The following is a 100578-nucleotide window of genomic DNA, read 5'->3' as shown; positions in this document are numbered from 1 at the left end:
ATGCGGCGAAGGGTCGCCAGGCAGGATCAGAAGGTTGCGGCTCTTTTAGAACCGTCCGTGATATCGGGGTAGAACCCGGGGTATCAGGCTCAGCTCTCGATCCGGCAGGCCTAAGGAACGACGGGTGCCGCACAGGACAATTTCCTGTCGCGCCCATCAGCTATCGGAGATATTCAATTCGTGCCAGAAGCTCTCGAAGAGCGAGCTCGAGGCCATTATCTTCGGCAGCGTAAGGTGACACAAAGAGCGGAATCCTCACCCACAGGCGCTCTTGCCCGGCATGCACGTAGGCGCCGTGATCATCAAGCAGAAGCGCGTCACCAAGCCTCGGCGAAACAAAGCGAAGGTCCTTAGTCGCCCCGTGCCAGTCGATGTAAGGGGTTGCCCGAAACCAAGTTGGCGCAGCTCCCTCCTGTACCAGCGTCTCTGCAATGGAGTAGAAGCGATCTCTAGGGACGGTCGTAAGCACTACTAGCTGATCAAATAGAGTCTTCGCTTCGGCAAGGAATTGATAGAGGCCTGGACGCGGGAATTGGCTGATGGCGTTTGAGATGAGCGTCCCTTCGAGATCAAGCGCCAATATGGTGGGCTTCATTTTTTCTCTTCTTTTGAGTTCTTACGCCTTCGCAGCTCCGGGGGACTGTCCGTGAGCTGCGATAGCAGTTACGTGTCACTGATGTGGAGTTTTGGAGGTGCGGGCAGTGTGGAGAGTGGCACTTCAAACGCCTTGCACTTCGCGCTGGTAGCTAGTAGTAGCGGCACAGCAAGCTTTCGAGCGCGAGCATCCCGCTGGGCAAAGGTGCTTCGAGGGAAGCAATGCGCTAACCGATGACCTGGACTGCCCAAGCTCGGATGAAGGCCTCCTGCTCTGGCGTCTCAATAGCACCGGGTCGTGCCACGCGCACTTTGGACATCGCGTCTTCAGCACCGGTCGCAGCGCCGCTTTGCAATAGCAGCATGGATGCCACCGTGCCTGCCCGGCCGAGCCCGCCTTTGCAGTGCACAACGATCTTTGCGCCTTCCAGAAGCTCACCTGAGAACATCGGCCCAAGAGCAGCCCAAGGGTCAAGGAGGCGCCTGTCCGGCGCCGCCCCATCTTTGATCGGCAGACCGTGCCAAGCTAGACCATAGTGCGAAGCACGCTCCGGCAGTGATGGGATACGCAGCTCATGAAACTCCGAAGGCTCGATCAAGGTGACTAGGCGCCGAGCACCCCACTTTCGCATCGCAGAGAGATCAAGGTCCAGATCCCTGGCCCAAGCACCGGTCATCGCGGTCTCTTGATACTTACCGGGCGCAAAGGTGACGCCAACTGCACCTCCCTGCCTTCCGATCGAGATAGCGCAAATGCGCAGTGGATCAGTATGACTTGTCTTCAAAGTAGCTCTCCAGGCTTGCCATCTCTGTACAACGAACGGCGACGCCGAAGCTTCGGCGCATGCGATAACCAAGAACGAAAATGGCTAGCCCCCCCTAGCTGCTTTGCTGCGCGCGCAGCTTTAGCCTCGAGTCCGAGAGAAATTTCTGCATTGAAGTCCGGGAATAGAGCGCTGGCGTTGGGATTTCACAGCTGAGCTGGTTGCAGAGTGATTTTGCGAACGCCAGCTGTGCCTTGGTCGGAGGCTTTAGATCCCAGTCGGTCAGGTCCGGAATGATCTTCGCAACCTCTTCAGCAAGGCGAATCTGGAAGCCTCGCCTGTCCCCTCGTTCCTGGATGCGGGAGAGCTGGCAAGCGATCTGCGAACGCCGGTCTTGAGGCAAGGGAATTTCAATGGTGAGGTCTAGGTCGGTGCAAACGAGGTACAGATCCATGCAGGGGGGCCAAGTGATACATATATGTAGACTACATATATGGGCGTGGCGTTAAAAGTGTCTGCCTCCTACTTTTCGCGGGATGGACAAAGACACAGTCGTCGACGCCCTGGCTCGTGTGATTCGCTCAAGGCGTGTTGCTCTTGGCTACAGTCAGGATTCGTTCGCCGATCACATCGGAATGCATAGGTCGTACTACGCAGCGCTGGAGCGCGGGCAACGCAACATGACCTTAGCTACGCTGCAGCGCGTTGGTCGAGGCTTGGACTCGACTCTCGCGCAATTGTTCCAGGACGCCGGGGTCTAGCACAGCTATCGAATTGATTTTCAAGGAAATTTGACGATGTAACAGCTTGCTGCACATGCGACATAACAGCCACAACCACCCCTCGGGCGACCCGGAGCCCTCCGGCGCCGACACCCGCATCACCGACGAACTGCAGCAGGCGCTGGCACTGGTGGATGTGCGGCTGCTGGACCACTTCGTGGTGGGTGAGGGCCGTCCCGTTTCGTTTGCTGAACGAGGCCTGCTGTCACCGCCCCAGCCCCGCCTGTTCGGCTGAGCGCCCGCCCTGCGTGGGCAGCCGGACGGCGCCATCGGCAGGTTCCGGTCAGCGTGGCCGCTGGTATCTGCGCTAAAATGGGCGATTCCGCCGCTCATTCTCACAGCAGGCCTCGTGAAAAATCTCCTCCGCGCCCTGATCAGCCAAGGCATCGAAGCCTTGCGCGCCAATGGCACCCTGCCCGCCGACTCCCTGCCGCCGGACTTCGTGGTCGAGCGCCCGAAGACCCGCGACCACGGCGACTTCGCAACCAACGCCGCAATGCTGCTGGCCAAGGCCGCGCGCAGCAATCCGCGCGCACTGGCACAGGCGCTGGTCGAGGCGCTGCCGCGCAGCGAGGACGTCAGCAAGGTCGAGATCGCTGGCCCCGGCTTCATCAATTTCTATCTGGCCCCGGCCGCGTACCAGCGTGAAGCCGCGTCGGTCATCAAGGAAGGTCACGACTACGGCCGCAACCTGTCCGGTAATGGCCGCACGGTGGGCGTGGAATACGTGTCGGCCAACCCGACCGGCCCGTTGCATGTCGGCCACGGCCGCGCCGCGGCGATCGGCGACTGCGTGGCGCGCGTGCTCGACGCCAACGGCTGGAACGCCAAGCGCGAGTTCTACTACAACGACGCCGGCGTGCAGATCGAGAACCTGGCGCTGTCCACCCAGGCGCGAATCAAGGGCATCGCGCCGGACCAGGACGGCTGGCCGGAAGGCGGCTACCGCGGTGAATACATCGCCGACGTCGCCCGCGCCTACATGGCCGGCGCCAGCGTCGATCTGGAAGGCAGCACCGTGGTCGGCGCCAAGGACCCGGACGACATGCAGGCGATCCGTCGCTTCGCCGTGGCCTACCTGCGCAACGAGCAGAACCTGGACCTGGCTGCATTCGGCGTCGACTTCGACATCTACTTCCTGGAAAGCTCGCTGTACGCCGATGGCAAGGTCGCCGAAGCGGTCGCCAAGCTGCAGGCCTCGGGCCACACCTACGAGGAAGGCGGCGCGCTGTGGCTGCGCAGCACCGACTTCGGTGACGACAAGGACCGCGTGATGCGCAAGTCCGACGGCACCTTCACCTACTTCGTGCCGGACGTGGCCTACCACCTGTCCAAGTGGCAGCGCGGCTACGAGCGCGCGATCACCGAGCTGGGAGCCGACCACCATGGTTCACTGGCACGCGTGCGCGCCGGCCTGCAGGCCATGGAAGTGGGCATCCCGCAGGGCTGGCCGGAATACGTGCTGCACCAGATGGTCACCGTCATGCGCGGCGGCGAGGAAGTGAAGCTGTCCAAGCGTGCCGGCAGCTACTTCACCCTGCGCGACCTGATCGAAGAAGCCGGCCGCGATGCCACCCGTTGGTTCCTGATCGCGCGCAAGCCCGATTCGCAGCTGACCTTCGACATCGACCTGGCCCGCCAGCAGAGCAACGACAACCCGGTGTTCTACGTGCAATACGCGCACGCCCGCGTCTGCAGCCTGCTGCGCCAGGCGCAGGAGAAGGGCCTGGTGTACGAGCAGGGCAATGGCCTTGCCGACTTCGGCCGCCTGGCCGACGACGCGTCGCTGCTGCTGATGAACGAGATCTCGCGGTACCCGGAAGTGGTGGAGGCAGCCGGCGTGGCGCTGGAACCGCATCTGGTGGCGCAGTACCTGCGTGAATTGGCGCACGCGTTCCACACGTGGTATCACGGGACGCCGGTACTGGTGGAAGACGCTGCCGATCGCAACGCCAAGCTGACCCTGGCCTGCGCAGCGCGCCAGGTGCTGGCCAACGGCCTCGAACTCCTGGGCGTCAGCGCCCCGGAAAAAATGTAAGCATCAGGAGACGCAGTACACATGGCAGCACGACGCGGCAAAAACCAGGCACGACGCAACAGCAGCAGCCAGGGCACACCCGGATGGGTGTGGCTGGTCGCTGGCGTGGCGATCGCGGCCGTGGTGTTCCTGGCGGCGCCGAACCTGTTCAAGGGCGAAGGCGATGGCTTCCTGCGCGCCGGTCCGCAGCCGAACCCGAACGCGCAGCCAGCCCCGGTCGCTGATGCCGACAGCGATGTCGGCACCCAGCCGGCCGCGCAGCCAGCCACGCCGAAGCCGACAGAACCAGAAAAGCCGGCCGCCACCCAGTACGACTTCTACACTCTGCTGCCGGGCAAGGAAGTCGAGATGTCCGACGCCGAGCTGGCCGCCAGCGCGCGTGCCGAAGACCAGCGCCGGGCCAAGGCCGAAGCACAGCGTGCGCAGGCCGCTTTGGAAGGCAAGCCGGTTCCGCCGGCCACTGCCACTGCGCCGGCACCGACGGCAACTGCCAGCGTGGCGAGCACTGCACCGGTCACCGCCACCAGCCGTCCGCTGCCGGCACCGCTGAGCGAGCGTCCGGCAGTGGCAACGCCGGCGGCCAACACCACTGCGGCTTCGAACAACACGGCTGCGGCCACCGCGGCACCGCGTGCGGAAGCTGCACCGGCTGCGACCAGCACAGCTGCCACTGCCGCACCCGCTGCTGCCGACAACGCCCGCTACATCCTGCAGGCAGGCGCTTTCGGTGCCTCCGGCGATGCCGAGGCGACCAAGGCCAAGCTGGCGATGATGGGGTTGGCCGCGCGCGTGGAATCGGCACAGATCAACGGCAAGACCGTGTACCGCGTGCGCATGGGGCCGTATGGCAGTGCGGGCGAGCTGTCCGAAGCCAAGCAGAAGCTGGATGGCACCGGCCTGCAGGCGATGGCGATCAAGGCGCAGTAAGCCTGCCGATGTGAATGAAAAAGCCGGGCATTGCCCGGCTTTTTTTTGTCTGTGTAGAGTCGAGCATGGCTCGGCTCTACAAACGACCGTCAGCCTTCGCGAGCGACCTGGAAACCGGCGAAGGACTGGCTGACCGGCATCAGTTCCAGGCGGTTGATGTTGAGATGCGGCGGCAGCGTGGCCACCCAGAAGATCTGTTCGGCGATGTCTTCGGCAGTCATCGGGTTGGCGCCGGTATAGAGCTTGTCCGACGCAGCCTGGTCGCCATGGGTACGCACCACGGTGAACTCGGTTTCGGCCATGCCCGGCTCGATCGTGGTCACGCGCACGCCGGTGCCATGCAGATCCGAGCGCAGGCCCAGCGAGAACTGGCTGACGAAGGCCTTGGTGCCACCGTAAGCATTGCCGCCCGGGTAGGGATAGACGCCGGCCACCGAGGAAATGTTGATGATCGCACCCTTGCGCTCGACCAGCTGCGGCAGCAGCCGGTGGGTCAGGGTCACCAGCGCGGTGATGTTGGTGTCGATCATCGTGGTCCAGTCGGACAGCTTTGCGCTCTGCGCCGGCGCGGTGCCCTGTGCCAGCCCAGCGTTGTTGACCAGCAGGTCGATCTCACCGAAGGCCGGCGGCAGCGCTAGCAGCGCCGCTTCCATCGCCACCGGGTCGCGGATGTCGAAGACCGCGGCATGCACCACGTCCTTGCCATAGCGTTCGACCAACGGCTGCAGGCGTTCGCCGCGGCGGCCGGTGGCGATCACCTTCCAGCCCGCCTGGGCGAAGCGGTGGACGGCAGCGGCGCCGAAGCCGGAAGTGGCGCCGGTAATCAGGACAGTGCGGGTCATCAGGCAACTCCAGGGGGAAAACCAGACCCCCATTCTGGCACCGTCGACCGATCCCCGTGTTGCCGGATCGGTTAGAACCTGGAGCAGAACCCGGGTCAGATCCCTTTGCCTCCAGCAAAGGGATCTGACCCCACCTGCCGGGGTGACCGGTACAATTGGGCCATGATCAACAACGATGTCCTGCGCAGCGTGCGCTACTCCCTGGACCTGGGCGACCACCACGTGGTGACCCTGTGCCAGCTGGCCGACCCGGCCTTCGCGGTGGATACCGAGCAGGTGAAGGCCTGGCTGCGCCGCGATGACGAAGCCGGCTTCGAGGCGATGAATGACAGCGCGCTGGCCCACTTCCTCGATGGCCTGATCGTGCACCTGCGTGGTCGCGACGAGAGCCAGCCGCAACGCGCGGTGGAAACCCGCATCGACAACAACCTGGTGCTGAAGAAGCTGCGCGTAGCCTTCCAGCTGCGTGACGTGGACCTGTTGGAGATCTTCGCCAGCGCCGGTTTCAAAGTCTCCAAGTCGGAAATCGGTGCGCTGTTCCGCCAGCCCGGCCACACCAACTACCGGCGCTGCCTGGACCAGATGCTGCGCAACTTCCTCAAGGGCCTGAGCCTGCGCCTGCGCGGCTGAGCACGGCCGCGACGAACGCCCGTGCCGCCGGCGTCGGCAACCGCTGCCAGACCAGGTGCACGCGGCGGGTCGGGGTCGGCTGCAGCGGAATCTGGACCACCCCCTCGAACCCTTCGGCGATCAACGCCGGCACGATCCCGACCGCCAGCCCATGGCGGACGAAGCGCTCGACCAGTTCCATCAGGTTGACCTCGAAACGCACCGTGTGCGGCAGGCCTGCAGCGGCGAACGCATCATCGGTCTGCCGGCGCGCGCCGGTGCCGCGCGGGAAGTCGACCAGCGCTTCATCCTGCAGCGCGGCCAATGGCAGCCGCGTGTGCCCGGCCAACCGGTGCGACGGCGCCAGCACCGCCACCAGGTCTTCCTCCTGCAGCATCTTGTGGCAGACGCCATCCAGCCCCGCCGAGGGCGCCAACCCGACCAGGGCGACATCCAGTTCGCGCGACTGCACCTGCGCGATCAGGTCCTCGCTCTTGTCCACCCGCAGCTGGAATTCAACCTGCGGGTGTACCTGCTGGAAGGCCGCCAGCATCGCCACCACGTCGATGTCGGTCAGCGAAGAGATCTGCCCGATCGCCAACAACCCGCGTACTTCGCCGCTGACTGCGGCGACGTCGGCACGCAGGTGGCGCAGGCTGGCCAGCACCTGCCGCGCGTGAACCAGCAGCACTTCACCGGCGGCGGTGGCACGTACCTGGCGCGGCAGGCGTTCGAACAGTGGCGTGCCCAGCTCCTGTTCCAGATTGGCAATCTGATGGCTGAGCGCCGACTGCACCACATGGCAGCGCTCGGCGGCACGGGTGAAGTTGCCCTCCTCGGCCAGGGCGACGGCAAATTCAAGCTGCTTGAGATTCACACAACCATCTCATTTCCAGATGACAGGGATGATGATGATTCATTTCCATCATGACTGCAGCGGGCGGACACTGTGCACCCCGCATTCTGGAACACCGCGTGAGCCCGTCCCTCCCCCCTCTGCACCGCTGGCAGGTGCTGCTGATGTCGGTCGCCACTGGCGTGGCCGTGGCCAGCAACTACTATGCGCAGCCGCTGCTGCACACCATCGCCGATGCCTTCGGCCTGCCATTCGGCCAGGTCGGCATGGTGGTTACCGTGGCGCAGCTGAGCTATGCCGCCGGGCTGATCCTGCTGGTGCCGCTGGGTGACCTGTTCGAGCGCCGCCGGCTGATCGTGGTGATGACGCTGTTGTCGGCCAGTGGACTGGTGGTCAGCGCCTGCGCGCCGTCACTCACGTGGCTGCTGGTGGGCACGGCGATCACCGGCCTGTTCTCGGTGGTGGCGCAGGTGCTGGTGCCATTTGCGGCCACCCTGGCCGCACCGGAGCATCGTGGCCGGGTGGTCGGTACGCTGATGAGTGGCCTGCTGCTGGGCATCCTGCTGGCGCGCACCGTGGCCGGGCTGCTGTCGAGCCTTGGCGACTGGCGCCTGGTCTATGCAATCGCCGCCGGCACCCTGGTGCTGACCGCGCTGGCGCTGCAACGTGGCCTGCCACGCTTCCACCACAGCGCAGGCCTCAGCTACTTCGCCCTGCTGCGCTCGATCGGCTCCCTGTTCGTGGAGGAGCCGGTGCTGCGCCATCGCACGTTGCTGGGTGCATGCAGCTTCGCCATGTTCGCGATCTTCTGGACGCCACTGGCGTTCCTGCTCGCACAGCCACCGTACGCCTACAGCGACGCCACCATCGGCCTGTTCGGACTGGTCGGTGCAGCCGGCACGCTGGCCGCGGGCCTGGCCGGGCGCATGTCCGACCGTGGCCAGACCGGCCGTGCCACGGCCATCGCGCTGGTACTGTTGCTGCTGTCGTGGCTGCCACTGGGGCTGTCGGCGCACTCGCTGCTGGCACTGCTGGTGGGCGTGGTGGTGCTGGACCTGGCCGCGCAGCTGCTGCACGTCAGCAACCAGAACCTGATCTATGCGCTGCAACCGGCTGCGCGCAACCGCCTCAATGCCGGCTACATGACCGGCTACTTCATCGGCGGCTCGCTGGGTTCACTGCTGTCGGCCCAGGTCTACCAGCGCTTCGGCTGGACCGGCGTCTGCGTGGCCGGCGCCGCTGTTGCCGCACTGGCCCTGCTGCTGTGGCTGCCCGGCGCGCTGCGCGCGCGCCAGGCCTCGGCTGCCAACTAGAAGCTGCCCTGCAGTGCCAGCTCCCAACGCCCCCCGGCGTTGCCCGGGAACAGGCGCTTGGCCGCGTTGTCGGTGTCGTGCACGGTGGCCCGCAGCTCCCACGCCGGGGTCAGCGTGGCAATGGCACTGAGCTGACCATGCAGGTAATCCGGCCCCTGTGCGGTGGCCAGCCAATACTGGCCTACCGCCGCCTCCAGCCGGACGCGCTCGTGCAGCGGCACACGCACGCCGAGCTGGGCATAGGTGCCGCGATGACCGCCGGCCAGCGCATCATTGGAATGCGCGACCTGCAGCCAGGCGCGCTGCTTCCAGGTCAACGTGGTATTGAGTTCGGTCCAATCCAGCGCGCGGCCAGTGCCTGGGTACACGTAGCGGGTCAGGTTGGCATCCAGCGTCCAGTCCGCTGCCAGTGCGCCACTCCAACCGGCCACCAGGTCGAACTCGCTGCGCGCGCCGTTGTCCGGCTTGAACGATACGTTGGAGCCCCACGCGCTGGCGTACCAACCGGATGCGAGTGCCACTTTTGCGCCCACCTGCGCTGCAGGGTCGCCGTCGCTCTGCGAGCTGCCGCGCCACACGTAGTCGCTGGTCAATGCTGCACTGCCACTCACCTGCACCTGGGCCTGCGCGCTGCCGATACCCAGCATTCCTGCCAGCGCGGCCACCATCGCTGCCATCATCCCCTTGCTGTTCACTGCACTGTGTTCCTCGTCGAAGGCGGTCACGCCGCCGGGACAGCAGTGTCGGAGGGAGCGGCGTAACGGATCGAGGGTGCTGCCCGGCCCGCAGCGCAAATTCGGCGTAAATCCCGCTGCGGTGGGCGCGGTATCATGCAGGCCTGTTTCCAGGAACCAACCACGTGGACGCCATCCTGACCCCGGTATCGATCGGCGAGCTGATCGACAAGATCACCATTCTCGAGATCAAGGCCGAGCGCATCGACGATGCCGCCAAGCTGGCCAACGTGCGCACCGAGCTGGACGGCCTGCTGCCGTTGCTGCAGCAGCAGTTGCAGGCACAGCCCGCGCTTGCCGCGCTGAAGCAGCAGCTGAAGGCGATCAACGAACGCATGTGGGACATCCAGGACCAGCTGCGCGACAAGGAAGCGGCGCAGGTGTTCGATGATGCATTCATCCAGCTCGCGCGCGGCGTGTATGGCACCAATGGTGAGCGCGTGCAGGTCAAGAACGAGATCAACCGCGTGGCCGGTTCGGCCCTGGTGGAAGAAAAGCAGTACCAGGGCGAATAAGCCCGTTCACCCGCATTCGAGCAGATGCCGGATGCGGAACAGTTCGCCATCACTACGGATGCCGAGCTTGCGGTAGGCCGCCCGCTTCTGCGTACTGACTGTGCTGCCCGTGCGGCCGGAACGCTGCGCCACCTCGCCGGTGGTGCAGCCCTGCAGGATCAACCCGAGGACTTCGCGCTCGCGTCGGCTCAACGCAGTGGGTACCGGTACCGGCGTGTGCAATATCCGCGATCGACTCGACTGCGTGCGCAGTTCTGGCGCGACGAAGCGGCCGCCCCGAGCCAACACATCAACTGCATGTCGCAGCATATCCGGCGAAGTGCCCTTGGACAGGAAGCCACGTGCACCGGCCTGCATCGTCATGGTCACCGTGCAGGCATCGCAGTGCGCGGACAGCACCAGCACCGGCAGCAGCGGCCAGCGCTGTGTCAGCTCGCGCAGCGGGGACAGGCCGTCACCGGGCGCACGCGGCACCAGCAGGTCGAACAGCAACAGATCGATGCCGCCCGGCTGGTACTGCAGCAGGTCAAGCAGCTCATGTCCGGAGGTGAAGCTGCCGCATACCTGCACTGCAGCGTGCTGGCGCAGCACGACCTCCACACCCAGTCGCAACACTGGATATGGAGACAGCATTGCCAGGCGGCAGGGCCGGTCAAAAGAAAAAGCGGGAACGGAAGGCGGCATCACGCAGATCCAGCAGGACGAAGTGCCTACCCTAGGTCGGCGCTGCGGGCAGCGGAATTCAATTTATTGCAACGAAGCAAGCCTGCGGCGCGTGGTCTGGCTCGGTTCCGGGTCCCCACAACGCAACAGGCCCGGCATGGGCCGGGCCTGTCGAGGCATCTTCGGCGCGCAGGCGCGCCGACGAAGCAATTACCAGCTGAAGCGCGGGCCGACGGTGTATTCCTTGTCGCCGTCGCGGTTCATCTTCAGCTCGCCGTTCAGGCCCCAGTTCTGGTTCAGCTTGACCTGACCACCCAGGCGACCGTACCACTGGCCTTCCGGATTGATGCCGTGCTTCTTCGAGAAATCTTCGTAACCGACCATGCCGTAGACTTCGGCGTGGGCACCGAAGGCGGTGCGGATGCCGGCTTCGGCGCTGTAGCCGTTGAAGTCAAGGCCGTGCTTCTGGTCGCGCTTCTGGTAAGCAACGCGGGCAACGAAGTCGGTGGTCGGAGCGATTTCAACGTTGTAGCCGGCACCGATCTTCCACTGGTCCAGCTTGATGTTGGTGTTGTCGATTTCCTGGCGGCTGTAATCACCGAAGGCGTGGAAGTTCGGCAGGAAGCCGTACGAACCCTTCACGCCCCAGCCGTCGGCCTTGAACGCATCGATGTCGGTCTTGGCGTAGTCAGCTTCGGCGTAGTTGTAGGACAGGTTCTCAGCAGCCGAGGCGGTGAACGGCAGGGCAGCGGCCAGGGCCAGAGCAATCAGCGAATTCTTCATGGGGGTACACCTTTACTTTCTTATGGTGTGCAGCAGCGCCAGGGCGCCAACGCATCGGGAATGTAAATTCTCCGTTATTCGCCACAACGCTCCCTGAAAACAGCGGTCTTCGCATTGCTGAATTTTTTGGCTTGATTCAGGCTGGGTCTGGCATACGCGCGCGCCACGCGTGCATCTGTCATCCATCGATGATTGCAACAGGAGGTTGCCTTGCACCTGCCCTACCCGCTGCAGATGACTGTCCGCGCTGCTGTCCTGGCCTGCGCGGCCCTGTTTTCCTCCGCGCCTGCGCACGCGCTGCAGGCCGCCGACTACCAACGCGCCGAACGCGTGCACGACAGTCATCTGCGCAGTGCGCTGCGCAATGCGTCGGTCCTGCCGAACTGGCTGGCCGATGGCCGCTTCTGGTACGAACGCGAGGACGCGCAGGGCCGACGCCAGGAGGTGTTGGTCGATCCGGCGAAAGTTATGCGGACGATCCTGTTCGAACCCGCCGCGCTGGACCGCGCGGTTGCACCGCTCGATGCCAGCGGGCCGCTGCTGCGCTTGGTCGGCGTGCAGGCGGTGGGCGATGGCCTGCGTCTGCGGTTCAGTGGTGGGGTGCCGATCGATTGCCAATGGCCAGGCTGGCAATGCGCGCGTTCGCAGCAGGCAGCGCCTCCTGCCGATGCCTTGCCCTCGCCCGATGGCAATGCGTGGCTGCAGCTGCGCGACCACAATCTGTGGCTGCAGCAGCGTGGGACGGCGCCGCGCGCACTGACCACCGGTGGTGAATCCGGTCATGGTTATGGCGTACTGCCGGACTTCAGCCTGCGCGGTATTCCACGCCGCCAGGGCCGGATGCCGGCGCGGCCGTTTGCGGTCGGCTGGTCAGCGGACGGCCGCTACGTGGCCGGCATCCGCTACGACGAGCGTGCAGTGCAGGACTACCCCTATCTGGAAAGCAGCCCGACCAACAGCGCGCGCCCACGCGTGCATACGGTGAAGCTGGGGGTACTGGGCGACGCACAGCAGGTGCGCGACAGCCTGTATGTGGTCGATACCCGCAGCGGCAGGCAGCACGACATCGCCCTGCCCGAAGGCTGGAACATCCTCAGCGAAGCCGGCGTACTCGGCTGGGACGGTGACCGGTTGTATGCCGCGATCGCGCACTTCGGCACACTGCGCAAGCTGCGCCTGGTGGAGATCGATGCCGGCAGCGGTGCAGTGCGCACCGTGCTGGAAGAAGCCAGCGATACCCGCCTGCAGCTCAACGTGTATTCGTACAACCGGCCAGCGGTGGCGATCCTGCGCGGCCAGGACACTGCGGTGTGGTTCTCGCAGCGCGATGGCCGGGGCCACCTGTATCGGGTGCGCCTGTCCGACGGGAAGGTGATGCAACAACTGACCCGCGGTCCATGGGTGGTGCGTGACCTGCTCGGCGTGGACGTTGTGAGTGGCTGGGCATACTTCAGCGCCGGCGGCGTCGACGGTGGCGATCCCTACGTGCGCGGCCTGTACCGGGTATCGCTGCAGGGCGGCCCCATCCAGCGCCTGGCCGCCGATGGCGGCGACCATCTGGCCGATGCCGGCAGCGGCGCTTTGTTCGGTGATCGCGCCCCGCAGGCGCTGTCACCGCGGGGCGACTACCTGGTCGATACCGTCTCCAGTCTCGATCAACCGCCACGCACCGTGCTGCGGGCCAGCGATGACGGCCGTGAAGTGATGGTGCTGGAAACAGCCGATGACAGCGCGATCGTTGCTGCCGGGTGGCGCCCACCACACCGCGAACGACTGCTGGCCGCCGATGGCCGCACGCCGATCTTCGCCACCGTCTACCTGCCCCGCGACTATCGCGATGACGGCAGCTTCCCGGTGATCGACGCGATGTACGGTGGTTCCTTCATCAGCAATGCGCCGGTCACCTACGCCGAGGCGGTGTCCGCCTTGAATCCGGTGTCACGCGCCAGCCTGGCCGAACTCGGCTTCGTGGTGGTCAGCATCGACGCGCGCGGTACCGGCGGCCGTGACAAGGCGTTCCATGACAGCAGCTTCGTGCAAGCCGCCGATGTGCAGCTGGATGACCACGTGGCCGCGCTGCGCCAGCTGGGCGCGCGCTACCGAGGTATCGATCTGCAACGGGTGGGCATCTACGGGCATTCGTTCGGTGGCTACAGTGCAGCGCGCGCCCTGCTGCGCTACCCGGCGTTCTACAAGGTGGGGGTGGCCTCGGCCGGCAGCCACAATTTCCAGGGCATGTACGGTGGGGCCGTTCATGGCATGGACCGGCTGTTCGGTGGCGTGCTGCCGGCCACGACCACTGCCGACGGTGTGCCGGCGCCGTTTGCCGGACTCGACAATGCAGCGCTGGCCGGCAACCTGCGCGGTCACCTGATGCTGGTCTATGGCGAGCTGGACGAAAACGCACCTCCGGCATTGACCCTGCAGCTGGCCGCCGCCCTGAACAAGGCCCAGCGCAGCTACGACCTGCTGTACCTGGCCCGGCAGGACCACGAACTGTTCCGCAACGACGCCACCTACACGCACCGCATGTGGGACTACTTCGTGCACCACCTGGCCGGCCAGCAGCCACCGGATACGATGCTGGCGCCGCTGCCCGGTGGTCCGGGCTGAACAGGCGCACACAGGATGTCGATCCACGACGCACTGGTTCGTCGGGTACTTGAAGGCCGTGCATGCGGCACGGTCCATCCGGAGGCAGCAATGAGCTACATCGATGGTTTCGTCCTGGCGGTGCCCACCGCCAACAAAGAGAAGTTCCTCGCTCATGCACGCACAGGGGATCCCGTTTTCATCGAATACGGCGCGCTGCGCGTGGTCGAGTGCTGGGGCGATGACGTGCCGCACGGCAAGACCACCGACTTCTTCGGCGCGGTGAAAGCCACGCCAGACGAGACGGTGGTGTTTTCCTGGATCGAATGGCCGGACAAGCCGACCCGCGACGCCGGCATGAAGAAGATGATGGAAGACCCGCGGTTTGATCCGGCGACGAATCCGATGCCGTTCGACGGCGCGCGGATGATCTACGGCGGCTTCGTGCCGATCTACGAACTAACGCGCTGAACCGGGCGGACGTGCTCAGCGCGCGTCCGTTTCATCGCTGGCAGAGGCATGGCCGGCGCCCAGTGCGGCGCCGGCGCCCAGACCCACGCCCCCCATGCCGGCGCCCATTCCGCCCCCACCGCTGCCGCCTCCAGTGCGGCCGCCCTTCGCATCACCATCGGTGCGGCCCTTGCCACTGGCACCGCCCGGGCGGGTCGGGCCCTGCGGCGGAATCTGCAGATCGGCCGGGATCGGCGCCAGGTCCAGCGCTTCGCGCACGAAGTCGCGCAGTGAAACCACCAGATCGTGGGTGTGCACCGGTCGTCCCTGCGCCAACTCGTTGGCCGCACGCGCGGCCAGCCGTACCTGCTCATCGGTGCCCAGCAGCAGGATGTCCGACAGCGCCGCTTCTACGGCGTCGCGGATGCGGCGCGCGCGATCCGAGCGGGGTTCGGCGATGCCTTCGGCATCTTCGCGTTGGCGCAGGTCGCGGCGGTGGCTGGGATCGACACCCAGTTCACCGGTGAACGAGCCGCCCAGGGTCTTGTAGGCGGCCATCAGCGTGCGCAGGCGCTCGTTGATCTGCCGGTTCTCGCGCTCGCGCCGCTGCTGCAGGGTCTGCATCACCAGCAGGCGGATGCCCACGCCCAGCAGGGTGATCAGGACCAGGCCGGCCAGGGTGGACAGCACGCCCTGCCAGGAGCTGAAGTCGATACCGCGCATGCCCGGGGCTCCGGCGGGAAGAACCTGCATCTTGCCCCATCCCGTGTCCCAGAAACGCGAAAGGCCCCACCACCCGGTAGGTGGCAGGGCCTTCGGTACCCGCGCGATTACTTGCGCTTGGCGACCTTGCGCACGGCCTTGACCGGTGCCTTCTTGGCAACAGCCTTCTTGGCCGGAGCCTTCTTGGCAGCGACCTTCTTCAGCGGCGCAGCCTTCTTGGCGACAGTCTTGCGGGTGGCGGCAACCTTCTTGCCAACCGCCTTCTTGGCGACGGCAGCCTTCTTGCCGACGACCTTCTTGGCGGCAGCGGTCTTCTTGCCGACGACCTTCTTGGCAACGGCGGCCTTCTTGCCGACAACCTTCTTGGCAGCAGCGGTCTTCTTGGTGGCGACCTTCTTGGCGACAGCAGCCTTCTTGCCGACAACCTTCTTGGCAGCCACGACCTTCTTGCCGGCGACCTTCTTGGCAGCGACGGTCTTCTTGGCCACAGCCTTCTTGGCGGTGGCGACCTTCTTGCCGACAACCTTCTTGGCGGCCTTGGCCTTCTTGGCAACAGCCTTCTTCGCGACGGCAGCCTTCTTGGTGGCGGCCTTCTTCACGGTAGCGACCTTCTTGCCGGCAGCCTTGGTGGCGGCCTTGGTGGTCTTCTTGGCAGCAGCGGCCTTCTTGGTCACGGCCTTGCCTGCAGCTGCCTTCTTCTTGGCCACTTCCTTCTTCAGGGCAGCGGCTTCGGCCTTGGCATTCTTCTTGGCGGCTTCCAGCTTCTTCTTGGCGTTGGCAACGGTCTTGCCGACCGACTTGGCAGCCTTCTCGGCCTTCTTGGCAACGGTCTTCTCGACCTTGGCCACAGCCTTCTTGGCCTTGGCAACGCGGGTACCGGCAGCCTTGGTGGCGCGCTTGACGGTCTTCTTGACCGACTTCACGGCGTCTTCGGCGGCGTGGGCGATGGTCTCGCCAACGTTGGTGGCGGTTTCTTTGACGTTCTCGACGGCGTCGGTCACGACCGACACACCATTACCGTTGCTCATGTTGCCCTCCTGGGGGCCTTAAGTATCAAAACGGGGCGATGCTATACCGACATTGACGATCGTGGAACGGGGCACGCGCCAGCAATCGCATCTGCTGCGACGCTGATGGTGTAGCCCACCGCCCTTGCCGGCGATACATGTGTGCAGGAAAACCCTTCTTTTCAGCACTGAGCCGCGCTGGCGAGGCTGCGGCGGGCGTTCGCTGCACGTGCTTGATCGAATGCAGGCGAAGGAGTGCTTTATGGCGCATCGCGGCACCCGGTTGCGCCGAACTGCGCAAGTATCGGCCTGTATCTGCAATGCATCCGATGTCGCACGAACGTGCACCAGGCACCTCCACTGATGACGCCACCACCCCGAAGCGGGCGGCAGTGGCCCCGCTTTCCGGCGTTCCGTTTTCATGGCGCATTTATCCAGATCGCGACACACTCATTCAGCTTGTTTTACCGTAGAGCCGAACGGCCCCCACCCACGCCAGCGAACCGACTCCCATGCGACCGCTTCCCACCCTGCTCACGCTCGCAATCGCCGCCGCCTTCGGTGGCTTCGTTGCCACCGGCCTCAATGCGCACCTGGACAACCGAGCCGATGCAGCGCCGCTGCCGGCGGTGCTGCCCACCGCCGCCGCGCTGCCAGCTTCGGTGGCCGGGCAGGCGGTGCCGTCACTGGCACCGATGCTGGAGAAAGCGATGCCGGCCGTGGTCAGCGTCAACACCAAGCAGGTCGTGCGGGTGCGCAACCCGTTCTTCAACGACCCGTTCTTCCGCCGTCTGTTCCCGGACATCCCGCAGGAGCGCATCAATGAATCGCTCGGCTCGGGCGTGATCATCGATGCCAAGGAAGGCCTGGTACTGACCAACCACCATGTCATCGACAACGCCGATGACGTGCAGGTGACACTGGCCGACGGGCGCACGGTCAAGGCCGAGTTCCTCGGCTCGGACCGCGATACCGACATCGCGCTGATCCGTATCCCGGCGCAGAACCTGACCGACATCAAGCTCGGCAACAGCGACCAGTTGCGCGTGGGCGACTTCGTGGTGGCCATCGGCAACCCGTTCGGCTTCAGCCAGACGGTCACCTCCGGCATTGTCTCGGCGGTGGGCCGCAGCGGCATCCGCGGGCTGGGCTACCAGAACTTCATCCAGACCGATGCGTCGATCAACCCGGGTAATTCCGGTGGCGCACTGGTCGACCTGCAGGGCCAGCTGGTCGGCATCAATACCGCCAGCTTCAACCCGCAGGGCAGCATGGCCGGCAACATCGGCCTGGGCCTGGCGATCCCCTCCAACCTGGCGCGCAGCGTGGTCGACCAGCTGGTCAAGCACGGCGTAGTGGTGCGCGGCACCCTGGGCGTGGAGAGCCAGAACCTGACCGCACAGATAGCGCAGGGCCTGGGCCTGGGCGAAACCCGTGGCGCACTGGTCACGCGCGTACTGGCCGGATCGGCCGCAGCCGCTGCGGGCCTGAAACCGGGCGACGTCGTGGTGTCGGCCAACGGGCAGCGCGTGGACAGCGCCGAGGCGCTGCACAACGTGGAAGGCCTGGCCACAGTGGGCAGCCCGCTGACGCTGGACGTGCGTCGCGAAGGCAAGCCGCTGCAGATCAAGGCGATATTGAAGGAACAGGCACGCGCGGTCACCGGCGACAGCCTGGACCCGCGCCTGGGCGGTGCCACCTTCGTCGACCTGCCCGAATCGCTGCGCCAGTCCGGCGCTGGCGGCGTGCTGGTCAGCGAGGTCAAGCGCGGCAGCCGCGCCGCCAGCAACGGGCTGCAGCAGGGCGACATCATCACTGATGCAACGGTAGGTGAATTCGCCGACCTGGCCAGCTGGCGCGCCAATTTCCAGCAGCGCCCCCCCACCCTGGTGCTGCGCGTGCTGCGCAACAATGGCCAGCAGCAGGGCCAGCTCGTGATGCGCTGATCGCCCAGCCGTAACACCCCCTATACCCCGGCAATGCTATTGCTGTCAGTCCAGGTCGGCGCCGCCGTCCCCCGTTCCCCCATCGCAACAGGAGTGATTCGATGAGCCCCACCAATACCGAGAACCTGAAGGACCACCTGGGTGAAGCCGGTTCCCACCTGAAGCAGGCCGCCAGCGCTGCCGGCGGTGCGATCAAGGGCGCAACCGGTGCAGCAACCGACGAACTGCGCATCGGCAAGGCCAACGTCAAGGCAGAGTTGTCCGACAGCGCGCTGTCCGGCCTGGCCGCCGCCGAATTCGGTGGAGCCGCGGCCAAGGAACAGGTCGACGCACTGATGGACAAGGGCAAGGACCTGATCGACAGCGCCGCTGAACTGATCCGCGAACGTCCGTTGGCTTCGTTCGGTGTCGCCTTCGCAGCTGGCTGGATCATCGCCAAGCTGGCCCGCGGCAGCAGCGACAAGTAAGCCGCAGCGTGAGCGAAGAGAACGCGCAAGCGCCTGATCCGGCGGCTACCCCGCCGCTGGATGAGAGCATCCGCCAGGTCGGCGCGGCCGGTCGTGCCGCCGCCGATTCTGCCAAGCACACGGTACGCTCCCTGCGCCGGTTGGCCTCTGCCGACTTTGCGCTGGCGCGTAGTGCATTCGGTCGCGCGCTGGCCTGGGCCGGCGTGGCGATCGTGTTTGGAGCCTCGGCCTGGCTGCTGATGGCCGCCACGCTCATCGCCCTGCTGCAGAGCTGGGGCCTGAGCTGGCTGCAGGCCCTGTTGATCACCTCGCTGCTGAGCCTGGCCGTTACCGGCTATGCGATCTGGCGGGTGTCCTACTTCTTCCACCACACCGGCATGCACGCCACCCGGCGCCAGTTGTCGCGCCTGGGCCTGTTCGATGAGCCCAGCGAGGACGACCCTGATGCCGGGGTACAGCTGCCGGAGGGCAAGCCATGAAGTTCGGCGCGCTGCAGCGGCGGGTAAAGCGCTGCGAACAGGTGGTGACCGTGCGCATGGGCGAGACCCAGGACCACTGGGGCACGCTCAGCCAGGTCTGGCGCCAGGGCTGGTCGCCTCTGCGCATCGTCGTGGTGGGCCTGGCCGGTGGCTTCATCGCCGGCAAGCTGGAAGTGCCGGGCAAGGTCAACGGCGCACGCTGGCTGCAGATGGTGGGGTCGGTGTCGAACCTGTTCGCCAGCGCGCAGGCTGCATTCGCTACGGCGATGGCAGCGCAGGCCGCGGCCACCGCCGACGATGCGGCTGAAGAAGCCGACGATGGCAGCGAACATGCACAGGCGGCAGCATCAGCGGCGGGCACACGACCGGCACCAGCACCACAACCGCAGGCAGCGCCGGAACCGGAACTGCGCGAACCGCGTCCGGCCGAAGCGGCGACCGAGCTGTCCGAACGTTGATTCACGGGATCCGCCGCGCCGATCGCGGCCGGCGGATAATGCGCTCCCCTTTCCGGTTGATGCGTCGATGAGCGAGTCCCTCCTGTCCCCGTCACCGGCTGGCCCGGAAGCGCCCGAGGCGCCACTGCCGCCGCCATCGCGCCCGCGCGGGCCGATGTCGCTGGTGGTGCTGGCCGCGCTGGCGGTGGGCTATACGCTGTGGGCCGCACAGGACATCATCCTGCCGGTGCTGCTTGCGATGTTCTTCGCGCTGGTCGGCAACCCGATCCTGCGCCTGCTGCAGAAGCTGTGGATCCCACGTGCGCTGGGCGCGCTGCTGATCCTCGGTGCCGGCCTCGGCGTGACCGGTTCGCTGGCCGTGCAGCTGATCGGCCCGGCGATGGAATGGGCGCAGGAAGCCCCGCAACAGCTGCGCAAGGTGGCCCGCCAGGTGCAGGACCTGACCAAGCCGGTGCAGCAGGCCAACCAGGCCGCGGAGAACTTTGCACGCGTCGCTGGCGGCGACAGCAACCGCAAGGTGCAGGTGATCCGCACCCAGCTGGACGACCCGTACCGCATGCTGACCCGTGCGCCGCGTCTGGCCGCCTCGGTGCTGGCAGTGGTGTTGCTGACCCTGTTCTTCATGATCTACGGGCAGAGCCTGCAGCGCGCGGCGATCGCCCTGTTCCCGAACCGCCAGCAGCAACGCTTCACCAGCGACATCCTGCGGTCGATCGAGCGCGAGGTGTCGCGCTACGTGCTGACCATCAGCGTGATCAACACCCTGGTCGGACTGGTGTTCGCCGGCGTACTGATGCTGCTGGGCATCAGCCTGCAGGAAGCGCTGCTGTGGGGCACGGTGGCCGCCCTGCTGAATTTCGCACCGTATGTAGGCCCCTTGATCGGCGTGGCACTGATGCTGCTGATGGGCTTCGTCGAGTTCCGCGACCCGCTGCAGGCCCTGCTGCCCGCAGCCGCCTACCTGGGCCTGCACACCCTGGAAGGACAGATGGTGACCCCGATCGTGCTGGGGCGGCGCATGAAGCTGTCGCCGCTGGTACTGATCCTGGCGCTGATGCTGTTCGGCTGGGCCTGGGGCATGATCGGCCTGCTGCTGGCAGTACCGCTGCTGGTCTGCATCAAGCTGGTGCTGGCACGGCTGGACGGCATGCAGGGATGGGCGCGCCTGCTGGAATGAAAGCCCGCGCTGGCGGGGGTAGAATGGCAGGGTGAATTTCCCTGTCCAAGCCATCACCCTCGACCTCGACGACACGCTCTGGCCGTTCGCCCCGATCGGCGCCCGCATCGACCTGGTCCTGCACGAGTGGATGCGTGAACACAGCCCCGCCACTGCCGAGATGTATCCGCTGGCGGCGATGCGCGAACTGCGCGAGCGCTCGTTCCGAGACAATCCACACCTTCACCATGACCTGAGCGCGCTGCGCCGGCTGACGCTGCAGGAGGCCCTGCAGAACAGCGGTGCCAGCCTGGAATTGCTCGAACCGGCCTACGAGGCGTTCTACGCCGCGCGCAACCAGGTCGAGTGCTATCCCGATGCGATCGATGCACTGGCGCGGATTGCCGCGCGGGTACCGGTCGCAGCGCTGAGCAACGGCAATGCCGATCTGGAGCGGATCGGCCTGGCCCATCATTTCGCCTTCCAGCTGGGTGCGCGCGAACACGGCGCGGCCAAGCCCGAAGCGAGCATCTTCCACGCCGCCTGCACCCGCCTGGGTGTGGCGCCGGCACAGGTGCTGCATGTCGGCGACCACGCCGAGATGGACGTGGCCGGGGCGATCGCCGCCGGCCTGCGCGGCTGCTGGATCAACCGCGAAGCCGCCACCTGGACCCATCCGCAACTGCAGCCGGACCTGCAGTTCGACACCCTCACCGGCCTGGCCGACTGGTTGGATGACAACCTCGATGCCGCCGCACCCCGGAGTACCTGACGCATGAGCGAGATCACTGGTTTCACCGCCGAAACCGCCGCAGCACTGCCACTGCATGTGCTGGGCCGCGAGCAGTTCGCGGCATGGAAGGACGGCCAGCCAGCCGCTATCCAGGCCTGGCTGGCATCGCAGGGCTTCAATGCCGGCGCACACAGCGTGGCCCTGCTGCCGGGTGCCGACGGCCTGGCCGGTGCGGTGATCGGCGTTGGTGACCGCGCCGATGCCTACAGCTATGCGCATGCCCCGCACGCCCTGCCGGAAGGCAGCGTGTGGCAGCTGGCGACTGAACTGCCGGCCGAGGAGCAGGCACTGCTGCAGCTGGGCTGGGGCCTGGGCAGCTATCGCTTCGACCGCTACCGCAAGCGTAACCGCGCCCCCGCTCAGCTGGTGGCTGCACCGTCCGGTGAAGTGGCCGATCTGATCGCCGCCAGCCTGCGCGTGCGTGACTGGGTCAACACCCCGACCGAAGACATGGGCCCGCAGCAGCTGGAAGACGCAGCGCGCACCCTGGCTCAGGCACATGGCGCCCAAGTCGAGGCGATCACCGGCGATGAACTGCTGAAGCAGAACTTCCCGGCCATCCATGCCGTCGGCCGCGCCTCGCACCGCGCGCCGCGCCTGGTGGTGCTGCGCTGGGGCAAGGAAACCGATCCTGCACTGGTGCTGGTCGGCAAGGGTGTGTGCTTCGATACCGGCGGCCTGGACATTAAGCCGGCCGACGGCATGCGCAACATGAAGAAGGACATGGGCGGTGCTGCACACGCACTGGCCCTGGCCGGCCTGGTCATGGCTCGCGGGCTTCCGGTGCACCTGACCCTGCTGGTGCCGGCGGTGGAGAATGCGATCGGCCCGGATGCGTTCCGCCCGGGCGAAGTGATCGCCACCCGCAAGGGCCTGAGCGTGGAGATCGACAACACCGACGCCGAAGGCCGCGTGATCCTGTGTGATGCGCTGACCTTCGCCAGCGAACAGAAACCGGACCTGGTGCTGGACTTCGCCACCCTCACCGGCGCTGCGCGCATCGCGCTGGGCCCTGATCTGCCGGCGCTCTTCAGCAATGACGACAGCGTGGCCCAGCAGTGGCTGCAGGCCGGCGACGCAACCCGCGACCCGGTCTGGCGCATGCCTTTGTGGCGCCCGTACCTGCGCTACCTGAGCAGCGGTATCGCCGACCTGGCCAACGCCGGTTCGCGCATGGCCGGCTCGGTCACCGCTGCGCTGTACCTGGAACGCTTCCTGGAAGACGGCCAGCGCTGGGCGCATCTGGACGTGTACGCCTGGAACGACGGCGAACGCCCGGGCCGGCCGGCCGGTGGTGAAGCACTGGCGCTGCGCTCGGCGTGGGCGATGCTGAAGGCGCGTTACGCCTGATGGAGGCGCCGGGCATGGCCCGGCGCAACCTGCCCTGATGCAGCGGGTAAATCTGACGAAAAATTGAATTCCGGCCCCGGCCGGGTTCTGCGAGGATGTGTGGGTCGACCACCCACACGCTCCGTGAAGGCAGGACACCGACCATGTCGCTCTTCCGCTACACCCGCGCCGGCCAGACACCGGGCGCACCGCGCAAGCACTCACCGCTGCTCTGGATCGCACTGATCGCGTTGATTCTGGGGGCGGTCGCGTTGACCTTCGCCTGGTTGGCCGGCTGGGTTGGCAACCGCCTGACCGCGCAGCGCTTCACCGACACCATCGAAGCTACCGGCCCGGCCCATCCCGGCTTCCGCCGTGCGCACAGCAAGGGCATCTGCGTGAGCGGCTGGTTCGAGCCCAGTGCGCAGGCGCCGACGCTGTCCAGCGCACGGGTGTTTTCACAGCAGAAGGTACCCGTGATGGGCCGCCTGTCGATCGGCGGTGGCGACCCCTACGGCGCGGACAACACCGCACGCGTGCGCAGCCTCGCTGTGCAGATGGTCAGCGACGACGGCCAGGAATGGCGGATGGCGATGAACAGCTTCCCGTTCTTCGCCGTACCCAACGCCGAGGCGTTCTACGAGCAGACGCGCGCCTCCATCCCCGACCCCACCACCGGCAAGCCCGACCCGCAGAAGATGGCCGCGGTGCTGGCGAAGTACCCGAGTGCGCAGGCGTTCCAGCAATGGGCCAAGACAGCGCCGTGGACCAGCAGCTGGGCCAACACCACCTTCAACAGCGTCAACAGCTTCTGGTTCACCAATGTGCAGGGCCAGAAGCGCGCGGTGCGCTGGCGCTGGCAGCCGCAGGCGCCGGTGGTGGAGATGGATGCGGACACGCGCAAGCAGGCCAGCGTCGACTTCCTCAGCCAGGAACTGCAGCAGCGCCTGGCCAGTGGCCCGGTGCGCTGGAACCTCGTCGTCACCACCGCCGAACCCGGCGATGCCATCGATGATCCGTCGGTGCCGTGGCCCGAGTCGCGTGAACAGGTGGTGGCCGGCGTACTTAGCCTGGACCGCCTGCAGTCGCAGGAAGAAGGCGCCTGCGGACAGATCAACTTCGATCCACTGATCCTGCCCAGTGGCGTGCGTGGCAGTGACGATCCGATCCTGGCCGCCCGCTCGGCCGTGTACTCGCAATCCTTCAACCGACGCGAACGCGAGCGCGCCAGCGGCAACGTCGAACAACCGAAGGAGGCCGCACGATGAGCACCGGCAACGGCCACTTCAACCTGCTGGCACGGGTGCTGCACTGGGCGATGGCATTGATGATCATCGCCATGCTGTTCATTGGCGTGACCATGGTCGCCTCGCTGCACCTGCGGCCGGTGCTGATCGACCTGCACCGCCCGTTGGGCATCGCCATCGGCGTACTGGTGCTGCTCCGCCTGTACAACCGGCTGCGCCATCGCCCACCGCCGTTGCCGGCGGATCTTCCCGTATGGCAGGCGATGGCGGCCAAGGCCTCGCACTGGATGCTGTATGCGCTGATGCTGGCGATGCCACTGATCGGCTGGGCGATGCTGTCGGCCGGCGGTTACCCGATCGTGCTGTGGGGCGGCCTGCATCTGCCGCCGATCGTGCCGCATACCCCGGCGTTGTACGCCGCGTTGCGCAATGCGCACAGCCTTCTGGCGTATGTGTTGTTCGCCACGGTGCTGATGCATGTGGGTGCAGCGCTGTTCCACCTGTGGGTGCGGCGGGATGGCGTGTTCCAGGCGATGGCACGCGGGAAGGATTGAATGGGGTCGCCGGGGGTTCCCGGCTGCCCTTTTCCGCGACTGCGGAGGGGTGTCACTTTCTTTGCGCGCAAAGAAAGTAACCAAAGAAACGCTCCGCCGGCCGCGAGCCGGCGTGCTTCGCACGCCGGTGCCCTGCGCTCCTCGGTCCGTCGAGGGACGGTGCGGGAACTCGCTGCGCTCAGACACCCGCACCTCTTCGCCCTCGCCGGACCTGCGGTGCTCGGCTCGCTTGAAGGCGGACTGGAAGGTCAACGGCAACGGCATCCACGCATGGCGTGGATCTACTGGGTGCAGCTGTCGCTCTTGATGTTGGGTCCGCCTTGAGCGAGCCGAGCATCGCAGGGGAATCAGGGGCGAAGAGGCGCCGGTGTTTGAGCGTAGCGAGTTCGGCGCCGTCCCCTGATTCACCGAGAAGCACAGGGCACCGGTGCGCAGCACCGGCTCGTGGCTGGCGGCGCGTTTCTTTTGGTTACTTTTCTTTTCGCGCGAAAAGAAAAGTGACACCCCTCCGCAGTCGCGGAAATGATCCGCCGGGCATGGCCCGGCGCTACCGATGCGTTGGGGCACGCCCCTACAACCACCCCTTCTGCCGCGCCAGCCGGTACGCTTCGATCCGATTGGCCACGCCCAGTTTGCCGATGCACTCGGACAGGTAATTGCGCACCGTGCCGTGCGACAGCCCCAGCTGCTCGGCGATCTCGCTGGCGGTACGGCCCTCGCCCGCCAACCGCAGCACACGGCGTTCGCGGTCGGTCAGTGGATCGGCCTGCGACCAGGCGTCCAGCGCCAGCTGCGGGTCGATCGCGCGGATGCCCTGCTTCACCTTGCGCAGTGCATCGGCCAGGTTTTCGGCCGGTGCGTCCTTCAGCAGGTAGCCCAGCACGCCAGCTTCCAGCGCGCGGCGCAGGAAACCGGCACGGGCGAAGGTGGTCACGATCACCACCTTGATCGGCAGTTCGTGGCGGGCGATGCGTTGCGCCAGCTCCAGCCCGCTCAGGCCCGGCATCTCGATGTCGGTGACCAGGATGTCCGGCTGCAGCTGCTGCAGCATGCGCCAGGCGGCCTCGCCATCGGCGGCACTGCCCAGCACTTCAATGTCCGGTTCCAGGCCGAGCAGCGCCGACAGTGCGCCGCGCACCATCGCCTGGTCTTCGGCCAGCAGGATGCGGATCATGCCGCGCCCCCCTGTGCCAACGATGCCGACGACAGCGGCATGGTGGCGGCCACCAGGGGCACGCGCACGGTCAGCAGCGTACCTTCGCCGCGCGGCGACTGCAGGGTCAGCTGTCCCCCGAGCGCCGCCGCCCGTTCACGCATGCCACTCAATCCATTGCCCTCGGCCTGCACACCGCCGCGGCCGTCATCGCGTATCTGCATCGCCAACTGTCGGTCCTCAAGCATGAAATCCACCTGCACCCGGGTCGCCTGTGCATGGCGCACGATGTTGGTGGCGGCCTCGCGCAACACCAGCGCCAGCCCGCGCTCCACCTCCACCGGCATCGCTGGCGGCGCCGTGTACTGCAGGTGCACCTGCTGGCATTCCAACAGCAGCCGCGCCGATGCCAGTTCGCCGGCCAGATCGCTGGCACGGATGCCGGTCACCGCACTGCGTACCTGTGCCAGCGCTTCGCGGGCGATGGCCTCGGCTTCACCGATCTCCTGCCGTGCACGCGCGTCATCGCGGTCGTACAGCTTGCGCGCCAGTTCCAGCTTCAGCGTGATCAGCGACAGGGTGTGGCCCAGCAGATCGTGCAGGTCGCGGCCGATACGCTCGCGCTCGGCGGTGGTCGCCAACCGTCGCACCTCGTCCTGGGACAGCTGCAGGGCCACGTCGCGCTGATGGCTCAAGGCCTCCACGTTCACCACCAGGCCGACAATGAACGACACCGCCGGCATCCACACCATGGCCTGCCACGGATAGCCGAAGTACAGCGCGGTGCTGCAGAACAGAAGATTCAGTCCGGTCAACTGCAGCAGGTATACCCACCAGCCGCCGCGGCTGCTCATGCGGATCATCACGCAGCCGAACACGAAGTAGCTCAACCCCGACGGATACCATGGCAGCAGTACCAGGGCCATCACGATCATGCCCAGCGCGTAGCGCCACGCGTGGTGCCGTGGCGCCAGCATCACCTTGGCATAGAGCAGCAGGAACAACGGATAGCTGGCCAGGGTCAGCAGCAGCCAGCGCAGCGTGAAGCCGTTCCCGAGCACCGGGGTGAGGAAGATCCAGACCGACCACAGCAGGTGGATTGCGCCGCTCCAGGGCGACTTGCCACGCCGCAGCAGTTCGGCCACCGCCGAATCCGGTGCAGGGCGCAGCAGGGACGCAAGCCAGCTCGACGACACGGGAGGATCCAGGCGGGGACGATCGCTGCCGATCATGCCAGTTCAGCCGATCCGGCGCAGGCGCCGGCGCGCCAGCAGCAACGCGACCACGGTCACCACCGGCAGCACCAGCAGGTGGCCGGCGAGGCTGCCCACCGCCGGCAGCCCGACCACCGGCAACGCCAGCTGCGCCAGGTGCCAGGTCGGCCACAGCGGTGCCATCGTCGAGAACAGCTGAGGCAGTGCCGACAGCGGCAACCACAGGCCCGACAGCAAGGCCAGCGGCAGATAAACCAGATTGACCATCGCCGGCGCCGCACTGGCACTGACATGGCTGCCGATCAGCAGACCGATCGCTCCGAGCGGCAGTGCTGCCAGACCCGCCACCGCCAGCAGCTGCACCATCTGCAACGCCTGCAGCTGCACGCCACCGAGCACACGCGCCACGCCTATCAGCAGCAACGCCACCAGCAGCGCGAACATCACCGCCATCGCCAGCCGTGCCAGCAGCGGTGCCGCCGCCGGCATCGGCAGCGCGCGCTTGAGGGTCAGCAGGCCGCCTTCGCGATCCAGCGCCAGCTGCACGCCGAAGCCGAACAGCGCTGGAGCCATCGCACCGAACACGCAGTAGGTGGCCAGCAGGTACAGCGGCGCATGCCCGCGCCCGAGCAGCACGCCGAACAGTAGATAGAACAGCACCGGAAACAGCAGCGAGGGCACCGCGAACGCCGGCGTGCGCCAGGCCCGGCGCAGTTCGGCCAGCAGTTCGGCGCGGTACGGGCGCAGGGCCTGGCGCCATGCAGGCAGCGGCAACCTGGCGGTGCGGACAAGGGTGTTCATGCGGCCTCCCGGGTCATGTCGAGGAAGGCGTCGGCCAGCGCCGCGCCCTGTACTTCCAGCTCGCGCAGCTGCGCGTCGGCGGCCAGCAGACGCGCCACCACCGGCTCGGCCGGGCTCGCCAGCATCTGCAGATGCTCACCGTCGCGCTGCACCTGCTGCACGCCCGGCCATTGCCGTACGTCCTCAATGGGCAACCCACTGCGGCAACGGATGCGGCGCGGGCGGTCGGCCAGGCGCAGCTCGCTCAACGGTGCGTCGGCCAGTACCCGGCCCTGCTCCAGCACCACCACCTGCTGCGCCAGCGCTTCGGCTTCCTCCAGGTAATGGGTGGTCAGCAGCACACCACAGCCTTCGGCCACCAGCTGCCGGATCGCCTGCCACATCGCCTGCCGCGCCTGGATGTCCAGGCCGGTGGTGGGCTCGTCCAGGAACAGTACGCGTGGCCGCCCACACAGCGCGATGGCGAACTGCACGCAGCGCTGCTGGCCGCCGGACAGCTGGCCGTAGCGGCGGCGCGCGAGCGCCTGCAGGCCGGCGCGCTGCAGTACCTCCTGCAGCGGCATCGGGTCGGGGTAGCAGGCACTGGCCTGTGCCACCAGTTCGTCCACCTGCAGCATCGGCGGCAGGCTGGTGCTCTGCAGCATCACGCCCAGGCCGAGACGGCTGGTCCGCTGCTGCGGGTCGCCGCCGAGTAGTTCGACCTGCCCGCCATCGGCGCGGCGCAGGCCCAACAACACGCTGATCGCGGTACTCTTGCCGGCACCGTTGCGGCCCAGCAGCGCCAGCACCTGGCCAGCGCGTACCTGCAGGTCGATGCCATGCAGGGCGGTATGGTCGCGGTAACGCACCTGCACCTGCTGCAGGCGGGCCAGCGACGGGGCGATCGTATCCATGTGCGGTACCGGTAGCGGGGACGTTGCCATCCTGTGCCGCCGTGGTCACATTTCGCAGTTGCCGCCGTCAATGACATCGGATGACAGCTGTCACTGCCATCGCCGATGCACCTGCCTTCATGCTGTGCCGCACGCTCCACCGCCGGAACCGCCGCTGCCTGCCCTTCCGGTCACACCCGCCCGAACGCCTGTGATGGAACGAATGAACGCTTCTGCCGAGCTGTTGAAGGAACTCCGTATCGACCGCAAGTCGCCGCCGCCCGCCTCCAGTGGCGGCAGTGGTGGCCGCCGCTGGCTGTGGATCGCCGTGGCCGTGATCATCGTGCTGCTGGCCGGTGGTGCATTCGCACTGTTCGGCCGCGCGCCCACCGTGGAAGTGGACACCGCGCCGGCGGTGGCCATCCAACAGGGCAGCGCCAGCAGTTCGGTGCTCGACGCCAGCGGCTACGTGGTCGCCCGGCGCATGGCCACGGTGTCGGCCAAGATCACCGGCAAGGTTCGCGAGGTGATGATCGAGGAAGGCATGCGCGTGGAGCAGGGCCAGATCATGGCCACGCTGGACCCGATCGATGCCGACGCGCAGCGCAGCCTGTACGCCTCGCAGCTGCAGGCCGCACGCAGCCAGGTGGCCGGACTGGAAGCACAGCAGAAGCAGGCCGCCGCTGAAGCCGGCCGCCTGCAGGCACTGGTCGGCCAGCAGCTGGTGTCGCGCTCACAGTACGACCAGGCGGTGGCCCAGCGCGACAGCCTGCGTGCACAGCTGGACACCGCACAGCGCAACGTCAAGGTGGCCAACGACCAGCTGGCCATCGCCGACCTGGGCGTGGACAACAACATCGTGCGCGCGCCGTTCTCCGGCGTGGTCACCGCCAAGGCTGCGCAGCCCGGCGAGATCGTCTCGCCGCTGTCGGCCGGTGGTGGCTTCACCCGTACCGGCATCGGCACCATCGTCGACATGGAATCGCTGGAGATCGAAGTCGAGGTCGGCGAAGCCTTCATCGGCCGCGTGCAGCCGAAGATGCCGGTGGAAGCCACGCTCAACGCCTATCCGGAATGGAAGATTCCGGGTGAGGTGATCGCCATCATCCCCACCGCCGACCGCGGCAAGGCCACGGTGAAGGTACGCGTGGCGCTGAAGGTGAAGGACCCGCGCATCGTGCCGGAGATGGGCGTGCGGGTCAGCTTCCTGGAACAGGCACAGCCGCAGACCGAAGCCAAGCCGCAGGGCGTGCGCGTTCCGGCTACTGCGGTGGTCGAGCGTGAGGGCGCGTCGGTGGCCTTCGCACTGGGCGATGACAACCGCGTGCAGCAGCGCACGGTCGAGGCGGGCCAGGCGATGGGCAAGGACCGCCAGATCCTCAAGGGCGTGAGCGCAGGGGAGTCGGTGGTGGTCAACCCGCCGGACACCCTGCGCGACGGCACCAGGGTCAAGCAGAAGCAAGCGCAGTAACGGCCCGGCGCCCGCATGGCGCCACCGGCAGTACCGCTGGAAAGCACCACTGTTCGACGCGTGCCGGCCGTTGGCCGGGACGCATCCCCGTTTCCCGCCTTTCGTGGAGAACCACCCATGTCGACCCTGGTTTCACTGCGCAACATCACCAAGACCTACCAGCGTGGCCCCGAAAAGGTGCAGGTGCTGCACGGCATCGACCTGGATATCGCCAGCGGCGATTTCGTCGCGCTGATGGGCCCGTCCGGTTCCGGCAAGACCACCCTGCTCAACCTGATCGGCGGCCTGGACAACCCCAGCGGCGGCGAGATCAGCATCGAAGGCGAGCGCATCGACCAGATGAGCGGCGGCCAGCTGTCGACGTGGCGCAGCCACCATGTCGGCTTCGTGTTCCAGTTCTACAACCTGATGCCGATGCTGACCGCGCAGAAGAACGTGGAACTGCCGCTGCTGCTGACCCACCTCAGCGCGGCGCAGCGCAAGCGCAATGCCGAGATCGCGCTGACCCTGGTCGGCCTGGCCGACCGCCGCAGCCATCGCCCCAACGAACTGTCCGGCGGCCAGCAGCAGCGCGTGGCGATCGCCCGCGCGATCGTCTCCGACCCGACCTTCCTGATCTGCGACGAACCTACCGGCGATCTTGACCGCCAGTCCGCCGAAGAGATCCTGGGCCTGCTGCAGCAGCTCAACCGCGAACACGGCAAGACCATCATCATGGTCACCCATGACCCGAAGGCTGCCGAGTACGCCACCCACACGGTGCACCTGGACAAGGGCGAGCTGGCCGACGCGCCGCTGGCCCACTGACGGAGGCCACAGCGATGAAATACTTCTCGTTGGTCTGGGCGCAGCTGTTCCGCAGCCGCACCCGCACCCTGTTGACCCTGCTGTCGGTGGTGGCCGCGTTCCTGCTGTTCGGCATGCTCGACTCGGTGCGCGTGGCGTTCTCGTCCGGTGGCAGCGTGGAAGGTGCCAACCGGTTGGTGGTGGCTTCGCGCCTGTCGATCACCCAGTCGCTGCCGATCCGCCTGGAAACGCAGATCCGCCAGGTCAGCGGCGTGCGCGATGTCACCTACGGCATGTGGTTCGGCGGCATCTACCAGGACCCGAAGAACTTCTTCCCCAACTTCTCGGTGGCGCCCAACTACTTCGATGTCTACCGCGAGCTGCAGATCGACCCGGCGCAGCTGCAGGACTGGCAGCAGACCCGTACCGGCGCGATCGTCGGCGAGACGCTGGCCAAGCAGTTCGGCTGGAAGATCGGCGACACCATCCCGCTGCAGGCCACCATCTTCCCGCGTGGCGGCAGCAACGACTGGCCGCTGGAACTGAAGGGCATCTACCGCTCGAAGGATCGCGCACTGGCGGCCAATGAAGAACGCCAGTTGATGATGAACTGGAAGTACTTCGATGAGTCCAACGACTACATCAAGAACCAGGTGAGCTGGTACACGGTGACGCTGGACAACCCGGAGCAGTCGTCAAGGGTGGCGCAGGCCATCGATGCGATCTCGGCCAACTCCGACCACGAAACCAAGACCCAGACCGAATCGGCGTTCCAGCAGGCGTTCGTGAAACAGTTCGCCGACATCGGCATGATCGTCACCTCGATCATGGGCGCGGTGTTCTTCACCCTGCTGCTGTTGACCGGCAACACCATGGCGCAGGCGGTGCGCGAGCGCGTTCCGGAACTGGCCACGCTGAAGACGCTGGGCTTCAAGGACAGCACGGTACTGACCCTGGTGATGGTCGAATCGGTGCTGCTGATCGGCCTCGGTGGACTGCTCGGCATGGGCCTGGCGGCGCTGATCCTGCCGGCCATCAGCCCCAAGAGCATGGGCATGCTGCCGCCGCACGTACCGACGCCGACCTGGCTGGTGGGCATCGTCCTGATCGTGGTGATCGGCATCGTGGTCGGGCTGCTGCCCGCACTGCGCGCCAAGCGCCTGAAGATCGTCGACGCGCTCGCCGGCCGCTGAAGAGGACACCGACATGAACAAGCTCAAGAAGTGGCTGGGGAACGCGGTGACCGTGGTGCTGCTGGTCATTGGCCTGGTGGTATGGATCAGCCTGCCGTGGATCGGCGTCGCCGCCATCGCGGTACTGCTGGGGCTGTGGCTGGCGCTCACCCGCAGTGGCCGGCTGGCCCTGGCCGCCACCCGCATCGGCATCGCCAGCCTGCCGCAGCGCTGGGGTGCCTCCTCGGTGATCGTGGTCGGCATCGCCGGTGTGGTCGGCGTGCTGGTGGCGATGCTGGCGATGGGCGAAGGCTTCCAGGCCACGCTCAACAACACCGGCGATGACACCACCGCCATCGTGCTGCGCGGCGGCTCGCAGGCCGAAACCAACTCAGTCATCACCCGCGAACAGGTGCCGACGTTGTCCACCCTGCCCGGCATCAGCCGCGATGCCGAAGGTCGGCCGCTGCTGTCACCGGAGCTGTCGCAGGTGGTCAACCTGGTGTCGAAGTCCGATGGCACCGACGTCAACGCGCAGTTCCGCGGCGTCGGCCCGCAGGCGTGGGCGGTGCATGACAAGGTAAAGATCGTCGAAGGCCGCACGTTCGCCACAGGCCTGCGCGAGATCGTGGTCGGCCAGGGCGCCAAGGGCCAGTTCCGCGATCTGGACGTTGGCAAGACGCTGACCCTGGGCAACCAGACCTGGACCGTGGTCGGTGTCTTCGCCACCGGCGATGCGCATGATTCGGAACTGTGGACCGACGCCGATACGTTGGCCACCACCTACCAGCGCAGTGCGTGGCAGTCGATCAGCGTGCGCACCGATGGCAAGGCCGGCTTCGAGCAGTTCAAGGCCGCCGTAGCCGCCGATCCGCGCCTGAAGCTGGACGTGGAGACCACCCGCGTCTACTACAGCAAGCAGGGTGGTGGATTGACCAAGTTGATCGACATCCTCGGCAAGGTGATCGGCACCATCATGGCCGTAGGCGCTGTGTTTGGTGCGCTCAACACCATGTATGCCGCCGTGGCCACGCGCGCACGCGAGATCGCCACGATGCGGGCAATCGGCTTCCGCGGCCTGCCGGTGGTGACTGCAGTGATGCTGGAAACAATGCTGCTTGCACTGCTGGGTGGCCTGCTGGGCTGTGCGGTGGCGTGGCTGCTGTTCAATGGCTACAGCGTGTCCACCATCGGCAGCAACTTCAGCGCGGTGGTGTTCAAGTTCCATGTGTCGCCGGAACTGCTGTGGACGGGCCTGAAATGGGCGCTGGGCATCGGCCTGGTCGGCGGCCTGTTCCCGGCGCTGCGTGCGGCACGATTGCCGATCACCACGGCGCTGCGCGAAACCTGAGCATCACGCAGCGACAGACTGCGCATCGTGCAGAGGGACGGAGCGAAGGCTCCGTCCCTTTTTCTTTGGTGGGTCAGATCCCTTCGCTACGCGAAGGGATCTGACCACGATCTGGGTGGTCGTCGCTACAGATTGCGTAGATACCGCCGCTACCGATGCCTCTGCCCGTCGCAAACGCAACGCGCGTGACGCTGCGCACAGTGCATCTGTGGATTGTTGGTTGCGATTCATTTTCGCGCACATTCGCGGCGCAGCGACAAACAGTTACGAATGGAAACAATCTAGAATCGCGCCCCCCACGTTGGTTTGCAGCACCCCACGCGCCCACAGAACGGGCGCATGTTTTTTCTGAAGCACGAGATTTCACGGATGTCCCTGAGAACCAATCCGCTGCGCAACGCGATCGTCATCGCGCTGGCCGCCAGCTGCACCACCCCCGCCTTCGCACAGAGCACCGGCGACGCCACAACCACTCTCGACCGCATCGAAATCACCGGCTCGCGCATCCGCCAGGCCAGTGTCGAGACCGCACAGCCGGTGATCGCGCTCAACCGCGCCGAGATCGAGAAGAAGGGCTACGTCAACGTCGCCGACATCCTGCAGGACATTCCCGCCGCAGGTTCGCCGAGCATGGGCCGCGCGTCTTCGCTGACCTCCTCGCGCGACTTCGGCGGCATGTACGTCAGCCTGCGCAACCTCGGCCCGGAACGCAGCCTGGTGCTGATCGACGGCCGCCGCATGGGCGTCAGCGCCGGCGGTTACTCCGACCTGGCCTCGATCCCGTCGGCCATCGTCGAGCGCGTGGAAGTGCTGACCGACGGTGCATCCGCTCTGTATGGCTCGGACGCGGTCGCCGGCGTGGTCAACATCATCACCCGCAAGAACTTCGATGGTGGCGAAGCCAGCGTCTACGTCGGACAGTACGGCCAGGGTGACGGCCAGAAGCGTTCCTACAGCGCCACCTTCGGCAAGACCTTCGACCGCGGCTGGTTCACCGTGGGTGCCGAGCGCACCAAGGAAGACGAAGTGCTGGGCAAGGATCGCGAGTTCAGCCGCTATCCCAACGGCCCGCGCCACCCGACCGACAACTTGAACGGCAATACCCCGTGGGGCTACGTCACCGTCGGTGGCAAGAACCTGACCGTGGGCCCGGGCGGCGATCCGAGCCAGAAGGGCAACTTCCACGCGCCGGATCCGGCCGATGGTGCCAACAGCAAGACCAACATGAGCCTGCTGACCGGCCTGGAGCGCACCTCGGTGTTCGCCAACGGTGGCTTCTCGATCACCGACGACCTGCGCATCGTCGCCGACGCGCTGTACAGCAAGCGCGAATCGACCAAGCAGCTGGCCGGCTACCCGTACTCGGTCAGCGCCGCCCAGGCGCGTAACGGCAGCCGTGCCGCCCTGTCCAAGGACAGTACGTTCAACCTGTGGGGCCAGGATGTGCTGTTCGCGCACCGCTCCGAGGAGCTGCCGCGCGGCACCGAGAACAATCTGGAGACCAAGCGCGCCAGCATCGGCCTGGAAGGCAGCTTCGAAACCGGTTCGCGGTACTGGGACTGGAACGTCAGCTACATGTACAACCGCAATGAAGGCGAGCGCATCGGTACCGGCAGCATGTACCAGCCGCACGTCAACCAGGCCGTCGGTCCGTCCTTCATGGACGGCAACGTGGCCCGCTGCGGCGCACCGGGTGCGGTGATCGCCGGCTGCGTGCCGTGGAACCCGGCTGCGCCGATGGGTTACACCGGCCCCGGCTCGCTGAGCAACCAGGACGTGCAGGACTACCTGTTTGCGCGCTTCGTCGACAAGATGAAGAGCACCACCAAGGTGGCCAGCGCCAACATCTCCGGTTCGCTGTTCACCCTGCCGGCCGGCGACATCATGGGCGCGATGGGCTTCGAGCACCGCAGCGAAGAGGCCAGCTACACCCCGGACATGCGGGTGCAGAAGGGCGAGATCGCCGGCACCACCGGCCAGCCGACCCGTGGCGACTACTCGCTCAACGAGGTCTACCTGGAGCTGCAGGTGCCGCTGCTGACCGATCTGCCGTTCGCGCGCGAACTGTCGCTGGACGTGGCCGGTCGCTACTCGGATTACAACAACTTCGGTTCGACCACCAACAGCAAGTTCGGCCTGAAGTGGAAGCCGATCGACAGCCTGCTGGTGCGCGCCACCTACGGCACCGGCTTCCGTGCGCCGACCGTGGATGACCTGTACGCTGGCACCGTCAGTACCCGCGATTCGTTCACCGATCCGTGCGATACCTCGTTCGGTACCGCTGCGACCAGCCCGACCGTTGCCGCCCGCTGCCAGGCGCTGAAGGTGCCGGCCAACTTCCGCCAGCTCAACAGCGATGGCACTGTTGCCACCAAGCCGGGCCAGCAGTCGACCGTCGACTTCAACTCCGGTTCCAACGCAGAGCTGAAGCCGGAAACCGCCAAGACCTGGACCGTGGGCCTGGTGTACAGCCCGGACTTCGTCGCCGGCCTGGATGTCAGCCTCGACTGGTGGAAGATCCGCATCAACAACGCCATTGTCTCCGAGACCGCCAACAGCATTCTCGAACAGTGCTACGTGCAGGGTTCGGATGCCGCGTGCGGCCGCTTCACCCGCGGCAGCAACGGCCAGGTCAACAGCCTGGACCGCTCGCTGGTCAATGCCGGTTTCCGCGAAACCGCCGGCTATGACATCAATGTGCGTTACCGCCTGCCGGAAACCACGTTCGGCCAGTTCGCCGTCAACTGGAACACCACCTACACCGACTACCTGAAGCAGCGCAACGACAACGCCGCGACCACGCCGGTGGAACAGCGCACCAGCTGGGGCGGCGAGTTCCGTGTCCGCTCGACCTTCAACCTGGATTGGCAGTACGGCGACTTCGGCATCGGCTGGACCGCGCGCTACTACTCCAGCATGAAGGAGAAGTGCTCGTACATGGACGAGTGCAACCTGCCGGGCTTCAGCTCGTCGTACACCAGCGCATCGCCGACCAACAAGGTGGGCTCCAACACCTTCCACGACCTGCAGGTGCGTTACAACCTGCCGTGGGACGGCACCGTGTCGCTGGGCGTGAACAACGTGTTCAACCACCAGGGTCCGATCATGTACAGCCAGCCGAACAGCAGCTTCACCTATTACGGTGGCTTCGACATCGGCCGCTTCATGTACATGAAGTACCAGCAGCGCTTCTAAGCCTGCAACCGCGTTCCCGCCACAGCCATCTCTCTCCTGGCTGTGGATGGAAGCAGAGCGGCGCCCTTCGGGGCGCCGCTCTTTTTTGGGGAGCGGGGTCGGATCCCTTCGCCCGCGAAGGGCTCTGGCCCCATGGCTTCGCCGGGCATGGCCCGGCGCTACCGCTTGGCGCGCATCGTGCGGATGTTGTCGCCGACAAACAGGATCAGGCCAGCCCATATCGCGGCAAAGCCGATCGCCTTGGCGGTATCGAACGCTTCGTGGAAGAAGAACACGCCCAGCAGCAGCTGCAGGCTCGGCGCGATGTACTGCAGGATGCCGACCAGCGACAGCGGAATGCGCTTCACGCCGTAGGCGAAACCGATCAGCGGCACCGCAGTGATCGCGCCGCCGAAGATCAGCAGCAGGTCGTTACGCCAGCCCCAGCCGTGGAAGAACGCGCCACCATGGCCGTTCTCTGCCCAGATCGCAAAGGCCAGCGCCGGCAGGAACAGGTACAGGCTTTCCACGCCCAGGCCGGCCACCGGATCGACCGAGACCAGCTTGCGCAACAGGCCATACAGGCCGAACGAACAGGCCAGGCCCAGCGCGATCCACGGCGGCGTGCCGGCATCGATGGTCAGCCAGGCCACACCCACCGCCGCCATTGCCACCGCCACCCACTGCAGTCGGCGCAGCCGCTCCTTCAGCACCAGTACGCCCAGCAGCACGTTCACCAGCGGATTGATGAAGTAGCCCAGGCTGGTCTCGATGACGTGGCCGGCATTGATCGCCCAGATGTACAGGCCCCAGTTGAAGGCAATGGTCAGGCTCGACACCAGCAGGATCGGCAGCGCGCGCGGCTGCGCGGCGATCTTCTGCCACCAGCCCAGCTTCGAACTGAGCAGAAGCCAGCCCAGCACCATCACCGTGCTCCAGATGATGCGGTGGGCGATGATCTGGAACGAGGGCACCTCGTTCAGCAGGTGCCAGTACACCGGCACCAGCCCCCAGATCACGAAGGTGGAGGCGGTGACCAGCAGGCCGCGGCGTTGTTCTTTCTCGTCCATGCTCATTTCTTTCGCGTCCTCGCCATCGTCAACACCACCACACCCAGAAGAATCACCGCCATGGCGAGGAAGTCCCGCCATCCAAAGCGTTCACCATTCAATGCGGCACCCAGCAGCACCGCGATCACGGGATTGACGTATGCATAGCTGCCGGCCAGCGCCGGGCGTACGTTCTGCAGCAGCCACACATAGGCGGTGAACGCCACGATGGACCCGAACACGCACAGGTAGGCCATCGCCAGCAGACCGCCGGTATCGGGCAGCGTGGTCGGCCGCTCGCCAACCGCCAGGCCGATCAGCACCAGCAGCACGCCGCCGCAGAGCATCTGACCGGCGGCGGTCATGAATGGGCCCGGCAGGTCCAGCCCGCGCGCCCACACCGAGCCGAACGCCCAGCCGATCGGCGCAATCAGCAGCAGCACCAGCCCGGTGGGCGAAGCGGTCAGGCTGCTGCCGGCATTGAGCCAGACCACGCCGACGAAGCCGACGGCGATGCCCAGCCATTCACCCTTGCTGGCGTGCTGGCCGCGCAGCGCCGAGAACAGCGCCATCCACAACGGCACCGAAGCCACCGCGGTGGCAGCCAGGCCCGAAGACACCTCGCGTTCGGCCAGTACCACCATGCCGTTGCCCAGCACCAGCATGGTCACGCCCATGATGACCAGGTTGCGCCACTGCCGCAGAGTCGGGTTCGGCATCTTCCAGAACAGGCGCAGGGCCAGGAACATCAGGCCACCGGCAATGATGAAGCGGCTGCCGGAGACCATCGTCAGCGGCAGCGCGCCGCCGTGCAGGGCCTTGGCGATACCCAGGTAGGTCGACCCCCAGACCACGTAGACCAGCAGCAGCGCCAACGCGACAAGGCCACCCCGGGGGGCAGCCGCAGACGGAACAGGGGGAGCCGACATGACGCACCAGAGGGGCCGGGGGAACGCGGATTCTAGGACGTTCGGCCGGCTGAAATAACCCCGGTTTTCAACACACTGCAACTCGGATGGGCGATCTTCCCGGGTGCCGGACGCGAAACGGCGTACGACGATTTAGCTATAGGCCCGTCTGGCGCCCGCTGTCACCCTGTCCGGTCCCATTCCCCGCCCGCTCGTTCGGCACCCGGCGTTGACGTGGGATGCATTACCTAGGAGGCTGGCCGCAAGCGCCCCGCGCGCGGCTGGCACCGATCTTTCCCGCACGGAAGCGCCGCATCGAGGATTCCCACCCGGATGAGCACCACGTCCCATTCCGCTGTCCCCAGCACCGACGGCGCCGCGCTGCGGCGTTCCATCTCCAATACCCTCAAAGGCTCCGCCGGCAACCTGGTGGAGTGGTACGACGTCTACGTGTACTCGGTATTCGCCGTGTACTTCGAATCGCAGTTCTTCTCGCCGGATGACAAGAACTCCACCATGTACGTGTGGGCGATCTTCGCGGCAACCTTCCTGATGCGCCCGATCGGCGCCTGGTTCTTCGGCCGCTTCGCCGACCGCCATGGCCGTCGCCAGGCCCTGACCGTGTCGGTCACGCTGATGGCGGCCTGCTCGTTCCTCATCGCCATCACCCCCACCGCCGCCAGCATCGGTATCTGGGCGGCAGTGATCCTGCTGTTCGCGCGGTTGCTGCAGGGCTTCGCCACCGGCGGCGAGTACGGTGCCAGTGCCACCTACATGTCCGAGGCTGCCATCCCCGGCCGGCGCGGCTTCCTGTCCTCCTTCCACTACGTCACCCTGGTCGGTGGCCACGTGCTGGCCCAGCTGACCCTGCTGCTGATGCTGACCTTCTGGGGCAAGCCGGAAATCTCCGAATGGGGCTGGCGCATCGCCTTCGGCATCGGTGGCATCGCGGCGGTGGTGGTGTTCTGGCTGCGCCGTGGCATGGACGAGTCGCTGTCGGAGTCGTCCATCGAGGCCGCACGCGAGGGCAAGGCACGGAAGTCCGGCTCGATGTACGAGCTGTTCGTGCACCAGTGGCGGCCGCTGCTGCTGTGCTTCCTGATTACCGCCGGTGGCACCGTGGCCTTCTACACCTACTCGGTGAACGGCCCGAAGATGATCCAGAGTGCCTTCGCCGCCAATGACCCGATGACCGGCACCCTGATCAACCTGGGCGTGCTGGCCTTCCTGATGGTGCTGCAGCCGGTCGGTGGCTGGCTGTCGGACATCATCGGCCGCAAGACCCTGCTGGTGTTCTTCGGCGTCGGCGGCGTGCTGTACAGCTGGTACCTGATCACCCAGCTGCCGCACCAGCATGACGCCACCCTGGCATTCCTGACCCTGGCGCTGGGCTTCGTCATCCTCACCGGCTACACCTCCATCAACGCGGTGGTGAAGGCCGAACTGTTCCCCACCCACGTGCGTGCACTGGGCGTGGGCCTGGGCTATGCACTGGCCAACTCGCTGTTCGGCGGCACCGCCCCGCTGCTGTACCAGGGCGCGCTGAAGACCGGCCACGTGGACTGGTTCGCCATCTACGTCACCGCGACGATCGCGGTATCGTTGGTGGTCTATGTGTTCTTCCTCACCAACAAGGGCCCGAACTGGCTCGACGGCACCCGCAAGTAAGCGCGTCGTCATGATCGCGGCCACCGGTGCAATGCCGGTGGCCGCTGTGTCTCCGGCCTCGCCGCTGATGTGGGTCGCGGCGACGCTGGCCGCAGCCACTGCACTGGCCTGGCTGCTGCGCCGCCCCAACGCACAGGCCGCGTGGCCGCGCATCGGATTCGGGATCGCCCTGCTGGTGTTCTGCGCCGCGCTGGCGCTGCAGCTGACGGTGGACCTGGGCAGCGGCCACAGCTCGCTGCAGATGCGCGCAAGTGCCCGCCCGGGCCCGCTGCATGCAGTGGGAATGCGCACGACGGTGGCGTGTTACCTCGCAGCGCTCGCCGCCAGCGGCTGGGGCGCGTGGACGCTTTTGCGCCAGCGCAGGTAGTGCCGGCCGCTGGCCGGCAACCTCATGAACCTCCGGAAAGAGCAGGGAGTTGCCGGCCAGCGGCCGGCACTACCCCATCAACGGCGGGCGGCTTCGCTCTTGTCGCGCGCGCCGCGGAACTCCGATTCCTTTTCCCACGTCGGCCAGCGGCGGCTGTTGGCCAGCTCCGCGCCCAGGTCGTAGACCAGCAGGGTGTCGGCGGCGTGGCCGCTCGGGTCCCAGCTCGGCGTCCACGCATCGCAGGCCTGGTGGTAGCAGTCGGCGAAGTACTTCTCGCGCAGCGCGCGGCCGGCTTCAACGCCACCGTCCAGCTTGTCCAGGCCCGGGCCGATGGTGATCGCCGGCACGCCCAGGCGGGCGAAGGCGAAATGGTCGGCACGGTAGAAGAACCCGGCTTCCAGATTCGGGTCCGGGCTGTAGCTGCGGCCGCGGGCCTTGGCCACGCGTTCCAGGTCACCTTCCAGCGAGACCCGGCCCTTGCCCCACGACGCGATGTCACGGGTCGCACCATCCGGGCTGAACATCTCGATGTTCAGTACTGCGGCGGTCTTGTCCAGCGGCGCCAGCGGGTGTGCGGCGTAGTAGCTGGCGCCCAGCAGGCCCTTCTCTTCAGCGGTCAGTGCCACGAAGTACAACGTGCGCTGCGGCTGCGGGCCGGCGGCGAACACCCGGCCCAGTTCCAGCACCGTGGCCACGCCGGTGGCGTTGTCAATCGCGCCGCGGCGGATACGATCGCCCTTGGCATCGGCCTGGCCGATACCGAAGGCATCCCAGTGCGCAGAGAAGATCACCGCCTCGTCGGCATGCTCGCCACCGGGCAGCTTGGCCACCACGTTGCGGGTCACCACCTGCTCGCGCTTGAGTGCGAAATCCACGCTCAGCTTCGCGTTGTCCAGTGCCACCGGTCGGAAATCGGCACGCATCGCCTTGCGCTTCTCGGCATCGAAGTCGAGGCCGGCGTCGGCGAAGATCGCCTCGGCCAGCTCGCGCTGCATCCAGCCGCGCAGCGGCGTGTGCTGGGCCATCGCCTCGGCCTGGCCGCGTTCGATGTCGAACAGCGGCGAGGTGCCCGAGCTCTTCACCGTGGCCCAGCCATACGCAGCCGGCGCGGTCTCGTGCACGATCAGCACGCCCTCGGCACCACGGCGTGCGGCTTCCTCGAACTTGTAGGTCCAACGGCCGTAGTAGGTCACCGCCTTGCCATCAAATGCACCCGGCGCATCGGCTTCGAAATCGGCGTCGTTGATCAGCACCACGGCGATCTTGCCGTGCAGGTCCACGTCCTTGTAGTCGTTCCACTGCCGTTCCGGCGCGTCGATGCCGTAGCCGACGAATACCAGCGGCGCGTCCTTGATCTGCACGCGCTTGCGCGGCTGCAGGCTCTGCAGGGTCACGTCCACGCCGTTGGCCAGCGCGCGCTTGCCCTGCTTCAGCGACAGGCTGGCCTTGGCCGCGCCATCCAGCTGCGCGCGCACCAGCGGCACCGGCTGCACCCAGCTGCCGTCCACGCCGCCCGGCTGCAGGCCGTAGCTGCGGAACTGCTCGATCAGGTACTGCACCGTGCGCTCTTCACCCTCGGTGGCCGGTGCACGGCCCTCGAATTCATCCGACGCCAGCACGCGCACATGGCGCGACAGTGCCTGCGGATCGATGCCGCCACCCGGCAGGTCGTTGGCCGCATGGGCCAGGCCACCGACGAACAGGCAGGACGACAGCAGCAACACGCGCATCGGATTCACGGCAATACCACGGCTAGCTTGGAAGTCACCAGAGTGTAACGTGGTCGTGACATCGCGGCGCAGCCTGGGCCAACGTCATCCACGCATGGCGTGGATCTACTTGCTGATGCGATCCAGCCAGCAGGCCAGGCCTTGGGCGTTGAGTTCGATGTCCATCGCCAGAACAGCGGTCACCGCGGCATCGTCCAGCGCACAGCCATGCAGTTGTGCACGTTCCAGGTACAGCGCCTGCAGTGCGGCCAACAGGCAGCGGTGGCGGTCCGGTCGACCATCGCACTGGCGGCCGATGGCGGCCATCGCATCGATCTGCTCGAACAGGTCGTCGGCCAGTTTCTCCACCTGTTCCACACGACCGTAGTGGGTCAGGTACATCGCTTGCGGCGCGTAATCGAGCATGCGCCGGATCGAGGCCTTCATCGCCTCCGGATCGAACTGCACCGGCGATGAGGTGGGGAAGATGAAAGCACCCTGCGCACTGTCCAGCTCACGGTAGGAGATACCGAACGTATCGCCGGTGAACCAGCTGCGGCTGCGCGCATCCCACACGCAGTAGTGGTGCAGCGCGTGGCCCGGGGTATGCAGCAGCACCAGCTCGCGGCCGGCCAGATCGATGCGGTGGCCGTCTTCGGCCACCACCACACGGTGCTCCGGAATCGCCTCGATGCGACCATAGCTGCGCGCGATCTCTTCGGCGCCGTACACCGCGGTGGCGCCGGCAATCAGCCGGGTCGGATCGATCATGTGCGGCGCACCGCGCGGATGCAGCACCGCCTTCGCATTCGGCAGCTGCTGCATCAGCAGGCCTGCACCACCGGCGTGGTCCAGATGTACGTGCGTAAGCAGCAGCCAGTCCACTGCTTCCACGCCCAGGCCGGTGTCCGCCAGCGCCTGCAGCATCGCCGGTACCGACAGGCCGGTGCCGCAGTCGACGAACGCGGCACGGCCGTTTTCAACGATCAGATACGCCGCGTCGAAATCCGGGCGCTGGAAACCGGTATCGATGGTGTGGATGCTGGGGTCGGCGGTCATTGGCACGCACCTGGCAGGATCGGGAACAGACACCCATGTTAGGCGCGCAGGCGGCCCGGGTTCGATGCGGCTTTGGTCGGGTAGTGCCGGCCAGCGCCCGGCACTATCGATCAGCCGGAGCGCAATGCGAACCGCGGCCGCAGCAGCAACGCCAGCACCAGCACTGCCAGGAAAGCTCCATAGGCATACAGCACCGCCAGCACCTGCGGCCAGATCGGGCCGGCGCCGGGCTGCACCAGGCCGATATGGTGGCCCCACAGCATCGCCAGGATGCTCAGCAGCAATGCCAATGCCAGGGCAGCACCATCGAACAGGCGCCGCCGCGCGCTACGCGGCTGGCGCGGGAACAGCCAGTACAGGCTGCCCAGCAACAGAAACCAGGGCAGGAACAGCAGCAGCGACAACCAGGCCATTGCAGACTCCATGTCATCGCGCCTGAGGCGCGCGGACATCATGCCATGGCCGCCGATTGCGGGTAGTGCCGGCCGCTGGCCGGCATTCCGCCCTCAACAGCGCCGACCAAGGTCGGCATCTACCGATCAGTCGGCGCGCAACACAGCCAATGCCGCCAGCACCGCATCCACCTCGGCTTCCAGCTTGAACAGCTCGCTCTGCAGCTGGTCGCCCTGCTCGGCCTGCTTGATCACCGCGATCAACTGGCCCGCATCGCGCGGCGAATCAAAGCCTTCGCTCTGGATCAGCAGCGTGCCGTCACCGGCGGTCAGCTTGAAGTAGAAACGGCCGTCCTTCTCGCGGTACTGCTTGAACAGCGGCGGTGCCACGCGGGCCACGCCAGCGTCCTCGCTGGCGATGTCGCCCGCGGTGGACAGGTCACGCAGGCCCACCGCATGGCGCAGCTCGTCCAGCAGCGGTGCCGCCAGCTGCTCGCGCAGCTGCTGGCCACGGCGCTTGAGCAGCGCCTCGATCTTCTCCGGCTCGGCCATCAGCGCGTTGTAGCGCTCGCGCAGCGGAGAAAGCTCGCTGTCGATGCGCTCGAACAGCTGCTGCTTGGCATCGCCCCAGCTGATGCCGGCGGCGAACGCCTTGGCGAATTCTGCGGTCTGTTCCGGGGTGGCGAACGCCTGATACATCTGGAACAGCGCCGAGCCCTCGGTGTCCTTCGCCTCACCCGGTGCGCGCGAGTCGGTCAGGATCGAGAACACCAGCTTCTTCAGCTCCTCGCGCGGCACGAACAGCGGAATGGTGTTGTGGTAGCTCTTGCTCATCTTGCGGCCGTCGAGGCCGGCCAGCGTCGCCACCTGCTCGTCGATCACCACGTCCGGCAGCGGGAAGTACTCCTTGCCGTACACGTGGTTGAAGCGCTGGGCGAAATCGCGCGCCATCTCGATGTGCTGGATCTGGTCGCGGCCCACCGGAACCTGGTTGGCCTTGAAGATGAGGATGTCGGCGGCCATCAGCACCGGGTACATGAACAGGCCGGCGCTGACGCCCGCGTCCTCGTCCACGCCTTCCTCGCGGTTCTTGTCCACCGCCGCCTTGTAGGCGTGCGCGCGGTTGAGGATGCCCTTGCTGGCGATGGCGGTCAGGAACCACATCAGCTCGGTGGTCTCGCGGATGTCGCTCTGGCGGTAGAACCACACATGTTCCGGGTCCAGGCCGCAGGCCAGCCAGCTGGCCGCGATCTCCAGGGTCGCGCGCTGGGTGCGCTGCGGATCCTGGGACTTGATCAGGCTGTGCAGGTCGGCCAGGAAGAAGAAGCTCTCGATCCCCGGGGCGCGGCTGGCCGCGATGGCCGGACGGATGGCGCCAACGTAGTTGCCCAGGTGGGGCGTGCCGGAGGGGGTGATGCCGGTAAGGACTCGGGTCGTCATGACTGCGTGGGGTAACCTTCGATGAACGGGGCCAGTTTACCTTGCACGCCACCAACCCCGTCAGGGCCCGCGGCGCGTTCATTCACGCAACCCCGCTGGAGACGCCCGATGAAACGCCTGCTGCCCCTGCTGCTGATCCTGCCCCTGGCCGGCTTCCGCCCGGCCCCGATGCCGCCGCCGGTGTACGAAGGTGGCCCCGTGCGCATATCCCTGGTCGACCGCGACCGCGGCACCGAACTGCGCAGCTACCCCGCCGAGGGCCAGCGTTGGGTGGCCGGCGAGCGCGGCCACCGCTACGCCGTGCGCCTGTACAACGACAGCCCGCGCCGGGTGCTGGTGGTGCTGTCGGTGGACGGCGTCAACGCCATCTCCGGCGAAGATGCCGATCCCTCGCAGACCGGCTACGTGCTCAACCCCGGCCAGCGCGCCGACATCACCGGCTGGCGCAAGAGCCAGGACGAAGTGGCGCAGTTCGTGTTCAGCAGCCCCGGTGGCAGCTATGCCAGCCGCACCGGCCGTCCGGACAACATCGGCGTGGTGGGCGTTGCGGTGTTCGAGGAAGCACGACGCTGGTACCCGCAGCCGATCCTGCGCCGTGGCCTGCCAGCACCGGCCCCGGCGGCCGAAGCAGCGGCCGATGCCAGCGCCAGCAACAGCCGAATCGAGGGCTACGCCAGCAAGTCGCAGGCGCCAGCGTTGGGCACCGGCCACGGCGCACGCGAACAGTCCTCGGTACGCGACACCGACTTCGAACGCGCCAGCCGCAGCCCGGCGCAGGTCCTGCAGCTGCGCTACGACAGCGCCCGCAACCTGCGCGCACGCGGCATCCTGGTGGATTCGCCGTCGCGCCTGCCGCGCGAACCGCAGGCGTTTCCCAACCGCTACGTGCCGGACCCGCCGGCGCGCTGATCCTCCCGACCAGACAACACAACGCCCGCAACCTTACGGTGCGGGCGTCGTGTTGTGGGGAAAACCGAGGCGCTTACTTGTAGTCCGGGTAGTCCTTGCTCACGGCGTCCTGGAACTCACGCACTTCCTTCTCCGCGCGATCCTTGGCCCAGCCATAACGTTCCTGCAGGCGGCCGGCGAGATACTCGGCATTGCCTTCGGCCACATCGAAGTCGTCGTTGGTCAGATCGCCCCACTTGGCCTGGGCCTTGCCCTTCAGCTGCGACCACTTGCCGGAAATGATGTCTTTGTTCATTGCTGGGAGTCCTTGGTTGCAACGGCGTTCTTACCGTGGCTCCAGCTTCGCGCAGCGGCTGTTGAATGCCGGTCAACCCGCAATGAAATGCATGCTCACCTGCTTGAATGGTTCACTCCGCTTCCACAACCCCTGCAGCGAACGCGCGCACAAAAAAAGGGCCGGGGATATCCCCGGCCCTTTTCTCTTTCCGTTCCGTGCAGGGCTCAACGGCCCTTCGCGGTGTCCTCGACCTTCTCGCCCGCCTTCTGCACGTCCTTGCCGGCGCCGGCAATGGTGTTGCAACCGGCCAGCAGGGCCACCGAGAACATCGACAACAGCATCAGGGCAACTACGCGCTTCATGGGCTTCTCCTTGGGTTTGCCGCTACACCGCTTCATTCGCGGATGGGATTGTTTCGCTCGGCGGGAGAAGGCCAATGCCCACCACCGCCGCGTGAAGTGCAATCTGGCGGCAGTGGCGTGGAGCGCGTGTGAACGGATCACAGATCCGTTCAGGCGGAACCGTCAATCGCGCATCAGGGTGGACTTGCCGAACAGGCTTTCGACCAGGTCCACGGCCAGTTCGGCAGTGGCATTCTGCTTGTCCAACAAGGGGTTGAGCTCAACGATGTCCAGCGAACCCATGCACCCGGTGTCGGCGATCATTTCCATCACCAGCTGCGCCTCACGGTAGTTCACCCCGCCCGGCACCGTGGTGCCCACGCCCGGCGCGATGCTGGGGTCGAGGAAGTCGACATCGAAGCTGACATGCAGATGGGTGTTCTCGTCGATGCCGGCCAAGGCGGCTTCCACGGTGCGCTTCATGCCGTTCTCGTCGATGTAGCGCATGTCATAGACATCCACCTTGTGGGTCTTGATCAGGCGCTTCTCTTCAGGGTCCACCGAGCGGATGCCGATCTGGTGCATCTGCGCCGGGGTGATCGCCGGCGAGGTACCGCCCAGGCGGGTCAGCGCATCTGGACCAAGACCACACAGGCACGCCACCGGCATGCCGTGGATGTTGCCCGACGGGGTCACATCGCTGGTGTTGAAATCCGAATGCGCATCCAGCCACAGCACGCGCAGGGTCTTGCCCTGCTCTCGGCACCAGCGCGCCACGGCAGTGATCGAACCGATGCCCAGGCAGTGGTCGCCACCGAGCATGATCGGCATGCGGCCGGCCTGCAGTTCGGCATAGCTGGCTTCCATCAGTGCGTGGTTCCACGCCACCACTTCATCCAGGTGGCGATAGCCCTGCACCGGCGCAGTCCACGGGTTGCGCGGGCCGTCCAGGTTGCCGAGGTCGCGCACGTCCACGCCACGCGCTTCCAGTGCTTCGGGCAGGCCCGCCACGCGCAGCGCTTCCGGCCCCAGCCGTGCACCGCGATGGCCTGCGCCCACATCGGTGGGAACGCCAATCAGGGATACGGAGATGGGATGGGCCATGGGTGCCTCCTGCGCGGAAAAAGAAGCACAGTCTAGCCAGAGCTGTGTGACACCACTCGCGGCGGTGCAGCAGGACATTGGCATGGCATGATGCCGCGCGGACCCGACTCCCCCTCATGGAAGATTGCGATGTCGCCCTTCATCAATACCGCCTGGCCCCGCTTTTTCACCGTGGCGCTGCCCATCGCCCTGCTTGCGGTTTTTCTGAGCAGTTCGATCGATGCGTCGCCGAATGGCTGGCTGATGCAGGCGACGCTCCTGCTGACGCCATTCTCGTTTCTGCTGTTCCTCGGTTTGGGTTGGCAGCGCCTGCGCAAGGCACACGCTGAATACCCGATCCTGAAGAGCGAGCCGCAGCGGATGCTGGCGGCATTGATTGGCAACGTGAAGGTGGCCGCGCTGTGGTTCGGCCTGACGTCAGTCGGGACGCTCGCCCTGATGCTGGCGTGGGTGTTGTTGTATAGGTCCCGCGGCTGAGGCCAGCCCCCAGCCCGCTGCAAGCTCAGCTTCCGCGGCGGCGAACCGGCGTCACGCTCTGCACCTGGCCGTTGTTGCGCATCATGCACAGGAAGCGCCCATCGGGATAATCGATGATGAGTTCCTGGTAATCGCTGCCCACCGGCATCTGGGTCACCAGCGTGCCCTGCGCACCCTTGCGCATATTGCAGGAACCCAGCGCGGTATCGCCTGCCGGCGCGCTGTTGGCCGCCTTGGACACATTGCGGAACACCGCGCGGCAGCCGCCGTTCACCCACACCGAATGCCGCGACAGACCCCAGTTCTGGCCTTGTTCGCAGCGGGTATGACTGAGCTGGCGCACGATTTCCACGTTGCCACGGGTATCCATGTCGCACGACACCTGCTGCTGGCCGGTGGACTCGCAGGTGACTTCGCGCGGTAGCGCCGCGTCGTTGTCGTCATCGTGGCGACGGTGGTCGCGATGTTCAGACGGTGCGGGCTCTCCGCCGGCACTGACCTGGCAGATGCCGTTGGCGCCGCCACGGCCGGTGTAGCTGATCTGCGGCGTGCCGTCCTCATTGCTGCTGATCGAAAGGGTGATGCCACTGTTGGTATCGCGTGCCTCGAAATAGCGGTCGTTGAAGCGTTTCAGCGAGGCCTCGCGGCCCTGCACGTAGACCGGCCCGCCTTCGTCGGCGTGCACATCGATGCCGCCCGGGCAGCTGGCGTTGAAGAACGGCACTGCGGCCATGGCCGGGGTAACGAAAGCGGTGGACAACAGTGCGGCGGTGAGCGACAGGGCATGGCGACGCATGTGCGGATCCCGAAGGGGCCCAGAGTGGGCGTGTGGCGGCAGTATGCGGTGGGGCGCTGCTCACTGTCCGTGAGGAATATCAAGATCCGGGTGGAGCGCGTGGGGATTCAGGTCTGGTAGGGTGTTCTAGAAGTCCACTTGTGCATGGAGATGTAGTAAACAACAGGAGATGCGGGCGTACCTTGAGCACCCGCACCTTTGGGTGAAGCGATGAAAGGAGTCGTACTCGCCGCATTCGCCGCCTCCATCCTGGCAGGCTGCGCCACAACGATTGGATTTCCACAAGGCATCCCTTCGGATGGCTATACCGAGCTGGTGTCCACGCCTCTCGGGCCATTCCGCTACTTCCGGTCTCTCTCCATTGTTCCAGGGCGCAAGGACCTGCCCGCTCTGGAATCGTTTCACTGCACCAACACCCAGCACGAAATCCTGCTCTTGATGGCTGCAGGATCACCGGTTGACGTTGCCGATACCTGCATGCGCATTGATGCAGCAGCGAAGTTCTCCGAATCATGGATAGAAGCAAAGGCGAACAGATACCGGATTCTTCTCGCGCCAACGGATACCGCCGCGACGATACAGTCGCGTGCTTTGGGATCGTTCTCGGGTGGGAAGACATTGGCACTTGCGGCTTCGATACATGACGACCGCGGACGGACTGTTGCAAACCTTGTCGATCTGGTCGCACACGAGACATTCCATGCGCTAGGTCATGCCACAAGGCACCCTCAGGCGCTTGATGAACGCATCGCCTACTACGCCGGAATCTGCGCACAGCTTCAGGTAAATGGCGTTGTTCGAGAGAATTCGCTGCCTGGAGCCGCCATCGGCACGGACGACGCTGCAGTGCAGCTGTCTTCGCAAGCAGCCTATCGTGTCCGTCTCGAGACCTATCCCCTTCTCGCCGATGGCCGCATTCAAATGAATGAAAAGTCTGGCGAACGTATGCTCCAGCGTTGCAACCAACTCAGAAGGGGTCTTACGAGGTCGCGTTGAACATGCCTCCAGACCCGCATTCTTTTCAGAACGGCAACGCACAAAAAACCCGCCATTGCAGCGGGTTGATTGTTCCCCGTGGACATGTGCAGATGCCAAGGGATCGAAGTGGTGCCGCTTATCCGAATCGAACGGATGACCTACTGTTTACAAGATAGTTGGACTAAGCTCTAGAATCAGATACTTAGGCAGCTCTTTTTTCCCGGCGCCGGTCTGTGGAACGCCTATTGCTATTGGGCCCTCACTTCCATTTTCCCGGCCGCCCTCGATCGCATCTACTGATAATGACTCACTGATTTCCTGCTTGGGTGTTACTTTTCCCAAAGGAAACATCGATGAGCTAAATTAAGGAAAAATTGATCAAGTGTTGGAGCGAGTGATCCGAACATTGAAGGAGCAATGTGTGCAGCGGCACCGCTTCGGGAGCCAGACCCATGCACTGCGAGTGATCGCCGACGGGATCGTCTGCTACAACTATCAACGCCCTCATCAGGAGCTAAAGATGATGAACCTTGATGCGGCCTGCACCGCAGCATTAATCGCATGATCTGAGCATAAATCGATGGGTCATTACAACTGCGACGATCGAGGACAACGATGAAATGAGAAGGGCCTCCTTTGAGGCCCTTCTTAAAACGACAATAGAGAAAATCTACTCTTGAGGCCTCGGATCGGAAACCTGGCCGCCGGCAAATCCATTATACAAATGCATGGCCCTAGCATCAGCTGCCGCAAGCTCAACCGAACTAAGCTCCATTCTAGAAATCACATCCGCAGCCTTAACGTCCCCCAGAAGGTAAGCTAAACGAAGGTATGCTGCTGGCTCGATTGCGCTCTTCACTGGAACAGTCTTGCTGATCTCGGAAAGGGAATAGTAAGAATACAGGTTCCCGGACAACGCCTGGTTACGAAGAAGCGTAAGGCCTTCCCCAAATTGACCGTTCAGAGCCGTTCTTCTACCGAGCTCCACCGCCGCAGCGGGGTTTCCCATCTGAGATTCTTGCTGAATCAAATCTAGCGGGGCAGACCTAAGGTAAGACTCCTCTTGGACCGTCGGATAACGATGCTTCGCCAGCCATTCAGCCTCCCTCTCGGACTTCGCCTCTAGAGGCCCGGAATTTCCACAATCCACCCGACAAATGTAGTCGGCAGGACGTCTGGCAGCCCCTTTATGTGCAAGCCTCGGCGTTGCAGCAGTCGAATCTTGCGGAGAATCTTCCAAAACCAATCCCTCTGCAGCGGCGCCGCGCCCGTCACCTCCACCGTCACGAGATTCCTCTTTATCTTTTGAACACCCGATGAGAAAGACTACAAGCGAAACATAAATAAAAATAGCTCTGAAAGACATTAGTTGCCTCCGCATCCATAAGATTTAACCTGAACCCACCATGCGGAACAGGCGGCATCCTCAGTTACCGCGCGCGACTTTGCAGCAATCGAGTTGTTCGGCGAAGAAAGCTCCACGATACCATATGGAACATATGCCTCGAGCGGAACCCCATTTTTCCTGGAATAGTCTATAAACCACTGAACAAAATTAAGCCTGTCATTTGCTTCCGCATCAAAAGCCTTCATCATCTCAAAGCAGAAAAGCTCCGGTTTGGTTGGAGTTATACCACCCCTGACACCATTTGAATCAATAACTTGCTGGTCGCAGGCGGAAGCCAATTGGTTTCTGAAATAGTAGTTTGACGAAGTCAAATTACCACCATCTGCAAGGTTTGCCGTCTGCTGCTCCAGTGCAGACCTTAAGATTTCCATGGCAGCAGGCGACGCATTGATATTCAACCCCTGCCAAGTTCCAACGCCTTTAGCGAAAGATATTGCCATTCTCATTGAAGAGGTAGAAAGCAGGCCGGAAGTGGGAATTTTATCTTCCGCATAATAAGGACCCGCAGGTTTTGGTATGGGATTGGGGCAGGACACCGGCCTAACCGCCATCAACGCAGGGCAGACCCCTCCCACAATTTGCCCACCGCCACCACCTATTATTCCCCCTCCACCATCCCAGGTGCCACCATCACCACCACCCGTCCATTCGCAAATTTGAACATCGGGTACTTGATGAGCGTCCCCCCCCACTGACACCGAACCCGACTGAATTCTACATGACCATTCAGCGTACGCTTCATTTGCTACAGTCAGAGAGAAACAAAAAATCACAGCGACCAGGATCATCCGCATAATATTATTTCCTTCTAATGTGAATTCCCGTTTGAATAATCGAGAGCCGTCGCGACCTTTTGCGCGGCCAGGACGGAAGGGTTGCCGCGATGAATTGATGACCATCCAGATGGGGAGCCGGAGCGCTCTCGCATCGTGATTCATACCTAAGAACGGGAAACTACATTGCTCCCCCACCTCATGATTCACCGCCGTTTAGAATTCATTAAGGCACTGCCGTCAGTTAACTGACGCTCTCAGTCGGCAAGTAGGAGCTAGCGATGCTCTAATCAATGCTCTCGGAAGCTGTAATGACCAAGCGGTTTCTGCTCAGGCCATGCGGTTTAATGTAGCGGCACAAGCTGCATCCGGGGTCATCTTCTTCAACGCCTGATGAGGTCGCTATTGGTTGGCCGTCGCAGAGACTGCGGCAAGAGCGCGAGCTGGAGGTATGAGCGAGTGCGGCGGCGGAGATGCTGATAGCCCTCTTACGCGCGATTAGGTGCAATTTTTGAGGTGACCAAGGGAAAGAGGTAACAAAGGTAACCATCTTGAAGAAGCAACCAGATTCATCCGTAAAATCAATGACTTATATTGATGATATAAAGGTAACAATAAGGTAACCCCTGAGTAATCCCATTACCTTTTCAAGAGGTAACGTCGGCGGGATGAAATTTCCTTATTAATCAATGACATTACTTTATAGGGAACGAAAAATTACCCCAGATCACCCCAAAAGGTAACCAGCCCCCCCCTTTCCTATCAATCACTTACCCGTCGTTCGGGGGCGGGTATTACCTGGTTACCTCCTCCCCGTGGTCACCTGAAAAATTGGAACCGTCCGAAGGTGGCGGAAGAAGGCCACAGTGAGCCCCTCAAACACCCCCTATCGCGCAGGGAACCGCAGGGCCAGCCGGTGCCAGGGAACCCCGGAGAACGCCATACAGGGCCGGGGCTGGGCCTTGCTGCAGGCAGTGCAGAAAAAGCACCCCATGAAGTGCGCAGGCGTGGCGGGGAGACGAGTGCGCACGCCGGGGGGCAGAGGGCAGAATGGGGGCATGACCATCACCGACCCACTCCCCGCGCCGGTTGTCCGGCTGTCACCGGCCGGCAGCGCCTTCACCACCAGCACCGACGTGGCCGCATTCTTCGACAAGCGCCACAGCCATGTGCTGCGGGCCATAGAAGGCTTATTGAGCGACTTGAGAGAGCACATCCAGTGGCCGGACCGGGCGGACCTGGATGACCAAGTGGACGACGAGGACCATCAGCCCAAAATTGGGCTGATGGTCCCCGAGGATCTGTTCGAGGCCGCAGAGGTGGAGGTCAGCATCGGAAGTGGCGCCGTCCGGCGCGACCCGATCTACCACCTGAGCCGTGACGGGTTTGCCCTGTTGGCGATGGGCTTTACGGGCAAACAGGCCCTGGCCTTCAAGCTAGCCTACATCTCGGCCTTCAACGTGATGGAAGCCAGACTGCGCCAGCCCTATGTGGCCCCCCTGGCTGAGGATCTGGAGTTCGCACGGGGCATTCGCCTCAAAGACAAGCTCATGCTCCACGATCAGGCCCGCAAGTCGTCCCGCGCATTGACTACAGCCACCAACGAAGACGAACGCCGCCAAGCCTACTGGCAGTTGTATCAGGTCAACACAACCCTGGGTGTTCCAATGCCCACCATGGAAGCATTGGGAGTAACGCCCTTGTGCACCCGCAACCGCTTGCCACACAGCCCAGACCGGAACGATGGCTGAGTCCAGACACAAGAAAGCCGCCCGTAGGCGGCTTGTGCTGCGCTGTGTCGTGGGTCGAGTTCGGGCTGGGCAGGCGAGCCCTGGCCACTGCTCTGCTCTCTAGATCCCGTCCAGACTTCAGCTCCCAGGGCCGACTACACCGCAGATTGTGGCTGCCTGAGCGGTTGCGCTCCCTCTGCTAACCCTCGTATAGGGATGAAGGCGCCGGACTGCTGAACGACTTCTTGCCTCTGTAGTACCACTAAGGAGATTGCCATGTCCAAGGAAAAAAAAAGCACAACGCTCCAGGTTTCGGGCCCTGATCGTGATCCGAACCTAATGAATAAACTCACGGCGAGCGACATTGCCGTAGAAGCGGTACATGCCACCATTCAGGCGGTCCCTGCTGTGGGATCGGCTGCGAGCGCGATGCTTAAACTTGCCGTTCAGTCACCGAGCCAGAAGCGGGCTTCGGAGTTCTTCAATCACGTTCACAATGACCTGAGAGCCGTCGAGGACAAGCTGTCAAGCCTGCCTGATGAACTCTTTGAATCAGGGGCATACTCTTCAGCTCTTATCAGCACGACCCATATTGCACTACTGACAAAAGAGCCGGAAAAGATTGATGCACTAAGGGCTGCAATGCTCAACGTTGCCCTTCATGCCAGCGATGATGAGGCTTTCAATCAGATGCGAATTGCGGCCTTAAGGGACATGACCAGCATCCATATCAAGGTGCTTCAATTCTATTCAGCCAGACGTACCGATGTCGTAGAAAAACTGGGAAAGGATAACAGGGCAATCACCCCCTCTGACTTTGAGACGCCGTTACGGGCTTGTTTTAGACATGACCTGCCCTTCTACATAGTAGAGAGGGCCTGCCGTGAGCTTGAATCTGCAGGGCTAATTTCTGTACGGCCAGGCTTCTACAAAACCATGGCTGGAGACAATTTCGCCACGATGCTCCCCACTGCGTTTGGTTCAGTTGTCCATGGATTCATTACGCTCCCGGCAGATGTCAGCCCCCTAACACCGGAGGAGTAGGACCGCTCGGCGCAGGTCGGAAGTACCAGGTTTCCGACACGAACAGACCCGTTGCCAGCGAGACACTTTCGACGACGCGAAGCTGTAGTTTCTCCATCTTGGTTATCCCCAGATAGATGCACCCAGCACTGCATCTAGAACGCACACGGGAAGGCCGCAGTTAAGCGGCCTTCCTTCCTGAAGGCATGAGGTCAGTGACCGCCCAATCTGCTGCTGGCAACATCGTAGTAGTGCCCGGTCATCTCGATGCCGGTCCAGCTGTAGCCCTCAGCATCCGCGGCTACCAGCGTGGTGCCGGAGCCGGCGAAGGGATCGAGGATGCGCCCGCCTTCTTCGCAGATCCGCACCAGCTGGCGCATGAGGTCGGTCGGCTTGCCGGTCATGTGGTGCTTGTCCAGCTTGCGGACCTTCTCCCGCACGACGCCAGGCAACACCGGCGCACGCCGGCCGAGGGGCATATGGCCCTTGCTACCCCACACGACGTACTCGGCTTGGTTGCGGTAGCGGCCGAGCTGCGGCCGCACGCCCTCGGTCTTGTCCCACACCGCCACACCGCGCCAGGTGAAGCCAGCACACTGCAGGGCGTCGGTGGTCAGAGGCAGCTGCCGCCAGTCGGTGAACAGCAACACCGGGGCGCCCTCCTTCAGCACTCGGCTGCATTCGGCCAGCCACAGGCGCATCCATGCGAGGTGCGAGCGCTGATCGCGTTCGTCGCCGACAAAGTCGGCGTGCAGCTGCGGGCCGTTGCTCTGCATGTACTTCACCTGGGGAGACTGCTGGCGGGACGCGGCATGCGTGCCACCGCTGGCATACGGCGGGTCAGTGATGAGGGCGTCGAAGCTGTTGGCCGGCAAGGTCGGCAGGGGTGAAAGCTCCATTGCAGTCCACACGGTCGCCGCCTCTCGGATCGAGCCAAAGCCGCCACTGTTCTGCGGCACGATGCCGAGCAGCTGCGGCGGCGTCCGAAGGGACGCCAGCATGTCGTCGCGGGTCACGCTCTTGATGCCAGTGAATTCATCCTTTGCCGCAACCTCACTCACGGGAATCAGCTTCAATCCATCCTTGCTCCCGCCCGGCGAGTGCAGGAAGAGGTTGCGGAAGTTGCCCGGGCCGCGCGACTCGCGCAGGGCGTTCCGGATTTCGTCCACATTGTCCTTCTCGGTCAATGAGTCGGTCAGGTACAGAATGAAACCCGCGTGCGAACCGTTGTTGTAATACTTCCGGCGGAACAGCGTCGCCGATTCGTTCAGCAGGGCCGACTGAACAGCCGGCATCCATTCCGGTAGCCCGTAAATCTCCTGGTCAACATCTGCCTCGCGCAGCTGGAACACATCGCCGCGAGTAAACTCATGCTCAATCTGACCAGCGCGGATCTGGAAGAACTCGCCCGGCTCCACGCCTCGGCGCATGTACTTGGCCAGCGGCACCGCCAGGGAGTGATTGACACCGGACATAGCGCGGCGGCGCTCAACGTAAGCCATGCCGAAGGTGATGTAGTCCAACGCCAGCTGCGCGAACGCCTCGCGGCTGAGCAGCTTGTGCGGGCGGTACGTGCTGACCAGCATGTTCCGCTTGAAGGTCAACCCGCTGTGCAGATAGGGATTGGCGCGAGTGGTGCGAGACAACCCATGCAGATCCACCGGCGGTTCGAAGTAGCGACCGTTACGCCAGCATTCGAGGTAGTCGAGGATGCCGCGCGAGTCCAGCACTGGCGTAGGGTCGCCAAAGGTGAACGCCTCGACGCCGGCAGGCGCGGTCGCGGTAGCGCCCTGGTCAGGGTCAGTCATCAGAAAATCTCCATGGAGCCGCGCGCAGCGGCGCCGCCTTCAAGCGGTTCGTTCTGCAGTGCGTGCATGAGTGCCCACGCCAGGTCGGCGTGGCCTGTGGTGCGCGAGCGGCCGGCCGTATAGGTGACCTGACGCCCGCTTGGGGTGATGGTTTTCTGGATCGCCAGCAGCGACTGCGTAAGGTCGGTCCAGCCTGCGTCGTACTCCAGACGCTCGTTCTTGATGACATCGAACGCCTTCAGCACCAGCCGGGTCTTCACCTCGGGGGAGTAGTTGAAGATCGTCACGCCGGGGAAGAACTGGCGCACCAGCTGGGCTACGCCCGTGCCCATGCCGGTTGCGTCGATGCCGATATAGGTCACCCAATACCGCAGGGTGATCTGCTGGATGAAAGCAGCCTGCGCCGCAAAGTCCATGCCCTTGAACTGATGGCGTTCCAGCACGCGGAACTTGCCGCCGGGCACCTGCGGCGGCGCCACCACCACGATGCCGGCACTGTCGCCTGTCTCAGCAGGGTCATACCCGATCCACACCGCGCGGTCGCCGTAGGGGCGAAGCGCCAGTGGCTTGAAATCGTCGGCCCACTCCACCCAGCTATCGACCTGGCACGGCTGCAGCATCGTGAGCGGGAAGATGCTGGCGCTGTCGTCCACGAACTCGCACATCAGCAGGTTGGCGAATTCCTCTGCGCTGTAGTCGCGGCGCAGTTCCTCGATATCGAACAGGTCGCAGCCTCGGCCAGCGGCGGCAACGTCGGCGACGCCACCGACTGCTGATTCCCACCGGCCCCCTACTTACGGAGCAACGCAATGCGTACCGAAACCCGCAAACAGTTCAACCAGTTCACCCGCCGCGTGGCGGAACTGAACAACGTCGAATCCGCAGCCCTGTCGTTCTCGGTCGAGCCGAGCGTGCAGCAGACCATCGAGCAGCGTATTCAGGAGAGCAGCGCTTTCCTGTCCGCCATCAACATGCCCGGCGTGATCGACCTCAAGGGCGAGAAGATTGGCGTGGGTGTGAGTGGCACCATCGCCGGCCGCACCGACACCAGCGGCAATGGCAAGCGTGAGCCGGTGGATGTGACCGCACTCGACAAGACCGGCTATGAGTGTGTGCAGACCAACTACGACACCGCCATTCCCTACGCACGCCTCGACGCGTGGGCACGTCAGAAGAACTTCCAGACCGTGCTGCGCGACGCGATCATCCAGCGCCAGGCGTTGGACCGCATCATGGTCGGCTTCAACGGCACCAGCATTGCACCGACCACCAACAGCTCCACCAACCCGCTGCTGCAGGACGTCAACAAGGGCTGGCTGCAGCAGTACCGCGAGCATTCTGGCAAGCGTGTGATGGCCAAGGGCAAGGCCGGCGACAAGATCGTGATCGGCGGTGCCGACAAGGCAACGCGTGACTACGCCAACCTCGACGCGCTGGTCATGGACGTGGTGTCTAACCTGATCGACCCGTGGCATCAGCAAGATCCGGCGTTGGTCGTCGTGCTCGGCCGCAACCTGGTGCATGACAAGTATTTCCCGATCATCAATCAGGACAACAAGCCCACTGAGCTGCTGGCCGCGGATCTGGTGCTGGGCACCAAGCGCATCGGTGGCCTGCAGCCGGTGGTTGTTCCCTTCATGCCGGCCGATGCTCTGCTGGTCACCTCGCTGGACAACCTGTCCCTCTATTGGCAGATCGACGGCCGCCGTCGCTACCTCAAGGAAGAGCCGGAGAAGAACCGCGTGGCGAACTTCGAGTCGTCCAACGACTGCTACGTGGTCGAGGACTACGGCCGTGGCGCGGTCGTTGAGAACATCAAGGTCGAGGACTGAGGCCATGGCCGACAGTCCCGCCAAGCGGCACCTGCAGCGCGTTGAGGCCGAGGAAGCGGCCAAGCGCGCAGCCGGCGGCAACCTGATGGAGGGCACGCCGATCTATCAGCAGATCTTGCTGCAGCTGGCTACCGACCGCGCTCGACTGAAACAGATCCAGTCGGGCCAGGCCAAGGGCCAGCTCAAGGCCGCACTGCTGCCGACCTACGACGCCTACATCGAGGGCGTGCTCGCCGCCGATGCCGGTGGCCAGGACGACGTGGTGTCCACGCTGATGCTGTGGAACATCGACGCGGGCCTGTACGACGCGGCGCTGAACATCGCCGCCTACGTGCTGGCACACGGCCTGACGATGCCCGACCGTTTCGAACGCACCGCCGGCTGCGTCGTTGCCGAGGAAATTGGCATCGCCGCGCTCAATGCGTTGAAGACGGGCGCAGGGTTCGACCTGGGCGTGCTGAATCGGGCCGTGGAAGTGGACCAAGGGCCACGACATGCCCGATCAGGTCCGCGCCCGACTGCTGTTGGCCCGCGCTCGCTGCTTGCTGCCAGCGGCCCCAAACGAGGCGCCGCAGGATGCGGAGGCTGTCGGCCAGGCCATTGACGATCTGCGCGAGGCCATCCAGCTGCACGACAGCTGCGGCGGCAAGGAAGACCTCAAGCGCGCCGAGCGCCTGATGAACAAGTTCGAGGCCAGCCAGTCCAACGGCTGACCTCACACCGAGCGTACCCCGCAACCCCGCCGGCTCGGGGCCGATCACCAAGACCTCTCTCCCTTGGTGTGACGCCCCGACCACCGGCGACCTACGAGGCCACCATGAGCAGCTTTGTTGCCAACGCATCACCCGCCGCCAAGCAACCCAACGTCACCGCCGGCGCGTTCTGGCCGGAGATCGACGTGGTTGCGCTGCGTGAGGCGATCCGCGTCCCCGGCGACATACCGGCACCGCGTATGCGAAGCACTGTGGTGTCAGCGGTCATGGACGTAACGCGGGAACTGGAGGCGTGGCAGGCCGGCAAGGAAGCCGCCGGCTACGCCACCTTGGCCGACGTGCCGGCGCAGATGATCGACGGCAGCTCGCGGCTGGTGCATCTGTTCCTGCGCGCGGTCGGCTGCGCCACCGCTGTCGAACTGCACGAACGCTACCGTTCCTATGACGCCACCGCACAGGGCAACCAACGTGCGGAGGAATTGACCCCGACCATCGATGAGATCCGCCGCGATCTGCGCAACGCCATTTGCGACCTGCAGGGCTTGCCGCGCGTCACCGTGGAACTGATCTGATGCGCGTCGTCTCGATGCAGGGCGACACGCTCGATGCGCTCTGCCACCGGCACCTGGGCACCACCGCCGGCATGGTCGAGAAGGCGCACGCCCTGAACTACGGCATCAGCCTTCATGGGCCGATCCTGCCCATCGGCACTGTCGTGGAGCTACCCGACGTACCCGCACCGTCCACCGGCGCCGCGATGCGCCCCCTTGTTCAGCCACCCGGCTCTGCCTTTGCACGCAGGCTCATCGAGTCCGGCGCAGAGAACTACATCGGCGAGGTATTCGATACTGAGCGCGGGGAAATTGAGGTGATCGCCCGCTACGTGTCGGGATTGACCCCAGCTGACAAGCGGGCTCGATTGGAAGCAGCCTTTGCCCTGCAGGTTGACCCGTTTGGTTGGTGGTTGGAAGACGCCACCGGCACGGGCTACTTCAGCCGGAAGATGCAACCGGCGGCGCTGTACGCGTACCGCACGACGCCCGGCTACTCCGCGACGGCACTATTTGCTCGCAAGGGCCTGGAGGCTGCATGACACAGGTTCAGAAGACAGCGCCGCGCGCCCTCCCCGCGTGCCCGGATAGCCACCCGGCACGGTACATCCATGATCTACGCCGCGAGGGCGCGGGCGGTGGCCACCTCATCGAATGCCGTTGCAGCACCACGGCGAAGCACCCGACGTTCGACCTGGCGTGGGCGCACTGGCACAAGCAACACGGCCTGCAGCGGTCCGCCGCGCCAGTGGAGGAACCCTTGCCGAGCAACGTGCTACAGATGAAATTGTTCGCCGCAGGGAGGGCTTGAGCATGGCGCAGATCCTGCACTTCACCGATCTACAACGGATCTGCGCCCCTGATGGTCCGCCCCCCACACCCACAACGGTGGAGCGGTGGGCGGACAGTCAAGGGATTTTGTATAAGTACGACCGGCGCGGGCGCATCTGGACCACCGTCGAGGCCATCAACGCGGCCTTGGGTCTGCCGGGCGCATCGGCGCTGCCACAGGCAACAACACTGCTGGAATTGGTCTGATGACACGAGGTCGGAAAAGGAAGTTCAACCCGGAGATCCCTGGTCATATCGACCAGGGATCGCTGCCACGCGGCGTGTATTGGGGCGAAGGCCGTTGGTACGTGCTCGACCCACACCCCGAAGGCATCGGGCAGAAGAAGGAAACGGTGGCCTCGCGGCGCGCCCGTCTTTCGGATCTGCACGCGATCATGGAGGCGCGAGCCGGCGGCAACGTTCGTGGAACCCTCGACTACCTGGTCGAGGTGTTCAAGCGGTCGAGCGAGTACATCGACCTGTCGAAGAAATCGAAGCAGGGCTACGACTACTGCGCAGGAAAGGCGTGCACCTACCTCTTGCGCGATGGTCGCCCGCTGGGCCAACAGCGCATCGAGCATCTTTCGGTGCCGGTTCTGCAGCGAGTGGTGGAAACCTTGGCCACTGGCCGGCCTGCCATAGGTAGGCTGCCCCTGATCGCGGCAACACCGGCGGCAGCCAACCGCGTTGCCAGCTATCTGCGGCGTCTGTTCGCTTGGGGAATCCGGCATGGCCACTGCACGTCGAATCCTGCCGACGGCATACGCAAGGTGCGTGAGAAGCGCGACGCGCGCATGCCTGACCACGACGCGTTCGACGCGGTGCTGCGATTCGCGCGCGCGTGCGCCAGCCGGCAGGCGCATACCGTTGGCAGCTGCCCGCCCTATCTCCCTGCAGTCATGGTGCTGGCCTATGCGGTCCGCCTGCGCGGCATTGAGGTGAATACTCTCACCGACGCCCACCTGCAGACTGAGGGTATTCGCAGCAATCGCCGAAAGGGTTCGCGCGACAACGTGACGATGTGGACCAAGGATCTGCGCGCGGCCGTGAAGTGGCTACAGTCCTACCGGGACGAACGGATGCGGGCCCATGGGCGGCCGGTACCGATCAAGCCTGAGCAACGATGCCTACTGGTTTCGGAGTCCGGCACCCCGCTCACGAAATCAGCCCTCGACAGCGCCTGGCAGCGCCTGGTCCGCCGCGCGGTTGCGGAGGACGTGATCGAGAAGGACCAGCGGTTCGCACTCCATGGCTTGAAACATCGGGGAATTACCGACAGCGAGGATAAGGGCGCTGGCGGCCACGTGACCGAGGCCATGCGTCAGCTGTACGACCATTCCGTACCGGTGGTGAAAGCGGCCGTGAAACCAAAAAAGAAAGGCTAATTTTACCGGCAATTTTACCGGTGGATGCCAAAAGGCCAGCGCAGTGCGCTGGCCTTTTTCGTTGAAACCCCTATTTTCAAGGCGTTTCGGCGCTTCCCGAGTGGTGCCGCTTATCCGAATCGAACGGATGACCTACTGTTTACAAGACAGTTGCTCTACCAACTGAGCTAAAGCGGCATGGGTGGTGCACCGGCGGCAGTGCCGCGGTCCGGGGGATTCTAGCGCAACCGTGTGCATTCCAGCGACCGGCTTTGTGCCGCCCCGCTGCGCTGCTGGGCCTGGGCCGGCTGCGCGCCCGCCGCCAGCTGCCCTTCCAGCCACCACTGGCCGGCGTCGCCGCTGGCGACCAGGCGCGGCTGGAAGCCGGCAGCCTGCACCGCCGCCATGCGGCGCTCGGCGCCTTCGCGGTTGCGGTACTGGCCCAGTGCCACGGCGTTGATGTCCTCGCCCTGGCTGATGATGTAGTAGTCGCTCAGGCCGGCGGCGACGATGCGCTTCACCGTGGCCTGGGCTTCTTCGCGGTTGGCGGCGGCCGGCAGCATCACGCGGAAACGGGCGCTGCCGCTGGCAGCAGGCTGTTCGCGCAGGCGCACCTGACTGATGACATTGCCGGCCTTGCCCTGCGCACTGGTAGCAGCAGCGCGGTCGGCGAACGGGCCCAGCGCGATGCAGCGCGGCGGCTCGGCGGCTGCGGACGGGGTTGCGGGCTTTTCCGGGGCCGCGGTCGGCGCGGCCGGTGTCACCGGCTTGGCAGCGGCAGCAACCGGCGTAGCCTCGGCCACCTGCGGGTTGGCGATCTCCTGCTTGGCCGGCGCAACGGGCGCAGGCGTCGCAGCCACAGCCGTCCTCTCAGCAGGTTCGCGCTCCATCAACGGCGCGGTCGGGGCGGCGGCAGTGGCCTCGGCGGCCGCAGCGGCATCCACGCCACCGGGCACCCAGCGCAGCTCGGCTACGCCAGCGGGTTGCGGCGGCGGCGCAGGCGCCTGCGGTGCATCGCGCAGCAGCCACCAGCAGGCGACGCCAAGATTGAGGATGGCCAGTACGACGATCAGGGCACGGGTCAGCATGCGCGGATACTAGCCTGCGGGCTGGTGCACCGCCCAGCGGGCGAGGCCATCCAGCACCAGCGACGGGTGATAGTCGGCGCCGGGCAGCAACGGCATCAGCGCTGGTGCGCCGCCACCGTGTACCAGCAGTGACGGTGCCACGCCCAGCAGCGCGTTCGCCTGCTGTGCGCTGCGTTCGATCAGCGCCACAGCCGCACCATCGCAGCCGGAGGCCAGCGCGTCGGCAGTGTCGTTGGCGAATTCGCTGTAGTCGCCGCCGGTTGCAGGCAGCTGCACTGCACGCGCGTGCAGTGCTTCGCGCATGGTGGTGGGCGATGCGGAAATGCGGCCACCGTGGTGCTGGCCATTGGCGTCGAGCAGATCAATCGTCAAGGCGGTGCCAACGCCGACCACCAGCACCGGGCGCTGCGCCTTGGCGGCGGCCAACAGGGCCAGGAAGCGGTCGACGCCGAACTTTTCCGGCTTGGCATAGGCGATGCGCACGCCGGCACATTCGGCGCTGGTGCGCACCACATGCACGTGTTCGAAGCGGCGCTGCAGCTGGTCCAGCATGGCGCTGGTCAGCGAGGGTGCGGCCACGCTGGCCACGAACGCGGTGGTGCCGCTGGGCAGGCTGTGCGGCGGCTGCCCGGCCATGCCTTCGGCGCCGTGCGCCCAGGCCTGTACGTCGCCGGCACGGTCACCCTGCAACGGCGCGAACTTGAAGCGCGAGTTGCCCAGGTCGAACAACCAATCGCTCATGCCGCCCTCACGCTGACTTCGCCGGCGTGCAGCAGGCGCTCGTGGCCATCGATGCGCACGCGCAGCGCGCCGTCGTCAGCCAGGCCAAGTGCGGTACCGTGCTGCCACTGTCCGTCCAGTTCCACGCGTACTTCGCGGCCGGCCAGCATGTCAAACGCGGCGTAGCGCGGCAGGAACGGGGCCAGCCCTTCGCGATCGAACTCTTCCAGCGCCGGCAGCAGGCGCGTCAGCACGGCGGCGACCACTACGTTGCGGTCCACCGGCTTGCCGGCCAGCGTGTCCAGGTCCACCCACGGCTGGGTGATCTGCTCGGCGAACGACGGTGGCATATGCGTATTGATGCCGATGCCGATCACCGCGCGCGCCGGGCCGGCGTATTCGCCACCACCCTCCGCGAGCAGGCCGACCAGCTTGCGCTTGCCATCGACGATCAGGTCGTTCGGCCACTTCAGCTGCGCCTGGGTGTAGCCCAGATCGTGCAGCGCTTCGGCCACGGCGATGCCGGCCACCAGGCTCAGCCCGGCCAGGCGGCCGAGGCCACCGGAGAACAGGCGCAGCACCGACAGGTAGATATGCGCAGCCAGTGGCGAGGCCCAGGCGCGGCCGCGACGGCCACGGCCGCCGGTCTGGCGTTCGGCCAGCAGGACACTCACCCCGCGCTGGGGCGCGCTGCAGCGCAGCAATTCGGCGTTGGTCGAGTCCACCGTCCAAGCCACCTGCAGGTCGTGCAGCAGGGCCTGGACGTCAGCAGGCAGGCCGGCGCGGATCGCGTCCGGGTCCAGCAGATCAACCGGGCGGGTCAGGCCATAGCCTTCGCCAGCACGGCCCTCGATGTCCACACCGGCGGCCCTAAGTCCTTGAATACGCTTCCAAATGGCCGCCCGGGTCTGACCCAGCTCACGGGCCAGGGCGTCGCCGGACAGGCGACCGGCAGCGAGTTTGGCCAGCAATTGGCGATCGTCCACGGCAGCTTCCACGAAGTCAGGAAGGAATTATGCGGGAAAGCCGCCAGCGACGCCCGCCACGCTGGGTTCCGCGGGGGCTTCCAACTGGGCGTCGGGTTCGGGCTAGAATCGGGAACTCACCCTCCCTTAACGTGGATGTCGTCAATGCGCCGTTATGCCCATTGCCTGATCCTGCTGATGATGCCCTTCGCGGCGTCTGCGACAGCAGCGCTGGACGACAGCCGCGGCGCTTGCGTGTCCTCCAATGGTGATGCCGCCTCGCAGCGCGCACCGACCGCAACCGCCTCGGCAGCCACCACCAAGCCGGCACCGGTGCGCCCGGCCGCCAGCAGCGCCACCAGCACCGGTGGCGGTGGCAGCGACGACGACGTGCTGCAGCGCATCCGCGCACCGAAGTGGCACAGCTACCTGCCGGGAATGTTCCGCTGATCAAGTCGTTGCTGCAGTGGCTGCGGCCTGCGCCGCGGCCGATTGACGATGCGCTTTGGGATGACGCCTGGCGCCGCGCGGCCTGGCTGCACGGACTGGACGACGAACGCCGTGCGCGCCTGCGCGTGCTGACCACGCGCTTCCTGCACGAGAAGACCATCACGCCGATTGGTGACCTGCAATTGCAGGCCGGCGATGGTGTGCTGCTGGCGGCGCTGTGCTGCCTGCCGCTGCTGGAGTTCGGCGAAGTGGGCCTGGAAGGCTGGTCGCAGCTGATCGTCTACCCCGATGCGTTCCGCGTGCACCGCAGCCACATGGATGCGGCCGGCGTGCTGCACGAGTGGGATGACGAACTGATTGGCGAATCGTGGGACAGCGGTCCGTTGATCCTGTCCTGGGCCGACGTGCAGGCCGACCTGGCCGCACCGCACGAGGGTTACTGCGTGGCCGTGCACGAAATGGTGCACAAGCTGGATGCGCTGGATGGCGCGATGGACGGTACGCCACCGCTGCCACGCGAATGGCAGCGCGAGTGGGCGGGCATTTTCCAGCGTGCCTTCGACGCCTTCTGTGCGCAGGTGGACGCAGGCGAGGAAACGTTGATCGATCCGTATGCGGCCGAGGCGCCGGAAGAGTTCTTCGCGGTGGCCAGCGAATACCACTTCTCCGCGCCGGATCTGCTGCATAAGGCGTTGCCGGAGGTGGCCGCGCAGCTGCGGGGGTTCTATGGCGAGCCGCCGGCGTTCGAAGAACGGTAGTGCCGGCCGCTGGCCGGCAACCTGGGACTGCCATCGAAGATCATGAGGTTGCCGGCCAGCGGCCGGCACTACCGGAACACCATGCGTTGTTGCGCCAGGCGATGCCCGGCGGGCGGGAGCGCGCGGCTTACGGCCCCGGCGGCAGCTGCACCTCGAAGCGGGCGCCACCCAACTCACTGGAACGGCCCACGGTCAGCTCGCCGCGGTAGTCCTTGATCAGGTCCTGCACGATCGACAGGCCGATGCCGTGGCCCTGCACGCGCTCGTCACCACGTACACCACGCTGCAGCACCTTGCCGATGTCGTCCGGGGCGATGCCCGGGCCATCGTCGTCCACCGCCAGCAGCAGGCCGGCGCGGCGCGCGTTCGGTGCCGGCAGCGGCTGCGCGGTCAGCAGCACGCGGCGGTTGGCCCACTTGAAGGCATTCTCCAGCAGGTTGCCCAGCAGTTCCTGCAGGTCACCCGGTTCGCCGTGGAAGCGCGCGGCCGGGTCGATATCGAATTCGCACAGCACGCCCTTCGAGGCATAGACCTTCTCCAGGCCACGCACGATTTCCTCGGCGTTGGATTCAATCGGCAGCGGCGCAGAGAACAGCTTGTGACCCGACGACGCCGCACGTGCCAGCTGGTAGGAGACCAGGTTGTTCATGCGCTGCAGCTGCACGTCCAGTTCCTCACGCAGCGCGCCATCGCCCGCGCCGCTGTCCATCTGCGTGCGCAGCACCGCGATCGGCGTCTTCAGGCTGTGCGCCAGATCGGCCAGGGTGTTGCGCTGGCGCTCCAGGTTCTCGCGCTCGCTTTCAATGAAGGCGTTGATGCTGTCAGTCAGCGGCTCCAGCTCGCGCGGGTGGCGCTCGCTCATGCGCGCGGTCTCGCCACGCTGCACCTTGGTCAGCTCGGTGATCACGCGACGCAGGGGCCGCAGGCTCCACTGCAGGATGACGGTCTGCAGCAGCAGCAGGATCAGGCCGATGCCGCCGAGGTAGAACCACACCCGGCTGCGGAACACCCGCAGCTGCGCACCCAGCGCGCGCGAGTCTTCCATCACGTAGATGGTGTACGGGAATTCGGTGGCGGGATCGGCGTCGGCATCCCACACCAGGCCCAGGCCATAGCGGTACACCGAGCCCTGGCTGCCGTCGATCTGGATCATCGGCAGCGGGCCTTCGAACACTTCCTGGCGCGGCGCCAGCAGGCCGCCGCCGACGGTGGGCAGCATCGGGCCTTCGGCAGACATCGAATTGCCCTTGCCGTGCGGCATCACCACCTGCAGGTACAGGCCGCTGCCCGGCACATCGAAGCGCGAATCCGGCGGCTGCTCGCGGATGTACAGCGAGCGGTCGCGGGTGAAGTCGATGCCGGCCGCATAGGCGGTGGCGTAGTTCTTCAGACGCTCACGCAGGTTCGCCTTCGCCGTATCGGCGAAGGCGGCGTCGAGCGCGTAACCGGCCAGCGCCAGGAACGCGACCAGACCCACGGACGCGGCGAACATCTGGCGCGCCTGCAGGGAGCGCGGCCGCCAGCGTCGGAAGAACCACAGACGGCCGGACATCGTGTTATCGCCAGGGTGAGCCGGCTCAGCCCTCGTTGCGCGGAATCGCGAAACGGTAGCCGCGACCGCGCACGGTCTCGATCGGCTTCAGCTCGCCATCCGGGTCCAGCTTCTTGCGCAGGCGGCCGATGAAGACCTCCAGCACGTTCGAGTCGCGGTCGAAGTCCTGCTGGTAGATGTGCTCGGTGAGGTCGGCCTTGGAGACCAGTTCACCGGCGTGCATCATCAGGTACTCCAGCACCTTGTACTCGTAGCTGGTGAGGTCGACATTGCTGCCAGCCACGCTGACGGTCTGGGCAGCCAGGTCCAGGGCAACCGGGCCGCATTCCAGGGTCGGCTTGCTCCAGCCGGCGGCGCGGCGCAGCAGCGCGTTGACGCGTGCCAGCAGTTCTTCGACGTGGAACGGCTTGACCAGGTAATCATCAGCGCCCTGCTTCAGGCCCTCGACCTTGTCCTGCCAGCTCGAACGCGCGGTCAGGATCAGCACCGGGAACTTCTTGCCTTCGTCACGCAGGGCCTTGATCAGCTCCATGCCCGACATCTTGGGCAGGCCGAGGTCGATGATGCCGACATCGAACGGGACTTCGCGCCCCATGTAGAGGCCTTCCTCGCCGTCCTGCGCAGCATCGACGGCAAAGCCTTCGCGCTTGAGCCGGGCTGCCAGGGTCTCACGCAGCGGGGCTTCGTCTTCGACCAGAAGGATACGCATGAACTCTCCCTAGTGTCCTGGGTGTGGCCCGGAGGCCTGTGGGGTACGGGTTGATAACGACGACTATCCCTGTTCAGGGGTTATCGCCGCGTAGTGATGACATATCCGACCGCGGCGTGCGCGGCTGTGAACGCGACGGCGCGGGGTCGTCCATGTAGCGGACCCGGCCCCGATCGTCCATGTACTTCACCCGGTTGATATCACGACCATCGAACGGCACGCGCTCGGCGCCGAGGATGTGCCCGCCGGTGGTGCGCTGCACGCGGCGCACGGCATCGGACAACGAACGCTCGTCGCCACGGCCACCGCGCTCGCCCCGCTCCATCATCTCCGCGCGCCCCTGGTCGCCGCGCGGCGGCTGTTGCGCCAGCGCCGAAGACAGCGGCGCAGCCGCCAGCACCACGCAGGTGGCCAGGGCAATGCGGCGATGGAAGGGAGCGGAAGACATCAGTGCGATCCTAGCCGAGCACGGCGATTCGTTCAAAAGTCGTAAATCCGGGTGCCGGGTTCGGGACCCGGCGCTTTACAAATCTTTTGCAAATTCTTGGTTTGGCGCAGTGAATCCGGTCTGAACTTTTCCGGCTTCAACTCCAAGCTGTTCAGCTAAGTGAACATTCGGGACGAATCGCCGCCCCTTGTCAAGTCAGGAATGTGATTGCGGTCACGCTACGGCGCGATCAGATGCACGTTCGGTGACCGCCAGCGCCTGCTCGATCAGGCGCCAATCGGCGCCCGGGCGGTGTGCGCCCTCACTCAGCACCTGGCGGAACGCGCGGCCACCGGGCTGGCCATGGAACAGGCCAAGTACGTGGCGGGTGATGTGCTTCAGCGCCAGGCCTTCGCCCAGTCGCGCTTCCACGTATGGCCGCAGCGCGCGCAGCAGGTCGGCACGGGCCTGCAGCGGGGCGCCGGTATGCAGCGCCTCCAGCTGATGCAACAGATAGGGATCGTGATAGGCCGCGCGGCCCAGCATCACGCCATCGACGTGCGCGGCCTGCGCCTGCACCGCCTCGAGGCTGGCCAGGCCGCCGTTGATCACCACCGGCAGTGCCGGGCGCTCCTGCTTCAGGCGGTAGGCCCAGTCGTACTTCAGCGGCGGAACCTCGCGGTTCTCCTTCGGCGACAGGCCCTTCAGCCACGCGTTGCGCGCATGCACCACCACCATCGCCGCACCGGCGGCAACCTGGCGGTCGACGAAGGCGGCGAACACGTCGTAGTCGTTGTCCTCGTCCACGCCCAGGCGGCACTTCACCGTCACCGGGATATCAACCGCATCGACCATGGCCGCAACGCACTCGGCCACCAGCGCCGGCTCGCGCATCAGGCACGCGCCGAAGCGGCCCGCCTGCACGCGATCAGACGGGCAGCCGCAGTTGAGGTTGACCTCGTCGTAGCCCCACTCAGCGGCGATACGCGCGGCCTGCGCCAGCAGCGCAGGATCACTGCCACCCAATTGCAGGGCCAGCGGCTGTTCGCTGCGGTCGAAGCCGAGCAGGCGCTCGCGATCGCCGTGGATGACCGCGTTGGCGTGCACCATTTCCGTGTACAGGCGTGCGCCCGGTGCCAGCACGCGGTGGAACACGCGGCAATGGCGATCCGTCCAGTCCATCATAGGCGCCACGGAAAGGCGAATATCTTTTGAATTCAATGTCTTACGCATGTTTCGGTGCATCCTTGGTGCGCTGGAACTCCCTGTAAGTCCCTGTTTTTCCCTGCCGTTCCCGGCGTAATGTACCCGTGCTGCACCAAGCAGTGGGGAGTGCACCAAGACATGGCAGTAGTCGAAAAGCGCGGAAAGAAGTGGCGGGCAATGGTACGCCTGAAGGGCCATCCTACCGCCTCCAAGACCTTCAACTCCCGTAAGGCTGCGGAGGATTGGGCCCGCATTACGGAAGACGCACTCCGTGCCGGTCTGGCCCCGCCACAGGAGAGCATGACCCTTGAGATGCTGATCGACCGGTACGTCAAGGAAATGGACCGGTTCAAGCCTGTGTCTGCCACCAAGCGCGGGAACCTGCGCAGATGGGTGGAAAGCTTGGGCGACCGTGAAGTGTCCACCCTCACCGGTCAGGACATTTTGAACCACATCCGCGCACGAACGGATCCGGCCTCAGCACTCAACGGCGGCAAGGCCCCCGGCCCGGCGACCATGGCGATGGAACTCGGGTTCTTGGCTGAGGCGCTGGCCGCTGCGCGGTCACTGTGGAATATGACGATTCCCGACGTTGTGACCGCCGTCCGGCCAGTGCTACGCCGAGCCGGAGCAATCGCCAAGCCGGATGAGCGCGACCGCCGCCCAACTACCAAGGAGCTGGACGAGCTGACAAGCTTCTACAAGTTCAACTTCGGCGCCATCCCCATGCGCGACCTGATCCCGTTCGCCATCGATTCGGCAATGCGGATGGGCGAGATTGTTGCACTGCGGTGGGAGGAATACCAAGGCGGCGACAAACCGATGGTCCTGATCCGGGACAGAAAGGATCCCAAGGACAAGAAAGGCAATCACCAATGGGTGCCCCTGCTGGGGCGGACGGCGGCGATCATCGAGGGCCAGCCCCGCAGTGGGCCGCTGATCTTCCCCTACAAGGCCGACAGCATCGGAGCGTCGTTCCGCCGCGCCTGCAATCGTCTGCAGATCGAAAACCTGCATTTCCATGACCTACGCCACGAGGGCACATCTCGGCTTTTCGAGCAGGGATATTCGATTCCCGAGGTCGCCATCGTAACCGGGCACAAGGACTGGAAGTCCCTCAAGCGGTATACCCAGCTTGCCCCAAGCTCACTACACCGAGCTCCATCCAACTTCTTTGAACCTAGGCCGTAGGCCGTTGCTGGCAAGTCAGCGACTCGCTGATTCGATGCAGGCAGTGGCCGTCTGCTTCAGAATTCAGCCTCCGCGGGTTGCAGCAGCAGGCGGCACTGCCGCCGCGCGAGACGCCGGGCCAAGCACTGCTATCTGACCCAGTGTCCACAGCATTGCCGCCCCTAATGGCAGGTAGATCAATGGCATCCGTGGTAGCTCGTACATCTTCATTAGCCCATAGTTGGTGGCGTAGGCTGCCAGCATTCCCAGCGCGATGCCTAGCGTGACCAGCAGAAAGTTCTCGGCCTGGAAATAGCGCAGGATATCCCTTCGAGTCGCCCCAAGTGCGCGGCGGATGCCGATCTGCTTGTTGCGCTGCTCAACCCAGAAGCTGGCTAAGCCAACGATCCCCAATGCAGTGACCACCAACAGCGCAATGCAGATGGTGATCAACAAACCGACCATCGCCCGGTCGTTTCTGAAGAAGTCCTCGCGCTGCTCAGAGAACGTTTTTTTCTCACGAACCAAGCGATTGGGATCGTTGCGATCCAGCGCAGCCAACGCGGCGTTGAGGACCTCATTGCGGCGCTCAGGGTTCGTGCGCAGCATGTAGATGCCATCACCGAAGATGCGACGTGCTGGCACGATCATCGTGATATCCCGATTCCTGCCACCACCGGGGGTGGCCAGAGTGTCAACAATTCCGATCACGTTCAGGATCTGCTTGCCGTTGTAGTAAGTCTTACCAAGAGCATTGCCTTCCGGTGCCATCTTTCGTGCTGCGGCCTGACTGAGGATCACCGGCATCCCATTGGTCTTGCTCGGGCTCTCGAAGTCGAAGTACTCACCAGGATGGAAGTCGCGGCCGCCCACCAGCTTCAAACCTAGGGTGCGGATGCCATCCTCAGAAAAGCTATACATAGCCAAGTTGGTGGTTGGGAACTCCTGGTTCATCTCCCGCGAGATGTTCGTGAAGGTCGAGCCGTAGCGAAACGGAACCTGGTTGACAACGCTGACCGCAGTGACACCGGGAATGGCGCGCAGCGAGGCCAAGTCTTCACGTGTTCGTGCTGATGCGTTGACCTGCTTACTGCCCCCGGCCACACGGACGAAAACCAGTTCGTTCTCGGCCATGCCGCTGATTCTGCTGATGCGTTCCACGCGCTGGCTCACTAGGAACATGGCATTGCACACGATCGCGCAGGTCAAGGCGATTTCAAGCACGATTAGCGCGGCAGGAGTCTTGTGTCGGCGCAGAGCGCTGAGGATGGGGCGGATGTCCATGGGAAGTCTTCCTTCTCGTTCTTACTGCCACTTGAGCTGGATGGCCGGATCGACCTAAATCGCGCGCTAGGCGGGCGGGAGTTCGGCGGTCAAGATGGCGAGGAAGATCAGATCGGGCGCGGGCAGCAGCACCCCAACGTCGAGGGGACCAACTGCTAACGCGAACTGCATCCAATGACTCGGACTACCCTCGCCCTTTCCTTTGATGTGGACGAGGCTAAAAAGGTTTAAACACTCTATGACCAAACTGGGCTCTTCGACCCAGATGCCGTGTTGCCGTGTTGCCGTGCGAGGGAAGCATGGCCGGGAGAATACGACCGGCAGTCGCAGATCCTGCGAACGCGGTAGCGACCTGCCTGAATCGTTCGGAATGGTGCCGGCGCGGCGCTGTTCAAGCGCCCCCGGGTTGAGCTGCCTGCGGCCCCGGATCCGGCACAGTCAGAATGCCAGCGCCGGCGGCTGGGCACTATCGGGCAACCACCCACTGACGTTCGGGGTTCTCCCTACGCAGCCAGCTTGTGCTCGTAGAACGAGCAATGCATCCCGGAGAAGCTTTGGCAGGAATCGCCCAGACCAGAAGGATCAGCGCTGAGTGGCCCGCAACATGAACAAAAAATGAACTTCCCTTGACTGACCGGGGGGTGAAAGGCTCACTCCACCGTTCTCACTACAGGACAACGGAGCCTCCACGTATGAAAAATTTCGCAAGGAACGCAGCCGTTTCACTTATTGCCCTGAGCGCTCTGTCCGCATGCAATTCAGAGCAATCAGAACAACAAAGCAGTGCGGCGAAGATGGTGGAGGCAACTGCGGACGCACCTCAAAGTACGCCCGATTCGACTTCTAGCATGGAAGATACCCGCAACGGAATCGAACGGCAGAATCTTGGCGGCCGTGCATTTACTGTTGTCGACTTTGGATCAGCCCCCGAGGGGGATGCGCAAAAAGTCGTCGATGAAATGAAAGAATCTGCACTAGCAGGCAACGCAAAAGCTTCCTATGGAATCTACCTCAAGATTCGAGAGTGCGCCTCGATGATGAAGGCCTTTGAAACCAAAGGCGCATCATCCATAAATGCTACAAAGTACGAAAACTGCAAAAACCTCTCTGCGGAAAACTTCTCATCAGCTTCCGAGTGGCTTGAAAGAGCTGCAAGCCAAGGCAATCTAGGCGCACAGCTCCTTTACGTAGCCGATCCAGAAGCAGTTCTAGGCAGCCAAGCCGATATGCTCCGCAACCCTGAGAAGACCCAGCAATACAAAGAAGCGGCATTCAACTATTTACGCAATGCGGCGAACCGAGGCAGCGTCGATGCTTTGCTTTCCCTGGGTAACGCCTATCAAGTGGGAACGCTAGTAGATTCGGATGCAGTCACCAGCTACGCGTACTACCAAGCTGTCGAGCAAATTTCTCCCGAATACGCCCCTCAAACGCGCATGGAGGCAATAAGAAAAGAACTCAACCCGCAGCAAATCTCACTATCAAGGAAAAAGAGCATGGAGATTTACAATGAATGCTGCAGCTCAAAGTAACTATCGGCGCCGCCGAGTTATCGCAATCATAGCAATCCTTTCACTCTTGTTTGTTTTTTCATACTTACATGCCTTCGAAAGGGGGCCATTATATTGCAAGGGCGGATGCCCATCCAAGCACCTGTAATTGACCCAAAAACCAAAGACTTCCTTGAAAAAGAAATGGCCCCAATCGATGGCTGGGTTCCATTATGGATGTTTCTCACCGGGACGACCTACATGGTTTGCAATTCAACCCATTGTGCCACCTATCGCCAGACGTTCTCGGGTGAATACATCACTGATGAACGAATTCCGATTACTTCTAGCGTTGGAAGCGGTGGTGGTGTCGGTGTAGGTGGCGTAGGTGGAGTGGGTGGCGGCGGAACAGTGACAGTCGGCCCGGTTGGCCCTTGCCCTTGTGACAATTCTGCCGGCGGCAAGGGGAGCATTCCTCCGAAGAGCGACCCCCCTCCTGCAGGGAAAGACCCGGTAGTTGAATAATCAACAGCCTAGCTTTTTCATAACTACGGCGTGACTCACGCCCAAATACTAGCTGACATTATGATCCAGCCTCCTTGGAAAACTTAGCTCGGCCAGCTAATTGGTCGAGCTTTTTCAACACAGCCCTCTATAGATTTGATGATCTGGGCGGAATAGCACATGGGCGCCATCTGGCCGCACCAGCCGTCTCCGCGATGTGATGGCGAGCTGTGCTGTCAGTGCCCCGTTACGTCAGCCACCGCGGTCATGCCGAGCTGGTTGAAGACTGCGGCGTTGTCGCTCGAGGGGATCAGCGCGGTGCTGCCCGCCACGTAGAACTGCTGCGGGCCGATCCCGTTGCGGTTCGGGCCGCTGATCCGATAGCCGACTGGCACCTGGGTCTGCACCCACGCCCGGCAGGTGATCGCGGCGTACTGCTTCCCTGCTGGTACAACCACCATCTGAGATCCGGCCGACGAACCATTCACGATGGGGAAGACACGAATGATCTTGAGCGGCTTGCCTGCCGTAGAGAACGACAAGCTGCCATCGTCTCGGAACAGCTCAAACCCGTAGTTCGCCCGCAGGTAAACGCCCAGGTCATAGATCCAGATCGTGCCGGCCACCCTCGTCGGCTGCGACCCAGCGTAGATCCGCACGAGCCAGCTCCCGCCGCCTTCGTTGACCAGCACAGGCACGATCGGCTTGTCGGCGTCACCTGCGATCGCCGCGATGATCGGTGTGCTCGCTTGGAACCTCCGCTCGATCATCCGCGTGAACGCGGGTTGCCCCGCAATCTCGTAGACCACCACGCTTGGCTCGGCAAAGTCGATCCGGCGCCGAAGGTGAAAGTTCGGGTAGTCCGGCGAAATCTGCACGTGCGCACCATCGTCGGTCCACGCCTCCATTCCTGCTGGCATATCAGCTCCATCCTATGAACGCGGTGCAGGGCACCAGTTGGTAGGCCGGCGCGCCGCCGCCGGTCACGTCCGCATACCAATAGACGCGACCATCGCGATAAACCAGCGACGGCTGCCTGCCCTCCCAGCCAGGAGGCGGCACGATGCAGTAGAAAAAGTCTCCGGTAGGGACATAGGGAATCGCCACCGACCCGCCGTGGTTAGAGTCCGTTCCAATGGACGTCACGAACCCGGCCAGCCTGGTTGTGATATCGATATCGATGCTGCCGTCATCGTTGAACGTTTGAAAGCCCGTCGGCACAGATCACCTCACACAAATTAAGAGGGGCAGCCAACAACGGCTGCCCCATATCATTGCGGCCATGTGCCCCAGCGCGCCTTGAGACGCCCCACTTCGTCGTACGCCCGCCAGTGACCGTCGCTGTACTCCGTACGCCGTCCTCCCGACGGCGCCGACACACGGAGCACATCGGCGAGAATGTTGAACGCCGATGTCTGTCCGGTCACACCCATGGATAGTCCAGCCACGTAGCCGTCTGCACGGACGTTAACCGCCCACTGCGCAGACGACTCCATACCACCCGCCGTCCACGCAGGCGGCTGTGTTGCGCCATCCGCCACCTGACTGAGCATGGGACGGAACATCCAGAAGTACGGCGGGTTGGTCGCTGAAGTACCCGACGAACGGATGTTGATAGCTACCCGCGCCGAAACTGCTCCTGCCGGGGCTTTGTCAATCACGAAGGATCGCGGAAGCGACGACAGGCCCCCAGTGGATGCGTTACCGCCGTTCTGCGGAGCATACGCCCCGGGTGACGAAGACATGTGCTGTCCCGCAGCGTTGTACCACGCAATAGTGACCTGAGAATCCACGCGGTGTGTTTGCAACCATGCCGAGAAACAATACGTCTTCCCAGCATCGACAGGACAGAACACTTCAGAGCCGATGGTGCGAACCTCGCCCACTGCCGTGTTGCCCTGCGCGCGCGTACCAATGCCGGTGACACCCGGGGGTGAGCGTTCGCCAGCAGCTCGGTCACCTCCTCCATCGCAACGTCGTCAACCCACAACGTGCCTGCAGTGTTATCGACATAAATGCCCAGCTGCAGTCCGGTGATCGACGTGTTCTCCGGTATCGCGTACACGGCACTCAGGTAGGTCCAAGCAGCCTTGTCTGCGACGAAGACCGTTGCTCCGCCGATCAGCTCCCCGCTGTGGTTCGCCAATCGCATCTTGCTGTTGCCGGGCGTGCCATTGAAGTCCGGGCTGCTGCGATACCAGCAGCTGTAGCGGTACTTCTTGCCAGGGCTCGTCGGCATCGTTGAGCGACCATTGGCATACGCAACCTTCTGCCGGATGGTCCCCGGATCGAAGCGCACACACATGCCGCCGGCACGCCCCTCTGTCGCCGGCCAGCTGGTGCCGGTCGCACCCGGGTCGTAGGTCCAGCCCACGTCCTTGCCTGCCTGCCACGAGCCGTTCAGGACCAAGTTGCTGCCCTGCGAAATCATCGCCGGCAACGTGGCATTGATCGTCGTGATCGACTGAGCCAGCGCGCTGGTGGTGGTCGCGGTAGCCTCCTGCAGCGCCGTCACCGATGCCGCGGTTGCCAGCGAACCGGTGCCGACCGGCATGCGGGCTTCCATCGTGCTGATGCGCTGCACCTGCGCCGAGTCGGCAGCCACACGGGCCTTCAGCTCCTCGTAGGCCAGCCCCGCAGTCAGCTGCATCGGATCCGTTCCGGTGTAATTGCCACGCATCTGAACGGCCAGCGTGTTGCGCTGGGTGGCCTCGGCCGCGTCTGCCGTGATCCGGGCTTGGGTTTCCTCCTGCACCACCGCCACCGACGCACCTGGCTGCGGACGCCCGACGGCGATGTAGTCGATCAGGTAGTAGTTGGCGACGGTCTGCGCCGACCCCAGCTGCAGGCGAATCGCATCAACGGTGGCCGGCCACTAGGCAATGTCCTGCACGTCGACAGTGGCCACGCCGTTCACGTCCCACGCCGGTTCCGGGATGGCAGCGCCCTTCTGCGCGTTCCAAGTCTTGTCGGACGTGGTGATCCACTGCACGAAGCTCCCCCATGCAGGAGTGCCCACTCTCTTCACGCGCAGCTTGACGAGCCTCCCCGCGGCTGAGCACGGCTCAAAGCTGTGCGTTGAGGGCCTGCAGGACAGCCTTCCGAATCTCGGCGGTGGCGGCCAGGAAGAGCACAGCATGCCCCATCTCGGCCCGCTGCAAAGCCGAATGGACAGCAATCGGGACCGCAGTCAGCGTTGCGATGACTACCTCGCGATAGTCCTTCCCCATAACGCACCCACTGTATATCTGAAGCGCGTGGCGTGCTTCCTCGACCTCGATAGGAAGGTACTTCCGGTCCGTCGGCTGACCGACAGCAACGCTCGTGTAGATCGGCCTGTCTTTGAAGATAGTGCCCAAGACGAGCAATTCGCCCCCTCTATTCACGCCGTTTCGATAGAGGACTTCGCTCTCGATCATTTCGTTACCTACAGAACTGCGCTCAAAGCTGCTGGAATGAAGGGGTCAGCGTTGCTTCTTTTCCTTTCCGCTCCGAGCAGCAGCATCGGTCAAGCACGCCTCTTTGCGGTGAAGCAACTCTACGGCTCGCTTTGTCAGAGGATCGTCGGACTTCGCTGCGGACACTTCGTAGAAACGAGCTACGGCTGGCGCAGCGAAATGCCAGCAGCCAGAACAGCAAAATCGTCCGGGCTCGCCGAAGCCACTCAGCAGCGCGGAGATGCTGGTGCAGATGGCGCAGCTGAATCTCGCTCACGACGGAACAACGGTCGCCGAACTGATCGCCTGGCGCACCGACGTCCTGGCCAGCGTAAAAGCAGTGTCCAAGACTCAGACCGGCAACATGACGCGCCTGCAGGAGAGTCTCGGGCACATCGTGGCCAGGCAGCTCACTGCCGGCGACGTCATCGAGCATGCCCGGCGACGGATCAGCGGAGACCACATGACCGGCAAGGGGGTAATTATCCCAGCTTGCTCACCCGCAACCATGAACGTAGAGCTAGGCTACCTGTCGGAGCTGCTGAAGCTGGCCGCCCCGATGAAAGGCGTGAAGCTCGGCGCGGACCCTGTTGCAGAAGCGCGGCCGGTGCTGCGGCTGCTGGGTTTGGTCGGGAAGTCCAAGCGGCGCGATCGACGGCCGACTGAGGCGGAGCTGCAGAAACTGCGCGGCCACTTCGACCAGGCAGCCTGGCGCTCCCAGATCCCGATGGTGGACATCATCGATTTCGCCATCCTGTCAGCCAAGCGCGAGGGCGAGATAACCCGCCTACTATGGTCGGACATCGACGTGGCCACGCGGACGGCCCTGCTGCGAGACGCCAAACACCCCCGAAAGAAGGCCGGCAACCACAAACGCTTCCCTCTCCTGGGCGACGCCTGGACCATCGTGCAACGTCAGCCACGGACAGCAGGCGAGGACCGGATCTTCCCGTACAACACGAAGTCGATCAGCACCGCGTTCACCCGGGCCTGCATCCGGCTGGCCATCGCAGATCTGTGCTTCCACGATCTGCGGCACGAGGCCACTTCACGGCTGTTCGAGCAGGGCTACGACATTCCCGAGGTAGCGCCTGTCACGCTGCATGAATCGTGGAACGAGCTGAAACGCTACACCCAGCTTCGGCCTGAGACACTGCACCGCCTTCCTATAGACCAAGCCTGACCGGCCTGCGGCGGGTGGCGCATGCCGTGCCTGGGTACGAAACGGCGAAAGCGTAGGCCTTGATTACCCAGACATCACCGACGGCATAGCGGCACATCCTAATCTGGGGTGGCAAAACAATTGGAGATTTGGGCCTACCCCCCCTTCCCGCAACCCTGCTGGTGCGGTCGGAATTGTTAACAGCAGCACCCGCACACTAAAGCGTCGCGCCAATCAGGATGAATTTCAATCATCCACATGCAGCTGATCTCTCTCGCCAGCCAGTTCCGCCCCCGAATCTACCCAGCCATAGATAGTCTTGACCTTCACGCCATTTCGAATAATGTGAAAAACTGGCGTTTCGTTGACATCAAGCTCACTCCAACCTGCTGCACCAGCCTGATTTTGCATTGGCAGATCAGGATGAAGGCGGCTCCACTCGTCTACCCCAGGATAGGGCCATATTGTAGATCTACGAACAACGAATCTAATCTTGGATCTTAGCCATTTCCACTCGGGCTGCTCTGATATTGCTTTCATCGCCCTTCTTGAAGGCGCGCAGCTGGGACTGACATACGCAACGATTTCGTCGCCTGACCTATAAGTCCATTTTTGCCATTCGACAGTCCCGTCACTTACCGCCGTTAGAACCCCCTGTTCTTTGGCCCTTAAGCCCACGATCTTGGGCAGAAGAGGAACAGAAAGCTTCTCCCTCTGTGCCAAATCATTGCCCTCACTGAAACGACGGCTCTGCACAAACGAATGATACATCCCACGGTGCTCACTATCGTCAGCTATGCCTCTACGTACGAGCTCCGCATAAAGACATTGAAGATCATTCAAAGAATCCGAATCGCCGCGATACATGTCGACTCGCATCCCCGCCCGGAACGCCTCATGAAGCACGGCATCGCCAAGCCCCGCACAGCCGCCTTCGACTAAATTGACACTCTTCCAATCGTCATAAGCAGCGGCCAACTTAGCGGCACGATCACGCGCCCCGGCCTCAAGCAGCTCACGATCCAATTCAGCAATGCGCAAATCAATAGCTACTGCAGCCCACACGCATGCAGGCTGCAGCAGCAATATCCACAAAAGAGGACTGCGAAAAAAAAACACTTCAGCAGTTCGACGTACAGATGCTGTGCATGGATTGAGTGCAAGTCGCTCTCGAGGTGCACGCGTATCCCTGATAATCTTCATACCTGGGATTGGGGTCGAGGAAAGCTGCATCCGAAGAAATCAAAACTTCCCGATCTGCGGGCGAATCCGCTCTAAGGTTTGGCAGGAGGGAAAGAGTGCGTTGGCCCCCCAAAAGCGACAAGACGCGATACGCCTGACTAGCGGAGAGCTCAGACGTAATCGGCTCATAATCATAGCCACCCAATCCTTGATCTCCGAAACGCAAGCCCGCAACAAACCGAGCCCTGGCAGCATCTGAAAAAAGCTTGAGAGGTGAGTCAGGGCTCAACGAAAGCAAGTGACTATCAAGCTGCTTCGAGGAGTTGATGGGTGCGTATTTGAGCACCACATTCTTATCTTCAATGGGCGTAGGCGAATCTGCAAACGCCGTAGTTGATGCAATGCCTGAAGCGATGAGGATCGAGAGAAAAAACACTTTCATTATTCCAGCTCCTTTCCGTTGAGGCCAATACTGACCTAATGGTGCGCTAAGAAAATCTAAAGCACTATCAAAATCATCCAACAAAGCACTGACAAGCCACAGAACACGGATACCCTCACCCCCCCTGAATTAGAGTTGAATTGACGAGAACTGAACCTAACACACGACAAGCGTAAACCCTTAAATAGCCATGAATGAAATAACTTTGACAATATATGACTGACGCTAAGTCTGTAGCTGCAGAGGTAGGGAGGCCGCACAGTGGCTATTCCTGCCTCAAGGTCACGGCAACAGACGACAGGACGAACTGATCCGGTGAGTCGCCGGCAAGCGGCGATCAATTGCAGCCGTCAATGATTCAATCTCGCGTGTGGATGCGAGGTCGGGCGATGGATTGACGGGCCGAAACTGCTCTCTAAACCCCTCCAAGAAGTCGGTTCTTGTTCCGGTTTCCCCGTTACACGGCACCTCAAACCCCTTCTTGGCCACGTCCTCGCGCAGACGCGCCTCATGCCTGGCCACCCATTTCTCAGCGCCGGCGTATCCCCGTTCGTAGCTACTGCAGCGGCGCCCCCCCCCTGGTCCATCAGCGTGGCAACCCAGCCCCCCGTCGTTCACCCGTTGCGCTAACGCGACAACTTACACACCAGCGCAGGCGATCACGGGCAGGTGATCACCTAGGCGGCTGGCAGAGCGTGTTGCCCAGTAGAAGTCGGCGGGTAGGGGCGTGGCCGGCAGGATACGGCTGGTCATCGCAAAGGCTGCGACAGGGAAGCGTGCATCCAGAGCGATAGAGCGGGCGGCAGTGAGGCAAGAGGACTGCTCCCCACCCTTAAAGGGCAAATATTTTGTTGCCCTCGGGAAAAAGGCAATCTAGGCAATCCCCCTTTCGGAGACTACATAAATTACTTATACTTCAATAACTTATACAAACATACCGAAGGTAATAATAGCGCAACCTTTGAGCAACCTGATTGCCTTTCCAGAGGGCAATTTTCACAAAGAATTTTTCCCTTAAAAATCAATGACATTGCTTTATTAGGGCTCTGAGATTGCTTCAAATTGCCATTTCTTGCAATCAAAACAATCCTTTAATATCAAAAACTTAGGCTGCTATTTCCTGGCCGATTGCTGAGATTACTCTTTTCCCGCCACCCCCCAGATTCCTAAGCGTCGGCCCCCAGCCTGACCGGCCTTCCCTGGCGCGCTGAGAGACCCCCTTTCGTGCAGGGAACCGCATGTCTGGGAACCCCGGAGAACGCCATACAGGGCCGGGGCTGGGCCGTTACGCAGGGGGTGCAGAAAAAGCACCCTATAAAGTGCGCAGGCGTGGCGGGGAGACGAGTGCGCGCGACGCGGTCTGAGCGCCAATTGACACCCGACGGCCGAACGCCTCCAATGCCGCAGAGCCGACAAAGGGGGGATGGCATGTGGTCTGATCTTCAATCAGCAGTGGCGTTGATGACGGGAGCATCTGCCTCAATCAACTCGGCGCCTTGGCTGGCGCAGGCAATACCCGAAGTCGGGAAGGTGGTTGTAGCTGTGATAACGGTCGGTGGCGCATTGGGAGGAGTCTTCCTGGGCTCACGCCTTACGGGCGGCAGGGAACGCCTCGCGCGGGAAGCGAAGCAGCGTGACGATCTGCTGTTTCTCGCCGTGACAGTCTCTGCTGTCCTTGAAGCCTTCGTTTCGGACTGCGCCTCTATCAGCGCTGACGACGGCACCTCCCGCGGGCAACTCAGCCGGACTGAGGACGGCGAGGAGTACCGATCCCCACAGGTTGAGAGCCCCAGATTGGATTTTTCGGGTTTAAAGGTGGCTTGGACTGCTCTTCCCGCCGAAATGCTCGACCGCTTGCACGCGCTCTCAGCTAAGCTCCGCAACATCGAATCCGCACTGTCAGATGTCGCGGAACACGACTGGTCACCCTACGATGAGTACTTTGAACACAGGCAGTTAAAGTACGCAAAGCTCGGCGTTAACGCAGGCCAGCTTTCGCGCGAGATCCGTTTAGCTGCTGGCCTTCCGCCCGAGCTTGATGAGGAACAGACAGTTTTCGAATGGCTCTCCGAGCGAGAGTTGCGCCTGCGGGAAGAAGGCAAGCAGCGTGACCAACGCCGTTTGGAGGCGAACGCGGAAATGATCGCCACCTTCACTCAGCAGGCTCCCAGTACCGATCGCCAGTAAAGGATCTATATGGCCTTTGTCGTACCTCAGTTCAGCAGAAAGCAAGTGGAGCGCGCGGGCGACGTTCTGCGCCAAGAACCTCCCGTTGGCAAAGACATCGTTGCAGCCATGCCAGTGATATCCAACTGGCGGGCGGCTCACGCTTATCCACTTAACACTTTCCAAGCAGCGCTTCGCAAAAAGCTAAAGGCGCAAGGACTGGATGCGGCTAACGCTGCGGTCGGGCAGCGGTTGAAACGACTCCCGTCTATCGCTTCTAAGCTGCAACGGTTTGGGGATATGTCTCTATCTCGCATGCAGGACATCGCCGGACTACGTGCGGTCGTCCCCAATCCCAAGGCGCTGGATGCGCTCCACCGATCTTATGTTCACAGTGGCCGCTTTCCTCACGAGCTACGAAAGGTGGACAACTACGTTGCTGCACCGAAGGATGATGGCTACCGCAGCATCCACCTCGTCTACCGCTACCAAAACTCGCGTGCACCTGCTTACGATGGTCTGCACGTCGAATTGCAACTTCGCACGCGGCTTCAGCATGCTTGGGCTACCGCCGTCGAGACCGTTGACGTGTTTGAGAACCTGGCGATCAAGGCCGGACGTCCCACCCCTTTGTGGCGGGAGTTTTTCCTCCTCGCTAGCGCTGCGTTCGCCGTTCAGGAAAAGACGGCTGTCCAAAATGAACTAAAGGGCTTTGCATTCAGCGAGATAGTCTGGCGCCTCCAGGATGTCGAGCGCCGCCTCAACGTGTTGGCTCTTCTTCGTGGTTTCAGCGTTGCAGCGGACAAGATTCATCAAAGCGGGCGTTCCTCGTCCGCCTATCACTTGGTTATCCTAAATACCGAACGCTCGGTGCTCACGATCAACTCGTTTGCCGAGCGTGATCTTGAAGAAGCGACGGCTGCATATGCTGAGGCCGAAGCCCGAACCGCACGCGGCGAGCCTATCGACGCCGTTCTAGTCGCGGGCGGTGGCGTTGACCAGTTGCGAAAAACCTACCCAAACTACTTCCTGGACGCTGGCGTATTTGTCCAGCGCATCACGGCCCTATGCCGGATGAACATAGGGGCGCAGTAGCGCTCCTACTTAATTCACAGCGTGCTCAATCAGTCCTTCGCGAAACTCCAACAGTGACGCGTGGCCTCGTAGCCCATATTCGCCTGCGGCTTTGGCCAGCAGGAGAGCGCATGCGCCGCAGCGCAGGTTCTGGCGGCCAGTCATCACGTTGCGGCCCCCAGCTCGAAGGGATTGAAGCGGATCACCTCATCGCCCAGCCATTCGTTGAGCGCGGTCAGCCGCGTCTGCAGGGGTGATAGTTCCATCGCAGTCCACACGGTCGCCGCCTCGCGGATCGAGCCAAAACCGCCACTGTTCTGCGGCACGATGCCAAGCAGCTGCGGCGGTGTCCGAAGGGACGCCAGCATGTCGTCGCGGGTCACGCTCTTGATGCCGGTGAATTCATCCTTTGCCGCAACCTCACTCACGGGAATCAGCTTCAATCCATCCTTGCTCCCACCCGGCGAGTGCAGGAAGAGGTTGCGGAAATTGCCCGGGCCGCGCGACTCGCGCAGGGCGTTTCGGATTTCGTCCACATTGTCTTTCTCGGTCAATGAGTCGGTCAGATACAGAATGAAACCCGCGTGCGAACCGTTGTTGTAATACTTCCGGCGGAACAGCGTCGCCGATTCGTTCAGCAGGGCCGACTGAACAGCCGGCATCCATTCCGGTAGGCCGTAAATCTCCTGGTCAACATCGGCCTCGCGCAGCTGGAACACATCGCCGCGAGCGAACTCATGCTCGATCTGGCCGGCGCGGATCTGGAAGAACTCGCCGGCCTCCACGCCTCGGCGCATGTACTTTGCCAGCGGCACCGCCAGGGAGTGATTGACACCGGACATAGCGCGGCGGCGCTCAACGTAAGCCATGCCGAAGGTGATGTAGTCCAACGTCAGCTGTGCGAATGCCTCGCGACTGAGCAGCTTGTGCGGTCGGAACGTGCTGACCAGCATGTTCCGTTTGAACGTCAGTCCGCTGTGCAGATAGGGGTTCGCGCGTGTGGTGCGGGACAGCCCGTGCAGATCCACCGGCGGCTCGAAGTAGCGACCGTTGCGCCAGCATTCGAGGTAATCGAGGATGCCGCGCGAGTCCAGCACCGGCGTGGGATCGCCGAGCCGACAGCGTCAATGCGCGCTGCCAGCAGTGCCTTTGCCACCCACCTGTTCGACGAGGGTCTGGCTGGCCGCATTGAGCCCCACCACTGTCACCTCCGCACCGTGCGCGGCCAGCTTTTCCTGCGCCCGCTCCAGCGCGGCCACGGCAGTCAGATCCCACAGGTGGGCATCGCGCAGATCAATCTGCACCTGCGGCGCCACGTGCTGGTAATCGAACGCCGCACCCAGCTGCCCCGCTGAGGCAAAGAACACCTGCCCACGCACGCAGTAGACCTGCATGTCACCGGCATCGTTGCGCTGCACATCCAGCATGCGGCCAACCTTGCGCGCGAAGAACACTGCCGACAGCAGCACACCGCTGAGCACGCCCTTGGCCAGGTCGTGGGTGGCAACGGTGACCACCACGGTCAGCAGCATCACTGCTGACGAACTACGCGGATGCGTGCGCAGGTCGCGCAGCGAGCGCCAGCTGAAGGTGCCGATGCTGACCATGATCATTACCGCCACCAGCGCGGCCATCGGGATCTGCCGCACCAGGTCGCTGCCGTACACCACCAGCACCAACAGGAACACGCCTGCCACCAGGCAGGACAGGCGGCCACGTCCACCGGAGGTCACGTTGATCACCGACTGGCCGATCATCGCGCAGCCGGCCATGCCGCCGAGGAAGCCGGTGACCGTATTCGCCACGCCCTGGCCGACGCATTCGCGGTTGCGCTCGCTGGGCGTTTCGGTGATGTCCTCGACGATCTGCAGGGTCATCATCGATTCGAGCAGTCCGACCACCGCCAGCGTGGCCGACACCGGCAGCAGAATGCGCAGCGTCTCCCAGGTGAGCGGCACATCGGGGATGAGGAAATGCGGCAGGCTATCGGGCAGCTGGCCCATGTCGCCGACGCTGCGTACGTCCACGCCGAAGCCGATCACCACGGCGGTCAGCACCACAATGGCCACCAGCGGCGACGGCACCGCGCGGGTAACGCGTGGCAGCAGGTAGATGATCGCCAGCGCGGCGGCGCACAGCACGTAGACCGTAGGGCCGCGTCCGATCAGCTCGGGCATCTGTGCCAGGAAGATCAGGATCGCCAGCGCGTTGACGAATCCGGTGATGACCGAGCGCGAGACGAAGCGCATCAGCGAGCCGAGCTTGAACACACCGGCCAACACCTGCAGCAGGCCGGCCAGGATGCTGGCGGCGAACAGGTACTGCAGGCCATGGTCCTTGACCAGGTCGACCATCACCAGCGCCATCGCACCGGTGGCGGCGGAGATCATACCGGGTCGGCCGCCAGCAATGGCAGTGATGACGGCAATGGAGAACGCCGCATACAGGCCGACCTTGGGGTCGACGCCGGCGATGAGCGAGAAGGCGATGGCCTCGGGAATCAGGGCCAGGGCGACGACGATACCGGACAGCAGGTCGCCACGGATGTTGCCGAGCCATTGCTGGCGCAGGGGGTAGGACGTTTGCATGGGAAAACTCCGCGCGCATGCGGGCGTGGCCGCAAGGCGCTGCAGTGGGATACACGGGTTCCTGAGCCGGTGCCGGGGGCACGGCCGGACCATCGACGTTGCGCGCGCCAGAAGAGGCGACGGTCAACCGAGGGCGGCAGGGGTCAGGGTGGCGTGATCACTGCGGGGAGGTGTGGGTGCGTGGGAGGGGCGCAGTCTACGGGAAGCGGCCCCACGGGGGTAGCGCGGATGGCCGGCGAAGGCAGCGAAACGCAGCAGAGCATGGCTCCGCTCTACAATCACAGCATGGCCGCCAACCGCCCGCAGTTCTTCGACCCCGCCACCGAACAGGGCGTGCTGCGCCTGTCGATCGCCGCCTCGCTGCTGCTGGCCGCGGCGGCGGTGGTGTTCGGCCTGCTGGCCAATTCCTCGCTGATCATCTTCGACGGCATCTACGGCCTGATCGACGTGGTGATGACCTGGCTGTCGCTGCTGGTGGCGCGGCTGATCGCGCTGTCCACCCAGACCGACGCACTGCAATCGCGGCTCAACCAGCGCTTCACCATGGGATTCTGGCACCTGGAGCCGATCGTGCTGGGGGTGAGCGGCACGCTGATGATCGGCGCCGCGCTGTATGCCCTGGTCAATGCGGTCGATGCGTTGATGTCCGGTGGACGCCATATCGCGCTCGGCCCGGCCATTGCCTTCGCCGGGCTGTCGATCGTGGGCGAAGGCGCGCTGGCCTGGTTCATCCTGCGCGCCAACCGCCGCATCGGCTCGGAGTTCATCGCATTGGACGCGAAGAACTGGGTGATCGCGGCCAGCATGTCGGCCTGCTACCTGCTGGCCTTCCTCGGTGGTGTACTGGTGCAGGGCACCTCGTGGGTTTGGATCGGGCCCTACATCGATCCGGCCATCCTCGCCTTCGTCTGCGTGCTGGTGATGATCGCTCCGCTCGGCACCGTGCGCCGGGCGCTGGCCGGCATCCTGCTGGTAACCCCGCCGGAACTGCAGGCCCATGTGGATGCAGTGGCACGCGCGATCGTGGCCAAGCACGGCTTCGTCGAGCACCGCAGCTACGTGGCCCAGGTGGGGCGTGGCGAGCAGATCGAGCTGTTCTTCGTGGTGCCGGAAAACGACCCGCCGCGGCCGCTGGTGGAATGGGACCAGCTGCGCGACGAGATCGGCGATGCACTGGGCGAGGCCTCGCCGGACCGCTGGCTGACCATCATGTTCACCACCGACCGCGAGTGGACGATCTAGGCCGACAGGACGATGAATCAAGTTTTCCGGACGTATTGCAACCCAACGTACGCGGAAACCGGGCAAAGTAGGCTCCAACGCAACACCCACCCACCGACCAGGAGCATCCCAATGTCCATCGAAAAGGTTCTGTACACCGCCCAGGCCACCTCCACCGGCGGCCGTGAAGGCCGTTCCGTCTCCTCCGACAACGTGCTGGACATCCAGCTGTCGACCCCGCGCGAGCTGGGCGGCGCCGGTGGCCCAGGCACCAACCCGGAGCAGCTGTTCGCCGCTGGCTATTCGGCCTGCTTCCTGGGCGCGCTGAAGTTCGTCGCCGGCCAGGCCAAGGTCGCGCTGCCGGCCGACACCACCGTGACCGGCAAGGTCGGCATCGGCCAGATCCCGACCGGTTTCGGCATCGAAGCCGAGCTGACCATCAATGTGCCGGGCGTGCCGCGCGAGCAGGTGGAAGAGCTGGTGCAGAAGGCACACATCGTGTGCCCGTACTCCAACGCCACCCGAGGCAACATCGACGTGACGCTGATCGTTGCCTGATGCGGCCGGGGGTCAGAGCCCTTTCGCGTTGCGAAAGGGATCCGACCCCAAAAAAATGGGCGGATGCCGGTCGAAACCGAGCATCCGCCCATCCCACCTCGGGTGGGCCCCGGCGCGCGGCCGGGGACGCATTCGCTTACTTCTCGCTCGTAATGAGCTGCACGACGCTGGAGAAATCCAGTTTGCCGCGGCCGGCCTGGTGGTTCATCGAGTACAGGTTGCGGGCCACTTCTCCCAGCGGGATCGAGGCGCCGACACTCATCGCCGCCTCCACCGCCAGGCCCATGTCCTTGAGCATCAGGTCGCTGCCGAAACCACCGCTGTAACCACGCGACGCCGGGGCGTTTTCCAGCACGCCCGGCCACGGGTTGCACACTTCAGTGGCCCAGCTGCGGCCGGTGCTGACGGCCATCATCTGCGACAGCACCTTCGGGTCCAGCCCGTGTGCCACGCCCAGTGCGATGGCTTCACCGGTCACCGCCATGATCACGCCCAGCGCCATGTTGTTGCACAGCTTGGCGACCTGGCCGGCACCACTGGCGCCCACGTGGAAGATGTTCTTGCCCATCGCCTGCAGCACCGGACGGGCGCGCTCCAGCGCGTCCTCTTCGCCACCGACGATGAAGGTCAGGGTGCCGGCCTGCGCACCGGCGGTACCGCCGGACACCGGCGCGTCGATCATCTGCAGGCCACGTGCGGCGGCGGCTTCGGATACCTTGCGGGCGCTGGCCGGGGCGATCGTGCTGCAGTCGATGACCAGTGCACCGGCCGGAATCGCGGCGAGGATGCCGTCGTCGCCCAGATACACGCCTTCGACGTGGCGACTGGCCGGCAGCATCGAAATCACCACCTCGGCATCGGCCAGGGTTTCGCGCGCCGATGCGGCCGCGCTGGCGCCAGCATCGACGGCGGCCTGCACTGCGGCAGGGACCAGATCGAACACGCGCACGGTGTGGCCGTTCTTGACCAGGTTGGCGGCCATCGGGCCACCCATGTTGCCCAACCCGATGAATGCAATGCGGCTCATGCAAGGCTCCTTTCAACAAGGGGAGTGCCCAGGTCGGCCAGCGGATGCGCGGCATCGGCCCAGGGGGAAGCGAAGAAGGTGTCGGCCCACGCGCCGGTGGCCTCGGCCAGGGTGGCCGGGTTCCACTGCGGATTGCGGTCCTTGTCGATCAGCAGCGCGCGGATGCCTTCGGCGAAATCACCGTGGGCGGCGCAATGCAGGGCGACGATGTACTCCAGGCGGTAGATCGCGGCCAGGTCCTGGCCGGCACTGCGTCGCTGCAGCTCGTACGACAGCCGTGCCGAGCCGGGTGCACCGGCGGCGAGGGTCTTCTGTGCGGCCTGCAACCAGGCATCGTCGGTCTGCAGACCGGCAATGCGCGCCACGATGGCCTGCAGCTCATCGCCTTCGCACAGCGCCTCGACCTGCGCGGCATTGGCCAGCAGCGGGCCGGTGGCGGCGTCACTGGCATGCGACTGCAGCAGATGGCTGAGGCGTTCGTGGTTGTGGGCCGCGTTGCTGGACCACGCGACCTGCAGCAGCGCATCGAACACCGCGCTACGGCGTTCTTCGGCCACATGCACGTCGGCCAGGCCGGCGTAGATGGCGTCGCCCGGGTTCAGCAGCGCGCCGGTCAGGGCAAGGAACAGGCCACCATTGCCCGGCACGCGCGGCAGCAGCCAGCTGCCACCCACGTCCGGGAACAGGCCCACGGTGATTTCCGGGAAGGCCAGCTTGGAGCGTTCGCTGACCACGCGGTGGCTGGCGCCGGACATCAGGCCGATGCCGCCGCCCATCACGATGCCGTGGCCCCAGCACAGGATCGGCTTGGCGTAGGTATGGATCAGGTAGTCGACGCGGTACTCGACGTCGAAGAACTCGGCGGCGTAGTCGTTCCCGCGGATATCACTTTGGCCGGCGTCGCGGTAGGCACGCATGCTCTGGTACAGGCTGTGCAGGTCACCGCCGGCGCAGAACGCCTTCTCACCGGCGCCCTGCAGCACCACCATGGCGATGGCATCGTCGTCGGCCCAGGCATTCAACTGCTTCAGCAGCAGGTGTGCCATCGGCAGCGAGAAGCCATTGAGCGTGCGCGGTGCGTTCAGCGTGGCGATGCCGATGCGCGTGCCATTGCTGGCCACGCGCTCTTCGAACAGCACCGGTGCTTGTTCGGCAACGGTGTCGGTGGTCATGCGTTCTTCCACTGCGCGGCGCGCTTTTCAAGGAAGGCACTGACGCCCTCGACCTGATCGGCGGTGTCGAACAGATCGACGAAGGCCTCGCGCTCGGCCACCAGCGCCGACGCATGGGTACCGGTGCGGGTGGACTGCACCAGGGTCTTGCAGGCGGCGATGCTGGTCGGGCTCTGCTTGCCGGCCTTCTTCGCCCATTCCAGGGCCAGTGCCTTGGCTTCGCCCTTGCCGACCTTTTCTTCGGCCAGGCCAATCCGCAGTGCGGTTTCAGCGTTGATGCGCTCGCCCAGCAGGATCATGCGCTTGGCCCAGCCCTCGCCGACCAGGCGCGGCAGGTTCTGGGTGCCACCGGCGCACGGCAGCAGGCCGACGGTGGCCTCTGGCAGCGCCACCTGGGCATGGTCTTCGATGATGCGCAGGTCGCAGGCCAGCGCACATTCCAGGCCGCCGCCCATGGCGTAGCCGTTGATGGCGGCGATGGACACGCCACGGAACGCGGACAGCGCTTCGAAGGCTTCGCCGAAACGGCGCGCGGCTTCGCGTGCGGCGGCCTTGTCGCCCGAGGCGAACTGGTTGAGGTCGGCGCCGGCGGAGAAGAACTTCTCGCCATCACCGGTGATCACCAGCGCGTAGATGTCGCGGTCTGCGTTGAGCGCGCCCACCAGGTCGCGCAGCGCCGAAAGGCTGTGCACGGTCCAGGTATGCGCCGGCGGGTTGTGCAGGGTGACGACGGCGGTGTGGCCATCGGCCTCGACCTTCAGGCCCACGTGTTCCTGGGTACGCCAATCCTTCATCGCAGTTCCTCTTCGGTGTTGAGCAGGTGACGGGCGACGATCACCCGCATGATCTCGTTGGTGCCTTCCAGGATCTGGTGCACACGCGAATCGCGCAGCAGGCGTTCGATCGGGTATTCGCGGATGTAGCCGTAGCCGCCGTGGATCTGCAGCGCTTCATTGCAGACGTTGAAACCGGCATCGGTGGCGAAGCGCTTGGCCATCGCACACCACACATTGGCATCGCTGGCACCGGCGTCGAGCTTGCGCGCAGCCGAATGCACCATCTGCCGGGCGGCCACCAGTTCGATGGCCATGTCGGCCAGCTTGAACTGCAGCGCTTGAAAATCAGCCAGCGCCTTGCCGAACTGGCGGCGCTCGCCCATGTAGCGGCGTGCGGCATCCAGCGCGCCCTGCGCAGCACCCAGCGAGCACGCGGCGATGTTGATGCGGCCACCATCGAGCCCCTTCATCGCCAGCTTGAAGCCGCCACCTTCCTCTCCCAGAAGGTGGCTGACCGGTACGCGGACGTTTTCGAAGGTGATGCCGCGGGTGGGCTGGCTGTTCCAGCCCATCTTCTCTTCCTTGCGGCCGAAGCTGATGCCCGGCAGGTCCGCCGGCACCGCAATGGCGCTGACACCCCCAGCACCGGCACCACCGGTACGCACCATCACCACCAGCAGTTCGGTGGCACCGGCGCCGGAAATGAAGGCCTTGGATCCGTTCAGCACATAGAAGTCACCGTCGCGTACGGCGGTGGTCTTCAGCGAGGCCGCATCGGAACCTGCGCCCGGTTCGGTCAGGCAGTACGAGGCCAGCTTGCTGCCCGAGGACAGATCGGTTCCCCACGCATCGCGCAGCGCCGGCTGGCCCCACTTGGACACCATCCACGACGCCATGTTGTGGATGCTGATGTACGCCGCGGTCGACGGATCGACGTTGGCGAGCTCCTCGATTACGACGGCGGCGTCCAGTCGGCTCAGGCCGCTGCCGCCCACTTCCGGGTCCATGTACAGACCGCAGAAGCCCAGTTCACCGGCCTTGGCGATCGCCTCGCGCGGGAAGATGCCCTCCGCATCCCATCGCGCGGCGTGCGGTGCCAGTTCGGCCTGTGCGAAGTCGCGCGCCGCCTCGCGGTACGCCTGCTGCGCTTCTTCCAGTTCCGTCGTCATCGAGTGGCTCATGGCTGCTCCTGCCGTTACTTCAGGCTGATCGTGGTGTTGACGCCATGGCTGAGCGTCTCGTCATCGAACCAGCGCGCGGTGACCGTCTTGGTCTGGGTGTAGAACAGCACCACCTGCTTGCCGTACGGGCCCAGATCGCCCAGCTTGGAAGCACGCGAACCGGTGAAGGAGAACAGCGGCACCGGCACCGGGATCGGCACGTTGATGCCGACCTGGCCAACGTCGATGTCTTCCTGGAACTTGCGCGCAGCCGCGCCGGACTGGGTAAACAGTGCGGTGCCGTTGCCGTTCGGGTTGCTGTTGACCATCGCGATGGCCTCTTCCAGCGTTTCCGCTTCGAGGATGACCAGCACCGGCCCGAAGATCTCTTCCTGGTAGATGCGCATGTCGGTGGTGACACCGGCAAAGATGGTCGGGCCGACGAAGTTGCCCTTCTCGAAACCATCGACCTGCGGCTTGCGACCGTCCAGCACCAGCTTGGCGCCCTGCTCCACGCCCGATGCGATCAGGCCTTCCACGCGCTCGCGGGCGCCGCAGGAAATGACCGGACCGACGTCGGTGCCGGCCACGGTGCCACCGCTGACCTTCAGGGTCTTGGCCTTGGTGACCAGGTCCTGCACCCAGTTGCGTGCTTCACCGACCAGCACCAGCGTGGAGGCGGCCATGCAGCGCTGGCCCGCAGCACCGAAGGCGGCGCCGACCATCGCGTTGAGGGTCTGTTCCTTGTTGGCGTCCGGCAGCACCACGGCGTGGTTCTTGGCGCCCATCATGCACTGCACGCGCTTGCCGGCCAGCGAGGCACGGTTGTAGACGTGGGTGCCGACGCGGGTGGAACCGACGAACGACACCGCCTTGATGTCCGGGTGGTCGCAGATCGCGTTGACCACTTCCTCGCCGCCGTGGACGACGTTCAGCACGCCCTTCGGAATGCCGGCTTCCAGCGCCAGCTCGACCAGGCGCATGGTGACCATCGGGTCCTGCTCGGACGGCTTGAGGATGAAGGTGTTGCCGGTGGCGATCGCCATCGGGAACATCCACAGCGGGATCATCGCCGGGAAGTTGAACGGGGTGATGCCGGCGCACACGCCCAGCGGCTGCATGATCGAGTAGGTGTCGACGCCGTTGGCCACGTTGTTGGCCAGCTCGCCCAGCTGCAGGTTGCCGATGGCAGCGGCGTGCTCGACCACTTCCAGGCCGCGGAACACATCGCCTTCCGCGTCCGGCAGGGTCTTGCCCTGTTCGGCGGTGAGGATGTGGGCCAGCTCGCTCATGTTCTCGCGGATCAGCTGCTGGTACTTCAGGAAGATGCGCGCACGGGTGCCGATCGGGGTCTTGCGCCAGGTCTTGAAGGCTTCCTTGGCCGCAGCAACGGCGGCATCCACTTCGCTGGTGGTGGCGAACGGCACCTGGGCCAGCACGTCCTGGGTGGCCGGATTGATCACGTCCTGCCAGTGGGAGGTGGCCGATTCGACGAACTGGCCATCGATCAGCATGCGGATACGGGGCGCTGCAACAGTCATGACGACAATCCCACTGGCTCGAAAGATGCTTGGCATTATTCACAACACCCTCCTCGATTTCCGGCCTGAATCCGCTTAATCTGGCCAACACGCCAGACGATTCATGTTAATTCTGTGAATTATTCAGCCATCCAGCGGCAACTCGGCCTTCGCCTGCTGCGGCTGCGCGAACAGCGGGGCTACAGCCAGGCAGCCCTGGCGCAGGCGCTGGGGCTGTCGGCCAGCTACCTGAACCAGATCGAGCGCAACAAGCGCCCACTGACCCCGGCCGTGCAGAAGAAGCTGGGCGAGGTGTTGGGCGATGTTTCCTCCCTGTTCGACGACGATGAGCCCGCCGCGCTGCAGGAAGCGCTGGGCGAAACCCTGCGAGATCTGGGCTTGGCCGACGTCAGTGCTACCGAGCTGCGCGCGCTGGCAGGCAACCTGCCGCAGGTCAGCCGCGCCCTGCTGGACCTGCATCGCCGCCACCTGGCATTGCGCGAGCATGCCGCCGCGCTGGAGTTCCAATTGGGCGAGCCGGGTGCGGGCAGCACGTTGCCGGCGGGTGACCAGGTGCGCGAGTTCTTCAACCGCATGCACAACCACATTCCCGAGCTGGACGAACTGGCCGAGCAGCTGTTCGCCGAATGGGGGCTGGCGCCGGGACACGTGGCGCCACGGCTGCGCCAGCTGCTGGCCGACCGCCACGGGGTGCTGGTGGAAGTGGCCGCGCTGCAGGCCGGGCGCGAAAAGCGCCAGTACGACGCCGGTGCGCGGCGGCTGTGGCTGCCCGATTATCTGGAGCCTGGCCAGCAGGCATTCCAGATGGCCGCCGAGCTGGCGCTGCACGGTTACCTGCCGCAGATCGATGCGGTGGTGGCGCGTGCCGGCTTCACCGACGACGCGCGCATCGCGCAGGCACGGATCGGTCTTTCCAACTATTTCGCCGGCGCGCTGGTGATGCCGTACATGCGCTTCCTGCGTGCGGCCGAAGCCAGCAGCTACGACATCGAACTGCTGGCGCATCAGTTCGGCGTCGGCTTCGAAGCGGTCTGCCACCGGCTGAGCACGCTGGCACGGCGCAGCGCACCCGGCCTGCCGTTTTTCTTCATCCGGGTGGACCGCGCCGGCAACGTATCCAAGCGCCACTCCGCCACCGATTTCCACTTCTCGCAGGTGGGTGGCTCGTGCCCGCTGTGGATCGTCTACGAGGCGTTCAACCAGCCGGGGCGCATCCTTACGCAGACGGCGCGCATGCCCGATGGGCGTCGTCATTTCTGGCTGGCGCGGCAGGTCAGCAGTGGTCCGGTCGGCCATGGCCAGCCGCGCAAGACGTTCGCGGTGGCGCTGGGCTGCGATCTGCAGCACGCCGAGCGGCTGGTGTATTCACTGGGGCTGGATGTGCAGAGTCCGGGGAATTCGGTGTCGATCGGCCCGGGGTGCCGGGTGTGTCCGCGCGAGGACTGCATGCAGCGCGCGTTCGCTCAGTTGCCGGGGCGATAGGGTTGGTTCGGCAGGGCTGCGCCCTGCACCTGCAGAGGCCGAAGCAACGGCAACAGCAACGGCAAAAGCTGGCATTCCGTGGGATGGCGGGGCGGTGTCGGATTGCGGGGACGCCGTGAACCCGTCCCTGGGGGCTTGGCCGCGGCATCCATGCCGCGGACACCCCGCAATCCGACACCACCCCGCCTTCGACAGGTTCCTGCTACCTGTCGGAACGACGTATTGCCCTGGTGGGTGTCGACCTTGGTCGACACGGTAGATCCACGCATGGCGTGGATCTACTAAACCTTTCGTGCGTAGGCTGCATCCCATTGCAATGCCCATCCTGGAGACACCCAATGTCCTTGCTGCGCTCTTGCCTGGTCCTGCTGCTCGCCGCCGTCGCTGCGCCGGCGTGGGCGACCTTTTCCATTGCGGCCTGCAATGAGGCCGGCGACTGCGGTGTGGCGGTGGCTACGCACAACCTGGCGGTCGGGGGTGTGGGTGTGCCGTGGGCACAGGCGAAGGTGGGCGCGGTCGCCAGCCAGTTCGAGACCAACCCGACCTATGGCTCCAAAGGCCTTGAGCTGTTGGCCGAAGGCCGCACGCCTGCGCAGGTGCTGAAGCAGCTGTTGGATGAAGACGGCAACTTCGATGGCACCACGCTTGCCGAGCGCCAGGTGGGACTGGTCAGCGCGCGCGGCGGCAATGCGCAGTACACCGGCGCCACCGCGCAGCAGGCGGGTTGGGCCGGTGCGCAGGGTGAGGGCATGCTGAGCGTGCAGGGCAATGGCCTGGCCGGGCCAGAGGTGCTGGCATCGATGCAACGCGTCTTCGCCGCCTCACGTGGGCCGCTGGCCGCACGCTTGTTGGCGGCGCTGGAAGCCGGTCAGGCAGCGGGGGGGCAACGCAGCGGGCAATGGTCGGCGGCGCTGCTGGTGCGCACGCCCGGGGGCGACTGGCAGGACACCGACCTCCGCGTGGACGCCGACCCGCGTGCGGTAGCGAGGCTGCGCGAGCTGTACGACATGCGCCTGTCCAACGAAGCGATCATCCGCGCCGAGGAGCGTTGGGAGAAGGGTGATGTGGCAGGCGCGCGCGCGGCGCTGGCAACGTCGTTGTCGCTGGCGCACGGCTGGGACCGCACCTGGGCGCGCGCCGCACGATTGGCGATGCGACAGGGCGATACCGCGCTGGCGCGCGAATATCTGGCCGGCCTGCGTGCGCTCAATCCGGGCTGGGTGAAGCAGGAACTGACGTTGCCGTTGTATGCACCGTTGCAGGGTGATGCGGTGGTGGCGCCGTGGCGGTGACGCACCGCGGGGTCAGATCGTGCCGACCAAGGTCGGCACCCACCAGAGCAGTTCAATCGGCTGCGGCGTTGATCAATAGATCGGCGTCACTTTCATCTGCGGCAGCGGGCGCGGCGCGCCATCGGTGAGGTCCGGGCCCAGGTCGTCCCAGCTGCGTCCCTGCTCGACCATCAGCCCCCACAACTGCTGCGAGGCCAACCGCTTGTCCTCCGAGCCCAGCTTGTACGACGGCGGCGTCGGCTGGCCGCTGGCAACCATCGCGTACGCTGCACGGTAGGCCAGTACCTGCTGCGCCGGGTCATCGGTACGCGCCACTTCCAGCGTGTAGCGCTGGTAGGCCGAGGCCAGGTTGCGCCAGCGGATCCAGTAGTGGTTCTCGAACGAGAACGAACAGAACCGTGCACCGGCCAGGCTGCCCTTGTCGGCGATGCGGGTCAGCACCTCCTGCGGCATGTCCAGGTTCATGCCGCCCTCGTCGCCCTGCAGGCTGACGTGCACGATGCGGTCGCGGTAGCCCGGTGCACGCGCCTGCAGCAGGTCGCGCCAGTTCTGCATGGTCGCCACCACCGCGAACAGGAAACGGCCCAGCTCCGCAGCGGCCAGCGGTGTGGCGATCGACTGGTAGGTCCGCTGCCAACCGTGGCGGTTCTCGGTGGGCAGGAACACGGCTTGTTCCAGCGCCTGGCGGCCACTGCTGCCGTGGCTCACCTCTTCGGCATGCTGCGGGTAGACCAGATTGATGGCGAAGGTCGGCCAGCGCGGCAACGCGGCATCGAACAGGTGGATCGGGAAGTTGCTGCTGATGCCACCATCGGAGAACCAGCAGATCCGGAACGCGGTGATCACCGGGCCGCAGGTCTGCCCGGCACTGGTCAGCCCTTCCATGCTGTCGGCCACGTTCTGCCCGCCCTCATCTGCAGCCGTCGACGTCGGCTCGCAGCGACGTTCGCGACGCGAGGGCTCATGCAGCGGCACCGCGCTGATCAGCAACGGGAAGCTCAGGCTCATGCGCGTGGCCACCAGCACCGGCAGCGACGCGCCCTGCGGCAGATGGTAGTAGTTGCGGCCTTCAACCTCGCGCGGTGGGCCGGCACGGTCGACCATCCACTGCACCACACTGGCCGGAAACAGCTGTTCGAACTCCTCGCGCAGGAACCAGAACTGCGCCCCACCCAACGGCAGCGTGCGCGGTTCGTTATGCGACACGCAGGTGGTGATCATCTGCAGGCTGATCGCATGCGGGCTGTCCGGCTCACCGGCATAGCGCGGCGCATCGTGCAGGTCGGCGAAGGTGAGCGGTGCATCCAGCGGCTTGCCTGACAACTGCTGCAGGCACTCGTGCAGCCACTCGGTCAATGCCGGCTTGCGCGCGTCGCGGCCGAGGCCGCTGCACAGGCCCAGCAGATTGCGCCGCGCCACCCGCGCCACCCGCAGCGCGGCGCCGGCCACGCCGGCACCATAAGCGCACAGCAGCGACGGCAGCAGCGTGGCGGCCACGCCGCTCCAGCCACCGCCCCACCAGCCCAGGCCCAACAGCAGCGCCAGCGACACCAACACCTCCAGTGGCGCGATCTCGAACACGGCAACGGCCAGGCACAGCAGCTTGTGCGGCAGGCGGGCATTACCGGTCAGCACCACCAGCAGCCGATAAGCCGCACGAGCGCCTCGCGCCGGCTGGAACAGGCTGTAGATGAAGCCGCGCCGCGACAGCTGCGCCGACACCGCCGACAACCCGCTGTAGCCTGCGTCGCCGGACAGGTGCTCACCCGCCTGCTGCTGACGATCACCGCACGCCGCTGCCGCTGCCACCGCCGCGGCGATGGCGCCGGCCGAGGTGCCGCCGATGCTCTTGAAGCGATATTCGCGGGCCAGCGCCAGTACCGCATTGGGGTACACGATGCCGCTGGTGATGCCACCTTTCATGACCAGATCGCAGTACTTCGCCGCCACGAGCCACCTCCCGTCTGTCGGTGCCCAGTATGGCAAGAGGCGCTCTCACAGCCTGAGAAACCAGCCACAGCCCTGCACTTTCATTGGGCCTTGACCATTGCCGCCAACGCGTCCACCGTGGGCATGCCGAAGGTATCCCTGCCGTGGCGTTGATGGCGGCAGGGATTTAAACGGGAATCCGGTGAAGGCGCCTTGCGCGCCCATTCCGGAGCTGCCCCGCAGCGGTGAATGGAAACGAATCCTGCCAACAGCACTGGGCTCACGCCTGGGAAGCGGCAGGTAGTAGGTGGGCTGCGGCCTGTGTCCATCAGCCCGAATACCTGCCCCGGCCAGGGGACACGACCGTCCCCTGACTCGACCTGGAATCTCCGCGGGGAGGTTGCCGGGGCCGTCGTCGTCCTGCGCGTGCAGGCGATGCCGCCGCGCGCGTCCTTTTCACGGTATCCGGCCAGACCTGTTCACCCACGCGCTGATGCATGGGCCACCGCCGTTGCCGGCGGTCCATGCGGTACCTGACGATGACCGAGCTCCAACGCCCCACCCTGACCCTGCCCGCCGACGGCAAGCGCCTGCTGCTGCATTCGTGCTGCGCGCCCTGTTCGGGCGAAGTAATGGAGGCGATCACCGCCTCCGGGATCGACTACGCGATCTTCTTCTACAACCCCAACATCCATCCGGTGAAGGAATACGAACTGCGAAAGCAGGAAAACATCCGCTTCGCCGAACAGCACAACATTCCATTCATCGACTGCGACTACGACACGGACAACTGGTTCAGTCGTGCACGCGGCATGGAGAACGAGCCCGAGCGTGGTATCCGCTGCACGATGTGCTTCGACATGCGTTTCGAGCGCACCGCGCTGTATGCGCACGAGCACGGCTACGACACCATCAGTTCGTCGCTGGGCATTTCGCGCTGGAAGAACATGACGCAGATCAACGACTGTGGCATCCGCGCTGCATCCCGCTATGAAGGCCTGCAGTACTGGGATTACAACTGGCGCAAGGGCGGCGGCGCCAGCCGCATGGTAGAGATCAGCAAGCGCGAGCAGTTCTACCAGCAGGAATACTGCGGCTGCGTGTACTCGCTGCGCGATGCCAACCGCCACCGCCGCGAGAACGGCCGCGAACGGATCAAGATCGGCCTGCTGTACTACGGGCAGGACGCTGAGACGCCGCAGGGCGATTGACGTGTGGGCATGGGGCGGCCACGCTGGTCGCCCCTTCTGTTGTACCGGAACTGCCATGACCGCCCTGCCCGCCGATGTCGCCCTGCTGGTGATCGACCTGCAGCCGGACTTCATGCCCGGCGGTGCGCTGGCCTGCGATCAGGGCGATGCGCTGGTGGCACCGATTGCTGATCTGCTGGCGCAGCGCCGCTACGGCACCGTGGTGGCGACACAGGACTGGCACCCGGCCGACCATGCCTCGTTTGCCAGCCAGCATCCCGGCCAGCGCCCGTTCGAAACCATCCTGCTGCACGCGCAGCCGCAGACCCTGTGGCCGGACCACTGCGTGCAGGGCAGCGCGGGTGCTGCCTTGCACCCGGATGTGGACTGGACCGTGGCCGACCTTATCCTGCGCAAGGGCACCCGCCAGCAAGTGGATTCGTACAGTGCCTTCCGCGAGAACCACGGGCCCGACGGTACCCGTCCCGCCACCGGCCTGGCCGGTTGGCTGCACGAGCGTGGCATCCGCGAGGTGCACGTGTCCGGCCTGGCCCGCGACTACTGCGTGCTGTGGAGCGCGCAGGACGCGGTGAAGTCCGGCTTCCGGGTGAAATTCCTGTGGGAGCTGACCAAGCCGGTGACCGAAGCCAACGACGCGATGGTGCGCGAGGCGCTGGGCAAGGTGGGGATCGCGATCGCCTGACCCACAACGGTAGTGCCGGGGGGGGGGGGGG

The 100578-nt window shown here is 64.6% G+C and carries 96 protein-coding genes, 1 tRNA gene, 4 pseudogenes and 1 riboswitch; of the genes and pseudogenes, 50 read left to right on the top strand and 51 right to left on the bottom strand.

The genetic code is table 11. The annotated features are described in order from the left end of the window. Window positions 1-160 precede the first annotated feature (160 nt). The 3 genes from AC07M7_RS15510 to AC07M7_RS15500 form a co-directional block, all read right to left on the bottom strand. A complete protein-coding gene (locus tag AC07M7_RS15510) occupies window positions 161-595 on the bottom strand; it encodes an NIF family HAD-type phosphatase (RefSeq protein WP_495207800.1) in 435 nt (144 codons plus the stop codon). Window positions 596-821: 226 nt separating this feature from the next. Next, complete coding sequence (locus AC07M7_RS15505) at window positions 822-1271, bottom strand: cyclin-dependent kinase inhibitor 3 family protein (RefSeq protein WP_495207799.1); 450 nt, start codon at window positions 1269-1271, stop codon at window positions 822-824. A 202-nt stretch (window positions 1272-1473) separates the two neighbouring features. Then, window positions 1474-1812, bottom strand: coding sequence for a hypothetical protein (locus AC07M7_RS15500; RefSeq protein ID WP_495207798.1), 339 nt, complete (start codon window positions 1810-1812; stop codon window positions 1474-1476). Window positions 1813-1894: 82 nt separating this feature from the next. Between AC07M7_RS15500 and AC07M7_RS15495 the strand changes: the two genes are divergently transcribed. The 4 genes and pseudogenes from AC07M7_RS15495 to AC07M7_RS15480 all read left to right on the top strand — a co-directional run bounded on the left by AC07M7_RS15495 (window position 1895) and on the right by AC07M7_RS15480 (window position 5105). Then, window positions 1895-2119 (top strand): helix-turn-helix domain-containing protein, encoded by a 225-nt coding sequence (locus AC07M7_RS15495; RefSeq protein ID WP_495207797.1) that lies wholly within the window; start codon window positions 1895-1897, stop codon window positions 2117-2119. A 67-nt stretch (window positions 2120-2186) separates the two neighbouring features. Beyond that, window positions 2187-2375 (top strand): annotated as a pseudogene (locus AC07M7_RS15490) (JAB domain-containing protein); the annotation flags it as partial. A gap of 114 nt (window positions 2376-2489) precedes the next feature. Further along, window positions 2490-4178: an arginine--tRNA ligase gene (argS, locus tag AC07M7_RS15485; protein WP_495207796.1), complete on the top strand. Its 1689-nt coding sequence runs from the start codon at window positions 2490-2492 to the stop codon at window positions 4176-4178. A gap of 21 nt (window positions 4179-4199) precedes the next feature. Next, entirely contained in the window at window positions 4200-5105 is a 906-nt protein-coding gene (locus tag AC07M7_RS15480; protein ID WP_482998552.1) for an SPOR domain-containing protein, read from the top strand. An 89-nt stretch (window positions 5106-5194) separates the two neighbouring features. Here the strand turns inward: AC07M7_RS15480 and AC07M7_RS15475 are convergent, their stop codons facing one another. Continuing rightward, complete coding sequence (locus AC07M7_RS15475) at window positions 5195-5947, bottom strand: SDR family NAD(P)-dependent oxidoreductase (protein WP_012509809.1); 753 nt, start codon at window positions 5945-5947, stop codon at window positions 5195-5197. 162 nt (window positions 5948-6109) lie between these two features. On the opposite strand from AC07M7_RS15475, the gene AC07M7_RS15470 reads away from it, so the two are divergent. After that, window positions 6110-6577 carry a YehS family protein gene (locus AC07M7_RS15470; protein WP_337303098.1) on the top strand — a complete coding sequence of 156 codons (468 nt, stop codon included), beginning with the start codon at window positions 6110-6112 and terminating at the stop codon, window positions 6575-6577. Here AC07M7_RS15470 and AC07M7_RS15465 read toward each other — a convergent pair. After that, window positions 6546-7433, bottom strand: a complete 888-nt coding sequence (locus AC07M7_RS15465; RefSeq protein ID WP_253079047.1) for a LysR family transcriptional regulator — start codon at window positions 7431-7433, stop codon at window positions 6546-6548. The genes AC07M7_RS15470 and AC07M7_RS15465 overlap by 32 nt on opposite strands. 143 nt (window positions 7434-7576) lie before the next feature. Between AC07M7_RS15465 and AC07M7_RS15460 the strand changes: the two genes are divergently transcribed. Beyond that, window positions 7577-8725, top strand: coding sequence for an MFS transporter (locus AC07M7_RS15460; protein ID WP_495207802.1), 1149 nt, complete (start codon window positions 7577-7579; stop codon window positions 8723-8725). Here AC07M7_RS15460 and AC07M7_RS15455 read toward each other — a convergent pair. Beyond that, a complete protein-coding gene (locus AC07M7_RS15455) occupies window positions 8722-9420 on the bottom strand; it encodes a TorF family putative porin (RefSeq protein WP_046984110.1) in 699 nt (232 codons plus the stop codon). The genes AC07M7_RS15460 and AC07M7_RS15455 overlap by 4 nt on opposite strands. A 164-nt stretch (window positions 9421-9584) precedes the next feature. Between AC07M7_RS15455 and AC07M7_RS15450 the strand changes: the two genes are divergently transcribed. Continuing rightward, entirely contained in the window at window positions 9585-9974 is a 390-nt protein-coding gene (locus AC07M7_RS15450; protein ID WP_046984111.1) for a DUF6165 family protein, read from the top strand. A 6-nt stretch (window positions 9975-9980) separates the two neighbouring features. Here AC07M7_RS15450 and AC07M7_RS15445 read toward each other — a convergent pair whose 3' ends face one another. Beyond that, the gene (locus AC07M7_RS15445; RefSeq protein ID WP_495207795.1) at window positions 9981-10607 is read right to left on the bottom strand and encodes a response regulator transcription factor; all 627 of its coding nucleotides are present in this window, start codon (window positions 10605-10607) and stop codon (window positions 9981-9983) included. Between the two features lie 240 nt (window positions 10608-10847). Continuing rightward, window positions 10848-11420 (bottom strand): OmpO family porin, encoded by a 573-nt coding sequence (locus AC07M7_RS15440; protein ID WP_012509803.1) that lies wholly within the window; start codon window positions 11418-11420, stop codon window positions 10848-10850. A gap of 210 nt (window positions 11421-11630) precedes the next feature. Between AC07M7_RS15440 and AC07M7_RS15435 the strand changes: the two genes are divergently transcribed. Beyond that, window positions 11631-14033 (top strand): S9 family peptidase, encoded by a 2403-nt coding sequence (locus AC07M7_RS15435; RefSeq protein WP_495207794.1) that lies wholly within the window; start codon window positions 11631-11633, stop codon window positions 14031-14033. A 90-nt stretch (window positions 14034-14123) separates the two neighbouring features. Further along, window positions 14124-14483, top strand: a complete 360-nt coding sequence (locus tag AC07M7_RS15430) for a DUF1428 domain-containing protein (protein WP_005407745.1) — start codon at window positions 14124-14126, stop codon at window positions 14481-14483. Window positions 14484-14498: 15 nt separating this feature from the next. Here the strand turns inward: AC07M7_RS15430 and AC07M7_RS15425 are convergent, their stop codons facing one another. Then, window positions 14499-15185, bottom strand: a complete 687-nt coding sequence (locus AC07M7_RS15425) for a hypothetical protein (RefSeq protein ID WP_337303103.1) — start codon at window positions 15183-15185, stop codon at window positions 14499-14501. A 107-nt stretch (window positions 15186-15292) separates the two neighbouring features. Continuing rightward, window positions 15293-16213, bottom strand: a complete 921-nt coding sequence (locus AC07M7_RS15420; RefSeq protein ID WP_495207793.1) for a histone — start codon at window positions 16211-16213, stop codon at window positions 15293-15295. A 491-nt stretch (window positions 16214-16704) separates the two neighbouring features. Here AC07M7_RS15420 and AC07M7_RS15415 point away from each other — a divergent pair, with 491 nt between their 5' ends. The 9 genes from AC07M7_RS15415 to AC07M7_RS15375 all read left to right on the top strand — a co-directional run bounded on the left by AC07M7_RS15415 (window position 16705) and on the right by AC07M7_RS15375 (window position 24621). After that, window positions 16705-18138, top strand: coding sequence for a Do family serine endopeptidase (locus tag AC07M7_RS15415; protein WP_012509800.1), 1434 nt, complete (start codon window positions 16705-16707; stop codon window positions 18136-18138). A gap of 101 nt (window positions 18139-18239) precedes the next feature. Continuing rightward, window positions 18240-18605, top strand: coding sequence for a hypothetical protein (locus AC07M7_RS15410; RefSeq protein ID WP_004137828.1), 366 nt, complete (start codon window positions 18240-18242; stop codon window positions 18603-18605). 8 nt (window positions 18606-18613) lie between these two features. Continuing rightward, the gene (locus AC07M7_RS15405) at window positions 18614-19084 is read left to right on the top strand and encodes a phage holin family protein (RefSeq protein WP_004137827.1); all 471 of its coding nucleotides are present in this window, start codon (window positions 18614-18616) and stop codon (window positions 19082-19084) included. Then, window positions 19081-19542: a protein sip-5 gene (locus AC07M7_RS15400; protein ID WP_495207792.1), complete on the top strand. Its 462-nt coding sequence runs from the start codon at window positions 19081-19083 to the stop codon at window positions 19540-19542. Before AC07M7_RS15405 ends, AC07M7_RS15400 begins: the two co-directional genes overlap by 4 nt. Window positions 19543-19609: 67 nt before the next feature. Then, entirely contained in the window at window positions 19610-20719 is a 1110-nt protein-coding gene (locus AC07M7_RS15395) for an AI-2E family transporter (protein WP_012509798.1), read from the top strand. 31 nt (window positions 20720-20750) lie between these two features. Further along, entirely contained in the window at window positions 20751-21470 is a 720-nt protein-coding gene (locus AC07M7_RS15390; RefSeq protein WP_046984571.1) for an HAD family hydrolase, read from the top strand. 3 nt (window positions 21471-21473) lie between these two features. Next, window positions 21474-22841, top strand: coding sequence for a leucyl aminopeptidase family protein (locus AC07M7_RS15385; RefSeq protein ID WP_495207791.1), 1368 nt, complete (start codon window positions 21474-21476; stop codon window positions 22839-22841). 143 nt (window positions 22842-22984) lie between these two features. Continuing rightward, on the top strand, window positions 22985-24088 hold the full coding sequence (locus AC07M7_RS15380; protein ID WP_136639129.1) for a catalase family peroxidase: 1104 nt from the start codon (window positions 22985-22987) through the stop codon (window positions 24086-24088). Then, window positions 24085-24621, top strand: a complete 537-nt coding sequence (locus AC07M7_RS15375) for a cytochrome b (RefSeq protein ID WP_046984568.1) — start codon at window positions 24085-24087, stop codon at window positions 24619-24621. The genes AC07M7_RS15380 and AC07M7_RS15375 overlap by 4 nt, the downstream gene beginning before the upstream one ends. Window positions 24622-25192: 571 nt before the next feature. On the opposite strand, the gene AC07M7_RS15370 is transcribed toward AC07M7_RS15375, so the two are convergent. Genes AC07M7_RS15370 through AC07M7_RS15355 form a run of 4 tightly spaced genes read right to left on the bottom strand, consistent with a single transcriptional unit; the run spans window position 25193 to window position 28682 of the window. After that, window positions 25193-25795 (bottom strand): response regulator transcription factor, encoded by a 603-nt coding sequence (locus AC07M7_RS15370; RefSeq protein WP_005407733.1) that lies wholly within the window; start codon window positions 25793-25795, stop codon window positions 25193-25195. Continuing rightward, the gene (locus AC07M7_RS15365; RefSeq protein ID WP_136639128.1) at window positions 25792-27006 is read right to left on the bottom strand and encodes a sensor histidine kinase; all 1215 of its coding nucleotides are present in this window, start codon (window positions 27004-27006) and stop codon (window positions 25792-25794) included. Before AC07M7_RS15365 ends, AC07M7_RS15370 begins: the two co-directional genes overlap by 4 nt. 6 nt (window positions 27007-27012) lie before the next feature. Then, a complete protein-coding gene (locus AC07M7_RS15360) occupies window positions 27013-27789 on the bottom strand; it encodes an ABC transporter permease (protein WP_495207790.1) in 777 nt (258 codons plus the stop codon). After that, window positions 27786-28682: an ABC transporter ATP-binding protein gene (locus tag AC07M7_RS15355; RefSeq protein ID WP_136639126.1), complete on the bottom strand. Its 897-nt coding sequence runs from the start codon at window positions 28680-28682 to the stop codon at window positions 27786-27788. The genes AC07M7_RS15360 and AC07M7_RS15355 overlap by 4 nt, the downstream gene beginning before the upstream one ends. 202 nt (window positions 28683-28884) lie before the next feature. Here AC07M7_RS15355 and AC07M7_RS15350 point away from each other — a divergent pair, with 202 nt between their 5' ends. From AC07M7_RS15350 to AC07M7_RS15330, 5 genes are all read left to right on the top strand, one after another. Then, window positions 28885-30132 (top strand): efflux RND transporter periplasmic adaptor subunit, encoded by a 1248-nt coding sequence (locus tag AC07M7_RS15350; RefSeq protein ID WP_136639125.1) that lies wholly within the window; start codon window positions 28885-28887, stop codon window positions 30130-30132. Window positions 30133-30249: 117 nt separating this feature from the next. After that, window positions 30250-30939, top strand: a complete 690-nt coding sequence (locus AC07M7_RS15345; RefSeq protein WP_049435531.1) for an ABC transporter ATP-binding protein — start codon at window positions 30250-30252, stop codon at window positions 30937-30939. 14 nt (window positions 30940-30953) lie between these two features. Further along, window positions 30954-32111, top strand: coding sequence for an ABC transporter permease (locus tag AC07M7_RS15340; protein WP_428709753.1), 1158 nt, complete (start codon window positions 30954-30956; stop codon window positions 32109-32111). A gap of 13 nt (window positions 32112-32124) precedes the next feature. Further along, window positions 32125-33441 carry an ABC transporter permease gene (locus tag AC07M7_RS15335; protein ID WP_495207789.1) on the top strand — a complete coding sequence of 439 codons (1317 nt, stop codon included), beginning with the start codon at window positions 32125-32127 and terminating at the stop codon, window positions 33439-33441. A 369-nt stretch (window positions 33442-33810) separates the two neighbouring features. Further along, on the top strand, window positions 33811-36636 hold the full coding sequence (locus AC07M7_RS15330; protein ID WP_426354786.1) for a TonB-dependent receptor: 2826 nt from the start codon (window positions 33811-33813) through the stop codon (window positions 36634-36636). Between the two features lie 158 nt (window positions 36637-36794). Here the strand turns inward: AC07M7_RS15330 and rarD are convergent, their stop codons facing one another. Together rarD and yedA are read right to left on the bottom strand one after the other, a co-directional pair. Next, the gene (gene rarD, locus AC07M7_RS15325; RefSeq protein ID WP_495207788.1) at window positions 36795-37691 is read right to left on the bottom strand and encodes an EamA family transporter; all 897 of its coding nucleotides are present in this window, start codon (window positions 37689-37691) and stop codon (window positions 36795-36797) included. After that, the gene (gene yedA / locus AC07M7_RS15320) at window positions 37688-38593 is read right to left on the bottom strand and encodes a drug/metabolite exporter YedA (protein WP_012509785.1); all 906 of its coding nucleotides are present in this window, start codon (window positions 38591-38593) and stop codon (window positions 37688-37690) included. Before yedA ends, rarD begins: the two co-directional genes overlap by 4 nt. A 312-nt stretch (window positions 38594-38905) precedes the next feature. On the opposite strand from yedA, the gene AC07M7_RS15315 reads away from it, so the two are divergent. Together AC07M7_RS15315 and AC07M7_RS15310 are read left to right on the top strand one after the other, a co-directional pair. Next, complete coding sequence (locus AC07M7_RS15315) at window positions 38906-40240, top strand: MFS transporter (protein ID WP_253079031.1); 1335 nt, start codon at window positions 38906-38908, stop codon at window positions 40238-40240. Between the two features lie 10 nt (window positions 40241-40250). After that, window positions 40251-40607: a hypothetical protein gene (locus AC07M7_RS15310; protein WP_428709758.1), complete on the top strand. Its 357-nt coding sequence runs from the start codon at window positions 40251-40253 to the stop codon at window positions 40605-40607. A gap of 77 nt (window positions 40608-40684) precedes the next feature. On the opposite strand, the gene AC07M7_RS15305 is transcribed toward AC07M7_RS15310, so the two are convergent. The 4 genes from AC07M7_RS15305 to AC07M7_RS15290 form a co-directional block, all read right to left on the bottom strand. Continuing rightward, complete coding sequence (locus tag AC07M7_RS15305; RefSeq protein WP_428709785.1) at window positions 40685-42337, bottom strand: M28 family metallopeptidase; 1653 nt, start codon at window positions 42335-42337, stop codon at window positions 40685-40687. A gap of 105 nt (window positions 42338-42442) precedes the next feature. Beyond that, window positions 42443-43375, bottom strand: a complete 933-nt coding sequence (locus tag AC07M7_RS15300; RefSeq protein WP_495207787.1) for an MBL fold metallo-hydrolase — start codon at window positions 43373-43375, stop codon at window positions 42443-42445. A 110-nt stretch (window positions 43376-43485) separates the two neighbouring features. After that, window positions 43486-43788: a hypothetical protein gene (locus tag AC07M7_RS15295; RefSeq protein ID WP_046984557.1), complete on the bottom strand. Its 303-nt coding sequence runs from the start codon at window positions 43786-43788 to the stop codon at window positions 43486-43488. 126 nt (window positions 43789-43914) lie between these two features. Beyond that, window positions 43915-45207 carry a tryptophan--tRNA ligase gene (locus AC07M7_RS15290; protein WP_046984556.1) on the bottom strand — a complete coding sequence of 431 codons (1293 nt, stop codon included), beginning with the start codon at window positions 45205-45207 and terminating at the stop codon, window positions 43915-43917. A gap of 108 nt (window positions 45208-45315) precedes the next feature. Between AC07M7_RS15290 and AC07M7_RS15285 the strand changes: the two genes are divergently transcribed. Further along, window positions 45316-46116 (top strand): hypothetical protein, encoded by an 801-nt coding sequence (locus tag AC07M7_RS15285; RefSeq protein WP_495207786.1) that lies wholly within the window; start codon window positions 45316-45318, stop codon window positions 46114-46116. Between the two features lie 73 nt (window positions 46117-46189). On the opposite strand, the gene AC07M7_RS15280 is transcribed toward AC07M7_RS15285, so the two are convergent. The 3 genes from AC07M7_RS15280 to rocF form a co-directional block, all read right to left on the bottom strand. Then, the gene (locus tag AC07M7_RS15280; protein WP_004153772.1) at window positions 46190-46411 is read right to left on the bottom strand and encodes a CsbD family protein; all 222 of its coding nucleotides are present in this window, start codon (window positions 46409-46411) and stop codon (window positions 46190-46192) included. Between the two features lie 206 nt (window positions 46412-46617). Then, window positions 46618-46755, bottom strand: a complete 138-nt coding sequence (locus AC07M7_RS15275; RefSeq protein ID WP_008266021.1) for an entericidin A/B family lipoprotein — start codon at window positions 46753-46755, stop codon at window positions 46618-46620. 162 nt (window positions 46756-46917) lie between these two features. Continuing rightward, a complete protein-coding gene (gene rocF / locus AC07M7_RS15270) occupies window positions 46918-47838 on the bottom strand; it encodes an arginase (RefSeq protein ID WP_426354782.1) in 921 nt (306 codons plus the stop codon). A gap of 129 nt (window positions 47839-47967) precedes the next feature. Between rocF and AC07M7_RS15265 the strand changes: the two genes are divergently transcribed. Next, window positions 47968-48315 carry a hypothetical protein gene (locus AC07M7_RS15265; protein ID WP_046984553.1) on the top strand — a complete coding sequence of 116 codons (348 nt, stop codon included), beginning with the start codon at window positions 47968-47970 and terminating at the stop codon, window positions 48313-48315. A 25-nt stretch (window positions 48316-48340) separates the two neighbouring features. On the opposite strand, the gene AC07M7_RS15260 is transcribed toward AC07M7_RS15265, so the two are convergent. Beyond that, window positions 48341-49111: a DUF3011 domain-containing protein gene (locus tag AC07M7_RS15260; protein ID WP_253079025.1), complete on the bottom strand. Its 771-nt coding sequence runs from the start codon at window positions 49109-49111 to the stop codon at window positions 48341-48343. Window positions 49112-49321: 210 nt separating this feature from the next. Here AC07M7_RS15260 and AC07M7_RS15255 point away from each other — a divergent pair, with 210 nt between their 5' ends. Then, complete coding sequence (locus AC07M7_RS15255) at window positions 49322-50107, top strand: hypothetical protein (RefSeq protein WP_495207785.1); 786 nt, start codon at window positions 49322-49324, stop codon at window positions 50105-50107. 364 nt (window positions 50108-50471) lie between these two features. Next, entirely contained in the window at window positions 50472-50654 is a 183-nt protein-coding gene (locus AC07M7_RS15250; protein WP_495207784.1) for an integrase core domain-containing protein, read from the top strand. A gap of 105 nt (window positions 50655-50759) precedes the next feature. Here AC07M7_RS15250 and AC07M7_RS15245 read toward each other — a convergent pair whose 3' ends face one another. Continuing rightward, entirely contained in the window at window positions 50760-51455 is a 696-nt protein-coding gene (locus tag AC07M7_RS15245; protein WP_495207783.1) for a hypothetical protein, read from the bottom strand. Next, entirely contained in the window at window positions 51455-52285 is an 831-nt protein-coding gene (locus tag AC07M7_RS15240; protein WP_495207782.1) for a hypothetical protein, read from the bottom strand. The genes AC07M7_RS15245 and AC07M7_RS15240 overlap by 1 nt, the downstream gene beginning before the upstream one ends. A 1043-nt stretch (window positions 52286-53328) precedes the next feature. On the opposite strand from AC07M7_RS15240, the gene AC07M7_RS15235 reads away from it, so the two are divergent. Together AC07M7_RS15235 and AC07M7_RS15230 are read left to right on the top strand one after the other, a co-directional pair. Next, complete coding sequence (locus AC07M7_RS15235) at window positions 53329-54021, top strand: Rha family transcriptional regulator (protein ID WP_495207781.1); 693 nt, start codon at window positions 53329-53331, stop codon at window positions 54019-54021. A 255-nt stretch (window positions 54022-54276) separates the two neighbouring features. Then, window positions 54277-55044 (top strand): hypothetical protein, encoded by a 768-nt coding sequence (locus AC07M7_RS15230; protein WP_495207780.1) that lies wholly within the window; start codon window positions 54277-54279, stop codon window positions 55042-55044. Between the two features lie 191 nt (window positions 55045-55235). Here AC07M7_RS15230 and AC07M7_RS15225 read toward each other — a convergent pair whose 3' ends face one another. Further along, a complete protein-coding gene (locus AC07M7_RS15225; protein ID WP_495207779.1) occupies window positions 55236-56831 on the bottom strand; it encodes a phage portal protein in 1596 nt (531 codons plus the stop codon). Then, window positions 56831-57556, bottom strand: a complete 726-nt coding sequence (locus tag AC07M7_RS15220; RefSeq protein ID WP_495207801.1) for a phage terminase large subunit family protein — start codon at window positions 57554-57556, stop codon at window positions 56831-56833. Before AC07M7_RS15220 ends, AC07M7_RS15225 begins: the two co-directional genes overlap by 1 nt. An 84-nt stretch (window positions 57557-57640) precedes the next feature. Between AC07M7_RS15220 and AC07M7_RS15215 the strand changes: the two genes are divergently transcribed. The 6 genes and pseudogenes from AC07M7_RS15215 (at window position 57641) to AC07M7_RS15190 (ending at window position 62143) form a co-directional block, all read left to right on the top strand. Then, window positions 57641-58663 (top strand): phage major capsid protein, P2 family, encoded by a 1023-nt coding sequence (locus AC07M7_RS15215; RefSeq protein WP_495207778.1) that lies wholly within the window; start codon window positions 57641-57643, stop codon window positions 58661-58663. Between the two features lie 4 nt (window positions 58664-58667). Continuing rightward, window positions 58668-59376, top strand: a pseudogene (gene gpM, locus AC07M7_RS15210) (phage terminase small subunit). 104 nt (window positions 59377-59480) lie between these two features. Continuing rightward, window positions 59481-59948 (top strand): head completion/stabilization protein, encoded by a 468-nt coding sequence (locus tag AC07M7_RS15205; protein ID WP_495207777.1) that lies wholly within the window; start codon window positions 59481-59483, stop codon window positions 59946-59948. Beyond that, window positions 59948-60151, top strand: a pseudogene (locus AC07M7_RS15200) (tail protein X); the annotation flags it as partial. The gene AC07M7_RS15205 and the pseudogene AC07M7_RS15200, both read left to right, overlap by 1 nt. A gap of 589 nt (window positions 60152-60740) precedes the next feature. Continuing rightward, window positions 60741-60965, top strand: a complete 225-nt coding sequence (locus AC07M7_RS15195; RefSeq protein WP_033833477.1) for a hypothetical protein — start codon at window positions 60741-60743, stop codon at window positions 60963-60965. Beyond that, on the top strand, window positions 60965-62143 hold the full coding sequence (locus tag AC07M7_RS15190) for a site-specific integrase (RefSeq protein ID WP_495207776.1): 1179 nt from the start codon (window positions 60965-60967) through the stop codon (window positions 62141-62143). Before AC07M7_RS15195 ends, AC07M7_RS15190 begins: the two co-directional genes overlap by 1 nt. Before the next feature lie 101 nt (window positions 62144-62244). Here the strand turns inward: AC07M7_RS15190 and AC07M7_RS15185 are convergent. The 4 genes from AC07M7_RS15185 to birA all read right to left on the bottom strand — a co-directional run bounded on the left by AC07M7_RS15185 (window position 62245) and on the right by birA (window position 64916). Beyond that, a tRNA-Thr gene (locus tag AC07M7_RS15185) sits at window positions 62245-62320 on the bottom strand. Between the two features lie 41 nt (window positions 62321-62361). Beyond that, window positions 62362-63210, bottom strand: a complete 849-nt coding sequence (locus tag AC07M7_RS15180; RefSeq protein ID WP_495207775.1) for an SPOR domain-containing protein — start codon at window positions 63208-63210, stop codon at window positions 62362-62364. A 9-nt stretch (window positions 63211-63219) separates the two neighbouring features. Next, window positions 63220-63951 carry a type III pantothenate kinase gene (locus AC07M7_RS15175; protein ID WP_046984540.1) on the bottom strand — a complete coding sequence of 244 codons (732 nt, stop codon included), beginning with the start codon at window positions 63949-63951 and terminating at the stop codon, window positions 63220-63222. After that, the gene (gene birA / locus AC07M7_RS15170; protein WP_253079023.1) at window positions 63948-64916 is read right to left on the bottom strand and encodes a bifunctional biotin--[acetyl-CoA-carboxylase] ligase/biotin operon repressor BirA; all 969 of its coding nucleotides are present in this window, start codon (window positions 64914-64916) and stop codon (window positions 63948-63950) included. Before birA ends, AC07M7_RS15175 begins: the two co-directional genes overlap by 4 nt. Before the next feature lie 144 nt (window positions 64917-65060). Between birA and AC07M7_RS15165 the strand changes: the two genes are divergently transcribed. Together AC07M7_RS15165 and AC07M7_RS15160 are read left to right on the top strand one after the other, a co-directional pair. Next, on the top strand, window positions 65061-65345 hold the full coding sequence (locus AC07M7_RS15165) for a hypothetical protein (protein WP_014645622.1): 285 nt from the start codon (window positions 65061-65063) through the stop codon (window positions 65343-65345). Next, entirely contained in the window at window positions 65312-66103 is a 792-nt protein-coding gene (locus tag AC07M7_RS15160; protein WP_495207774.1) for a M90 family metallopeptidase, read from the top strand. The genes AC07M7_RS15165 and AC07M7_RS15160 overlap by 34 nt, the downstream gene beginning before the upstream one ends. 127 nt (window positions 66104-66230) lie before the next feature. On the opposite strand, the gene AC07M7_RS15155 is transcribed toward AC07M7_RS15160, so the two are convergent. From AC07M7_RS15155 to dusA, 4 genes are all read right to left on the bottom strand, one after another. After that, window positions 66231-67655 carry an ATP-binding protein gene (locus AC07M7_RS15155; RefSeq protein ID WP_136639111.1) on the bottom strand — a complete coding sequence of 475 codons (1425 nt, stop codon included), beginning with the start codon at window positions 67653-67655 and terminating at the stop codon, window positions 66231-66233. Window positions 67656-67680: 25 nt separating this feature from the next. After that, window positions 67681-68364, bottom strand: a complete 684-nt coding sequence (locus AC07M7_RS15150; RefSeq protein ID WP_004136763.1) for a response regulator transcription factor — start codon at window positions 68362-68364, stop codon at window positions 67681-67683. Between the two features lie 73 nt (window positions 68365-68437). After that, window positions 68438-68812: a hypothetical protein gene (locus AC07M7_RS15145; protein WP_005407693.1), complete on the bottom strand. Its 375-nt coding sequence runs from the start codon at window positions 68810-68812 to the stop codon at window positions 68438-68440. A gap of 213 nt (window positions 68813-69025) precedes the next feature. Next, on the bottom strand, window positions 69026-70024 hold the full coding sequence (gene dusA / locus AC07M7_RS15140; RefSeq protein WP_495207773.1) for a tRNA dihydrouridine(20/20a) synthase DusA: 999 nt from the start codon (window positions 70022-70024) through the stop codon (window positions 69026-69028). A 111-nt stretch (window positions 70025-70135) separates the two neighbouring features. Here dusA and AC07M7_RS15135 point away from each other — a divergent pair, with 111 nt between their 5' ends. Beyond that, the gene (locus AC07M7_RS15135) at window positions 70136-71188 is read left to right on the top strand and encodes a tyrosine-type recombinase/integrase (protein WP_495207772.1); all 1053 of its coding nucleotides are present in this window, start codon (window positions 70136-70138) and stop codon (window positions 71186-71188) included. Window positions 71189-71251: 63 nt separating this feature from the next. Here AC07M7_RS15135 and AC07M7_RS15130 read toward each other — a convergent pair whose 3' ends face one another. Next, window positions 71252-72451, bottom strand: coding sequence for an ABC transporter permease (locus AC07M7_RS15130; protein ID WP_495207771.1), 1200 nt, complete (start codon window positions 72449-72451; stop codon window positions 71252-71254). 692 nt (window positions 72452-73143) lie between these two features. Between AC07M7_RS15130 and AC07M7_RS15125 the strand changes: the two genes are divergently transcribed. Further along, window positions 73144-73983 (top strand): SEL1-like repeat protein, encoded by an 840-nt coding sequence (locus AC07M7_RS15125; RefSeq protein ID WP_495207770.1) that lies wholly within the window; start codon window positions 73144-73146, stop codon window positions 73981-73983. Window positions 73984-74681: 698 nt separating this feature from the next. Here AC07M7_RS15125 and AC07M7_RS15120 read toward each other — a convergent pair. The 4 genes from AC07M7_RS15120 to AC07M7_RS15105 form a co-directional block, all read right to left on the bottom strand. Continuing rightward, complete coding sequence (locus AC07M7_RS15120; protein ID WP_495207769.1) at window positions 74682-75323, bottom strand: hypothetical protein; 642 nt, start codon at window positions 75321-75323, stop codon at window positions 74682-74684. A gap of 43 nt (window positions 75324-75366) precedes the next feature. Continuing rightward, on the bottom strand, window positions 75367-75666 hold the full coding sequence (locus AC07M7_RS15115) for a hypothetical protein (protein ID WP_065179710.1): 300 nt from the start codon (window positions 75664-75666) through the stop codon (window positions 75367-75369). Window positions 75667-76102: 436 nt separating this feature from the next. Further along, complete coding sequence (locus tag AC07M7_RS15110) at window positions 76103-77209, bottom strand: hypothetical protein (protein ID WP_495207768.1); 1107 nt, start codon at window positions 77207-77209, stop codon at window positions 76103-76105. 301 nt (window positions 77210-77510) lie between these two features. Further along, window positions 77511-77864, bottom strand: a complete 354-nt coding sequence (locus AC07M7_RS15105; protein WP_495207767.1) for a hypothetical protein — start codon at window positions 77862-77864, stop codon at window positions 77511-77513. Window positions 77865-78123: 259 nt separating this feature from the next. On the opposite strand from AC07M7_RS15105, the gene AC07M7_RS15100 reads away from it, so the two are divergent. Next, entirely contained in the window at window positions 78124-79065 is a 942-nt protein-coding gene (locus tag AC07M7_RS15100; RefSeq protein ID WP_495207766.1) for a site-specific integrase, read from the top strand. A gap of 225 nt (window positions 79066-79290) precedes the next feature. Here the strand turns inward: AC07M7_RS15100 and AC07M7_RS15095 are convergent, their stop codons facing one another. Both AC07M7_RS15095 and AC07M7_RS15090 read right to left on the bottom strand, forming a co-directional pair. After that, window positions 79291-80109: a hypothetical protein gene (locus AC07M7_RS15095; protein WP_495207765.1), complete on the bottom strand. Its 819-nt coding sequence runs from the start codon at window positions 80107-80109 to the stop codon at window positions 79291-79293. Between the two features lie 55 nt (window positions 80110-80164). Beyond that, complete coding sequence (locus tag AC07M7_RS15090; protein ID WP_495207764.1) at window positions 80165-80668, bottom strand: hypothetical protein; 504 nt, start codon at window positions 80666-80668, stop codon at window positions 80165-80167. Between the two features lie 1428 nt (window positions 80669-82096). On the opposite strand from AC07M7_RS15090, the gene AC07M7_RS15085 reads away from it, so the two are divergent. Then, window positions 82097-82855, top strand: a complete 759-nt coding sequence (locus AC07M7_RS15085) for a hypothetical protein (RefSeq protein ID WP_495207763.1) — start codon at window positions 82097-82099, stop codon at window positions 82853-82855. Window positions 82856-82864: 9 nt separating this feature from the next. Beyond that, window positions 82865-83929 (top strand): RelA/SpoT domain-containing protein, encoded by a 1065-nt coding sequence (locus AC07M7_RS15080; RefSeq protein WP_495207762.1) that lies wholly within the window; start codon window positions 82865-82867, stop codon window positions 83927-83929. A gap of 143 nt (window positions 83930-84072) precedes the next feature. On the opposite strand, the pseudogene AC07M7_RS15075 reads toward AC07M7_RS15080, so the two are convergent. Together AC07M7_RS15075 and AC07M7_RS15070 are read right to left on the bottom strand one after the other, a co-directional pair. Continuing rightward, a pseudogene (locus AC07M7_RS15075) lies at window positions 84073-85020 on the bottom strand (phage portal protein); the annotation flags it as partial. A gap of 12 nt (window positions 85021-85032) precedes the next feature. After that, entirely contained in the window at window positions 85033-86496 is a 1464-nt protein-coding gene (locus tag AC07M7_RS15070; protein WP_495207761.1) for a SulP family inorganic anion transporter, read from the bottom strand. 261 nt (window positions 86497-86757) lie between these two features. On the opposite strand from AC07M7_RS15070, the gene AC07M7_RS15065 reads away from it, so the two are divergent. Together AC07M7_RS15065 and AC07M7_RS15060 are read left to right on the top strand one after the other, a co-directional pair. Then, window positions 86758-87738 (top strand): cation diffusion facilitator family transporter, encoded by a 981-nt coding sequence (locus AC07M7_RS15065; RefSeq protein WP_495207760.1) that lies wholly within the window; start codon window positions 86758-86760, stop codon window positions 87736-87738. 111 nt (window positions 87739-87849) lie between these two features. Further along, window positions 87850-88275: an organic hydroperoxide resistance protein gene (locus tag AC07M7_RS15060; protein WP_004153735.1), complete on the top strand. Its 426-nt coding sequence runs from the start codon at window positions 87850-87852 to the stop codon at window positions 88273-88275. Between the two features lie 136 nt (window positions 88276-88411). Here AC07M7_RS15060 and mmsB read toward each other — a convergent pair whose 3' ends face one another. The 5 genes from mmsB to AC07M7_RS15035 are packed head-to-tail and all read right to left on the bottom strand — an operon-like array spanning window position 88412 to window position 93951. Continuing rightward, window positions 88412-89302 carry a 3-hydroxyisobutyrate dehydrogenase gene (gene mmsB, locus AC07M7_RS15055; RefSeq protein ID WP_004136647.1) on the bottom strand — a complete coding sequence of 297 codons (891 nt, stop codon included), beginning with the start codon at window positions 89300-89302 and terminating at the stop codon, window positions 88412-88414. Next, complete coding sequence (locus AC07M7_RS15050; RefSeq protein ID WP_495207759.1) at window positions 89299-90474, bottom strand: enoyl-CoA hydratase/isomerase family protein; 1176 nt, start codon at window positions 90472-90474, stop codon at window positions 89299-89301. Before AC07M7_RS15050 ends, mmsB begins: the two co-directional genes overlap by 4 nt. Next, window positions 90471-91268, bottom strand: coding sequence for an enoyl-CoA hydratase (locus tag AC07M7_RS15045; protein ID WP_495207758.1), 798 nt, complete (start codon window positions 91266-91268; stop codon window positions 90471-90473). Before AC07M7_RS15045 ends, AC07M7_RS15050 begins: the two co-directional genes overlap by 4 nt. Next, entirely contained in the window at window positions 91265-92431 is a 1167-nt protein-coding gene (locus AC07M7_RS15040) for an acyl-CoA dehydrogenase family protein (protein ID WP_495207757.1), read from the bottom strand. Before AC07M7_RS15040 ends, AC07M7_RS15045 begins: the two co-directional genes overlap by 4 nt. A gap of 14 nt (window positions 92432-92445) precedes the next feature. Further along, a complete protein-coding gene (locus tag AC07M7_RS15035; protein WP_495207756.1) occupies window positions 92446-93951 on the bottom strand; it encodes a CoA-acylating methylmalonate-semialdehyde dehydrogenase in 1506 nt (501 codons plus the stop codon). 114 nt (window positions 93952-94065) lie between these two features. Between AC07M7_RS15035 and AC07M7_RS15030 the strand changes: the two genes are divergently transcribed. Then, entirely contained in the window at window positions 94066-95433 is a 1368-nt protein-coding gene (locus AC07M7_RS15030; RefSeq protein ID WP_495207755.1) for a helix-turn-helix domain-containing protein, read from the top strand. Between the two features lie 338 nt (window positions 95434-95771). Further along, window positions 95772-96725 (top strand): DUF1028 domain-containing protein, encoded by a 954-nt coding sequence (locus AC07M7_RS15025; RefSeq protein WP_253079597.1) that lies wholly within the window; start codon window positions 95772-95774, stop codon window positions 96723-96725. A gap of 72 nt (window positions 96726-96797) precedes the next feature. On the opposite strand, the gene AC07M7_RS15020 is transcribed toward AC07M7_RS15025, so the two are convergent. Then, window positions 96798-98648 carry a patatin-like phospholipase family protein gene (locus AC07M7_RS15020; protein WP_253079596.1) on the bottom strand — a complete coding sequence of 617 codons (1851 nt, stop codon included), beginning with the start codon at window positions 98646-98648 and terminating at the stop codon, window positions 96798-96800. A gap of 154 nt (window positions 98649-98802) precedes the next feature. Then, window positions 98803-99017: riboswitch (cobalamin riboswitch) on the top strand. Window positions 99018-99178: 161 nt separating this feature from the next. On the opposite strand from AC07M7_RS15020, the gene AC07M7_RS15015 reads away from it, so the two are divergent. Together AC07M7_RS15015 and pncA are read left to right on the top strand one after the other, a co-directional pair. Continuing rightward, window positions 99179-99865 carry an epoxyqueuosine reductase QueH gene (locus AC07M7_RS15015; RefSeq protein ID WP_428709771.1) on the top strand — a complete coding sequence of 229 codons (687 nt, stop codon included), beginning with the start codon at window positions 99179-99181 and terminating at the stop codon, window positions 99863-99865. Between the two features lie 55 nt (window positions 99866-99920). After that, window positions 99921-100547 (top strand): bifunctional nicotinamidase/pyrazinamidase, encoded by a 627-nt coding sequence (gene pncA, locus AC07M7_RS15010; RefSeq protein ID WP_495207754.1) that lies wholly within the window; start codon window positions 99921-99923, stop codon window positions 100545-100547. Window positions 100548-100578: the final 31 nt, after the last annotated feature.

The sequence above is a fragment of the Stenotrophomonas sp. GW821-FHT09E08 genome (assembly GCF_059416125.1).
Note: the sequence above shows the minus strand (reverse complement) of the source record. Positions and strands in the feature narration are given on the sequence as shown.

Bases quoted from the DNA above. Each gene is read 5' to 3' on its own strand.
- AC07M7_RS15510 (WP_495207800.1), bottom strand. From the start codon at position 595: ATGAAGCCCACCATATTGGCGCTTGATCTCGAAGGGACGCTCATCTCA.
- AC07M7_RS15505 (WP_495207799.1), bottom strand. From the start codon at position 1,271: ATGACCGGTGCTTGGGCCAGGGATCTGGACCTTGATCTCTCTGCGATG.
- AC07M7_RS15500 (WP_495207798.1), bottom strand. From the start codon at position 1,812: ATGGATCTGTACCTCGTTTGCACCGACCTAGACCTCACCATTGAAATT.
- AC07M7_RS15495 (WP_495207797.1), top strand. From the start codon at position 1,895: ATGGACAAAGACACAGTCGTCGACGCCCTGGCTCGTGTGATTCGCTCA.
- AC07M7_RS15480 (WP_482998552.1), top strand. From the start codon at position 4,200: ATGGCAGCACGACGCGGCAAAAACCAGGCACGACGCAACAGCAGCAGC.
- AC07M7_RS15475 (WP_012509809.1), bottom strand. From the start codon at position 5,947: ATGACCCGCACTGTCCTGATTACCGGCGCCACTTCCGGCTTCGGCGCC.
- AC07M7_RS15470 (WP_337303098.1), top strand. From the start codon at position 6,110: ATGATCAACAACGATGTCCTGCGCAGCGTGCGCTACTCCCTGGACCTG.
- AC07M7_RS15460 (WP_495207802.1), top strand. From the start codon at position 7,577: ATGTCGGTCGCCACTGGCGTGGCCGTGGCCAGCAACTACTATGCGCAG.
- AC07M7_RS15445 (WP_495207795.1), bottom strand. From the start codon at position 10,607: ATGCTGTCTCCATATCCAGTGTTGCGACTGGGTGTGGAGGTCGTGCTG.
- AC07M7_RS15440 (WP_012509803.1), bottom strand. From the start codon at position 11,420: ATGAAGAATTCGCTGATTGCTCTGGCCCTGGCCGCTGCCCTGCCGTTC.
- AC07M7_RS15430 (WP_005407745.1), top strand. From the start codon at position 14,124: ATGAGCTACATCGATGGTTTCGTCCTGGCGGTGCCCACCGCCAACAAA.
- AC07M7_RS15425 (WP_337303103.1), bottom strand. From the start codon at position 15,185: ATGCGCGGTATCGACTTCAGCTCCTGGCAGGGCGTGCTGTCCACCCTG.
- AC07M7_RS15420 (WP_495207793.1), bottom strand. From the start codon at position 16,213: ATGAGCAACGGTAATGGTGTGTCGGTCGTGACCGACGCCGTCGAGAAC.
- AC07M7_RS15415 (WP_012509800.1), top strand. From the start codon at position 16,705: ATGCGACCGCTTCCCACCCTGCTCACGCTCGCAATCGCCGCCGCCTTC.
- AC07M7_RS15410 (WP_004137828.1), top strand. From the start codon at position 18,240: ATGAGCCCCACCAATACCGAGAACCTGAAGGACCACCTGGGTGAAGCC.
- AC07M7_RS15400 (WP_495207792.1), top strand. From the start codon at position 19,081: ATGAAGTTCGGCGCGCTGCAGCGGCGGGTAAAGCGCTGCGAACAGGTG.
- AC07M7_RS15395 (WP_012509798.1), top strand. From the start codon at position 19,610: ATGAGCGAGTCCCTCCTGTCCCCGTCACCGGCTGGCCCGGAAGCGCCC.
- AC07M7_RS15385 (WP_495207791.1), top strand. From the start codon at position 21,474: ATGAGCGAGATCACTGGTTTCACCGCCGAAACCGCCGCAGCACTGCCA.
- AC07M7_RS15380 (WP_136639129.1), top strand. From the start codon at position 22,985: ATGTCGCTCTTCCGCTACACCCGCGCCGGCCAGACACCGGGCGCACCG.
- AC07M7_RS15375 (WP_046984568.1), top strand. From the start codon at position 24,085: ATGAGCACCGGCAACGGCCACTTCAACCTGCTGGCACGGGTGCTGCAC.
- AC07M7_RS15370 (WP_005407733.1), bottom strand. From the start codon at position 25,795: ATGATCCGCATCCTGCTGGCCGAAGACCAGGCGATGGTGCGCGGCGCA.
- AC07M7_RS15365 (WP_136639128.1), bottom strand. From the start codon at position 27,006: ATGATCGGCAGCGATCGTCCCCGCCTGGATCCTCCCGTGTCGTCGAGC.
- AC07M7_RS15360 (WP_495207790.1), bottom strand. From the start codon at position 27,789: ATGAACACCCTTGTCCGCACCGCCAGGTTGCCGCTGCCTGCATGGCGC.
- AC07M7_RS15355 (WP_136639126.1), bottom strand. From the start codon at position 28,682: ATGGATACGATCGCCCCGTCGCTGGCCCGCCTGCAGCAGGTGCAGGTG.
- AC07M7_RS15350 (WP_136639125.1), top strand. From the start codon at position 28,885: ATGAACGCTTCTGCCGAGCTGTTGAAGGAACTCCGTATCGACCGCAAG.
- AC07M7_RS15345 (WP_049435531.1), top strand. From the start codon at position 30,250: ATGTCGACCCTGGTTTCACTGCGCAACATCACCAAGACCTACCAGCGT.
- AC07M7_RS15340 (WP_428709753.1), top strand. From the start codon at position 30,954: ATGAAATACTTCTCGTTGGTCTGGGCGCAGCTGTTCCGCAGCCGCACC.
- AC07M7_RS15335 (WP_495207789.1), top strand. From the start codon at position 32,125: ATGAACAAGCTCAAGAAGTGGCTGGGGAACGCGGTGACCGTGGTGCTG.
- AC07M7_RS15330 (WP_426354786.1), top strand. From the start codon at position 33,811: ATGTCCCTGAGAACCAATCCGCTGCGCAACGCGATCGTCATCGCGCTG.
- rarD (WP_495207788.1), bottom strand. From the start codon at position 37,691: ATGAGCATGGACGAGAAAGAACAACGCCGCGGCCTGCTGGTCACCGCC.
- yedA (WP_012509785.1), bottom strand. From the start codon at position 38,593: ATGTCGGCTCCCCCTGTTCCGTCTGCGGCTGCCCCCCGGGGTGGCCTT.
- AC07M7_RS15315 (WP_253079031.1), top strand. From the start codon at position 38,906: ATGAGCACCACGTCCCATTCCGCTGTCCCCAGCACCGACGGCGCCGCG.
- AC07M7_RS15310 (WP_428709758.1), top strand. From the start codon at position 40,251: ATGATCGCGGCCACCGGTGCAATGCCGGTGGCCGCTGTGTCTCCGGCC.
- AC07M7_RS15305 (WP_428709785.1), bottom strand. From the start codon at position 42,337: ATGCGCGTGTTGCTGCTGTCGTCCTGCCTGTTCGTCGGTGGCCTGGCC.
- AC07M7_RS15300 (WP_495207787.1), bottom strand. From the start codon at position 43,375: ATGACCGCCGACCCCAGCATCCACACCATCGATACCGGTTTCCAGCGC.
- AC07M7_RS15295 (WP_046984557.1), bottom strand. From the start codon at position 43,788: ATGGCCTGGTTGTCGCTGCTGCTGTTCCTGCCCTGGTTTCTGTTGCTG.
- AC07M7_RS15290 (WP_046984556.1), bottom strand. From the start codon at position 45,207: ATGACGACCCGAGTCCTTACCGGCATCACCCCCTCCGGCACGCCCCAC.
- AC07M7_RS15285 (WP_495207786.1), top strand. From the start codon at position 45,316: ATGAAACGCCTGCTGCCCCTGCTGCTGATCCTGCCCCTGGCCGGCTTC.
- AC07M7_RS15280 (WP_004153772.1), bottom strand. From the start codon at position 46,411: ATGAACAAAGACATCATTTCCGGCAAGTGGTCGCAGCTGAAGGGCAAG.
- AC07M7_RS15275 (WP_008266021.1), bottom strand. From the start codon at position 46,755: ATGAAGCGCGTAGTTGCCCTGATGCTGTTGTCGATGTTCTCGGTGGCC.
- rocF (WP_426354782.1), bottom strand. From the start codon at position 47,838: ATGGCCCATCCCATCTCCGTATCCCTGATTGGCGTTCCCACCGATGTG.
- AC07M7_RS15265 (WP_046984553.1), top strand. From the start codon at position 47,968: ATGTCGCCCTTCATCAATACCGCCTGGCCCCGCTTTTTCACCGTGGCG.
- AC07M7_RS15260 (WP_253079025.1), bottom strand. From the start codon at position 49,111: ATGCGTCGCCATGCCCTGTCGCTCACCGCCGCACTGTTGTCCACCGCT.
- AC07M7_RS15255 (WP_495207785.1), top strand. From the start codon at position 49,322: ATGAAAGGAGTCGTACTCGCCGCATTCGCCGCCTCCATCCTGGCAGGC.
- AC07M7_RS15245 (WP_495207783.1), bottom strand. From the start codon at position 51,455: ATGTCTTTCAGAGCTATTTTTATTTATGTTTCGCTTGTAGTCTTTCTC.
- AC07M7_RS15240 (WP_495207782.1), bottom strand. From the start codon at position 52,285: ATGATCCTGGTCGCTGTGATTTTTTGTTTCTCTCTGACTGTAGCAAAT.
- AC07M7_RS15235 (WP_495207781.1), top strand. From the start codon at position 53,329: ATGACCATCACCGACCCACTCCCCGCGCCGGTTGTCCGGCTGTCACCG.
- AC07M7_RS15230 (WP_495207780.1), top strand. From the start codon at position 54,277: ATGTCCAAGGAAAAAAAAAGCACAACGCTCCAGGTTTCGGGCCCTGAT.
- AC07M7_RS15225 (WP_495207779.1), bottom strand. From the start codon at position 56,831: ATGACTGACCCTGACCAGGGCGCTACCGCGACCGCGCCTGCCGGCGTC.
- AC07M7_RS15215 (WP_495207778.1), top strand. From the start codon at position 57,641: ATGCGTACCGAAACCCGCAAACAGTTCAACCAGTTCACCCGCCGCGTG.
- AC07M7_RS15205 (WP_495207777.1), top strand. From the start codon at position 59,481: ATGAGCAGCTTTGTTGCCAACGCATCACCCGCCGCCAAGCAACCCAAC.
- AC07M7_RS15195 (WP_033833477.1), top strand. From the start codon at position 60,741: ATGGCGCAGATCCTGCACTTCACCGATCTACAACGGATCTGCGCCCCT.
- AC07M7_RS15190 (WP_495207776.1), top strand. From the start codon at position 60,965: ATGACACGAGGTCGGAAAAGGAAGTTCAACCCGGAGATCCCTGGTCAT.
- AC07M7_RS15180 (WP_495207775.1), bottom strand. From the start codon at position 63,210: ATGCTGACCCGTGCCCTGATCGTCGTACTGGCCATCCTCAATCTTGGC.
- AC07M7_RS15175 (WP_046984540.1), bottom strand. From the start codon at position 63,951: ATGAGCGATTGGTTGTTCGACCTGGGCAACTCGCGCTTCAAGTTCGCG.
- AC07M7_RS15165 (WP_014645622.1), top strand. From the start codon at position 65,061: ATGCGCCGTTATGCCCATTGCCTGATCCTGCTGATGATGCCCTTCGCG.
- AC07M7_RS15155 (WP_136639111.1), bottom strand. From the start codon at position 67,655: ATGTCCGGCCGTCTGTGGTTCTTCCGACGCTGGCGGCCGCGCTCCCTG.
- AC07M7_RS15150 (WP_004136763.1), bottom strand. From the start codon at position 68,364: ATGCGTATCCTTCTGGTCGAAGACGAAGCCCCGCTGCGTGAGACCCTG.
- AC07M7_RS15145 (WP_005407693.1), bottom strand. From the start codon at position 68,812: ATGTCTTCCGCTCCCTTCCATCGCCGCATTGCCCTGGCCACCTGCGTG.
- dusA (WP_495207773.1), bottom strand. From the start codon at position 70,024: ATGCGTAAGACATTGAATTCAAAAGATATTCGCCTTTCCGTGGCGCCT.
- AC07M7_RS15135 (WP_495207772.1), top strand. From the start codon at position 70,136: ATGGCAGTAGTCGAAAAGCGCGGAAAGAAGTGGCGGGCAATGGTACGC.
- AC07M7_RS15130 (WP_495207771.1), bottom strand. From the start codon at position 72,451: ATGGACATCCGCCCCATCCTCAGCGCTCTGCGCCGACACAAGACTCCT.
- AC07M7_RS15125 (WP_495207770.1), top strand. From the start codon at position 73,144: ATGAAAAATTTCGCAAGGAACGCAGCCGTTTCACTTATTGCCCTGAGC.
- AC07M7_RS15105 (WP_495207767.1), bottom strand. From the start codon at position 77,864: ATGATCGAGAGCGAAGTCCTCTATCGAAACGGCGTGAATAGAGGGGGC.
- AC07M7_RS15100 (WP_495207766.1), top strand. From the start codon at position 78,124: ATGCTGGTGCAGATGGCGCAGCTGAATCTCGCTCACGACGGAACAACG.
- AC07M7_RS15090 (WP_495207764.1), bottom strand. From the start codon at position 80,668: ATGAAAGTGTTTTTTCTCTCGATCCTCATCGCTTCAGGCATTGCATCA.
- AC07M7_RS15085 (WP_495207763.1), top strand. From the start codon at position 82,097: ATGTGGTCTGATCTTCAATCAGCAGTGGCGTTGATGACGGGAGCATCT.
- AC07M7_RS15080 (WP_495207762.1), top strand. From the start codon at position 82,865: ATGGCCTTTGTCGTACCTCAGTTCAGCAGAAAGCAAGTGGAGCGCGCG.
- AC07M7_RS15070 (WP_495207761.1), bottom strand. From the start codon at position 86,496: ATGCAAACGTCCTACCCCCTGCGCCAGCAATGGCTCGGCAACATCCGT.
- AC07M7_RS15065 (WP_495207760.1), top strand. From the start codon at position 86,758: ATGGCTCCGCTCTACAATCACAGCATGGCCGCCAACCGCCCGCAGTTC.
- AC07M7_RS15060 (WP_004153735.1), top strand. From the start codon at position 87,850: ATGTCCATCGAAAAGGTTCTGTACACCGCCCAGGCCACCTCCACCGGC.
- mmsB (WP_004136647.1), bottom strand. From the start codon at position 89,302: ATGAGCCGCATTGCATTCATCGGGTTGGGCAACATGGGTGGCCCGATG.
- AC07M7_RS15050 (WP_495207759.1), bottom strand. From the start codon at position 90,474: ATGACCACCGACACCGTTGCCGAACAAGCACCGGTGCTGTTCGAAGAG.
- AC07M7_RS15045 (WP_495207758.1), bottom strand. From the start codon at position 91,268: ATGAAGGATTGGCGTACCCAGGAACACGTGGGCCTGAAGGTCGAGGCC.
- AC07M7_RS15040 (WP_495207757.1), bottom strand. From the start codon at position 92,431: ATGAGCCACTCGATGACGACGGAACTGGAAGAAGCGCAGCAGGCGTAC.
- AC07M7_RS15035 (WP_495207756.1), bottom strand. From the start codon at position 93,951: ATGACTGTTGCAGCGCCCCGTATCCGCATGCTGATCGATGGCCAGTTC.
- AC07M7_RS15025 (WP_253079597.1), top strand. From the start codon at position 95,772: ATGTCCTTGCTGCGCTCTTGCCTGGTCCTGCTGCTCGCCGCCGTCGCT.
- AC07M7_RS15020 (WP_253079596.1), bottom strand. From the start codon at position 98,648: ATGAAAGGTGGCATCACCAGCGGCATCGTGTACCCCAATGCGGTACTG.
- AC07M7_RS15015 (WP_428709771.1), top strand. From the start codon at position 99,179: ATGCGGTACCTGACGATGACCGAGCTCCAACGCCCCACCCTGACCCTG.
- pncA (WP_495207754.1), top strand. From the start codon at position 99,921: ATGACCGCCCTGCCCGCCGATGTCGCCCTGCTGGTGATCGACCTGCAG.